Origin of the sequence: Treponema zioleckii, from assembly GCF_014737315.1 — a bacterium.
GTDB classification, from domain to species: Bacteria; Spirochaetota; Spirochaetia; order Treponematales; family Treponemataceae; genus Treponema_D; species Treponema_D zioleckii.
Genome location: NZ_JPUF01000002.1, coordinates 1 through 115343, shown reverse-complemented (window position 1 = coordinate 115343; position 115343 = coordinate 1). Strand labels below are relative to the sequence as shown.

The following is a 115343-nucleotide window of genomic DNA, read 5'->3' as shown; positions in this document are numbered from 1 at the left end:
TTTTTTTGAGTCGTACTGGAAGTATGCCTGAATGTATTTGTCAGTGTGATCACCGATGATTTTTGTAGAGTCTTTGTTTGCACCGACTGTACCGTCACCACCGATACCCCAGAATTTACACTCAACAGTTCCTTCTGCAGATGTGATTGGAGCCGGTTTAACCTCTGGAAGTGAGAGATTTGTAACATCGTCTGTAATACCGATTGTGAAGCGTGCTTTTGGCTCTGCTTTTGCAAGTTCTGTGTAAACAGCAAATACTGAGCTTGGTGGTGTGTCTTTTGAACCCAAACCGTAGCGTCCGCCAGTAAGAACAACGTCGTTCAAGCCAGCTTCGCGGAGAGTTGCGGCAACATCGAGGAAGAGAGGTTCACCAAGTGAGCCTGGTTCCTTTGTGCGGTCAAGAACAGCAACTTTCTTTGCAGTTTTTGGGAGTTTTTCCAAGAATTTTGCAGAAACCCACGGTCTGTAAAGGTGAACTTTGATGAGACCGACTTTCTCGCCCTTCTTTGTGAGGTAGTCAATAACTTCTTCTGCAACGTCACAAATTGAACCCATTGCAACGATTACGCGGTCTGCATCTGCAGCACCGTAGTAGTCGAAAAGGCCGTATTTTGTGCCGAGTTTTGCATTGATTTTGTCAATGTATTTTTCAACGATTGCAGGGAGAGCGTCGTAAGTTGAGTTACAAGCCTCACGGTGCTGGAAGAATACGTCACCATTTTCGTGAGAACCGCGCATTGCAGGATGCTCTGGATTCAACGCATGAGCGCGGAATTCCTTGAGAGCGTCGTTCGGGAACATCTCCTTAAGGTCTGCGTAGTCCCAAGTTTCGATTTTCTGGATTTCGTGAGAAGTTCGGAAACCGTCAAAGAAGTTGATGAAAGCGACTTTGCCTTCAAGAGCTGCCAAGTGAGCAACTGGAGCCAAGTCCATAACTTCCTGAGGATTGCTTTCTGCGAGCATTGCGACACCAGTCTGTCGGCAAGCGTAAACGTCTGAATGGTCTCCGAAAATGTTCAAAGACTGAGTTGCGACACATCGTGCTGCAACGTGGAATACACAAGGGAGCTGTTCAGCAGCAATCTTGTACATGTTAGGAATCATCAGGAGCAAGCCCTGCGATGCAGTGAATGTCGTTGTGAGCGCACCTGATGCCAAAGAACCGTGAACTGTACCTGCAGCACCGGCTTCTGATTCCATTTCGATAACTTTTACTTTGTTACCAAAAATGTTCTTCTGACCGCCAGCGGACCAGTTATCAACCCAGTCAGCCATTGGTGAAGAAGGAGTGATAGGATAGATTCCGGCAACTTCTGTGAACGCATAAGCGACATGAGCAGCAGCCTGGTTTCCGTCCATTGACTGTTTCTTTCTGGACATATGTCCCCCCTGAAAATAGAAATGTAAGTATGATTTCATTATAAGCAGAAAAGTTAATTCTGAAAGGAAAATTATTTGAATTTTGGACATAAAAGCTAAATATTGAAATTTTTATTAAAACCCTTATATCCTTCAATACAATATCGCCTACATTTTAATGACCGCAATTGAAAAATTCAACACAAGAGACTTGAACTCAAATGGAATCAATTTTAACAAAAACGTGCATTTCTCATATTTTTTTGCCGTAAATTTGATTTTTTGATTTTTAAGTTGATTTCTGCACCGACAATCTTGCAAAAAAATCTTTCCGTTTGGCAGTTTTATTATTATCTTTCCTATAATGATTTTTAATTCAAAATTATACGAGGAGATGAACATAGATGGCTCAGTATCAGTTTCAGACAGAAGTTAACCAGCTTCTCAAATTGATTATTCACTCAATGTATTCAAACAAGGACATTTTCCTTCGCGAAATTGTCTCAAACGCTTCGGACGCTTTGGACAAGCTCAACTACCTTACGGTTTCGGACGAGGCTTATAAATCAATAACAACAACCCCAAGAATCGACATAACTTTTGACGACCCGAACAAAATCCTTACCGTTCAGGATTCGGGAATCGGTATGAACGAAGAAGATTTGAACAACAACCTTGGAACCATCGCCCGCTCAGGAACAAAAGCGTTCATCGAGCGAATCGCAGAAGACAAGAATGCAGGCGAGTCAAACCTTATCGGTCAGTTCGGTGTTGGATTCTACTCTGCATTCATGGCCGCAAAACAGATTAACGTTTACACTCGAAAGGCCGGCACTGACAAACTTTACAAATGGTCAAGCGACGGAACAAATTCCTATTCTATAGAAGAAATTAAATCAGATTCTGACGAGGCTAAAAAATACGGATTCGACAAAGCCGAAACACACGGTTCTGCAATCGAAATGCTTTTGAACGACGAGAGCAAGGAATACGCAAGCCGATGGAAGATTGAGGAACTCATCAAAAGATATTCAGACCACATCGCATTCCCAATTTACCTTCACTACACACAGAACAAATACGACGACAAGGGAAACATTACCGGTTCTGAGGACAAAGTTGACCAGGTTAACTCGGCATCAGCTCTCTGGAAGAGAAGCAAGAGCGAACTTAAAGCCGAAGACTACAACAACTTCTACAAAACAATCAGCCACGACGCGCTTGAGCCGCTTCACTACGTTCACACTCACGCCGAGGGAACCGAAGAATATACGACTCTGTTCTACGTTCCGCAGACTGCTCCGTTCGACATGTATCAGGCAGACTACCAGAGCGGCGTAAAACTTTACGTTAAGCGTGTTTTCATCACCGACGATGACCGTGAGCTTTTGCCGGCATATTTGAGATTCGTCCGCGGAATCATTGACTCAGAGGATTTGCCATTGAACGTTAGCCGCGAGATTCTCCAGCAGAACAGAATCCTCGACAACATCAAAAAATCTTCTGTAAAAAAACTTCTTTCTGAATTCAAAAAAATGGGAGAAGCCGCAGACAAAGCAAGAAAGTCTGAGAACAAGACTGACGAGGAAAAAGCTGCAATCGAAAAATGGAACAAATTCGTAAAGAACTTCAACAGACCAATGAAAGAAGGTCTTTACGGCGACTACGCGAACCGCGACGAAATTGCAGAAATCGTAAGATTCAAGTCTACCGACGAGTCTGGAACAGGCGATGAAAACTGGACAAGCTTTGCAGATTACGTTAAACGAATGAAGCCAGAACAGAAGGCAATCTACTACATCACAGGAACAGACGAGAAAAACCTTCGCCAGTCACCGCTTTTGGAAGCTTACAAAAACAAGGGATTCGAAGTTCTCATCATGGCCGACGACATTGACGACATCGTAATTCCTTCGCTCAACAAATACAAAGAATTCGACCTTAAAGCCGTTAACCGCGCAGGAAGCGACGACGAGCTTGGAGTTGACAAGGACGAAGCAAAAAAGAAGGAAGAAGCCTTCAAACCGGTTCAGGAAAAAATCAAAAAGGCTTTGGGCGAGCGCGTAAAAGACGTTGTTCTTTCAAAGCGACTTTCTGATTCGCCAAGCTGCATCGTAGTTGACGAAAACGACCCAGGATTCCAGATGGAGCGAATGATGCGCGCAATGGGACAAGGCGTCATGAACGAAGTTAAGCCGATTCTTGAAATCAACGGCGAGAACAAAATCGTCAAAACGCTCGAAACTTCAACTGACGACGCTTACATCGCAAACGTTTCGGAAGTCCTTCTTGACCAGGCACTTCTCGTAAGCGGCGGCGAGCTAAAAGACCCGATGGGATTCATAAAAGCAATGAACAAGCTCCTTGAGCGATAAACTTACAGGCTGCCCGCACTGCGGGCGGCCTTTTTATTTGATTAATTTCCGTAAAATTTCTTCGGTAAAGTTTGATTCCAAGGACTCTAAAAACAATTTCAGCTCATTTTCTAATATCCAAAATAAACATATTCCTTATAATCAAAGTCCAGCAAGCTTGATACACTTTTTTCCTTTTCAGAATAAAAATGTTGTCCTTCGTAATTTCCAAGTTGCTGCTCACAGAATGCCATTTTTTTATAAACCAATTTTAAGACAGGACTTGCATACACTAAATCATTCTTAAGCAGTTCTTTCCACTCTGACAGTGCCTTTCTGTATTCCTTTTTTCGGCCAGAATACATGGCTTTCTCTGTTGAAAAATAACTTATCCAATATTGCGGCCAGATATCCCTCGGATTGATTTCTTTTGCTTTGACCATGTTGTTCATAATGTATTTTATGCGGTTGTCATTTGCAGGATTTAACAAATAATTCTCTAGCCAGCCATATGAATATAAGACTTCAATATATTTTTCCAACTTGCTTAAATCATAAGGAAGTGTTGTTATTTTTTTCTTTTGAAGATTAATAATCGAAATAGAAAGTTGTTCATCTGAACAAGTAAAGTCATATTTAAATTCATCTCCAAAATAGTATTTTAAATAATATATAGTCAGCAAAAGTTGACTTTTTTTTGACCACACAGACATACCACTCAATCTAGAACCTTTTTGATTTTCAAATGAAAGAAGGTATCTTAAATTAATTTCTTCTGGAACATAAACATTTGGAACTCCGTATATTCCAATCGGTGTTAGACAATAATAATCATATTCCTTATTAGCACCATCCAGAAGAAACGATTCTAAAGTTTCTGGTGTAACAACACAATCTTTTTCACTATTGTAAATTACAGTTCGGTATTTATTTGTGTTAAATTGAAATATATCAAAGGTTTTAAACTGGTCTCTATAACTATCATTGAGATAACTTCCTAACATTTTCCACTCTGCTTGTGCAGAACTTTTGTTTAATAAAACAGACTCTTTCTTTCCATGTGCATCACCATAAAAAACCAGAGCCTTTTTATCCGAGTCAGCATTATTAAGCGTATCAATTATTGTTTTTTGTGCAATTTTGTCACGCTTATTCATAATAAGGGCTCTATTTTCGAACTCATCTTCTGTAAAATTAAGAGTTTCTTCAGCCCAAATACAAATTATCGGATCATCTAAATAAGTTCGATTTATACGCTTTATCTCTTCATACAACAAACGTATTTCAAACTTATGCGCCCAGGTCCCCCATGCAGGATATATAGAAAAACCAAGTATTTTCTGGATTATATAAATAATTGTCTGATTCTCCTTCAAAAAAAATATAACGTAGCCCTGCGTTGTAGAATCTTTGCAAATTTTCTTTTAAAAAAACACAAGGGTATACATCGGTATGACCTTCTCCCAAAAAAACAATCTTGCAGCTTTTAAGTTCGTTCTCTATTTTGGCAGCCGCACTTTGAGCAGTTCTTAAGTCATACTGAGGTTTACATGACAAAAGACTTGAAAATTGAAAAAAAATCAGCAGAAAAATAAAAAGTCTAGTTCGCAAAAAGTTCATTGTATAACTCCATAAAAGTTTTATTTTTGCTCTTTACAAGGTAGTCAAATACTAAATCTATCACATATCCACTGTTGCTAAGACTCATAGAAGGTAATGTGATATTGTTGTCGGATACTGGCAACTCATCTTTTTGCTCATGATTCTGAGAACACAGTACAAATAAATGCAAACAATTTTTTTTCATGCAAAAAGAGTATCACTTAGAAAACTTTTAAAGTTGAGGTTTCGCGAAAATGACTAATAATTATGCGTCGGAAGCGTATATGGGATTATTTTTTGAACGTATTCAATATGCTTTTGCAAACGTTCAGACTGTCCTTTTAACTCCATTATTGAAAAAGCCTTGTCGAGATATTTTATGCCCTCATCTTTTTTCCCTAAGTTAATTAAGCTGTATCCTGTGTTGAAAGCCATAACATCGAGAAGACAGAGTTTTCCTTTTTTAATGCAAAAATCTAATCCTGTTTTCGCAATTTCATGCTCTTCCGTAAAACGTGACTCTGACTCATACCAGTCCGAAAGGTTTGCAAGAACAACAGGATATTCTTTTTCCATCGATGTCTCGTCTAACTTTCCTGATTCATAATAAGTTTTCAGAAAAATCAATATTTTTTCAGCCATACCTTTTTTACCCAACCGACGTTCTTCAAGTGCAATGTTATTGAGAATCTGTAACTCCGTTGCTGTAAAATACTTCTCGTTGGAAAGGGTTTCTAAATCATATTTTGGGTAAGTGATTTTCAATGCTTTTATATATAGTAAAAGGATTTCTTGTGGCGGTTCATTTTTTAAATGCTTCTGAATCGCAATCATAAACAAATAAAACTGTTTTTCAAATTTATCCATTGGTTCAGGCAATTCTGCATATTCTTTTAAAAGCACACCAATATCTGTTCCCAAGTCTGCCAGAATATCAACAATCTGTTGCTCCAGCAAAGAACGCTTAAAGCGGACCTTTGTTACAGGAACATTATATAATCCTATCGGAAGCCCCAACCGCTCAAGCAGAGCTTCCATTACTGTTGCAGACGGATTTTGCAATCCATTTTCAATTTTTGAGAGAGTTGCAATAGAGCATATTCCGTCACAAAGAATTGACTGCGAGATTCTTTTTCTTTCTCTAGCACTTTTTATTGATTGTCCTACACTGTATTGTGGCATTATTTTTACCTCGATTTTTTTATATAAACGAATCATATCACAAATCGCAACGAATCATACATCGCAAACGTTTCGGAAGTCCTTCTTGACCAGGCACTTCTCGTAAGCGGTGGCGAGCTAAAAGACCCGATGGGATTCATAAAAGCAATGAACAAGCTCCTTGAGCGATAAACTTACAGGCTGCCCGCACTGCGGGCGGCCTTTTTTAAATCTGTCAAGACCGATAATACCTCACTGCAATTACTACAAATCTGTGCTATACTTGCTCGTATGGAAGAGCGATTTTTGCCGGTTGGCATTCAGGATTTTGAGGATTTGCGCAGACGAGGTTTTCTTTATGTTGACAAGACCGCCCTGGTGTATAAACTTGCCCGTGAGGGGAAACCATATTTTTTGAGCCGACCGCGCCGATTCGGAAAGAGCCTTTTGCTTTCCACGATGGAATATTATTTTCTCGGAAAGAAAGAACTTTTTGAAGGACTTGAAATAGAAAAGCTCGAAAAAGATTGGATTGAGTATCCTGTCATAAAAATCAGTTTCGGAGCGGATAATTACCCAGATTTAGCTTGCCTGAAATCGCAGGAGAATTTGATTCTCTCAGACTATGAAAAAAAATATGACATTGAAGTTTCAGATTCCCGTGCGGCACCAAGACTAAAAAATCTCATAAAAACCGCTTGCGAAAAAACAGGCAAACAGGTCGTAATTCTCATCGACGAATACGACAAGCCGATTCTTGACGCGCTCTACACTGAATACGAGGAGCAGAACCGGCAGGAACTACGCGCATTCTACAGCCCGCTCAAAGACTGCGACAAATACATCCGCTTTTTGTTCATCACTGGAATCACGAAGATAAGCCATATGAACATTTTCAGCGGGCTGAATCAGCTTGACGACATTAGCCTTGCAAAAGATTATTCTTCAATCTGCGGTATTTCAGAAAGCGAGCTTGTCGAGAATTTTACGCCAGAAATAGAGGCACTTGCAAAAGAGCAGGAAATGTCCGTGCAAGAAACGAAAGAAAAACTCGCGCAAATGTACGACGGCTATCATTTTGCGCATGATGTTGAAGGCGTTTACAATCCTTTCTGCCTTTTGAAATGCTTCAAATACAGAGAATTCGCCTCGTATTGGTTTGAGAGCGGCACGCCTTCTTTTCTTGTGAAAACTTTACAAAATCAGCCATTTGAACTTGAAAATTTCGTAAACGGGCGGATTGCCACTGAAAATCAGTTCAAAAACTATGACCCTGACAGCAAAAATATGCTTCCTGTCATTTATCAGAGCGGTTATCTGACAATAAAAGATTTTGAAAAAGAAACGCGATTCTTCACTTTGGATTTTCCGAATGAAGAAATCCGTGAAGGTTTCCTCGATGTTCTTCTTAAAAAATTCATCACGGTTCCGTATGACGAAATCGGTCTTGAAATAAACAATCTCAAAATCGCTTTGAGGAACAACAATGTTGACAAAGCTCTTTCAATCATAAAATCCGCAATCGCAGACCTTCCCACAATCGTTAAGAAAGACATGTGCGAGAATTACTATGAGTCTGTCACGCACCTGATGTTCAGAATGACAGGCTATCGTGTTTTGTCGGAATTGCAGTCCGTGGCGGGCAGGAGCGATGTGGTCGTCGCGACAAACAAAAGTATTTTCATCTTCGAGCTGAAAATGGACAAGGGAAAAGCTACGGCTGGCGACGAAGAGAAAAATTCCGCAGAACTTAAAAAAATCCTTGACGACGCACTCGTCCAGATTGACGCGAACGGATATTCGGAGCGGTTTACAGTGAGCGGAAAAACGATGCACAAAATAGGCGTTGCGTTCTCAAGCAACGGCAAAGGAATTTTGGGGTGGAAGATAAAATAGCAGTTCTAAAAAATCTTTAGGAATCTTTTGCGTCCCGTCGATTTTGCCACCCAAAATAGTTACTGTTCGGATTGTTGTCACTAACATAAAATTAAAGGCACACTAAAGAGCCAGAATCAATCTGATTTTCTTCAGCGTGCCTTAAAATCGTTTTGATTAAATCTCAATCAGAACCGAAAAATTATTTTGAAGCTCTAATTGTAATTTTATCGGCCATAGCAGAAGTTTCACCGTCAGTGCCGTATTTTGAAGAATATTTTCCGGCCGGCAAATCCTGCAATCCGCTTTTGTTGCACATTACAGCTACAGAAACATAATCAGTTACAGCAGTTTTTACGGCATCAGAAGTCAAATTAATGAGCGTTCCAACGAGACCGAATCCGCTGAGTCTGGTATTTGAAGAAGTATCGCAGATAATCTTTGCGTCACGGTGGTAAAGAGTTTCATTTGTCTTTGTTGACTTGAACGTATATTCAACTTCTACAGTAACCGAAGAACCTACAAGACTTTTGTCCCATGATTTGATTGTGGTAAAAACACATACGTCAGCACCAAAAAGCTCATTGAATTTTTTAAGGCTTCCGTCAATGAATCGTTCAGAATTATATGCACCTTCTCTCTGCATTACAGAATAGCAAGCAGCTGGAGGAAGAACATAATATCCAGATTCAGCAACCGGAACATTCATTGTAGTATAGAAAAAATCCTTTGCCTCAACATAATTTGTTTTGTTAATCGGTGGCATAATGAGCATTACAACCGGTTTTTCATCATACATTCCAGGGAACTGAGTGGCCTTTTTTAATGTTGTACATGATGTAAAAAGAGAAGTTACAAACAAAGCTCCAATGAGCATGGAAATAATTGACTTTTTCATTATTTAGCCCTCTTCAAGATTGATTTTACAAAAACTTCTGATTCCGGATAGAGTTCAAGTTCCTTTTTAAGCATTGCTTTTCCTTCTTCTGCCTTTCCTGCAGTAATAAGAAGGTATCCGTAATCTGCATAGATTCCAGGAGGAACTACACCACGTTCACCTTTTTGCTTTGCAATTATTTTTTCGTAAGTCTTGATGAGGGTATCAAGAGAATCCTTATCATTATTTTTTACATAATGATAGTAATCTTCCTGATAGTCGTACCAGGAATACAATTTTGTGGAATTGCACGATGCAAAAAGACCAAGAAAAGATGCGGCACAAGCTACAGTAAGTGCTTTTGCTGTAATTTTCATTTTTATCTCCTATTTTTAGAATTCAGTGATTATGTAATTAGAAAGTTTTGAGGCATTTACGCTGCCACTTGTCAGATTAACGATTGAATATTCATCTGCGATTGTAGTGCCGCCTGTTGAAACAACTGTAACTTCTGCAACTTTAGTTCCCGGAAGTTCCACAATTGCGCCAGTCTGCGGATTCTTAACTTTCTTTCCCCGTTCGTAAACTGCAAGAACTTTTCCTGCAGAAAGATTCTGTTTTTTTCCGCCTGCAATGACGATAGCGTCGTTGTCATAAGAAAGGAAAACCGACTGCCACGGGCGGTCCATACAAGTTTTTTCGATATTATCCACAAGTTTTTCAATTGCTGCAGAAATTGCCTTGTCAGAAAGCGTTTCATCATATCCCTGAACACCACCAAATCCCAGTGTGGTTGAAGATGAAGTTTCTGCCTGACCTTTTCCTTCTTCAGAATAAATTATCTGTCCGGTAGCAACATCTACAAGGCGAAGGTTTACTCCAGCCTCTACAGTCTGAGTTTTTGAGCGGGTAAAAACGCCAACTTCGCCAGTCGTCTTTCTGCCGAATTCTGTTAAAGAACCGATGATAAGATAATCAGCAGCCATTCCAGACTGTCCAGCCCCCTTTTTTTCAAATTCAGCCTGAATTTTATCAGCCTCAGCCCGCTCCAAAAGAATGAATTTTCCTCTGGCAGCAAGTTTTGCACTAAGAATGTCCTGAGCCTGATTTCCCAACGGATCGTTTTCCTTATCGTAGAAAGCACCCTTTGCATACTCTGTTTCGTTAGAAAAACGTGCAATTGCAACAACGCGCTTTAAGCCTGTATACGGAGCTTCTTTTACTTCAGCATTCAAACTGCCGTCAAGTTTTGAAACAGTTGTATTTGCTGTCGTTCCGCAACTGTAAAAAAGGGTTGCCAAAAAAGAAAAGAAATGATTTTAACAATTGATTTTTTTAATTTCATAGATTCCTCTTTTTTTTATGAAAAGTGCTACAATTGTGGAGAGAAAAAAAAGAAAAATCCATATAAAAATACGACTTTATTTAAATTTTGTTACAAAACGCCTTAAGCCTGAATAAATATATCCAATTTTCTTAGTTTTTATTCGATTTTCTCTTAAAAACAAAACGGAACAACAAGAAGTTCCCGAAAATTGACTAAGAATTATGCGACTGATACTATCAACTTGATTCAGCGGAAAAAGGTTTCAACAAAAAAGGAGGCATTATGCAAAACATTCGTAAGGCAGAGGAACTGGATATTCCGAAGGTGCTGGCACTTTTGGAGCAGGTGAACAGGATTCATCACGAGGGGCGACCTGATTTATTCAATCTGGCGACAAAGTATTCGGACGAAGATTTGAAGGGAATTTTTTCGGACGAAAAAACGCCGGTCTTTATTTTTGAGGAAGACTGCAACGTGCTGGGATATATTTTCTGCGTCTTAAAAGAGACCAAGGGCGACCGACTGCTTGCAGACATAAAAACTCTTTACATCGACGATTTGTGCGTTGACGCCTCCGCGCGCGGAAAACATGTCGGTCAAAAACTTTACGAACACGTTCTTTTCTACGCAAAGTCGATTGGTTGCTACAACGTGACTCTAAACGTGTGGTCTCTAAATCCGGCGGCACAGGCCTTCTACGAAAAAATGGGCATGAAGCCACAGAAAATCTGCATGGAAAAGATTTTAGGATAGGTGCGAGTTTATATAGAACGCATTATCACTCAACAAAAAGCCCGATTCCAGCATAATTCAGAATCGGGCTTTTTTATCCAAATAAATTTTTAAAATTCACTTGGCAAAATCAGAAGTTATTTTCTTGAATAATTGAGTCTTGATCCGTCATTCATGTAAATTACATCGTCGTTTTCAGAATACTTGTAAACCAATTCTTCTTTGGAGTCAGTTGTAATTTTGAGTGTGCTCAATGAATTTTTTGCATCGTTCTTTTCAAACTTGTAAGTCCATGTCAAATTTGACTTATCTTTTCCGCTTCTTTTTTCAATGTCGAGCGATTTGTCATCTTTGAATGTGAGTTTTACGTTTGATTTGCTTTCTGCAATGTAACCTGCAAAATTCTGTCCGATGAGCGGGTTAGATTTTACGGCTTTTGTATAAGCATCAGCAGTCACTGCCGGGAATTCTGTCTTCAACTCAGAGCCGTCCCATTTAACTTCTGTCTGAACAAGTTTGTTTCCGGCTTTGTCAAAAGTGAATTTCTCAACATCATTTCCATCAATGAAAAGAACCGTGTTGTTTACGACTGCATATTTTACTTCGCCCTGTTTTCGACCACGGTAATCGTATCGAATAGCATTTTCGCCATTCAACAGCATGTAGTAAACTTTTGAGTCTTCAACCTGCGCACCGCCTTTGTTTGTAAAATATTTGTCTTTAAGGTCGCCTGCAGAGAATGTTGATTTTTCAAGTGACTTTTTGGAATCTTTTTCGTATGCCAAAGGATCTTTGATTTTTGATTTGAGGGATTTTGTTACGCCGTCAAAAACAAAAGACGTTCTTCCAGCCGAAACAGTTCCGTTTTTTACGAGATATTTTACGTAATCTGTAGATTTTATTTTTTTGTCTTTTTTTGCTTCTGTGTAAAAATGAACAGCGATTCCTGATTCATCAAAATACCAGTAATCTTCGGAATTTGTGTTATTTGTAAAGAAGTTGCCTTCAAGCTCTTTTTTGAGCTCATCTTTTGGCAATGAGGCATACGCTTCGATTGAACCAGATTCAGTTTCAAGAACATTGTCTTTTTTGTTAAAAATTACAGTTTTAAGAGCGCCTGTGTAATATTTGATTGTAATTTCATTTCCTTTTGAGGAATACGAAGCTTCTGTAGAACTGTCAAGAATTGCAGAACCGTGCTCAAAAGAAATCGTGTCGCCTCCGTTGTTAGAAACGAATGCTTTTCCATCAAAAGCACCAGATGCAGACTTTCCGCCGCAGCTGATTAACATTCCGCAAGTCATAACGCCGAGAAGCGCAATTGAAAGTTTGTTACTTTTTTTCATTTTTTCTTAAAATCTCCACTTTTTATTATAATATGAAAAAAATTATAATTTTTTTTATTGATTTTCAACAGTTTTGAATAAAAAAAATGGAGATATTTGAGATATTAACGCCACTTCGGAGAATTCGTTCGTCGCACGGCGGGGTGCCTTAAAAGAACGAAGAGAAGCTGCGCGCACATGACGCACCAGATAAGCGGTTCACAGAGGATTATGCCCCAGGTTCCGAGTGCAGGCACTATGAATTTCGTAAAGGCAATTTTTCCGCAAAGCTCGATTACGCTTGAAATCAACGGAAGAACTTTGCTTCCAAGTCCCTGAAGGCAGTTCCGCGAAATTACAAGGCTTCCGAGCACGATAAAAAACGGTATGCAGAAAAAAAGATATTTTGTTCCGTATTCAAGAAGTATTTCATCATCTGAACCGGAAATGAACGACAAAAGCGGATGGACTGCAAATTTCATCAGTAAAACCAAAAATAAAGCCCAGGCGGAAGACATAAAAATTGAAAGGAAAATTCCCCTGCGGATTCGTTCGAGTTTTCCGGCACCGAGATTCTGCGAAACAAATGTTGAAGACGCCGTTCCCAAAGCAATCAGCGGAATGCAGAGAATTGAAAAAATCTTTCTTGAAGCAAGGTGCCCCGCAATGACTTTTGTTCCAAACGTATTGATTGCAGACTGCAAAATAACAGTTCCAGAACTCACAAGTGCACTCATCAGTGCCATTGAAATTCCCTGACCGAAAAGCTCTCGAACCATTTTAGGTTCCATTTTAAAATGCCTTGCAGACGGAATCAGGATTCTGGCTTTTCCTGCAATGAAAAACAGGCAGAGCAAAGCCGAAATTCCCTGAGCCACAACAGTGGCGACCGCCGCCCCGCGGATTCCCATTCCGAATTTCGTAATGAAAAGCACATCAAGAAAAATATTCAGCACGGAAGAAATTATAAGGAAAATGAGCGGTGAAAAAGAGTCACCGGTGGCACGAAGCATTCCAGAAAGAAAATTGAACGCAAAAAGCACCACTGCAAACATCGTAATCGTATTGATGTAGGAAAAAGCCTCGTTAATTATGTTTGAAGGCGTTTTTAAAAGTCCGAGCGCCGGCAGGAGCGAAACTCTGGAGATGAATGTAATCAAAACCGTAACTCCGGCCGTAAGAATAATTGAAGATGCCACGACTTTTTTAAGGGAGTCCCTGTTTCCTGAACCGTATGCCCGCGCCGCAACAATCGAAAGTCCGTTGCTGAATCCGTTTCCGAATCCGACCAGGAGCTCGAACAACGGCGCGCTGGCTCCGATTGCCGCAAGAGAATCTTCCGCAAGATAATGTCCGACGATTATCGTATCAACTGCATTGTAAAGATGCTGAAAAACAAGCGAAATGATGATTGGGAGGGCAAAGCTCAGCAATGAAGGAAGAATCTGACCGCCAGTTAAATCAGGATGAAGGAACGCCTTTAAATTTTTCATGGAAACACCTCCGTCATTGCGAGACACAGACAAGCAAGCGGGTGAAAGATTGCCGTGTCAAGCACGGCAATGACACAACACGGCAAGGTTGCAGTGCATCAAGCACACGCCGCACAATGACAGGTTTACTAAACTAATTCACCGCGGAACGTGTTTCCGCTCAGACCTGTGAGCTTAACTTTTACGAACGAACCGATGAGTTTTTTGTCGGCTTTAAATGCCACTCGTTCATTCTGTTCAGTTTTGCCCAAAAGCTCGCTTTCGTCGTGACGGCTCACAATGTCCACAAGAACGTCGATTGTTTCGCCTACCCGCTTCTGCATTACTTCCGTCGTGTGAGTGAGCTGCAAATCAATCACCTTCTGCAAGCGGGCCTTTTTTACTTCAAGGTCAATCTGGTCCGGGAATTTTGCGGCTGGAGTGCCCTCGCGAGGATTAAAGTAATACATGAACGCACTTTCAAATTTTACTTCATTCATCATCGTAAGGATTTCTTCAAACTGCTCTTCCGTTTCTCCAGGGAATCCAACCATCAAATCGGTGATAAGCTGAACGTCTGGCATTGCGGCGCGGAGTTTTTTTGTAAGCTCAATAAATTCGTCACGCGTATTCTTGCGGTTCATGCGCTTAAGGATTTCGGTGCTTCCGTGCTGGGCCGCAATGTGGAATCCGTGGCAGACGTGGTTGTCGTGAGCCGCAACTTCAATGAGTTCGTCCGAAAAATCGTTCGGGTTTGAAGACTCAAATCGAATCCACTTAATAGAAGAATTTGTCTTGTCAATGTGCTCGCTGATTTTTTTGAGCAGCTTCGGAAAATTCAATTCGCTTCCGTCTTCGTCCATGCAACGGTATGCGTTTACGTTCTGGCCGAGCAAAGTGATTTCTTTTACCTTTCTTCCGCTCAAAAAGTCAATTTCTGCCAGAATCTGGTCCAGCGGGCGCGAAACTTCCCGTCCGCGAACGTAAGGCACAATGCAGTACGTGCAGAAGTTATTGCACCCGTGCATAATCGGCACGAAAGTTGAGAAGGCCGCTTCTTCATAGCTTGTCTTTGCAAAAGTATAGGCTTCTTCTTCCTCAATTTTGAACGGCTTTCGTCCTTCTTCAACGGCTTCGATAATCTCGCCAAAACGGTGCTTTCCAAAAGTTCCAACAACGTAGTCGAGAACCGGCCAATCTTTCTGCACAGTCTTTAAAAGTCTCTCCGCCATGCAGCCCATCAAAACAACGGTAAGAGGCACAACACCGTTTTTCTCCACAAAATCTATCGCAAGTTTCATGTCATCAAGACGGGCTTTTGTATTCGGGTCTTTGCTTCTGATTTTCTTTAAGCCTGTAAAATATCCGAGACGACCAAAAATCCTCTTTTCTGCCGAACCACGAACCGAACAAGTATTGATAATAACCATATCGGCAGTTTCAGGATGCTCTGCTTTTTTCCATCCACGGCTAATAAAAAGTTGCTCAACTGCCGCAGACTCTGCGATATTCATTTCGCAGCCATAAGTTTCAAAAAAATACGTCATGGCTTAATACTATACGAAAATATTAGAATCCTCAACCAAGCAGAAAAAATAAGCCTCTCCCCCAAGTCATTGTTTTACGGTAAGATTTAAGAATCTTCCTTATATACAATAACAGAGGTATGTATGAGCGCACAAATCATCGATGGAAAAGCAATCGCACTCGAAGTTCGGGCTGGCGTTGCCGAAAAAGTAAAGGCTCTTAAAGAAAAGGGCGTAAATCCTTGTCTTGCCGTAATCCTTGTTGGCGAAAACCCGGCTTCGGTTTCGTATGTAACAGGAAAGAGAAAAGCTCTCGCAGAAGCCGGCATGGTTGACCGAAGCGAAAATCTTCCAGAAAACACAACGGAGGAAGAACTTCTCGCATTAATCGACAAACTCAACAAAGATGATTCTGTTCACGGAATCCTTGTTCAGCTTCCGCTTCCAAAGCACATTAACGAAGACAAAGTGATAATGGCAATTGCCCCGTCAAAAGACGTGGACGGATTCCATCCGGTGAGCGTCGGAAACATGATGATTGGTCGTCCGGGCTTCTTGCCTTGCACGCCGCACGGAATTATCGTCCTTCTAAAACGCATGGGAATCCAAACCAGCGGAAAGCACGCCGTTGTAATCGGTCGCTCAAACATCGTCGGAAAGCCGGTTTCAATTCTTCTTGCCCGCAAAGAGACAAACTGCACGGTAACAATCTGCCACACAGGAACCAAAGACATTGGTTCGTTCACAAAAAATGCTGATATTATCGTTGTTGCCTCAGGGCATCCGCACACACTTACAAAAGAAATGGTAAAACCTGGAGCAGTCGTAATTGATGTCGGCGTCAACAGAATTCCAGACGCTTCAAAAAAGAGCGGATTCAGACTCATTGGCGACGCTGATTTTGATGACTTAAAAGAAATCGCAAGCTACATTACGCCAGTTCCGGGTGGAGTCGGTCCAATGACAATCGCAATGCTCATTTACAACACACTTGAAGCTGCCGAAAATTCCATTAAAAAATAAAATGACAATTCCCGTTCCGCTGACGCTGAATAAAATTCAAAAAGCCGGAACGGGCTATACTTTTATGGAGACAAAATGAATTTGTTATTGCGTTACGGAAACATTACCGACCCCACAACCGCACGGATTGCGCTTGCAATAGTTGTAATCGGCCTCATTTACCGGCTGATAAAAAAACTTACCAAAAAAGATGAAACAAAAATCGAAGATTTGATGGATGCTGAATTTAAGGAACCGTCAGGCCAGGAAAGTTCATCTTTTGCCGAAGAAGAAAACTCTGAGGAAAGCAACGACACTGATTTTTCGGAAGATTTCTTTATCCGCGCCCAGAAAGGCGAAAAATCCCAGTATTTTCTGAACGTTTCTTCCCAGCAGGATTGCTCCATAATCCGCTCTCTGCTCCACTCAGCACACATTCCGACCATTGCAGACTTTACCAATTTGAATTCACTTTACGGAAGCGCAGCCGGAGTTCAGAACATAGTTTTCAGTTCACGCATTTCAATTCTGCAGGACGATTATGACGAAGCCGTCGAAATTGTGGGCGATTACATAAAACAGAAAATCGATGTTCTTAAACTTGCAGAACCAAAATCAGAAATCGTAAAGACTGCATCGGCTCTCCTTTCTTTATTTCTTGCAAAACCAATGCAAAAATCTCAGGAAATTTTAGGGATTTCGATTTATCCTAAAGTTGACGAAAATAAAAATCAGCAGGGGTTTGAAAATCGTTAAATGAAAAGAGTTTGCATTTCCGTCTTTTTTGTCTTTTTTTTATTCGTCGGATTTTTTTCAAATTTATCCGCAAAGGAACTTCCCAAGGATTTGATTATGTTTGAAAAAAGCTATCCTGACATCACTTTTAAAGAAAACTACGATGACAAACTTGATGACTGGAAACTTGAACTCACAATGGCAAAATGGCTCGGCGGCAAAAAAACAAAGTCCGCAGTTTTTTATTGGGCTGACAGCAGAATGCTTCCCAAAGAGGAACTTGCAAACATCAAAAAATACACGCCGCTTTTATACGAATACAGCAAAACTCTCCGCGACCCAAAATCACTCACAAAAGCAGAGAAAGACGAAATAAAAAATATTCATCAGAAAGCAACCGTCAGGACGGACCTGGCGCGCCTACATTCTTTTTTGACTTCGTTTATTCCGCAGAAACCAAAGAATCTCTTGTAGAGCACACCACGGGAGTATTTTTCTTAAAAAAAGAAACGAGAATCCACGAACGCATAAAAGCCCCGCTCAAGCGAGTTGAAAATAAAATACTCGCCTACGCAAAAAACGATGCCGCAGTTCGAGCGTTCATCTCGAACCTAAAGTCCACGGACGCATATCATTGGAGAATTATCGCCGGCACCAAACGAAAATCCTTCCACAGCTACGGAATTGCAATTGACGTGCTTCCGAAAAAACGCGGCGGAAAAGAAATTTTCTGGAGCTGGACGAAACAAAACGTAGGCGACAAGTGGATTATGACAAAATTGAGCGCAAGATGGATGCCGCCAAAAAAAGTAATTCAGGCATTTGAAAGCGAAGGATTCATCTGGGGCGGAAAGTGGGCAATCTGGGATAACATGCACTTTGAATACCGCCCGGAACTGATTAAGTACAATAACATCAACTAACAATCTGCATCACACAAACGCGGTGATTGAGCGAAGTCGAAACCAAAACCTATTGTCATGCTGAACTCGTTCCATCATCTACATTTAGAGATTCCGAATCAAGTTCAGAATGACAACAAATTACCAGAACGGATTTTAATTTTTCTATTTTGCAGGCCAAAAACGTGTGCCGTTGTCGAGCACGGCAAGGGCTGTAAAAAAAAGACCCCGAATCAAAATGTTCGGGGTGACAATTTACTTGCTATTTTATGTGACAGGATATTTTATTTCTGCCACGGATTCTTTCGGATAAACGTCTCATCACGCTCATATCCTACGGAAATGATTCCTACTTTTGTGTTACAGTAATCTTCAATGAATTCAACGTAGTCACGTGCAGCGGCAGGAAGTTTGTCGTACTCGCGGATTTCTTTGAGTGAAGTTTTCCAGCCCTTGAATTTCTTCAAAACCGGCTTTGCGTTCTCCATGTCCTCAACACCAGCCGGGAAGTCTGTTACGATTTTACCGTTGATGTCGTAAGCCACGCACGCTTCAATCTGTTCCATCGGGTCGTAAATGTCCAGGTGAGTTAGCACGAGGGAATCCAAAGAATTTACTCGGCAAGCGTAACGCAATGCAACCAAGTCAAGATAACCGCAACGGCGGGCACGACCAGTCGTAACGCCATATTCTCGCCCCGTCTCGCGTACAGTACGGCAAAGCTCGCTTTCCGCTTCATCGTCGTCATTGAATTCTGTAGGCATCGGACCGTTTCCTACGCGAGTCTCGTAAGCCTTGAACACTCCAAGAATCTGGTCAAGGTCGTGCGGACCAATTCCACATCCTGTTGCAGCACCGGCAGCACAAGATGCACCCGAAGAAACGTAAGGGTAAGTTCCAGAATCAATGTCGAGCATTGCACCCTGAGCGCCCTCAAAAAGAATATTCTCGTTTCGGTATTCGTACATTTTTGCGGTCAAATCAACACGCATCTCAATCAGTCTGTCTTTGTATTTGTTGAGGTATTCCAAATCCTCGCCTTCAAATTCGTCCATTTTCTGTTTCCAGTCCAAATCTGCAAGGCGAAGACCGTCTCTCTGTGCTTTTTCTGAATAAGTGATTCCGATTCCGCGGCCGGTAGTTCCAATCGGACGTTTGCGAGCCGCATCGCGGTCTTTGTCCATCTGGCGGTATCGTGGAAGAATGATGTGTGCGCGGTCAGAAATAAAAACGCGTCCTTCCCAATCAATTCCGTTGTCTTTGAGCATTTGAAGTTCGTTGAAAAGAGCCTCTGGGTCGATTACCATTCCGGCACCAAGGAAAACTGCTTTGTCTGAATAGAGGATTCCTGACGGAACCTGATGAAGCGCGTACTGTTTTCCGTCAACAACAATCGTGTGACCAGCGTTAGGACCGCCCGCATAGCGAACAACATATTTTGCATTTTCCGCAAGGTAGTCAACGATTTTACCTTTTCCTTCATCTCCCCACTGAGCACCAATAACAACGACTTTCATAAAAAGCTCCTGTTTAAATAATAGGCACTTGTATCATCAAAAGAACAAATGCACAAGATTTTATCATAGATTTTAGCCAAATTCAACGTTCAGATTTTTCTGCAAATTCTATTCAAGAATCGTAATTTCCACGCGACGATTCATCGAACGCCCCGCCGCGGTGTCATTCGGCATTAAAGGCTTTTTGCCGCCCCAACCGCGAACAATAAAACTGTCCGCACTAACGCCACGGTTTACAAGCTCGTTTGCAATTTTTCTGGCCCGCTGCTCCGAAAGAATCTGCTCGCCTAAAGGTTTACCCACCGACGCCGTGTGCCCCTCAATCAAAAATTTGGAATTCGGAGCCATTTTCAAAACTTTCGCAACGTCATCAAGACGGCTTCCTTCCGTGCCCAAAATCAGCTCCGCGCTGTCCGCCTGAAAGTTGATATTCTGAATCCTGAGCCGCAAGCCCGAATCCGTTTCCTCAAAAATCATGTCGTTCTTCGCACTTTCAAGCTGAACCGCAACTCCGGCATCAAACGTATCAAGGGCTTGTTCCCCGGTTTTTCGCGAACGAATCTTTTCTTCAGCCTCCAAAATTTGCTCATCCCGCGTCTTAGACTTTATTTTTTGATTTGATTTTTCAGAAGATTTTTGTTTTTTCTCCCCCGAAGAAAATTCACTTTTAAGCTCGGAAGCATTTTTTTCCTCGGATTTTAACTTACTTTCCCTTTGTGCACCTTGTTTTTCATCAACTTTCGAATTTTTTAATTCACTCACCTGCACAAAAGAATCGGCTTTCCTTTCTTCTTCCTCTGTTTTGGCATTCTTTCCTTCATCAGCATTTTTCTCGCCATGGTTCACAGTGGTTATTGCGCCCACGCTTCCGCCGCCAAGAGCCTTTGCCTTACGCCCAGATTTTTTCTCGCTCGCAATACGGTTAAGTGCAGGAATCAACTTGTCACGGTCAAGTGCCGCCGGAAATTCCGTGAACATCGTTATCGTTCCCTTAAAATTCACCTGCATTCCGTCATCATAAAAAAACGTCTCGTCAACATTATCAAGAATCATAAACGGCTGACCGCTCTTTTTTAAAACGATAATGTCCGCTTTGTGACCGCCAAGAGCCTTTTTTAAATTTTTGTCTCCCGCAAAATCCTGATTCCGCAAATTATAATTCGTTTGCCAAATCGCTTTTATGCGGTAAACCTCTTCGCCCTTAAAAACTTCCTCGCCAACAAGCGTGTACTGAACGAGCACCGGGATTTTCGTAAAAATGCCGCTGTTCATTGGGTCTACAGCACGCTCCGCCTGGCTCGTCCAAGAATCCCCGATTTTAACTGGCTCTGCCGAATACGCAGGAAAACTCCTGAACGACGGAAAACCATGATCTTCGTACATAGTCATTCTTCCGTCCGAACCAATATAGAATATAGAAGAAATTGAATCATGTATTCCCGTGCTGACTACTTTTTGATTTCTAACAGTGTCCTGAGAAACATAAAAATTTCCGTCGAACCACAATTCGCCGCTCTTAGACTCATCATACGAGTCCGCAGGCGAAATGAACGAACGAACCTCACGGCTTGTAAGCCCAACATATTTGCCGTTCTCGTATCGCCGAAGATTCGTCCGCTCCACAAGCGAATATCCGCCCGAACCAGAATATTTGAGCGAAACCTCGCTCCATGCAAAAGCCGCGACAAATCCAAAAAAAATCATATTCAACAGAAATCTTTTCATACGAAATTTATCGGACAATCCCACGAAAAACCTTTTCACTCACGAATCAGATAAATAACCAAATTCGCGTACTTCCGATAACGGCGGTTCTGTCGTCCTTAGTTATGATGGCTCTTCAGAAGAAAATATACCTACTCTCTCTTTCCAAGACAACAGATGTGTTCACAGATGTTCAGGAAGCTGTGGCTGGCGGATATGTATCTGATAAGTTCGGCGGTTTGAAAGATGGATATCCGAAATGGGAAAAATGCAACTACACCTGGGCGTCTACAAATGCAAAAGCTGATTCATTCGGAATCGTAATTGCTGGTACTACAGATGACTCTACAAAACCTGCACTTTCGGCTAATGATGTTGTTGGTTATGTTGACTACAAATTCACTCTTGCGACTGAAGCTTCTATTTCTGTTGATGTTAGTGCTTTCAATACTCAATCTGCTAACCTCGGTGGACAGATTGTAATCCTTGATTCTTCTTCGTCAGAGGTTGCAAAAGGTGATGTGGGTGAAGGCTCAAAAGAGGCAATGACTGCAACCCTCGCATCTACAAAACTTTCCGCTGGAACTTATACTCTCCGCTTCAACTGGGCTGCAACAAAAGATATGGCAGCTGGCAAGGGTATTAAGAATATGAAGGGCGGTATTTCGAGCTTCGCAATCACAGCGACAAACAACTAATACCCAGTGTCTGAACTTAGTAGATTTTTCTGCTACAAAACAGACAGGGCTTTCCCCGATTTGAGGAAAGCCCTTGCTATTTTTGTAAAAGATTATATGTGATTACTCAGCTGGTGTTACAGCGATTGTCTTTACATCCAATCCGCCTGTTCCGCTTGAACCTTTCTTCGCACCGTTACGGCTGAATACGAGGTAAACAGAGCCTGCTGCACTGACTGAACCTGTAATAGTTACATCTTTTGAGCTTGCGGTAACCTCATCAGAAGCAACTGTTCCAAGAACTGTTCCGTCTTTGTCTACGAAAGCTGCTTTGAAAGGGCCACCTGTTGGATTATCAGATTCTTTTGCACCTTTGAAATCGACCGTTGCAGTTACTGTGCCAGCTCCGTCAACAGAAATCTCAACATAGCGGTCAACAGTTGAGAGGTCAACGCCGCTCAACAAGTCACCGTCTGTCAAACCACCGTTGTAGTTGAGGGCAGTCGCTGCATTTGCAATTTCTTCTGTCAAAGATGCATTTGCATCATGTGTTGAACGGAAACGAAAAGTTCCTACTTTTGCACCTTTCCAATGAAGAACAGCACCGTTAGAAAGTGTCTTTTCAGTTGCGGTAGAAGCTACAGGAGATGAGATTACATCTTTTGTTGCCATATCCCATCCATCTAAGTCTGCAAGAACGACACCATTTGTTCCGCCTGCAAAGCTATATGTCTTTGCCGTAGCTTTTGTCTCTACAGCACTCTTGCTTGTATCAGGAGAATCGTCGCTGCCTGAATCCGAGCAAGAAACAAAGCCGAACGAAAGTAAAAGTGCCAATGCACCACCCATAATTGCTAATTTCGAAAACTTTTTCATAATTTTCCCCCTTTTTTATTGGAACTTTGTTTTATGCTTATAATATCGCATGTATGGAAAATACAAAAATTACAATTTTTTGAAATAAAACGACTTTTTTTTATTATTTTCTAAATGTTTGCAAATTAGGTGGGACTTGCATTTATTTTTCTCTTTTCATAATCTAATAAAAAATTTATAAAAGCCTTGGAAATTACTATGAAATATCAAAATCCTATCCTTGTTTGTGACTATTCAGACCCAGACGTAATCTGCGTGGGCGACACATTTTACATGACGGCATCAAGCTTTAACTTCATGCCAGGCCTTCCAATCCTTACATCAAAGGATCTCGTAAACTGGAAGCTCGAAAATTATGCCTGCCAACGGATTCCTTTTGCCATATACGACAAACCACAGAACGCAAAGGGACTTTGGGCGCCATCAATCAGATTCCACAACGGCATGTTCTACATTTTTGTCGCAACACCAGACGAAGGTATTTTTTACACTTGCACAAAGAATCCTCTCGAAAAATGGAGCGAGCTCAAATGCATCGTAAGAGGAAAAGGATTCGAAGACCCTTGCCCTATCTGGGAAAACGAAAAACTTTTTGTTGTTCATGCTTTCGTAAAAAGCCGCATCGGATTCAATTCAAAACTTGCCCTTTTTGAAGTCGATCCAAAAACAATGACCCAAATTTCAGGCGACAAAATTATTTTTGACGGAACAAAGACGCAACCAACAATCGAAGGGCCAAAATTCTACAAAAGAAACGGATTCTATTACATCTTCGCACCGGCAGGAGGCGTTTCGGCAGGCTGGCAGTCAGTTCTACGCTCAAAACAAATCACCGGGCCTTACGAAGAAAAAATCGTACTCGTCCAGGGTGAATCAGCTATAAACGGACCGCATCAAGGCGGATGGGTAGAAACCGAAAAACCAAACTCCAAAGGAATAAAAGACTGGTTCATTCATTTTCAGGAACGCGGAATCTACGGAAGAATCACTCATCTCCAACCAATGCGCTGGGCAAATGACTGGCCATTAATCGGAACGGCCATCGAAAGCGGAGTAGCGCCAGGCGAACCGTACAAAGAGTTTGAAAAACCATTCGGATTTTATTCAGACAAAAAAGAAGTGAAAAATCCATTTTTGGATTTTCAATTTTCTGCAAATCCAAAAGCCGAATACGCAGAATTCTACGAAGACAGAATCAAGCTCAATGCTTGTACCACAATAAAGTCAGGCGAACCGAACATTTGGAAAAGCCCTAACGTGCTCACAAAAAAAATTGATGCAGAAAATTTTGATTTCGAATGTGAAATAGATTACGCGCACCTCAAAGAAAACAGCTGTGCGGGAATCGTTTTTTTGGGCGATGAATACAAAGCCCTCGCCATCGGAAAAGAAAACGGCAAAGTCTATTTTTCCTTCGTGGAATCAGTGGGAAGCGAGAACGGCGACGAAGAACGATTTGAAAACATACGAATGTACCCGTACAAAGGCTCGGTCGGAATCGTAAAGTACAACATTTCGTTCAGAAAAATCAACGACCGAACCGCACACGTAACACTCAGCTTCGATGTAGATGACGGTATCGAAATAAAATCAAAACCGTTCATCCTCGAAAACGCCCACTGGGTCGGCGGAAGGTTCGGCTTTTATGCCTTTACGACAGGTTCAACCGAAGATTCTTACGTTACCGTAAGCTCAATAAAAACTTCCGAAGTCTAGCCTCGGCGTGCCTGCGAATAAACACAGCCACAATAGTCCTGCCGCCAAAGGCCATACTCTTCGCTCAATTGAGTGCTCCTCAAAAAACCACCGCGTTTTTTAAAATCGCTCGGAAGGAATTTTGGGGAGCCTTCCTTTCGCTCACCACCTTGTTCAAGAAGCTTTCCAATTTCATTTATCATCTTTGAATCTTTATGCGGGCTTATGCTCAGCGTGGTCGTAAAATAATCAAAGCCGTTTTTGCAGGCATAGTCGTAAGCTCGTCGCATCCTGAATTCATAACATCTTCGGCAACGTTCGCCTCGCTCAGGCTCGTTTTGCAATTCTGGTTCCGAACGAACGTTAGTTGCTGAAAAATAATCTTCAACATTATAATTGTCTACAACAAGCTTTACCTTATTTTTTAGCGCATCCGGGAACTCCGTAAGGAATTTTTTTAGTTCAGTCAGACGCCGCGTATACTCAGTCTCCGGATGAATGTTCGGATTGTAAAAGAAGATTGTAATATCAAAAATCGATGAAAGATATTCAATTACATAAGAACTGCAAGGACCGCAACAAGCATGTAAAAGCAGGCTTTTCTTCGGTTCTGGCGGATTTTTTCCACAAAGTTCCTCGAGGATTAAGTCCAATTGTTTGTGGTAAGGGAGATTTTTTTGCATAATGTTATCCTACAATAATCCACAATTTTTTTGAAGTTATCAACAATTTTATCAACTTTTCCACAGAGTTTTCCACATTTTCTAACAGCTTTTACACAGGGTTATCCACATATTGTTAACATCATGTGGATAACTTTCGTTAGTTTAGAAAAATTTCTTGGGCAAAAAAAATAGTTATCCACATGATGTGCACTCATTGTGAATAACTATCGACCGTTAATCTTAATTTTTGATATTTTATTGTTTCTTTATCGTATAAATCCGCTCAACAACCGTATATCTTCCTAAAAAATTTCTATCTCTGGAAGAATTTTCAAGATTGACGCTCTCCAAATCATTATCATTCAAAAAATCATTTATAACTTCAGCAATGTTATCTTCTGCATATTGCTCGTCAAAAGGACTTTGGTTATCAGAAAAAAGCATGAGCTTTAAATTTCCTGCGTCAAAATCATAATAAAGTTCAACGGTATAAAGATTGTCTATAAAAATCTTCTTTGATTTTTGCTCAGAAAATCCCGACATTCCAAAAAAACTCAAAAGCGCGATAAGGACAATGATTTTTTTCATTTTACCCTCCAATAAGTAGGAAAAGCCTAGCATATATCGTTTTTTAAGACAATAAAATGCAAAAAAGTATCTTTATTTTGCAAAAATGAGATTTTTATCATTTTTCCGTCTTGAGATTTTTAATATTTTTAAAGTAAAACCAGAAAATAGCCTCTAGGAATTAGCATTTTTCCGCGGTTTCTAGTTGACAAAAAAAACTGCCACGAACAAAACTTTCAAAGTTGAAAGCTCGTGCGCGGCAGTTTTAAAGTTAGTTAAACGCCAGTTAAGTCAGTTTATTCCGTAAAAAGAGGTGTCGAAAGATAGCGGTCGCCAGAATCCGGCAAGAGGACTACAATCGTTTTGCCTTCAAATTCAGCACGCTTAGCAACCTGAATTGCGGCCCACAAAGCGGCACCAGAAGAAATTCCGGTCAAAAATCCCTCAGTTTTTCCAAGTTCCTTTCCAACCGCAAAAGCGTCATCACTCTCAACAGGAATAACCTCGTCAAAAACCTTTGTATCGAGTGTCTGCGGAATGAATCCCGCTCCAATTCCCTGAATTTTATGCGGCCCAGGAATTCCCTTTGAAAGAACCGGAGAAGTTGCAGGCTCAACTGCAAAAACTTTTACGTCAGGCTTTTTTGATTTTAAGAAATTGCCAACTCCGCTCAAAGTTCCGCCAGTTCCCACGCCAGCAACGAATGCGTCAACATTTCCGTCTGTATCTTCCCAAATTTCCGGTCCGGTAGTTTCAAAATGAGTCTTAGGATTTACAGGATTTTCAAATTGGCCAGGAATAAAACTGTTTGGTGTAGTTCGGGCAAGTTCCTCAGCCTTCGCAATCGCACCTTTCATTCCTTTTGTACCGTCCGTAAGCACAAGTTCTGCTCCGTAAGCTTTAAGAATATTTCGTCGCTCAACAGACATGGTTTCTGGCATTGTCAAAATGATTTTTAATCCGTAGCTTGCAGCAGCAGAGGCAAGCCCGATTCCCGTATTTCCGGAAGTCGGTTCAATAATTACGGAGTCTTTCGTGATTTTTCCGCTGGCGAAAGCATCTTCTATCATCGCCTTTGCGATTCGGTCTTTTACGCTTCCGGCAGGATTAAAATATTCAAGCTTGGCAAGAATTTTTGCTTTAAGCCCAAGTTTTTGCTCAAGATTAGAAAGTTCCAAAATCGGTGTCTTTCCAACCAAATCAGTAATTTTTGTTGCAATATTCGCCATACAGGCCCCCTTTTATTTAATTTCCTATCGGTAAAGTATGTAATTATACTAACGGATTTACATTTACTTTTCAAGACCTGCCTATACAGGCACAGATGCTGAAACAAGTTCAGCATGACCAGCAGTTTTCCCCCAAGAAAACTGCCAGAAAACACACAAAGCCAACTTAAACTTTTTAAGTCAACTTGTAGCATTTCCTATCCCTAAAAGTGAAGCGCGAGTTTTCCGTCAGAAAAACTCGCGGGAAACGCACAAAGCCAACTCAAACTTTTAAATCAACTTGTAGCGTCCCTATCCCTAAAAGTGAAGCGCGAGTTTTCCGTCAGAAAAACTCGCGGGAAACGCACAAAGCCAACTCAAACTTTTAAATCAACTTGTAGCGTCCCTATCCCTAAAAGTGAAGCGCGAGTTCTCCGCAGGAAAACTTGCAGGAAACGCACAAAACAAACTTAAACTTTTAAGTCAACTTGCAGCGTCCCTACCCTTAAAAGTGAAGCGCGAGTTTTCTGCCCAGAAAACTTGCGGGAAACGCACAAAGCCAATTCAAACTTTTAAAGTCAACTTGTAGCGTCCCTATCCCTAAAAGTGAAGCGCGAGTTTTCCGCAGGAAAACTTGCGGGAAACGCACAAAACAAACTCAAACTTTTAAAGTCGACTTGTAGCGTTTCCTTTAGATCATATACACAAAGCTTCCAGGCTCCGCTTTGTTGAGTAAATCATCAATAGTAATGCTGTCAAGATAATTGTTAATCACTTTATAAAGCCCTTCCCACAATGCAATAGTCTTGCATTCACCGTAACGCTCGCAAATATTTTTCTCAGTTTCAAGACAGGCAACCGGCGCAAGACTTCCCTCTGTAATGCGTAAAACATCACCAACTTTGTATGCGTCAGGGGCTTTAGCAAGCTTATAACCGCCCTTAGGTCCTCTCGTGCTCAACAAAAATCCGAATTTGCTCAAAAGAGACGTAATCTGCTCAAGATATTTTATAGAAATATTCTGCCGCGAAGAAATATCTTTTAACGCAATGTAATCTCCATTATTATGCTGTGCAAGATCAATCATAAAGCGGAGAGCATAACGTCCGCGTGTTGAAATCTTCATATATTCCCTCTATTTCCTAGTAATTTACAAGTATATTATAATACTAATATTGATTTATTTTGAAGAAAAGAAAAGCCCTTTCTGCAAAAAAAGTGCATTTTTCACTTTTCAGCAAAAAGGGCTTTTATTGTAAAAAAATTAGCAAGTTTAGCGATTCATCTCGCTCTGCTTTCCTTTGGTTTGGTGAGCTTTGATAATCGAACTGATTTCGTTAAAGTCAGAAAGAGGAAGGTCTCCGGCAATCGTATTTTTTGTGGCGCAAGTTGCATTTCCGAATTCCATCGCCTTTTTTGGGTCGTCATATTTCAAAAGACCAAAAACAACGCCTGAACAATAAGCGTCTCCAGAACCGATTCGGTCCACAACATCAATGTCCTTGTAAGGCTCTTCCGTGTAGAATTTGTCTTCAGCCTTTGAATAAACAAGCGACGTGAACGAGTGCACTTTAGGGCTTATAACCTCGCGCTCAGAAGAAGCAATGTACTGAATATTCGGGAAATCCTTGCAGAATTCTCGGTGCATGTCTTCCAGCGTGCCAGATTTTTGGAACATTCTGCGGCAGCTTTCTTCAGAAATAAAAAGCAAATCAACGAACGGCAAGATTTTTTTGATTGTCTCGCGAGCCGTGTCCTCGTCCCAAAGGTTCGCACGATAATTTACGTCAAAAGCGATTTTAGCCCCCGCCGCCTTGAATTTCTGAATCAGCTCAAGGGCAAGTTTTCTCGTATTTTCGCTCAATGCAAGCGTAATTCCAGAAGTATAGAACATCCGAGTCTTTCCATAAATGTCATCTGGAATTTCCTCAGACTTAATTTTTGTGATTGAAGAATGCCTTCGGTCATAAACTACGGTAGGTTTTCGCGGATACGCACCGTTCTCGTAGTAATAAATTCCAAGGCGCGCGTCAGGAGAATCATCATAAATAATAAAATCGTCCGAAACGCTCGAAAAACGGATTCGGTTCTTTACGAACGTTCCAAGCTCGTTTCTAGGCAGACGTGTGATAATTCCTGAACGGAGTCCTAGAAGAGAAACACCCGAAGCTACGTTAAGCTCCGCACCACCAGCATGTTTCTCAAAAACATCACTGCGGAAAATACGTCCGTTTGAAGGTGGCGAAAGACGAAGCATTGTCTCTCCGAATGTAATCAAATCAAACTTTTTTGCTGGCTGCTGTTCCATTTTAAAATCTCCATTAAAATTCTCTAAAAAGTCGAGAATAAAAATATTTTATCGGTTTATTTTATGGTTCTCAAGTGCAGTTATATAAACCAAACGGTGAAAATTTGTTATAATCAGAAGTTATGAAAGAAAAAGATGAAAACTCAAATAGTTCAAAAAGTAAAAAAGCCCTAATAGTCATAGGAATCTGGATTTTATGTATCCTCGTGATTTTTATAATTTTTGCGCTAAAACTCGACAGCATAAAAAGCAACTTAAAATCAACACACTTTTTTGAACGGATTTTCGGAACCACGCCAACATTCATTGCGGAATACAAAGAAAAAGAAGAAAAACCGGCAGATTCCGGTGATGTCGTAATAAATTTAAGACAGGGAGATGATTCTGATTCATCTTCCCCAAAAATAGATTTGAACTCGCTAATGCAAAATACGGAATCTTCATCCGAAGAAGCGTCGGATTCTTCACGCACCAGCTCACAAACTGAACTTTCCGCAGCGCAAAACGAGCTTTTGAACGAAGCGGTCAACTCGGAAAATTCTCCAACGCAACAAAATGAATTTGACGCAAGCGAAAACAGCGAAATTGCCGCTTCAGAAGTTAAAATTCCAGAAAACGCAATTGCAACTTCAAGGTCAGTCACGCAAACAATCACAGAACAGCCAGTTCCGTCCACAGAAATCGTAAAAATGACTTCCGCAAAGCTCTGCTTCGCCGAAATCAACAGCGACGGAGTTATAAGCCGCCGGGAAGTTTCCAGAAAAGTTGTAAAAACGCCCTCGCCTCTCACAAACAACATAAAATTGCTTCTGCAGGGACCAAGCGACGATGAAGAAAACAAAGGGTGCACAACGCTGATTCCAGAAGAAACAAGGCTCATTTCAGCAAGCATAAAAGACGGAGTAGCTTACTTGAATTTCAACAAGAATTTTGAGTTCAACCGATTTGGCGTGGAAGGCTACCAAACACAACTCATGCAAGTCGTTTATACCGCCACAGAATTCTCAACGGTAAGTTCCGTGCAGTTTTTGGTGGAAGGCGAGCAAAAACAATATCTCGGAAGCGAGGGCATTTGGATTGGCACCCCGCTTTCAAGGGCAAGCTTCAAATAAAAACTCAATTCCATACCGTCAGCCCGAACTTGATTCGGGCTCTCATGCACCAAGCAAGCGCAGAGATTCCGAATCAAAACATTCGGTGATTGAATTTTACAGCTATTTTACAGTCTTGTATGAATTCAAAATTTCGTTAAAGTATTTTTTATTCGGCGTGTATGCCCCGGCAAATACTGAAAAATCAAAAATGCTGTTTGAGCCGCCTTTCAACTCTTTTATAACCTTAAAATTGTACAGAAAAGAATTTGAATCAGCATTGTAATAAACAGGACTTACAGAAATCGTACCGTCTTTTGAAGAATCGATTTTTAGCGATGCCCAGTCCGGGTAAGAATGGTCACGGCCAAGCAAAATTGTTCGCAAAATCTTTGCTTTTGAAATATCACCGGCATTTATTGTCACCGTTGAAATCGTAGCAACACTTCCAAGCGTCCAAAGATTCATGCCGTTTTTCTGCTCCCACTGAGAATCAAGCGTAAATTCCTGACTTCCGGCATTCTCGTCATCAATCGTAATCTTGTTTTTCTTTGCCTTTTTGTTCGGCTTGAACGAATGTGCCTTGTCGGTAATCTTATCAGGGATTCCCTCAAATGTCTGAAAGCTCGTATCACTCGAAGAAATAAGCTGACCAGCCGTCACGATTGAAAGAGCTTCTTTTCCGCCTGCATCGATTATTTTTGAAACGTTAAAAACCGGAATCATCGGATCGTATTCAATTTTGACGAATCCACCAAACTGCTCGTAATCCTGATTGACAGTTTTTTTCTCTTCGAGCAGACCAACTTTCTGCCGTCTAGATGTCATTTCATAAGCAAAATCGTGGATATAATTGATGATGTCAGTCTCTTCCTGTGAGCGCGGGAAAGGTTCTACACGCTCGCCAGTAAAATCGAGTTTGTCGCTTTCCGGATTGACTGTAAGAAAAACCTGCATTTCAAGCTTAGGCTTAGGATTTTTTTTGTCGTTGATTTGTGGGGCCACATAACGGAAGGCATAAGTTGATTCATCATAGTAAATGACTCCAAGATATGATTCGCGGGCAAAAGACGCGTCTTTGTAATAAACAAACTGCCCTGATGAATCTGGTACGGACTGCTTTGTTCCAGGAAGCGCAAAAGCTCCTGCTGTTGAAAGCAAGGCGGCAAGAATTAAAGAAAGTTTTGATTTCATAATTTCCTCAGGATTCCTTTTTTATAAAAATATTTCGAAAATTTTCGATTTTTAAATATTAACGTATTGACTAAAATTATTAAAGCGTATATTGTATAGAAACCTTGCGGGGATGGTGGAATTGGTAGACACGCTAGCTTGAGGTGCTAGTGGCGCAAGCTGTGCCTGTTCAAGTCAGGTTCTCCGCACGAAAGACTTCTGAGAAATCAGAAGTCTTTTTTTATGCCCTTATGGAGTTGTGGCACAAGCTGCGGAAAAATCTTAGATTTTTCCGAGACTCGCTTTTCGACTCATCTCATGAGTCGAATTGCCTTCGGCAACCAGCTCCCTACCTGTTAAAGTCAGGTTCTCCGCATGAGGTTGGCAAAATCTGAAAAACTTGGTTTGATAGAATTTTAGTGAGCTTGTGTTGGTGTGGTTTCGATACGCTTCGCTACTCAACCAACGGAAACGCTACAAGTTCACTTTGCAGATACAAGTCGACTTGTGCGTTTCCCGCGAGTTTTCCTAACGGAAAACTCGCGCTCTGGTGGGACAACTCGCAAGTGTTCACAAAACGCGGCGGCAACGAGAGCCGCGTTTTGTGGGGGAAGTTTTGTGCTCGCCTCGCAGGCTCGCACTTTCATTTATCTGTGACCTATCTCTGTTTATCTGCGTTCATCTGTGTCGAAATTTATACACTAAACTTCATTGCCACACAGAATTCTTCGCAGATTCTTTATTTAATATTCAGTCTGTACGGCTTGGAACCGCGTTTTGGATTCCAGATTTTTTTACGTTCAGCAGGAAGATTCTCAACAGAATCAGGAACAAAACCAAGACGCTCAAACCAGTCGGCAGTCTGCGTGGTCAAAATAAATACGCTCGCAAGATTTATTACTTTTGCTTTTTCAATCAAATACTGAATCATCTTCGGGCCAACGCCAATGTGCGCACAAGACTCGTCAACCGCAACGCCAGCAATCTCCGCCTGCGTGCGGTCATAAATGTGCAGTGCCGCACACGCACGAACGGCTCCGTCAAGCTCATAAACAATGTAGTCGTTGTACGTTGCCTCAAAATCCTGCTCGGTGCGCGGAAGAAGAATCTTCTTTTTGACGAACGGACGAATAAGCGACATGACCGCAGGAATATCCTCTCGACGCATAGCACGAATCTTTCCGTAGTTCGAGGAATAAATCATCGTACCCGAACCAAAGTCGCTGAAAATCTCGCACGGAAGAGTTCCTTCAAGCGAGCTGTTCAAAACGTGAACTCGCGTAACACCTTTTAGAACCGCCTCGCGAGAAAGTTTCACAATCGAAATCATGCTGTCAAAATAATCTTTGTCCGCGTCCTTTAGCTTAACCTTGTCGGCTTTTTTGTTGCACGCAAGAAAAGTTCCGACTTCCTCAATGTTCATGGCAGGAATGCAGCCAGACTCAGTTCGTCCCTGCTCACAAGGAATCGTAAAATATTTTTCGGAAAGCTCCGCGTCCGGAAGAAGATAGAAGAGTTTGTCGGCCTTCATGTGCATCGCAATTTGAGAAGCCAGTTCCACGGAAGAAATGTTGTACGGCTTTCCGTTCAGACTCCAGCCAATGCACGGAAAAATCGGAATAAAACCGTTGTCGAGCACGGTCTGAATCGTTTCGTCGTCAAGTTTGTCAATTTCTCCGGCAGTTCCGTAATCCACGCCAGAAAGAACGCCCTTTCCCCGCGCACGAACCCAGTTTCCGATTACGGCGGTAAGATGCTCCCCGGCAAGACTCGTCATAACGATATTCGAAACATCAAACGCAGCATTCTTTATTATTGGCATTGCGTCCGGCGTCGTGATTCGGATTCCGTTCTTCATCGTCCATTTTATGCCGTTCTGACTCAAAATATTGTCGATTCTTTTGTGTGCGCCAGGCACGATTATAACTTTCAATCCGGCCTCGTGAATCAAAGAAATGTCCCGAATATGATTTGAAAATAAAGGCGAGTCTATCACCCTGTCATCAAGATGAATTACCACCGCCGCATTGCGGAACTTGCTTATGTAGCGGATAACGTCGCGGATTCGCTCCGCTTTTTCCTGAATAGCTGATTCTTCCATATTTTTCTAGAAAAAAGGTCGGGCAAAATACCCGACCTCGATTTATAAAGTGTTAAAAATTAGCAAACTTCGCAGTTATCTGCTTTTACGGTTTTAATTTCTTTTCCGTCGGCAAGAGCCTTTTTGCCGGCAATCATTACCGTGTGGCCAGAAACTTTGTAGTCAACCTTGCAGAACTTGTCGATGTCAATTTTTGCAGGCTTTTCGCCGTTAAAATTGCTTCCTTCTAGAGTGATTACAGTTCCAGGAGCAGCCCAAGGAGCCGTAAGAAGTTCTACTTTTTCTTTTCCGTCCTCAGTGTAATCGCAGGCAAGAAGCATTCCGCGGCTTTCAACGCCCTTCATTTTGCGAGGAGCAAGGTTTGCCGCAATGATTACGTGCTGTCCCAAAAGTTCCTCTTCCTTCAAGTACGGGCGCAAACCTGACTGAATGATTCGAGGTGTTCCAGAACCGTCGTCCATTGTCTCGATGTAGAGTTTGTCACCCTGGGGATTGCATTCAACTTTCTCGATTTTTGCAACGAGAAGCTGAACGTGCTCGTCATAATAAGCGGCAGGGTCAGTTTCTGCAGGTGAAGGCTGATTTTTTACTTCGCCTTTAGTTTCTTTAGGAGCAGCCTTTGAATGAGGCTTTTCTTTTGGCATAAGAGCCTCTACGTTCACTTCGCCGGCAACACAAGGAACTGTGATTGCCCAATTCTCAAGAACCTGCGGATGGATTTCTCCAAAGATTCCTTCCTGCTTTCCGTTAACGATAATCGCAGCCTGGCGGCCAGGAATAAATCTAGGATCATCAGACTCCTTAACCTCGTATTTGTGGTCAAGATAGTAAAGCAAAGTGCTGACTTCAGAAGCCAAATCGTTGAAGTTTGCGTTGTTAGAAGCGGTAAGGAATCCCAAAGACTGAATCGTTTTTGTTCCTGTATTTTCACTAGGCTCAAGGAACGCAACTTTTCCGATTTCAAAAATCTTGTGCGGGAAGATTGCATTTGCAGCGGCACTTTCTGCCCTGAGCAAAGACGCGATAATCGACGGTCGAACGAACTGATAGTTCTCGCTCATCGGATTCAAAATCTCGATAACCTTCTCGTCCGAAATATTCATCTTTTCAATGTAGTCTTTCTTTGAGCCGAGATAGTTAAAAATCATCTCCTGATAGCCCAATCCCACCATAATTTCTTTTGCCTTGCGGCTGAACAAAGTTACCGGCGAAAGCTGGCCTACAGTAAAATCGTTCGGGCGGACCGGCTTAAAGTAATCAAGTCCAACTCCAATCATCACGTCTTCAATAATGTCAACTTCATGGAGGAAGTCGTTTCGGTACGGAGCCGGATAAAGCTCAAATTCAACGTCGTTCTTGTTAGCCTTGAGGTATCTTGCTGTTTTTTCAGTCGCATCAAAATCTTTTGCCGTAACGTCGTTGTCCATGCGGGAAAGCGCATCAAGCACCTCTGCTTTCGTAAGGTCGCAGCCGAGTTTTTTGTTGATTGCGGCAAGAGTTGCCTTCGTTGATTTCTGGAAGTAGAACGGAACCGTAATCTCCTTTCCAAGCCCTGTCTCATAAGGATGAACTACTTTTACAGGAAGAATCTCGTATCCAGCATCGGCAAAATCACAAGCCACAATATTGGCAGAAAGAATAAGATTCTCGATGTTGTCGCCCGTAAGCTCAACCATAAGGTCTTTGTCGCCAACCTCAACGGCTCCGAGAGTCGCAGAATTGATTACAGGAGCCATTGAAAGAACCTCGTTTTTGTCGTCGGTGAGCAACGGGAATTTAGGGAGGTCTTTGATAATCCATCCAAAATCCTTTCCTTTTGGATGGTCAGTAAGAATCTGTCGGCAAGTCATTGGAGAATCGCAGGCAAGCGGTACAAAAGAAGTTTTGTCCGGGTCAACGGCTTTATAATGGCACGGCCACTGAATCTGAGACATTCTGTAAACGCCCATGGAAATCGTCTTTCTCTTGCGTCCGAAGTTCCAGCAGAGTTTTTCCTGCGTCTGAATAATGTCTTTAAGCATCGGATCGTCAATCGGTTTTCCAGAAATAACAAAGCTCACCATGAACGGACGGATTTTTAAAAGCTCAGGGTCAACCGTAATAACGCGGTTTCCACAATCTTTAACGGCATTTGCCCGTGACATGAATTTTGAATAGTCAGAGCGTTTTGCGCCAGCGTGCAAACGAAGCTGACGAGCAACACCGCCAGTAGACCACAAATCAGGGCGGTTAGTGTCATTCAACTCGATTTTGATAACACGCTCATCCTCGCTCTGGCTCATATCCGGCTTTTCGTCAAGCTCGGCCTTTCCGCAAGTAAGTTTTTTTTCCAATGTGTCGTAATCGTATTTTGTTCCAAGAAGATTGAAAAAAAGTTTTTCGTTGACTTCAATTTTTGGCATGATATTCCTCTATAAATGTACAAAGACTTCTTTTTATCAAATTATAGCGAAACGCAGAAAATCTTGAAAGATAGCTTTTCAATTGTTTTTATAAAAGATAAAATCTATTCTATGATTGAATTAACTAGCAAACAGAGAAAGGTTCTGGAAAAATTCGCACAGCCGCTCTCAGCGCTAATCCAGATTGGCGGAGCAGGACTCACAGAGGAGCAGGTAAAGCATATCAACACGCTTATTGCAAGCCACGAGCTTATTAAAATCAAGTACAATATTTTAAAAAGCCTCGCTGGTTCCGAGTCAAAAGAAGAAATCTCACAGAGCAGGCACGAACTTGACTCAGAAATCGAAGCAAAAACAAATTCTACCCACGTTCGCACAATCGGAAACGTGGCGATTTTCTACAGACCTGCAAAAGAAGCGAAGGACAGAAAATACGAAAAGGCTTTGAGCAAAGCCTAAAGGTCTTTCCCATCAAGAATCTTCTTAACGAGAGTTCCGTTTTTGTACACGAGTTTGAGTGAGAAAAACGGAACTTTCTGTTTTAAAAGATTTAAGAAAATTCTGTCGCCCTCCCAAAGCTCAAGCGAGTCGATTTTTTCGAGCGGAACCCATTCAAGATTTCCTTCATCACATTCAAGCTGACTTCCCGAAAAATCCTCGGACGTGTAAAGGCACATGTATTCGGCAGGGTCGTCGTCCGAAACAAACGTAACGATTCCCCGAAAATCAAATGAATTGAGCGTAAAGCCGGTTTCCTCGCGAACCTCGCGCAAAAGGCACTCCTCCGGGCTTTCGCCCTTCTCAAAATGCCCTCCCACGCCAATCCATTTGTCGTGATTAATGTCATTCTTTTTTGTAACGCGGTGCAGCATCAAGTAGCAGCCATCCCGCTCAATATAGCAAAGTGTGGTCAATTGTGATTTCATACGGGGAATTATACACGAGAATATGGAAAGTTAAATGCACACTTGAAAGAAAAAGTTTCGCCTGCATAAAAATGCAAAGCCTTCTTAATCTGATATTTCTGTCAATTCTACAATACTGCTATTACATGATGTTCTACTCTTTAACTGACCATTTTCAAGATAAATGCGTATTGTGTATTTTGCTGAATCCTGAACGTAATTTGTATAACCACGATATTTTTTTTCTTTGTACATAACTTCAAAGTCAAGGTTTTCGGCACAGCGTGAATAACCTAAAGTTTTTTTGAGTCCGCTTTGAAGTTGAACTGGCAGCGATTCATCAGTTTCTTCTGAAACACTTAGAATTGTAATTTCAGTATCAGTGTCATTAGAAAAAGTGCATTTAACTTCATATTCATCGAATATACACCCTGAAAGACAGAAAACAAGCACACAAAGTGGTAAAAGTTTTTTAAGCCAATTCATTTTATACATTTCCCCTGTTATCTTTTTCATTAAATTATTCCTTCTTATTTTTAATTTTTTTTGATAATACAAAAAACCCCAATTTTTGGGTGCATAAAAATAACAAAATTTCATTTTTTAGCATTTTTTTGCTCTGCAAGATATAAAATTAGACTTTTTTGATAACTGTAAATAAAATGAAAGCAAATTACACTCTTTTCCTCAAAGATACTCAGCAATTTTATGATGAATGAATTTTGAAGAGCAGATAAATAATTATAAGCAAACTGATAGGGAGCAAAAATCGGCAATATGAAAAACATCGGTGTTGTAGTTGCAGTAGAAATTAAGGCTGTGCTTTCGCGATACGCGGGCAAATACACGGAAGAAGCACGAGGGGCTTTTCGCGTCTACACGGTCGAAAAAGACGATTTTAGATTTCATTTTGTCCACTCGGAAGCAGGAGAAATTCGCACTGCGGCGGCGGTACAGATGCTCGTGGATTTATATTCAATCGAACTTCTCGTAAATTTTGGCGTGGTCGGAGCATTAACAAAAGAGCTTTCGAGCGCAAGAACCTGCATCGTTTCCCGCGTTGTGCATTACGATTTTGACACGAGCGCGGCAGACAACTGCGAGGTAGGCCGCCATCTCGACTACCCAACCATTTATTTGCCGACCACCGCCGAGATTGTAAAAAAGGCACACGAAATTTTACCAGAACTCCCTATTGTAACCGCGGCGAGCGGCGACAAATTCATAGCCTCGGCAGAAGCAAAACAAAAACTCCACAACCAGTTCGGAGCGGACATTTGCGACATGGAAAGTGCGGCCATCGTGCTAGTCTCAGACATTCATCATATTCCGAACCTGATTATAAAAACCGTTGCCGACAGCGTTACAGGCGGAGCTGCCGAATTCAGGGAACGTTTTGTCCAAACCTCAGAGCTAGCATTAAACGCCGTGGAAAAGATTTTAGCTCAGATATAATTTGTTAGATTTTCATTTTTAGCGCAGATAAAAAAATATTTTTTTGAGGTTTTGCGAATTTTCTCGAAAATATATTTTGTAGTTTCCAGCTTTTGAGCAAGCGGGAAAAATACAAAATATATTTTTATGATTCTAGCCATTTTTAATAAAATATATTGGCTAGAATTTTTAATTTTTAGACATATCAGTTATTGACTGAACGTGCTACGCGGAAACCTATGAATTTGTCGCCGTATTCCGGAGCACCGCCATAGCGGTTTGAAACGCGGCACTTGGCACCGTTACCAAAACTTCCGCCTCGTGGAACTCGCAATTCACCACTGTCAGGGCCTTTCGGGTTATCCTGGGCTTTAAAAGTATAATCTTCGTATACATTCCAGCACCATTCATAAACGTTTCCGCTCATGTCGTAGAATCCGAGTTCGTTCGGAGATTTCGTCTTTACTTCATGCGTTCTGTCGTTGCTGTTGTCAACATTCCATGCGACTTCGCCAATCTTATTGCTTCCGCTGAATTTGTAGCCTTTGCTCTTTTCGCCGCCGCGGGCTGCATATTCCCATTCAGCTTCGGTTGGCAGGCGATAGCCGTTCGCATTTTGATTCCATTCGATGCGTCTATAAAATGCGTTTCCTCTGCATGGCAAGTAACCCCAAGTGTCAGGATTCGTGCTTCCGTTTACGCTGTAAACTGGTGTCAACCCTTCTTTTTTGCTGAGTCTGTTGCAGAATACAATCGCATCGTACCAGTTTATTGTGTCGGCAGGCAGGTGATATCCTCTGAATTCAAACGGCGTCCTGTCCATAACAAGCTCAAAAAGTGCCTGAGTAACTTCTGTTTCTCCAAGCGAGAATGAATTTACAGTAACTTTGTGAACTGGTCGTTCGGCAGAATTGTTTTTGTCGCCCATGCGGAAAGTTCCGCCGTTTACTTGAATCATTTCAAACTTTGCATTTGCTTCAAGTTCTGCGATGTGTTCTTCGCGGGCTTTTTTCTCTGCTGCAATGCGAGCTTTTTCTTCTGCAGCCACTTTAAGCTGTATTGCAAATCTTGTTCCAAAAACACCGAGCCAAACTACACCAAGAGCTATAGAAGCTATGAGCGCAATTTTTTTGAATTGGTCTGGATTTTTCGGAGTAAACTCGTAATCACGATTTTTTACCCAGCTTACAATCGCAACAACAACGCCCGCAACAAGGAGAAGAAGTTTTAAAACATAGAGTGGATTATCGAATGGCATGTATCCCAACTTAAATGCAGGAATAACTGCAATTAGTGTTGCAATCGGCAGAACAAGTCTTGCAATCGCTAATTTTGGAAGTTTTATGAGCGTTAAGGCAATCATTCCGAATGCAAATGCAAGTGGCAAGAATAAAGCACACAAAGCCGTACCGAGTGAAGAACTCTTTTCCATAAATGGGGAATAAGGCATTAAATAAATTTTGCTGAAAATGAACAGGCTTACAATAATCGCTGCGGCACCGCCCAAATAAGCAAAATGAAGAATTTTTTGCTGTTCTTCTTTTTTTGTGGCAAGTTCTTCCGGTGTAAGATTTTCTGCATCGTCAGCAGAGCCTGTATCTGCGAGTAAATGTGTATGCTTAGTCTTCCATTTTATGATTTTGATTGGAAGCCAAAGGGAATAAATTCCAAATGTGATGATTGAAAGCAAGAGCCATTTAATCCAGTTGCCGAAGAGACCGATTGCAGTGCCGTCAAAAGTACAGCGGTTTTTACAGTAAACTTTATGCCGCTGTTCCCAGCTGTAAAGCATTTGTACAGCCCAAGGATAACAGATTCCGACTGTAAAAACAGTAATTAAGTAGCCAAGAAGCGTCCATCCAATGAGCTGCCAGAGGCCGCCGTCAAAATAGCTTGCCTTTTCTTTACGAAGATTCTGTTCTGCAGAGAATGTTGGAATTTCATCTTCAAAGAAAGTGTTTGCTTCGCGCCATTTTTTGATTTTAATCGGAACCCAGAAAGTGTAGATTCCAAGTGTTACTAAACACAAAAGCAGGCAGAGGAGCCATGTTCCAAAAAGTCCTCCGGCTGTACCGGTGAATTTTAAGCGCCGTCCGTCAATTACGGTGTGCTTTGCTTCCCATGAATATCGCCAGCAAAATGCCAATGGGGAACAAATTCCGGCAGTTATGGCTGTTACAAACCCGCCAAGAAAACTCCAGCCTAAAAGCTGCAATAATCCGCCATCAAAATATGACTCGCCTTTTTGAGCAGGTACATCCGTTGCTGGTGGAACAGAGACTCCTGAAGCTTGCTGCTTCACTGTAAATTCTGCTTCTGCCTGGATTTTCGCGTCTCCGGCAGTTTTTCCTTCGCTTATGAGTTCAATAATACGTTTTGAGACCCATAATTCTTTTTCCTGTGAATTATCTTCACTCATATATGCCCCCTTTTATAAATGCCTCTTTTTTAAATTACTGCAACTCAAAGCTAAGAATAATCTTTCCGTTTGCGTCATAAAAATATTCGTACCAGACTTCATTAATTGTTGTTGAAGAGCTTGAACGAACATCACCATCAGGGGTATATCCCTTTGAAATAGTTTTCTTTACGAATTTACGGTAAGTAAAGTTTCCATTCTCATCATATTCATACGTATACAGAGTATCTTCTTTTTCTTCGCTACCTCTCCACCAGGTTGAATGAACTGAATGTTTTACATTTCCTTTAGAATCGTATTCATAGGTAGTTGAAACACCAGCAGAAGAAGACTCACTTATAACTCTTCCGTTTTTATCATAAGTAACTTTTGAATCTTCGTAGCTATTTTCGCCAGAACGTGTTTTTGTTCCGTCCGCATTTTTTTTCCATGTGTAGCGAGTAGGTAAGGAACTGTCGTCTTCGTATATAAGCTCACCGTCGTCGTTGTATTCATACCTAGTTCCATGTTTCTCCTCACCAGCACGATATTTCTCAACAATCTGCCCTTTAGAGTTATATTTTTTTATTTGCTTATCAGAACCTTCTACCCGAGTTAAGAGACCGTTAGCATCATAAGAGTTTTTATATTTTTTTTCAGAGAGATTATCATCATAGGCTTTATATTTTTCCCTGATTATATTGCCGTGTGCATCATACTCTTTTATGCAAGTAACTTTTACGTTCTTTTTTATTCTCTTTTTACCCTGTTTTACAGAAACCTGCCTTGTATCACCAACTTTTATGCCGTAAGCGTTATACGCCTTTTTTATATTCCCGATTCCCTGCGGAAGCGTGAAAATCACCCCATCGAACTCAAAGGAAATATTTTTGTCACCGATTTTTCCGCTCCAAATTATTTCATAGGGTTCTTCATCTTCATCCAGTCTGTCATTAATGCAAACAGAAAAAACTCCCCGCTCACAGTCTTCTTTGTATGTAATTGGCAGTGTTCCATTTCCTCCCATATGCCAGTCGCCAGTTCCGTCTGAATTAAATGCCATTACGAATGCATAATCATATTCATCCCCGTCAAAAAATCCCTGCGCGTAAGTGTTTCCAGAAAGAACTTTTTTTGATTCAGCAGCATCGTTAAAAAGAGTTACAGTATCACTGCCAGCGGCTAAGCTGTGGTAAAAATCAAGCGAGTTTTCAGTGTATTCATATTCTTGTCCATAAAAACGAACTTTTTTATTCTGTGGGTCTTCCGTAAAAGTTAAAATGCGTTCGCTTGTCTCACAGTCGCCGCTTTTTTCTACTTTGCTTTGTTTTAAAACAGCAGTTCCATCATTGTTAAAAGTAATCGATAAAAGCGGCACGTCTTTATAATTGCTTTTTACGCTTGAATAAGTCTTTCCGGCAAGAGCTGATTCTGCAAAAGAGAGAGCCGGAATCGCCGCAGTAAAAATTAACGCGGCCGAGATTTTCTTTAAGAATCCCTTCGATTTTATTTTCATTTTGTATCCCCTTATTTTTTTGCGTAAGTTATTTTTGCTTTTTGCAGAGGCTTGTTGTTGGCTTTTTTGTCGCCTTTGTCAATTTCTACAGATTTCCACTGCTTTTTAGAGCCTTTAAAATGCACTTCTTTTAACGCCGTGCAAGTGTTGAAAGCTGCATATCCTACATACGTCAAACTTTCAGGAAGTTCTATTCTTGAAAGTGGCGTACAGTTAAAAAGTGCGCAGGCATTAATTTTTGTACAGCCGTCTTTTACGATTAAAGAAGATGCGTGTTTCTCTATCCAGTACAAAGTTTTTCCTGAATCTGTGTAAATTACGCCGTTTTCTTCAAAAATCAAGCTGCTCTTCGGATGTGGTATTACAGAAATGTTTTTGAATACAGTTGGATCATTCGGAAGTGTTGAAAGACTTTCAGGAAGCGCAATCGACTTTAATTTATTCAGGTTCGTGAGCCAAGAAAGGTCTATAACGCCTTTTGTATACGAAAGGTCGAGATGCAAATTGCTTTTTGTTTTTTTAAGAGCCTCGTTCAATTCAGCACAGGTTTTTGAAGTCAAAGTCGAGCCCAAAAATCCGTAGTACGTTTTTCCTGAATCCGTGTAAACAACGTCATTTTTAATGACAATCTGGCTGTTATTTTCGTTTGGTTCAAGCCAAGTGTTTCTTAAGAATTTTGAATTTTCCGGAAGTGTTAAAAGAGAAGCCGGAATGAAAATCCTTGAGATCTTTGAAAAATCTTCAATCCAGTCAAGATTTGTCATGTTTTCTACATCAGACAAATCAAGCTCGATTTTTTCTTTACAATCTTTAACAGCCTTGTTAAATTCAGCGTAAACTTCGCTTCTCAGCTCGTCTTTGAATTTAGCAGTTTTTTCGCCAGCCCTGATTTTTTCAACAACAGCAAGCTGAGCTACTTTTACAGGGTCGTAATCGTAAACGACATTGCAGCCTTCAGGAAGAACAATTCCCTTGTTCCATGATTCTTTTGAATTGCAGTAGTTTATCATCTTAATAGAAGAATTTTTAAAAGCATCATATTCGATTTCTTTAACGCATTGAGGAATCTGAAGCACTTCAAGGTTTTTGCAGCCTTTGAATGCAGTGTAGCCTATCCTTGAAACTGTCTCTGGAATTTCAAAATTTGTTTTTTTACAAGCCAGAGGATAAGCCTTTAAAGTTTTTCCGTCAGCTGAATAAAGAATTCCGTCAATTGATTTATAATCAGCATTTCCCTCTTCCACGTTGATTTCTGAAATACTTGGGTAAGCACTAAAATCTGAGTTTATTCTATTTACATCTGCAGGAATCGTAATTTTATCTTTTTTGAATCCTCGTGGAATTGCGTAAAGAAACAGTTTGTTTGCTTCGTCTTTTGAATATAGAATACCACCAACTGATTTGAAAGTAGAGTTTCCTTCTTCCACATTGATTTCTGAAATACCTGTGTAAGCACTAAAGTCTGCACTTATTTTGTTTACATCTGCAGGAATCGTAATTTTGTCTTTTTTGAATCCATGTGGAATCATATAAAGTTCCATTATTTGGGCACTGTCCATGCGATACAAAACGCCTTCTACAGATCTCCAGTATTTGTTTCCTTCTTTTACATTGATTTCTTCAAGATTTGGACAAAACTGAATTTTAGCTAGTAGGTATTCAACAGTTGTTGGTAAACTTATGTGTCTTAGTTTTGTGCACTTACTGAACGCAGTGGAATCGATACTGGTTACGCCTTCTGGAATTACGACTTCTTCGAGCGAAGTGCATCCGTAAAATGCGCTGCATTTAATCTCGCGAACGCCACCACCAAATGTAATCGTTTTTAAGTTCTGGCAGTTCCAAAATGCTCCGTCTTCAATTTCTGTAACGCTGTCTGGAATTGTCACTGACTTAATTTTATTGTTTTGTGCGTATTCCCAGGCACTGATTTTTTTTGTGCCCTTTGGAATTACAAGCTGCGCCTGTGCAAAAGCAGACACAACGAGTGAAAAAGTGAATATTGCTGTTATTAATTTTTTCATTTTTTTAATAAAACACGAAAGAGCGGAACAACGGTGGTTGAGCGAAGTCGAAACCACAACTAAATGGTCTTGTCAAAGGACTCAATAACCGGAGTTCCTCATTACTGTCGTGTTTTAGGCTCCTTATTTTTTTGTATAAACAATCATCTCGTCTGTTAAGGTCTTTGCAGCTTCATCAAAAACAAGCTCGTGAGTTTCACCTGCAAACTCTACTTTGACTACGTTCGTGCTTTCATCAAACGTGTAAGTTCCATCAAAGGTACCGACAGGCGAAAAAGCCGTAACTTTATTGCCTGATTTGAGTGTGTAGCCAGCTTCTATTCCCATAAAGTCAGTTTTATACGTTCCGCTGAGTTTTGAACCGCAGCTTACGAACATGAGAGTTGCACCCCCGGCAAGTGCACCCAATACGATTTTTGCAAATACTTTTGATTTCATTCTTGAAATTCTCCTTCTGTTTTTACTCTGTCTGAGCAGTTTTTAAAATAAAAAAAGCCTCAAATTACCAGCCGTACAAAGTGCCTAGTATTTGAGACTTTTTTTTGTCGAAATGAAAATTAATAGTTGACTTAAAAAAATGAGACTGAAGTCGTGAAGTCGTGAAGTCGTGAAGTCGTGAAGTCGTGAAGTCGTGAAATTATATGGATGTATTTTTTTCTGTCAAGCATAATGTTGTAATCTACCAACCGTGTTTTACTATTATAATTATCCTAAAACAATCTTTAATCAATGTAAATGTCAAAAATCTCTACTTTTTTTTCATTATTCCGAACCTGATTTTCAGCATGACAACACATTTTAGGCATCCCCGACCATTTATTTAGAACTCCTTATTCTTCATTAATACCTTCCCCATTTTCCACTTTCATCTTTCTTCAAATTGAACATCAGAGTGTTTTCCAATAAAATAGTTCTACTATGAAAACCTCTAAATTCTATATTTCAACATTGCGAGAGGCACCGTCAGAAGCGGTAATCGCAAGTCACAAACTCATGCTCCGAGCAGGAATCACCCGAAAACTTGGAAATGGACTTTACACTTATCTTCCGCTTGGAGTTCGCTCACTTTACAAACTTGAAAATATTATCCGTGAAGAATGGAATGGAACAGCAGAAGCACTTGAATTCAAACCGACAGTAATCGTTCCTGGCGACATCTGGAAGGAATCTGGACGTTGGGAGACAATGGGACCTCAGATGCTCAAGGCTAAAAACCGCGGCGAACAGGACATGGTAGTTTCTCCGACTGCGGAAGAAGCTTTTACTGCAATCGTTCGCGACGGGCTTGATTCTTACAAGCAGCTCCCTGTAAACCTTTATCAAATCAACACAAAATACCGCGACGAAATCCGACCGCGCTACGGCGTAATGCGAGGACGAGAATTCATTATGGCAGACGGCTACACAATGAACGCCGACGATGAATCTTTGGACGAGTCTTACAAACTCTACGAAAAAGCATATTTCAGAATCTTCAAGCGGCTCGGCCTCAAAATCATTCCTGTAAGGGCTGATTCTGGCGCAATGGGCGGAAGCGGCTCAGAAGAATTCATGGTTGAATCACCAATCGGCGATGATACTTTGATTATCTGCCCGAACGAAAAATGCGGCTACGCAGCAAACGTTGAAAAGGCAGAATGCGCCGCAGACGAGTCGGTCAATAAAAATGGCGAAAAGCCGGCAAAGACAGACCTCGCATACGAAATGGTCGAAACACCGAACGTATTCTCAATCGAGGACATGGAAAAATTCTTTGATGAATCGCCAAAAATGTTCATCAAGGCACTCATTTACCGAGTAATCAACTCTTCTCTCGACATGACCGGAGCTACAGGTGCAGATAAATGGAAGCGCGTTTCTGATCCGGCAGGCGACTACTATCCAGTTTCTTACGCATGCGTGCTCATCCGCGCAGATTTGGACGTAAACGAAGCAAAACTTGCGGCAACCCTCAAAGCGTCGGAAGTTGTCCTTGCAGAAGATGAAGAAGTCAAGGAATGGGCAGGTGCTGGACACGGATTCGTAGGCCCAATGACTTCAAAATGCCCACTTATCGTTGACTGGTCAGTAATCAAAAACAACGAAGCTCAAATGCACGATGCAATTGCAGGTTCAGGAAAAGACGGCTACCACGTTAAGCACGTTGAACCGCTCAGAGACTTCGTTCCATACATCAATGCAGATGTACGCACTGCAAAAGAAGGCGACAAATGCGCTTGCTGCGGAAGCACGTTCTACACACGCAAAGGAAACGAACTTGGTCACATCTTCAAGCTCGGTCACAAATACACAAAATCAATGCACGTAACATTCCTCGGACAGAACGGAAAGCCGACGGAACCGACAATGGGCTGTTACGGAATCGGCGTTGACAGAACTCTCGCTTCAATCATCGAGACAAACTGCGACGACAAGGGAATCATCTGGCCAATGTCTGTAGCTCCATTCCAGGTGTGCATCGTTCCAATCAACTACAAGGGAACAATGAAGGAAGTTGCCGACAAGATTTATGACGAGCTTACAAAAGCAGGAATCGAAGTTCTTCTTGATGACAGAAACGAACGCCCAGGCGTAAAATTCGCCGACATGGAACTCATCGGTATTCCGCTCAGAATCACCGTTGGAGACAAAAATCTTCCTAACGTTGAATTCAAGCCACGCTCAGCAGCAGAAGCTGAGCTTGTTCCGGCAGAAAATGCCGCTCAAAAGGCTATTGAATACGTAAAAGCTGAGCTTGCAAAACTCAGTGCCGAGTAAAATGCACTTCTAAAAAAAACAAGCCTGAATTCCACAGAAAATTATTTCTAGTGAAATTCAGGCTTTTTTATTTTCAGTTATCGCTCACAAAAGCTCATAATGCTTGAGCAAAGTCAAAACCACAACCGCCAAAAAATGACCTCAAGTCCATTATTCAGTTTTTGATGTGCAAAAGCTGAGCGGAGCGACAAAAATCCGTATTGCGGAGCAAAGAAACGCTATTGTCGCTCCCTTTCCCCTTCAATAACAGAATCCATATCGCATTTGAGCGGGAATCCATCATCACTAGGCTTAGAACCAGCGTTTGCATAGATTGTAAGAAGACCGTTACCTAGCTTAGGATTTGCGATTACCGCAGGTCCGGCAATACAGCCGCCCTCACAGGCCATAACTTCAATCAAATTCGGGCAATCTGCAGGAGATGGAATCTCGCCAGCATTAATCTTTCCGTAATTTGCGAGAGTCTTCATTCCGTTTTTGTCCAAACCGTTAATCACGCACGGACGAAGAATCGTCTTATCCTTCAACCTGAGCCTTACGCTCTCCGCAACTCCGCCAGATTTCGCAAAATTTCGTCCTGAAACAGTCGGAACATATTTTGCGCTCTTTGCTTCCATCTTTGAAATATCAATTCCCTTCGCAAGGAACAAAGCGTTAAGCTCTTCAACAGAAAGAACGTAATCCACAATGTCGTTGTCAAAACCTTCCCGGCGTTTTGCAAGGCAAGGTCCAACAAAAACAGTGATGCAGTCTGGGTCGGCTTTTTTTGCAAGCTCTGCGTTGTAAATCATAGGAGATTTTGTCTCAGAAATGCAGCCTTTCAGCTCCGGAACGTGGATATTTACCGCACGAACGTATGCCGGGCAGCAGCTGGTCGTCATAATCTTGTCGCCGCGTTCCATTCGCTCTGCAAACTCAGCCGCTTCCTTGTCGGCAGTAATGTCGGCTCCAATCGCAACTTCCCACACGCGTGAGAATCCTGCGGCAAGAATCGCACCCTCAAGCTGGCCTGGCTTTGCCTTGAACTGCGCTCCAATTGCAGGCGCGTACATTGCAACGACCTTTTTTCCGTTCATAATGTGCTTAATAACATCAACAAGCTGCGGCTTATCCATCATCGCGCTGAACGGACAGTTGCTCATGCACTTTCCGCAGAAAATACACTTATCGTAATCAATCTTCTCTCGTCCATCCTCGCCTTTAGAAATCGCTCCGACCGGGCACGCTTCCTCGCACGGAATCGTAGTCTTAATGATTGCATGGTAAGGGCAATTCTGCGCGCAAATGCCGCATTTTATACATTTTGACTCATCAATTACCGCACGGTGATTAACAATCTCAATCGCCTTTTTAGGACAGTTCACCTTACACGGACGAGCCAAACACCCCTGACAGGCATCTGTAGGAAAATAATGCGAAGGCTTACAGGCATTACAGGCATTGTGAATCACCGTAAGCATCGGCCAAGTCGGTTTTTCGCGGTTCAGAGCGTCCTTCGCATATTCCGCGAGAGTTTTCTTTCCGTCATAATCTTCAACAGAATTTCCCATTCGTGTGGCAATTCTGATTTTTACGATTTCCCTGTCAGCCTCAATGCTCTCGTGAATCGGAGTGCTTCCCTCAGGAATTATCTGGGCTGGCAAAGAATCAATTTCGGACTCCAGTTTATTCTCTAACTGCAATTTTGCAATCTGAACAAGAATGTTTTTTTTCAAATTTGCAGCGTTATTATTAACGTTTAACAAAAAATACCTCCTTTGATTTTTTATAAAAAATAGCTCTGATTTTATTCTAGTGTGAAACCGGTTAAATTCAATAAGGATTTAAAAAATTACCAGTTCAATAGTCGTAAAACACAAAACTCAAAATTCCTCATAGAAACACAAAATTTATCGTTAATTTTTAAATCAGAATCTCCAAAACAGGAGAAAAAAATTAAAAAATTGTCTTAAATATTTGAATAATCTTAAATCTGAATGAAATATCCATTGCAAATTTAAATTTAGACTTTATAATTTTTAACTATGGAACTAAATGAAAATATTTCAGAATACTATGATGAGTTGTATCCGGTTACGCTGGAGCAAAAAAAATTTTATGAAAAAGAATCTTCTATATATAGCAAGCCTGTAAAATATCTGCGAGTCGGTTGCGGAACAGGAACTTTTGAACACAGTCTCGCCCGCGACGGCGCAGACGCAACAGGCCTTGAAACAGGCACCGAACTTTTGGAATCAGCAAACCGAAAACGACGCACCCAACTAATGTCATTAAGATACTTTCAGATGAGTTCTCTTGAAATGGCAAGATTTCTCGGTCACGGTTTTTACAACATTGTTTCCAGCCTAGACAACAGAATCCTTTTTATTCGAGACAAAATTCTCGTAGAAAAATTCTTCTATGATGCAAAACAACTTTTAACTGCAGACGGCAAGTTGATTCTAGAATTGGTCAACTTCAAGAAAATAAAAGATTCCGACGTGGTAAAATTTCCTACCCGCGAAAGTATCCGCGTAAAACTTTACACGCAACTCGTCTCAAAAGATGACGGAAACGGAAACAGAAAAAAAATCATTCAGCAGGATTTAGAAACCGGCAACGGAAAAATCATTCCTGTAACGCGCGACGCGGAAATTTATCCGCTCGTAAAAGAAGAAATCGAAGAATTTGCCAAAAAGGTCGGATTCAAAAAATTTGAATTTTATGCAGACTTCAACCGAACTCCATTCAAAGACGACAGCGAAAAACTTCTAGCAGTTATAAGCTAGCCACAAAAACTAAAAAGGATGCCTTCAAAAATCAGGCATCCTTTTTTTATCTAAAAGTGCGAATGGCAAGATTTTGCAGTCACTGTCAAACTGCCTAAAAAATCTTCCATTTGCCATTTTCACGCTGATAACGTTTTGCAGGAATTTCCAACAGCCTTCCATCGTCGCCAAGCATTTTTATCATTTGGGTGAGCGGATTTACATCCGTGATTCTAAAATTCGTACCGTCGTAATAAATATGCTGACCTTCGTTCGGCAAATTTTTTCTGGCCTCGGCATACCAGTTGTATTCATAGCTCAAACAGCACAAAAGCCGTCCGCACTGCCCGCTTATCTTCATTGAATTCAACGAAAGATTTTGCTCTTTTGCCATTTTTATAGAAACTGGAGGCAACTTGTCGCTGATTGTGTGGCAGCAGTAAGGTCGCCCGCAAACGCCCAGTCCACCCGTAATCCGGCTTTCGTCACGCACGCCAATCTGACGAAGCTCAATCCTCATTTTGAACACGCTCACCAAATCTTTTACAAGCTCGCGGAAGTCAACACGGTTCTCGCTCGAAAAAAAGAACAGAGCCTTTGTCTCTTCAAGCAAAAAATGAACGGCAACCAATTTCATATCAAGTTTGTGCACCAAAACTTTTTCCTTAAAAATTTTGAACGCATTCTCTTCTTTTACCGCCATATCATGGTAACGTTTTAAATCGTCTTTGCTGGCAATACGCTCAACCATAATAATGTCAGAAGCTTTTAGTGCCACAGGATTCTTACAACGACCTAAAACCAGCGCAAGGTCTTTTCCATAGCGAGTCGGAATAATAATTCCGTCTTCGTTGGTAAGCTCACGCATATTGTTCGGAACGGTAACATACACAATCTCACTTGAATATTCAAGTTTCGCATAATAAAGAATGTCTGGATAAACAAACTCGCTGTCATCAGACGAATCATCTTCGTCATAATCACCGTCTTCGAGATTTTTTATATCCTCTTCGTCGTTACAAATGTCCTGTTCAAAAATATCACTCATTTTCGTAAAACTCCATTTTTAAGCTGCCAGCAAATCAACTATAAGACCATTTATTTCATCAATCCGAGCTAAAATACTAAGATTCTTACTATGATTATAAAGCATATCTGACGCAAGATTATTTAATTTTTGATTTATAATCTGAATCTGATAGTACGGCGCAAGTTGCTTACCGCGTCTGTTGCGCCCGAACCGCCGTTTTTCAATCACTTCAAAATTATTGCGCACAACATATTTCATAAACTGACCTATTTTTTTGCGATAATTTTCAAGGTTTTCTGGAGACTGACTGAGCTTTAGCTCATCTCCGGCAATGTCAACGGCATCCTTCAAGAATACAATCGCCTCTTCTTCGGTCATTCCCGCAATTTCTTTGGGAAGCCCCGCTGAAGCCAACTCAGCTTCTTCCTGAATACGTTTTAGGGAAGATGAAAAAGATGACTTTGAATTTCTTTCAATTTGCTTTGCTTGTTTAGCAGCCTGATGCGAAGCTGTCTGAGTGGCGGCAAAATAAAGTGACTGCGATGAAAGTGAACTTGTTGCTGTATCGATTCCTGGCATTAAATGTCCTGTTTACAAAATTAAATCGCCTTGCTCTTTATTGACTGTGCATCCAAATGCTGCGAACTGGCTTTTTCAAATTCATCTTCATTTTTTAGAGAAATACAATGACCATGAATTATCACGTTATTTTCTACCTGAAGTTTTTTTGTCGAAATATCTCCGATAACCGCTGATGAAGAAAGGAGTTTTAGACTTTCCGGCGCGTAAACGTTTCCGAGAACGATTCCGCCAATAACAGCGGACTTTGCAGTCACATCACCGTTGATTCTGGAGTTTTCACCGATGATTACATTTCCACTTGCCTCCAAATTTCCGTCAATATCGCCGTCAACGCGGACGAACCCGTTGATTTTAACATTTCCCGAAATTGCGGAACCAGAACCAATCAATGTGTTAATCGAAATATCATCAGTGAATAAAGCCATACTATTTTGAAAGTTTAATATTAATATATTTTGCTGGGTCTACAACATCAGAACCTATGTGTACTTCATAATGCAGGTGCGGACCTGTAGAAATACCCGTATTTCCGATTGTTCCAATTACATCGCGCTGAGAAACGAACTGACCTTTCTGAACGCTCACAGACGACATGTGCGCATAGCGCGTATAAATACCATGCTTATGCTTTATGATTACATAATTACCGAATCCAGAATCATAGGCAACAGTTACAACTTGTCCGTTGGCAGCGGCAACAATCGGGTCTCCGCTCCTGTACGTAGAAAGGTCGATTCCTTTATGAACGTACCACTGCCCGGTTATGGCATGGGTCGTAGGTCCAAAGTTTTGCGAAACATGTCCAATACCGCCCTTTATCGGCCAGATATTCGGAATATCGGTAAAGAGAATTTCCTGGCTTTCAAGCATTTTTCCAATCTGCTCGATCGGCTCAATCGCATCTTCAAGATAGTCAGAAAGCTGTCGCATATCTGCAACCTCTTTTGACGCCCCCGAAAGTGAATTTGAATTATCAAAAAGAGAATTCAAGTCACTTTCCGAAGAAGAAGACTTGCTCATATTTTTTGACTGATTTATACCAAGCAAAGAAAGTGTCTGCGAAAGTGCCGACTTGAATCTTACAGCGGTCTGAAGAACGTTATTGTTCTCGTCACGCAATTCATCGTAATTCGCAAGAAGTTCTCTGTTCTCTTTTACTGCCTGGTTAAGCTCAGCTTTTATACTTTCATCTTGCTTCTTAAAATAAATAAATGAAGCAACAATTCCGACCACAAGGACAAATCCAAAAAATAGCGCAAATATATTCGTTCTAAAATTTACTACTTTTCCGTGATTGTGCGGAACAATCATTATCGTCAGTTTGCTGTCACAAAACTTAAAAAATTTTGCGATACCTTTTCCGATAAAGCTGAAAACTGCATGTATGAGGCTTAAAAAAGAAGAGACAGCGTTTTTTTCAATATGTTTGTATTTAGCCATCTGTAAAAGTCTCCAATTCCTTGCAATTGTAGTTTGTCGATTTCTTCAATTGAAAGGAAAATAATGTACATAGTATCATAGTGCATAAATTTATGTCAAACATGCCATCATTATCATATTTAAAACTGACAACGGATATTTGACATGTTCAACTTTCTCATATATTCTATCGACAAGAACAGTTTCCAATTTTAACTGTCCAAGGCACCTAAAAAAAAATCAATTTAATCGAATATCAGTTACATTATTCCAAGTTGATTTTTAAAAGTGTGGTTTCATTAATCATATCTCTGGAAGAAAGCCCATGCAATTTTTTGATACTCATGCCCATATAGGGCTCATCTACGAGTCCCCTATAGAACAGTTGCGTGTAATTCAGCAGGCTAAGCAGGCCGGCGTTACACGAATCGTAAGTATAAATAACAGCTTGAGAGACTTTAAGATAGTCTACAACACACTAAAGGCTGTTCCTGGAATTTACCACGCAGTCGGAGTCGCACCTGCCGAAGTTATGAATCCCGGAAAAGACTGGATTCATACAATCGAAGACGGTCTAAAGCTCCCTAACGTGATTGCCGTCGGTGAAACAGGACTCGACTATTACAAGCAGTTCGGTGACAAACGCTCACAAATCGAGCTTTTCATCACACAACTTGAACTTGCGCAAAAATACGACAAACCTGTAATCATTCATAACCGAGACGCAGGAAACGACGTTTTTGACATTCTCACCGGACGAATCCCTGACTCAGGAGCAATTCTCCACTGCTACGGCGAAAATGCGGCTTACGCAAAAAAATGTCTCGACGCAGGTCTGAACGTTTATTTTTCTTTTGCCGGAAACTTAACTTACAGAAACGCAAGAAACTTGCACGAAACGATTCTCAACATTCCTCACGACAGGATTCTTATCGAAACCGAAAGTCCGTTTATGATTCCTGCCAAATATAAGGAAAAAAAGAGAACAATGCCGGCTTATCTTCCTGCAACAGCAAAATTCATGGCAGAAATGCTTGAGATGAATCTTGAAGATTTGTCAGCACAACTTTGGACGAACAGCTGCAAGATTTTTAAGCTGCCAGAATAATTAGGAATCAATAAAATGCCTGAACTGTATCACCCTGTAAAAATAGGAAATCTCACTCTCGACGGAAATCTTTTTCTCGCACCTGTGGCGGGGTATTCCGACAGGGCGTTTCGCTCAATCTGCACTGATTTTGGCGCAGACTTTGCCTACACGGAGATGGTAAGTTCCGAAGCACTCACACGAGGAAGCGAAAAGACTGAAGCCCTTATGAGACGCGCTCCGAACGAAAATCATTACGCAGTTCAAATTTTTGGCGGAATTCCAGAAACAATGGCAAATGCCGCCCGAATGGTTCTGGAGCGAACAAGCTGCGAGTGCATAGACATTAACGCTGGCTGCCCAGTTCCAAAAATCATAAAGTCTGGAGCCGGAAGCGAACTTACAAAAAATCCAGACAAACTTTACTCAATCATAAAAGCTGTCGTTGAAGCTGCAAAAAATTACGACGGAAAGAGAACCGACAAAAACGGAAATCTTGTCGATTACAGCGGCGAAATCGTTCCTGTGACCGTAAAGATTCGTCTTGGCTGGGACAGCGAACATATAACATGGAAAGAATGTGCCGAAGCCGCAATAAAGGCGGGCGCAAGCGCAATCACAATGCACGGAAGAACTCGCGCGCAAGGATACGAAGGAAAAGCCAACTGGAACGCCATTGCGGAACTCGTAAAATTCGTCAATAAAAGAATCCCTGTTTTTGGGAACGGCGACGCATTCACCCCGGAAGACGCAAAAAATATGCTCGAACAAACCGACTGTGACGGAGTTATGTTCGCAAGAGGCGCAATGGGAAATCCGTTCATTTTTAAGCGGACTCGGGAATTCTTACAAACTGGAAAAATCACCGAAATCGATATGAGCGAAAAAATCCGGGCAGGTTTTAGGGAACTAGAACTTCTTACAACCGACATGGGCGAAAAAGGAGCCTGCCTAGAAATGCGAAAGAGATTCTGCGCCTACACTAAGGGAATAGAAGGCAGCGCGGCTTTAAGAAAAGAGCTCGTAAACTCGAACACCGTAGAAGACTACAAAAACGTGCTAAAAAATTATCTATAGGGAACTTCGAAAAAGCACTGTTTTAAGGAACGCTATTTTAACGACTTAAAAATCGCTCGCACTGCGCGAGCGATAAAACCGCCCTTCGACCTTGCCACCGTGAAAAGACAGCAAATCCGCCCAAAAGTTTTTCGTCAGAAAAAACTTTTGGGGCGCGCTAAAGCAAACTCAAAATCTTAAAGTAATATTTCAGCGCGCCCTTTTTTTCTTGTAAAACTGCTTTTTTTGCAATAAAATATTAGGCATGGGTATTTTTCAAGCACTTACAGAAATTTTTGAATCAATATTTATGAGTTCATCTCCAGACGTGCGTAAACGGCAGGAGATACGCAAACTCGAAAACGACTTGAAAAATTATCAGCCACAAATCTACAAAAGCGGAGTTCTTCTTGCAAATTTTGCAGAACTTTTCAGACTCCTTTACGAAAACGCAAAACCAATAAGCGAAATTCTCTCAAAAACAATCGGCAGCGGTGATTTGCACCTTACCGGAAAATACGAATATCAGCTTATCATAACAGGATTCACGCCAGAACTTCAGGAACGAATCGAAAAACTCAACTACGAAAACCGAAAGCAAGCTGTAATCGATTCGGACTTGCCATTGAACAAAGTTATCGAAGCACAAAGGAAGGAACTCGATAAAGTCCTTCAGAATCTGAACGCGGCAGAATTCAAAAAAATTGATGATTCAATTGCCCACTTGCACCGTTTCGTTGACATCTGTAACTTCAATTACATAAACGTGATTCATGCTTTTGATTCAAATTTCGACGGACTTTCTTCAAAAGCAATCGGGCCTGTAAAAGAAATTGGTCCTGACATAATCTGCACTTATTTGCAGGATTTATACTATCTTACGAGCGGTCTTGAACTTACTTCCGCAGACGCGCGTGCCGTCCTTGCGCTTTATCAGTTGCAACTCGGCCAAAATCCGAGCGACATCGATAAAAACAGAATTCTTGGCAACATCAAAAAAATCAGCATGATTTTGACAAAAATTCTCACGCCAGATATTCTCCTAAAGCTTATCTGCCTCGGAAAGAACGACCCAACATTCAAACCACAAATGGCTTCCTACTCAGTAAATTCAATTACAAAATTCATTGATTTCGTAAAAGGCCGTTTTACATCGGATGAGAGCAGAATAAAAGGCGAAATCAAAGACTATACGATTTCTTTTGAACTCAAAGAACTTTTTGGTGACATTCCACTTGAGCCACTTGCCAGCTACAATGCGGAAACAAATGATTTATTGCGACAGAATTCACCGTATTCATTTATCTGGATTACGGCGATTCAAGTTATAAAAACTTTCTTGAAAGTTTATTTTACCGAACAGATTCAGGTTCTTTTGAACAACATCGTAATCGAAGGATTCTTCAACAATTCGTCATACAAATCAGAATTCTCTCAGTCGGTCTATACTTGCTGCGAAATTCCACATCGTCTTGCAGAATTTGAAAAATCATTCGAAAGAAACGGTGAAAACGACATTGCAAATATTGTCGGACTGGTTGAAGACAGCCGCAAAAACACGGACTTCCTTAAGCTTCTCGGAACTCAAGTTGACACAATCAACGGCAAAGCCCACAGTCTGGTTCAGTCTGAGAGCAAAAATTTTTATGATTTGTACGTTCAGGTCGGAGAGCTTATTGTTGACGCTAAAAAGTCAAAATCCGAAATGATTTCAAACATAAAAGTGCTCATGTCATCAACAAGAAACAGAGACGGCTCAGGAATACTTGAACAGCAATACGAGCAATGGAAGACATTCCTTAAAATAATGAAGAACTACGCAATCATCGGCGATATAGAGAAAAACCATGACTAACGAAAATTCAACTTCCGTCAGTTTAGATTCTCATACAAAAAGCAACGAGAATATAATTCTAGCTTTATACGAAAAGAAGATTTATGATTTACAACAGTTAATCGAAATCTCTCGTTCACTTTGCTCAACACTTGAATTTTCAAAGCTAATCGAATCTATTCTTTACACTTGCATGGGGCAGTTCAGAGTATTGGGCGCAGGAATCTTCGTTCTTGATGCCCTTGATTCTGACCTTTTTGAACTGGACTCAAATTATTACGGAATCGACATTGACCCAAATATTTCCTACAAGATTTCGGCTTCTAGCCCGCTCGTAAAAGCCCTTTCCAAGCGAAATTCGGTTTTTACGCTGGAACAACTCGAAAAAGCTCTTCCGAATTGCTCGGATTTAAAAATTCTGGCCTCGCTAAAACCAAGTCTTATCGTCCCGCTGGTGCACAAATCGCATCTTACGGGAATTCTTTTTTTTGCAGAACGAATCGCACTCACTGATGACGGTGAGTATTCAGAGAATGAAATCGAGCAAATTCTTATATTGTCATCACTTGCAGCAATAGCAATAACAAATGCCACGTTGGTGGAACGCTCCGCAACAGACATGATGACGCATCTAAAACTAAAATATTATTTCTTCAATATTCTTACCGATAAAATCGAGCAAGCAAAAGAAGGTGCCAAAAATCTCTCAGTAATAATGTTCGACATCGACTTTTTTAAGCGTTTCAACGACACTTACGGTCATGCCTGCGGAGATTACGTCCTTCAAACCGTCGCAAAAATAATCGAATCGGGCATCCGCGGCAAAGACATGGCTGCTCGCTACGGCGGAGAAGAATTTACCGTCTTGCTGAATGACACTTCAAAAACTGACGCAATGACCGTAGCCGAAAGAATCCGCAGTAAAATCGAGCAATTTGATTTTTGTTACGAGAACCAGCACGTTCAAGTTACGATTTCGGTCGGGGTGAGCGAATATGACGCAGAACGGAATCCTGTTTCTCCAAAAGAATTGGTCGAACAAGCCGACAAAGCCCTTTATATTTCCAAGCGTAACGGCCGAAACCAAGTAACATTCGCAGAACCAGGACTAATTGACGAAGAGAAAAAAAATGACTAGAAACTAACTATGATTTTTAAAACGATTCGGAAACCATTCAAATACTCATTCAACAACGTCACACTTTTTATTATACTAATCAATGTTGCGTTCTATCTTTTTTTTCAATTCTATTCACCCATAAACAAAAATTATCTTTCGCTGAGCGTGGTCGGTTTTGTTTACAACAAAATGTACTGGCAACCGCTCACCTATATGTTCATGCACGCGAATTTTAATCATCTGTTTTTTAACATGTTTGGACTTTTGATTTTCGGCCTAAATACAGAACGTGCATTGGGCTCAAAAGAATTCGCGCTTCTGTATATGGTGACGGGAATTTTATGCGGACTTTTTTCGCTGGCAGTTTATTATTTTGTGGGACTTTACGATATTAGTATAGGGAATCTTATTCACGTAGGATTTTCAAACGGAATTCCTGTTGGACTTCCTGAGACTTACCTGATAAATCTCGTAGGAGCAAGCGGTGCAATTTACGCCATACTTTTTTCGTATGCAGTAATTTTTCCGCGGTCCAGGATTTTTATTTTGGGAATAATTCCTGTTCCTGCACCGATTTTGGTTGCCGTTTATGCGATAATCGAATTTGGAAGTCAGTTCATATCGTCATCAAACGTCGCGCACATGACGCATTTAGCAGGTTTTGGATTTGCATATCTTTACTTTTTGATTCGAATGGGAGTGAACCCGATAAAAATATGGCGAAACACGTATCGATAAAAAAAACTTTTTTTTCAATATTTCTGATTCTTTTTTCAGAATTCTGCTTTGCACAAGACGTCTCACAAGAAAGGAACGTAAGATTTTTTCTGTGGGCGCACACAGACGCTTTTCCGGGTGTGGACGAACCTACAGGCAACAATATTTATTCATTGCCCGTAAAGAAAATTCAGGAAATCGCGCCGTTTATGATTCAAGGCATGGTTTACGGATGGAATTTTGAATACACACCTTACGACAAAGCTCGCGGAGTTCAGGAATATTTTGAATTCACTCCGATTCACGAACTTTCAAAAGACGACATAGCAAAAATCAAGTACACAAAACCGTGGAAAGAGGACTCTCGAATCAATGTCTGGGTAGAATTTCCGCGCACGGAACAGCAGATTCACCTTTATAAATCCTGGCTGGCGATTATGAACCCTCGAATAAAAGGCGTGGGACTTGCAAAGCTTTCTGATGGCTTCGAAGGAATTCAGGAAGCCGCAAAAGAAGCCTTAAAACAAGCCGTCCGAGACTATGAACGCCAGCACATAAAAACAAAACCAAAAGAGATTTCGGGCAAAGTGCTTATGAGCCAGCCGCCCCAAATCGGAGTTGATTCAGGTCGGTATAAAGTTACGCTTGAATTTTTCATGGAAACTGATAGAATTATTGAATACAAAACATTCTGAAAATTAACCCTACATTAAGATTTCTAATAAAATTTTAATGTAACTTTTAGAATTAAATACAATTAAATAGGTGCTATTGAATAAATAGACAAAACACCTATCTAGTTGCAGGAGGAATTAAATATGAAAAAATTATTTGCCGTACTTACTGCTCTTTTATGTGTAATGAGTTTTGCTGTTGCTGAAGAAGCTGAGGATTTAACAAAAGCTCCAACAGACACAAAAACAAGAACTATCGTTCCAGAAGATCAGCACGTTACAAATAAAACTGCCAGCGTTTATTTGGATTACACTCCATCTACAGATGAAGTCAGAATCTACTATAAAGTTATGGCTGTAAGCTATGACGAAGGTGAAGCAATGAATACTGTTCTTGAATGTCTCAAAGACTTCCAGGTTCAGAATCAGTATTACGGATACAAATATTTGCGAAGAGATTCAAAGAAATATGTCAAGGATGAAAAAAACATTCGTTGGGCAATCTATGAATCACATGTAAAATTCAACCGCTAGAATCGGGGGAATTTATAAAACCGGCTCAAGCTCGCCACAAGTGAGCAAGCCGGTTTTTTTTATTTTAAATGTAAACGGCATAGAAAATAAATCTGAAATTTTATAAAATAGAAGAATCATTATAGGGGCAAAAAGATGGACATTCAAAATATAATCAAAAATCTTCATCCACTTGAAACAAAAGTTCTTTTAAAATACACGGACAAGGATGAGCTGACTTCTGAAAAGCTCCAGAAAGAGCTTGACTACAAAGAGGGCCATGCAAACCAAGCTTTTTCATGGCTAGGCGGAAAAGGTCTTATTGAAGTCGTAAAACGCACTCCTCACACATATTTTGAAATTACAGATTTGGGTCGGGACTACGCAAAAAACGGAACTCCAGACGAAAAAATCATTGACTTCGTAAAGAAAAACGGTGCAAAGACTCTCCCAGAAATAGCAGCTGGTGCAGGTCTTGAACAAAAAGACGTCGGTTCGGCATTCGGCCAGCTCTCAAAAGACGGCGTTCTCAAAATGAATGCTGAAAAGAAAGCAGAATACACAGGCGCAGAGCTTCCTGCAAGAATCAAAATTGCGAAAGAGCTTTTTGAACGTGCGGCAGCCGCTGAGAACGGTCAGCTCGACAACACAACGCTTTCGGCAGACGAACAGAAAGTAATCTCTGCATTCGCAAAAAAACGTGGAGCTGCAGACTCTCCATTCAAAATCATTGAACGCGAAACAGTTCTTTACAAGCTTACATCTGCATTAAAAGACGTTGTGGCAGGCTTGAAGAATGCAGGAATCACAGGAAACGAAATCGGTGAGCTTACACCAAAAATGCTCGCTTCTGGTGAGTGGAAAAATGGAACTTTCCGCGGTTACAACATCACTATTCCGCCGGCACGAATCATTCCTGGACGAACAAACCCATATGTTCAGTTCCTTGAACATGTAAAAGATAAACTCTGCTCACTCGGATTCCAGGAATACGACGGTCCGCTCGTAGAGACAGAATTCTGGAACGGCGACGCGCTCTTTATGCCGCAATTCCACGCAGCTCGCGACATTCACGACGTTTACCGAATCAAGAATCCAACACACGCAAAAGAAATTGAAGAACCATGGCTTTCAAACGTTGCTGCAGCACACAAAGACGGTGGAAACACTGGCAGCCGTGGCTGGAACTACGATTTTGACCACGAATTCACACGACGCCTCGTTCTTCGTTCGCAAGGAACAGTTCTTTCGGCACATCAGCTCCACAAGGCAGAAGTTCCGGGCAAATACTTCGGCATTGCACGCTGTTTCCGCTACGACAAAGTAGACGCAACACACCTTTCAGACTTTTACCAAACAGAAGGAATCATTGCCGGAGACGACGTAAACTTGCGCACTCTCCTCGGAATGCTTGAAATGTTCGCAAAAGAAGTTGCAGGCGCAACCGAGGTAAAATATGTTCCGGGTTACTTCCCGTTCACGGAGCCATCTGTTGAAGTTCATATCAAGCACCCAGTTTTGGGCTGGTTCGAACTTGGCGGCGCCGGAATCTTTAGACCGGAAGTTACAAAAGCTCAAGGCCTTGACTGCCCTGTTCTCGCATGGGGAATGGGTATTGACCGAATGGCGCTCATGGCTCTGGGATTGAACGACCTTCGAGAACTTTTCAGCGAAAACATTGAAGAAGTTCGCCTCCGAAAAGCAAAGTTCTAAAAATCAGAAAATAAGTTCAGCAGAGCCGAAAAAGATGATATAATCGGCTTATGAATTTATTTCCAGCACAGCCGTTCGATATTCAGGACATTATGAAAATCGAACGGCAATCATTTATTCCTTCAATTCAAGAAAAGCAAAAGACCTTTGAAAAACGGCTCGAAGTTTTTCCGCAAGGTTTTTTAATCCTTACAGATTCTTCCGAAAAAATCGTAAAACAAAACGGCAAAGCCCTCACTGCAGGTTATTTGTGTTCCGAACTCTGGGATTCAATGCCTTCACTCGAAGATAGCGATGAAATCTTTAAGCGAAAATTCGTTCTGAATCATAATCCCGCGCACACGCACAACACAAACGGCATGTATTTGTACGTAACTTCGTTCGCGCTTTTGCGAGATTATCGCGGTCAGGGTCTGGGCGAAAAATTCTTCGTTTCTTCGCTCGCGAGCATTTGCGGAGCTTTTAGCCAAATCAAAAAAGTTGTGATTCTTGTGAACGCGGAATGGGAAAATGCACTCAAAATCTACAAAAAAGTCGGATTCACCGAAATTCACCGCTTAAAAGATTTTTTTCCGACACTCAAAAAAATAAGCCTGTTCAAGCACGAAATGTCAGACGGAATCATAATGAGCCAAAATGCAGATGAGTTTAGAAAAATCAATTTTGAGAGCAACACAGAAAATCCATTTTACGGAATAAAATTATGACAAAAGAACAATTCAAAATATTTGATGATTTTAGAAGAGAATTCAAAAAATACTGCCAAACTTTGAACACCAAGTATTCGGCAATTCTTCGCCCGCTGCAAATCGAAGCCTCAAAAAAAGACACTCCAGAATATCCGCTTGAAACTTGTGTAGTTTACAACACTGCACTCGATGAACTTACAGAAAATTCAGAGATTCATTTGATTGTTATTGGCGACAATCCTGGAAAAGACGAGCAGCTCTTAAAAAATAACAAATATCTCGTTGGACAAAGCGGGAAAATTGCCACAGGATTTTTTGCGAAGAATCCGGAGCTAAAAACTGATTTTAGAAAAAACGTGATTATTTTGAACAAGACTCCCGTTCACACCGCAAAAACAAATCACTTGAAGTTTCTCTCAAAAAATGGCGGCGAGCAAATTCAAAAACTTATTGAGGACAGCCAGATTTTTATGGCGGAACAGACAGCAAAACTCCACAAGAATTTATGCGAAAACGCAAACGAATCTGGTTGGCAACCAGAATTATGGTTAGTCGGCTATGCGGAGCTGAAACCCAAGGGAATATTTACGGAATACAGAGACACTCTAAAAAAATGCTACGAAAACAGCCCGCTCTGGGAAAAAGTGTTCGTTTTCCAGCATTTTTCAATGAACAGATTTTCTATCGACTTGAAGGCATTCATGCAAAACCATAAAAATGTAAGCTTACAGAATGCCATCCATGAACTTGGAAAGATGCACAAAAACGAGATTTTACTTTGATTCCGGCTGGGATTCCACAAGACTTTCGTTCCAACCGTCCTCGTTCATCTTGTAGTCCTTGTCTTCATCAATCATCTGAACGAGAATATCCGTAACCGCAGGATCAAAATGAGTTCCTCGGCAGCGGATAATCTCCGCCCGAACCTCAGCCTGCGGACGAATCTGCGTGTAAGCTCGTTTTGAAGTCATAGCATCGTAAGCGTCCGCAATCGCAATGATTCTGGCATCCTCTGGAATCTGCGGACCTTTTAAGCCGTCGGGATATCCAGTTCCATCAAAATGCTCATGGTGCCATCTTGCCCCAATCGCGAGTCCCGGCAATTCACTAATGCTTTTAAGAAAATTGTAACCGGCAATAGTATGCTCTTTAATGTTCGTATATTCTTCGTCAGTGAGCCGAGAATTCTTTCGGATAATGCTTTTTTCTACAATAAGTTTTCCAATGTCGTGCAAAAGCCCCATCGAATAAATATCTTCCAAATTCTGCGAGGAACGACCAAGCCGCCTTGCAATCTCCCTCGAATATTTTGCAACCCTAACAGAATGACCTCGCGTGTAATGGTCTTTAGCATCTACGAGGCTCGAACACGCTTGCATAAGCTGGCTGGCAAAACTTTTAATTTTCTCGGCCTGCTTGTCAACTTCAAACTGCAAGTTTTTTTGCAGAAGCGAAAGCTCAATCGTATTCTGAACCCGCTGAAGCAAAATCTCCGGGTTGAACGGTTTTGTAATAAAATCCACGGCGCCTTCATGCAACCCGCGAATCTCAGTTTCGGAATGCTCGTCACTTGTCATAAGAATAACAGGAATCGACGATGTAGATTCGTTGTTTTTTAAAAGACGAAGAACATTGAATCCGTCCATTCCCTTCATTGTAACATCCAGCAGGATGAGCTTTGGACTGTGCAATTTTGCGGCAATAAGGCACTCCTCGCCAGATTGTGCCAAAGAGACTTTATATTTAGATTCAAGGATTCTTTTTGCCAGTGAAAGCATCATCGAAGAGTCATCAACAACAAGAACTTCCAATTGAAAAACTTTTGATAATTCGTGAACTTTTTGTATCATTTTTTAATTTTAATTCAATTTTTAGTTTTTGTCTGTTTTATATCGTTAAAATCCAAAAAAAAGCAGGCTTTCTGAAAACCAGAAAGCCTGCAAAATCAGGTTAGGCTCAATTTCGAGTTTCAAAACGCGCTTTTCTGGTAGTGAACGCATATTTTAAGCTGATTAAAAAACTCGACATTCGGCCAGGTTAGTTATTTCTTTTTAATGTTACCGACTCACCGTCTATATTTCCCGAAATCTGACTTCCATCTTCCGCATAAATAAGGGAAATTTTTTGGTCACCCTTTCTAAAAGAAACAATTTTCTTTTCAAAGTTCACCTCATAAACGTCGGTCTCTTCAATATGAGTATCGTCCAGATACAAGTCTATAACTTTTTCTGCAAAACGAACTTTTAAAACACTGTTGTTGGCAAGCACAGCCGAATAAGTATGTCCCTTAATAGGATTAACTTCTTCTTTTTTACAACCAAAAATGGCAAATGCCATGACGAACGCCGCAATCAGGGCAAAAACTTTTTTTACTCTTTCCCTCATAATAAATTCCTCCACTCGGAATTCTACAAAAGAAAATTCTATTTGTCATTCAAAATTTAAGAAAATTTTCATAATTTTATGGAGAATTTAGAGATTTTTCTTATTTAGGTTACGGAGCTTTATTTCGATTTCGCTTAAAAGAACGTGCTTTCCAATCAACGACATTGCAATCTTGATTATATTCGGAGGAAGTTCCCGCATCTCTGTCAAAGTCATGTCGCAAAGACGACTGTTCAAATCTTCTATAACTTTATCGCTCAAATCATCTTCGACATCAAAAAGCTTCTCCCCAGCAATCTGGCACAATTCATTATAAACACCGTCAATGTACGGCAGAGAATCACACAATTTCAATGTAATTCCTGTTTTCTTGCAAAAATCAGCAAAAATAAGTTTCGTTCGAACATTTCTAACTAGAATCGAAGAGCAACATTTTTCGGACAAAGTAACTTTTGAGACAAAACTCCGGAGCAATTCGCCAGATTCTTCCTCAAAATCAAAAATATACGCAAAATCAAAAAGCTTTCCTCCGTCCGTCACAGAAATCATTACATAAGGAACCTGGGAACCATGGCTTTCATCCCGCCAACAAGCACTTTGAGCAAACATCACGTCGCAAAAAACTGAGCCGGATTTTTCAAGCGAAGCAATTTTTTTTGCGACTGGCTCGTTCAAAAAAAGCACTTCCGAAAAAGTCTCGCAAATTGAATCGGCAACTTTCAGCTTTGTGCTAGTAATAAAATTCCCGTTTCGAATGAATTTTTTTATTGTGTAATTTTTAAAAAACTCCTCGATGTAAAGATTCTCAAAATCATCATTTGAATCAATCATCAAAATCGTTGTGAGAACTTCCTCAAAAATACCAAAATCCTCGTCCGTAAAATTGGAATTGGGATTCTTGTTTTTTTCAAATTTGAAAAATTTCGGGTAATCATTTTCCCCCAAAAACAAAATCTTCCGTTTTTTGCAGAATTCCTTGATTTCCAAAAGTTCTTCATCGCTCAAGAAATTCTCGCTCTCAAACGAAAGCATAAGACACTCATTCGAGAAAAGCTTTTCCTGGGCGTTGGCACTCGTGTCCATATTCTCCAAACTCGAAAAACGCAAAAAAGATTGCCAGCCTTTATCTCCCAAATAAATGGCTATCGCAAACTGCGCACCGTTCCGTCCCAGAACCGTGCAAAAAGCGTTCTCTCCGCTAGAAAGCTGAACCGCAAACACCTGAGAATCACAAAGTTTTTTCCAAAGTTTCACTTCATAAAAGTGAACTGCCAATTCATACAATTTTTCTGGAATCATAATTCTATTTTAATATAAGTTCTCTAAAAAAGATTTGATTTAAGGAAATTTATTTTTCACGGGAAAAGGCAAAAAATAACTTCTAATATTTCCTCACTTTAAAAAATCCGTTTATAATAAAAGAAAACCTCACGCATTTTTACAGGCCCTCCGAGTTTACGGCTGGCAAAAGTACCATAAATCTCATATACCAGCCTGCTGATTGCTGCTGACAGAAAACTCGCAATCGCCTGAATCGAAAAAGGAGCAAACAAATGGAACCAACAGATAAAGAACTTGTGCAAATGGCACTTGACGCCCGAAAGAATTCATACGCCCCATATTCAAATTATAAAGTCGGGGCAGCTCTTCTCTGTGAAGACGGAGCTATTTTTACAGGATGCAACATCGAAAGCGCATCTTATCCATGCGGATTATGCGGAGAAAGAACAGCTGCATCAAAAGCAATAAGCGAAGGGCACATAAAGTTCAAGAAGATTGCAATCGCAGGCTCTTCAGAGCAAACATGCACGCCTTGCGGAATGTGCAGACAATTTCTTTATGAATTCGCACCTGAGCTAACGATTCTATGTTCAAACAATGTGGGAAACTTTAAAGTAAACAAATTGAACGAACTTCTTGCCCAAGGATTCGGGCCAGCTTCGTTAAAATAACACTTACAATCGATAGTTATCCACATTTTGTGAAAAAATTGTGGATAACTCATAACTATCATTTATTAGTTATCCACAAAACACGAACATTTTCTAACAAATTGTGGATAACTCCTACCTTACGATAGGTATTAAACAAATTTAATATAAAATCTGCCTCTAAAAAAGCACGACTAAAACATTCTACCCAAAACACATAAAAAATGTTTCACGTGAAAATATAAAAGCTCCGTTCTAAAGTTTTTGAATTTTAATCCGATTATGCAGCATAAAAACCGCTCTCAGATCTAAAGCTTGTTTTTCAATCCATTAATTTGGAATTCTACGGAAAAGAAATTGTGACAAAAAAAATAACAACATCGCATCTTTTAATACAAACATGTTTCACGTGAAACCATATTAGTAAAAATATTTTGAGTTACTCACCAACAATGAAAAAGGAAGTAATTAAAAACTTTTCTTTTGCATATTGAATTTATTTCAGCATTTGGATTCAGAGATTTTTCCAGCTTCGCAGACAGATAAAATTCTTAATGCCAGAACGATAAAAACAGATTCGGCGTTATAAAAATCAAGCAGAATTGCAAAGAGAACACACACTCCCCGGCTGAACCAACTGAGTATTACAATCCGGCAAGGCATAACAGTTCAAAACATGCCAACATAAAATGTTTCACGTGAAAACTTTTTGCTCTAGAATTATAAAACAAATGAACGGAAGTTATCAAAAAAAACGACTTTGAAACAAAACACAAAGAAATGCAAGAAAAATAAAAAAAGGTCAGAAAATTTCTTTCTGACCTGTGCCTGATAAATATTTATAAATCTTTTATTTGCAGCACCTCCCCCAAGCAACTTGCAAATAAACTGGAACCACGGCTCTATTCTACAGAGTTTTCCATATCATCAGAATCCTGAACAACTCTGTCGAATCCAACTACATAATCAGGATCATCAATATTTATAACCCTTGTTCCGCTGGCATCACGCCCCTGTTTAGAAATAGAAGAAGCCTTAACACGCACGGTTTTTCCTTGTCCAGTCATACAAATAACTTCATCAGTCTCTGCAATGGCAAGAGCGCCAATTACTTCGCCCTTTGCATCTGTATTTCCAAAAATACGCTGACCGCCAGTTCCTCGCCCATGAGCAGCAAACTCATCAAAATCAACGCGTTTACCAAGACCACGTTCTGTTATGATGAGCGCATCTGTGTTTTCTTGAACACAAATAGCAGCAGCAAGCTCATCACCTTCCATCAACTTGATTCCAGTAACGCCAGAAGATGCCCGTCCCATTGAACGAACCTCATCTTCATTCATTCTGAGTGCCTTACCTTTACGCGTGACTAGCATAATATCATCACTACCGCTAGACAAAATCGTAGCAACAAGTCTATCGCCATCCTTAAGTCGGATTGCAATAATGCCACGGTTTCGTGCATTCGCAAATTCTGAAATAGGACTCTTTTTTACGACACCGTTCGCTGTCGCCATAAACAAATACTGAGAATCCCTGAAATCTTTCATCGTAACGATTGTAGTAATCTCTTCGTTTGCAGAAACCTGCAACAACGATTTAATATGCGAACCACGGCTCACACGGCTAGCTTCAGGAATCTCATGAACCTTAATCCAATAAGCCTTTCCTTCGTTCGAGATGAACGTAATGTAAGCATGGGTAGTTGCGATAAAAATCTGAGAAACATAATCTTCGGCAATAAGGTTCGCACTAAGACTTCCTTTGCCTCCCCTAGCCTGCTGTTTATACTGCGTGAGCGGAACGCGCTTGATATAACCAAGTTTAGAAATCAGAACAACGACTTCCTCTTCCTTAATCATATCTTCCATATTAATCTGCTCAACTTCGTCAGCGACAATCTGAGTTTTTCTGTCATCGCCATATTTTGCGGCAAGCTCGTTAGTCTCGTCCTTTACAATTGCAAGAATTTTCTCGTGATGGGCAAGCAAGTCTTCCAAGTGGGCAATCAAAGCCTTCAATTCGGCCATTTCTTTTTTGAGTTCATCAATCTGCAGGTGAGTAAGTCGCTTGAGCGGCATATCAACAATAGCCTGAGTCTGAACATCATCAAATTCAAAACGTTTTGCCAAATTATTCTTGGCATCCTGAACGTCACGGCTTCCCCGGATGATTTTTATAACTTCATCAATTGCGTCAACTGCAACGATAAGGGCTTCAAGAATATGAGCACGCGCAAGAGCCTGCTTCAATTCATACTGTGTCCTTCGCGTAACCACGATGTCGCGATGGTCAACGAAGTGCTGAATGAGCTGCTTTAACGTAAGCACCTGAGGCCTAAGCGCATCACCATGAGCATGGTCAGGAACAAGTGCCAAGTTAATTATACCGAAATTCGACTGCAACTCAGTTTTTGCAAAAAGCTGATTCAATACGATTTTTGTAACGGCATTTTTCTTTAAGTCAACGACAAGTCGCATACCAACGCGGTCGGAAGTTTCGTCATTAGCTCCGGCAATTCCCTCAATAACTTTGTCGCGGGCAAGATCAGTAATTTTCTTTATGATATTAGATGTATTTACGCCGTAAGGAACTTCCGTAAATACAATTGATTCCTTACCGTGCTTGTCAGTTTCAATAATGAACTTAGAACGGATTGTAACTTTTCCACGCCCCGTTCGGTAAGCCTTCTTGAATCCAGATGTACCGTAAATTACTCCGCCTGTAGGAAAATCAGGTCCTTTGATGTAATGCATAAGTTCATCAACAGAAATCTCTGGATTATCAATATACGCTCCGATTGCAGCAGCAACTTCGCGAAGATTGTGAGAAGGCATATTTGTCGCCATACCAACGGCAATACCTGTTGTACCGTTACACAAAAGGAACGGAAATTTTCCAGGAAGAACAGCCGGCTCCTTTACAGTTTCATCAAAGTTAGGATCCATGCGGACAGTATCTTTATCGATATCAGCAACCATTTCCTCGGCGATTTTTGCCATCTTCGCCTCGGTGTATCGGTATGCAGCAGCAGGGTCACCAGCCTGAGTACCAAAGTTTCCTTGAGGAGTTATTACAGTGTAACGCTGGGCAAAATCCTGACCAAGACGAACAAGAGCGTCATAAACAGAAGCATCACCATGAGGATGATATTTTCCGAGCACGTCACCAACGATTTTTGCACATTTTCGAGTCGCACCTGAACTTCGGAGGTTCAACTCGTCCATCGCATAAAGAATTCGGCGATGAACCGGCTTCAACCCGTCGCGAACGTCCGGCAAAGCTCGTTGAACAATTACAGACATTGAATAATCAATGTAAGCCTGTTTAACTTCTTTTTCGATTGGAATCGGAATTACGGTTCCGCCCTCTTCTGTTTTGATTTCTTCCATCTATTTTTACCCGTCAATAATTTACAATTCGATTTTTTTTAGAGCCGCCAATTAAACATCAAGATTTGCGTAGGTTGCGTTTTCCTCAATGAACTTACGTCTTGGCTCAACTTCCTCGCCCATGCAGACCTTAAAGATTGCGTCAGCGGCTTCCGCATCAGGAATCGTAACGACCTTCATCTTGCGGTTTGCAGGATCCATCGTGGTTTCCCAAAGCTGGTCGCCCGACATTTCACCAAGACCTTTGTACCGCTGAACATTAGCCTTTTCGGCATTCTCACCAAGAGATGCAAGAACTTCGGCCTTTTCCTCGTCGGTATAAACGTAAATCGGCTTCTGTTTTCCGAGCTGAATCTTAAAGAGCGGAGGCATAGCCAAATAAACGTAACCGCGCTCAATAATCTCCGGCATATACCTAAAGAAGAACGTGAGCAAAAGCGTTCGGATATGAGAGCCATCAACATCGGCATCGGCCATTATGATGATTTTATGATAGCGGATTTTTTCGATATTAAAGTCTTTTCCAAAACCTGCACCAAGAGTCGCGATTACAGGCTCAAGCTTGTCGTTGTTCACAACCTTGTCAGCTGCAACTTTCTCAACGTTGAGCATTTTTCCCCAAAGAGGCAAAATCGCCTGAGTCTTTGAGTCTCGCCCTTTCTTTGCAGAACCACCCGCAGAATCACCCTCTACGATGTAAACTTCGCAAATCTCCGGATCTTTTAAAGAACAGTCAGAAAGTTTTTCCGGTTTTCCAAACGAATCAGCAAGAGTCTTTTTTCGGCTGGCATCCTTTGCCTTTCGTGCGGCAATTCGTGCACTTGCCTCGGCAACAGCTTTCTCAAGAACTTTTTCGAGAATCTGAGGATTCAGCTCAAAGAATATAGTAAGTTTTTCTTTTACAAGAGCATCAACAATAGAACGAACTTCCGTATTTCCCAATCGGTCTTTTGTCTGACCAACGAATTCCGGTTCCGGAACCTTCATCGACAAAACTGCCACAATTCCAGAACGAACATCATCGCCTGTGAGTCGCTCATCTTTATCAATTTTTTTCTTCAGCTTTTCATTTGCTTCAAAAGACTTATTCAAAACATAAAGCAAAGCCGACTTGAATCCATCAAGGTGAGTTCCACCGTCGCGAGTGTTAATGTCGTTTACAAAGGTTTTGATATTCTCTGAATATCCATCGTTATATTGGAAGGCAAGTTCAGTAATAACTCCGTCCTTTTCGCCAGTAATAAAAATCGGCTCGTCAGGATAGTAGAATTTACTTTTTGTATGTGCGTTGATTTCTTTTACATAGTGGACGAGACCGCCTTCATAACGAAGGATTTCTTCTTTTGGAGTCTCAAGACGCTCATCACGGAAGATAATCGTAATTCCGCTGTTAAGGAACGCAAGCTCCCGAAGACGATTGTTCAGAACATCATAATCGTAAGTCGTGGTCTCTTTAAAAATATCAGCGTCGGCCTTCCAGCGGATTGTAGTTCCATGCTTGTCTGTGTCGCCAATAACTTCGACTTTGCTCTTAGGAATACCAATTTCGTATCTCTGGCGGTAAATATGACCGTCGCGGCTTACAGTAGCCTCAAGCCACGTTGAAAGGGCATTTACGCAGGAAACACCGACACCGTGTAAACCACCAGAAACTTTGTATGACCCCTTGTCGAATTTTCCGCCGGCATGAAGTCTTGTAAGAACAAGCTCCAATGCAGAAACATGCTCGGTCGGATGCATATCAACAGGAATACCCCGTCCGTTGTCCTCGACACGCACAATATCATCACGCTCAAGCGCAACTGTAATCGTATCGCAGAATCCTGCCATGGCTTCGTCAATACTGTTATCCACAACTTCATAAACAAGATGATGAAGTCCCTGAGGACCTGTAGATCCGATATACATACCAGGTCTTTTACGAACAGGTTCAAGTTCTTTCAAAACCTGAATATTACTTGCTACATAAGCCATTTTTGAATTCCTTTTGAAATTGATTTTACGCCGTTTTTTTTCTGAAAAATTTAGATAAAAAGATTTTAAGACGTAGATAAAATTATAGTTGGATTGAACAAAAAAGTAAAGTTAGGATAAAATATCGGCATGTCTGAGCAATTTTATAAGGATTTTTTTGAAGAATCACTGAATATGATTCACGAGGAATACATTTCCTCTGGTAAAGAAAACGAATTCAAACTTTGGTTTAACGTAAAATACGTAGAAGAAACAATCGACTCTATTACGCTGTCCGTGCCATCAGAGCTTCTTTGGGACAAAATGATTCAAAAAGGAACGATAGAACGAATAAAAAAATGTCTCTCTGATTTCACAGGCCAAGAGTTGACCATAAATCATATAACCACATCAAGAATCCAAAAAACTGAACCCAAATTAACGGAAGAACCTACACCTGCCCCAACTGAAAAATTCGACATCTTTGAATCAGCCGAAAAAAAAGTTTCAGAAGATTCAAATGCTACAGAAACGGCAAAAACTCTCAAGCCTAAAAAACTAACTAATGATAGTTTAAAAAGTAATGATATATATATAGAAGAAAATAATCAAAACTCGACTCCAAAGCTAAAAGATCGGCAAACGATTATGAAAGGCTTTGACCAACTCATAAAAAGCGAGATGGAAAAACAACAGGCCTCACCAGATTTTGAAAAGCAAAACACGGAATCAAAAGCAAAATCAATTTTCTCGTCAGGCAAAAAACAAGATGCAAAAGATACTGCAAAATCCACTTCAAAAACTCAGCATCCGCTTTTAAAAGAAGAATACACTTTTGAAAATTTCGTTCCAGGAGATAACAGCAACTATGCTTACGAAGCTTGTCTTGCCGCCGCAAAAAATCCTGGCAACAAAAAATACAGCCCGATTCTCTTGTACGGAGGCCCAGGACTCGGAAAAACCCACCTTATGCAAGCCGTGGGAAACTATATTTTCTCCCAGAATCAAAATCTAAAAATCAGCTACATCAGCACAGAATCTTTGATGAATGAATTTACGCTTGCGCTCCGAGAAAAGACGAACGACAAATTCCAAAAAAAATACCGAAATCTTGACGTGCTTCTTCTTGACGACATTCAGTTCCTTGAACGAAGCGAAAAGCTTCAGGAAGAAATCTTCTATATGTTCAACGAGATTCATGGAAAGAACGGACAACTAATTTTTACCTGCGACCGCCCTCTTACCGAAGTTCAGGGAATCACAAAAAGGCTCAGTTCTCGATTCACTCAGGGATTGAACATTGACATTACGATTCCTGATTACGAAACCCGCAAAGCTATTCTTGAAAAGAAACTTGCAGTCCTTACGGAAAATCACGGTCAGGAATTTCCTGAAGAAGTTATTGATATTATTGCCAAACGAATACAAACGAACGTTCGTGATTTGGAGTCATGTGCATTGAATTTATTCAATATGAGCGAATTGATGGGCACAAAAATCACAATAAAACTGGCGGAAGAAGTTTTACGAAACATTATAGACGAGCCTATTGTCGGCGCAATAACGATTGATACCGTTCAGAAAGTAGTTGCAGACCATTACAGCCTTTCAATTTCAGATTTGAAAAGTACCAGACGAAAAAAGGCAATTTCAAAACCACGTCAGATTGCAATGTACATCATAAAAGACATGACTGAATATTCTCTTGCAGACATTGGCGAAGAATTTGGAGGAAAAGACCATTCAACCGTAATTCATTCGATTGAAAAAATCAGGGAAGAAATCAACATAAATCCAGCTCTTGAGGGCATTATAAAATCACTTGAAAGAAGCATACGAGAGTACAAAAAATAAAGACTAGATGTTTATTTTATGCTAAAATCGAGTTAAATTTTTGTGGAAAACTTTTCTGAAAGTTGAAAAGTTGAAAAACTGTGAATTCAAAGCATTGAATTATCAACATCATAAATCTATGCAGAATTTAGATTTAAATAGATTTTCAACTTTTCCACAGCCCCCTATTATTACTATTATTAAATTTTAAAATTTAGAAATTCATAACGCTTGTTGAAAACTGTATGATTTTCAGGAGAAATATAAAATGAAATTTACTTTTGACAGAAATTCAATGATTAATGAAATTGCAATCGCTCAAGAAATTATTTCATCAAAAAATATTCTTACGATTCTTTCTAACGTACTTTTGATTGCTGAGGACAATTCACTTACAATCAAAGCAACGGATATGAAAGTAAATTTTCAGACAAAAATTCCGGTTGACGTTCAGGAACCTGGCTCAACTACTGTTTATTGCGACAAATTGATGGGAATCCTTGCTTCTCTGCCAGAAGGCGAAATCGAATTTGCAATGCAGGAAAAAGATAATCAGGTAATCGCAATAATCAAGCATTCGGTAAAAAAAATAAAATTCCAGCTCAAATGTATGTCTCAGGACAAATTCCCGGAATTCAGCAGTGCAGAAAATGTAGCTTTCTTTGAAATTCCTTCGAAAGATTTTAAGAACATAATCGAACAGACATCTTTTGCTGTAAGTACTGACGAAACGAGATTCTTTATGAACGGCGTTCACATTGAAAAGAAAGAAAACAATCTTGTTCTCGTTGCAACAGACGGAAGACGACTCGCCTATGCTGCAAAACCGATTCTTGATGGCGTAAATGATTTTCCTCCGGCAATTGTTTATCCGAAGGTTCTTAACATCGTTGCAAAGCACGCTCCGGATGAAGGCATGATTTCTGTTGCGATTGTAGACAAAACGATTTTCTTTAGATTCTCAAATTATGAACTTAACGCAGTGCTGATTGACGGTCAGTTCCCTAATTATCAGCGTGTAATTCCAGAAAATCAGCCTAACAATTTCAAACTTGATAAAGCTGAATTCGTTTCTGCTCTCAGACGAATTTCGATAATGCTCGACAAAAAAGTTGGAAGAATTTTCTTGAATTTGAAACCTGGCGTTTTGAAAATTTTTTCTCAGGAATCTGAGCTAGGAGATGCGAACGAGGAAATTCCATGCGAGTACGCAGGTGACGAAATTACGATTGCGATGAACTACAAACACATTGAAGATCCTCTCAAAGTTATGTCTGCCGAGAGAATCGCGTTCGAGTTCAGTGAGGCGCTTCGCGCAGTCACTTTGAGACCTGAGCCGGCAGAAGATTATTTCCACATCATAATGCCAATGCAAATGGAATAATGCCAGTATTAAATATTTCTTACGTAAATTTTAGAAACCTCAAAAATGCCTCGATAGACCTTCTTGCAAAGGAGGTCTATTTTGTGGGCGAAAATGGGCAGGGAAAAAGCAATCTTCTTGAATCCGTTTATTATTCAGCTTATGGTTCGTCGTTCAGGACTCACGCAGATTCGGAACTTGTAAAAGAAGGGAAATCTGGTTTTGGGCTAAAGACAATGTATCGAGAGGAAAACGGCTCTACGAGTACGCTTTTCGTTAGCTATGACGGAACTAAGAAAAAAATCGAGAAAAACGGAAAGACCGTAAAAGACCGTAAGGAACTGATTAACACGATGCCATGTGTTCTTTTTTGCCATGACGATCTTGAATTTGCGATTGGCGAACCTGAACGCAAGCGTTTTTTTATTGACCAGTGCCTTTCGATGTATGACGTGCTTTATATTGACGTGAGCCGTAGATATAAAAAAATCCTCAAAACTCGGAATCTTACTCTCAAAGAAATGAAATTTGATATGCTCGATGCCTTTGATATGCAGCTTGCCGAAAATGGGGTTTTTATTCAGAAAAAACGCGGAGATGCAATTTTTCAGTTCAACCAGATTTTTGGAAAACTCTACGAAGACATTACAGGAATAGATGGAGTTTCGATAAAATACGAGCCTTCCTGGAAGGGAACCGAACTTCCACTTCCTAGCCAGAACGAAGCTATGCAAATTCTTTTTAACAAGCGCGAAATGGATAAAGTGATGCAGACGACAATGAGCGGACCTCACCGCGACCGAATTAGGTTTATGCGCAACGGAACGAATTTTGTTCCGACAGCTTCCACCGGTCAGCGAAGGCTCCTTGCGATTCTTTTGAGAGTTGCTCAGTCGATTTTTTATACGCAGACGACTGGGAAAAAGCCAGTTCTTTTGATGGACGACGTTCTTTTGGAACTTGATCCGGACAAACGGCAGAGCGTTACGGCTATGCTTCCTGAATATGACCAGCTTTTTTGCACTTTCCTTCCTGGGGAGCCTTTTGAGCGGTATAAAAGAAAGACGACACGCGTTTACAAAATTGAAAAAGGTGAATGGAATGAGCAGCGAGACTAAAAGCGTTGAGAATGAATTTTCGGCAGCAGATGTTGTTTCAAAATTTTTTACGAATCTTGAGGCAAATCAGATTGAAAACGGAAACAAAATCTTAAAATACTGGCGAATCGTGGTTGAGTCGATTTACGGCAACGGAAAAAAACTTGCCGCTCATTCAAAAGTCGTTGATTTTAAGAACGGAATCTTGCTGATAGAGACGGACCATCCCGGCTGGACACAACTTTTGCATACGTCGCAGAATTACATCTTGAAAGGTCTAAAAAAATATATTCCTGAGATTGATGTAAGGTCTTTGGCATTCAGGCTTCGTGGAACTTCCGCTTCCCTTACGAAAGTTGATGAGAGCGTGGTTCAGGAGAATGAGCGAAAAAAACTCGAAATGAAATTTGATGAGGAAGACCGTTTTCTTGAAGAATTTGAAAAAAATCGGCAAAAGCTCGGAAATTCCGAACAAGAATCAGATTCAAAAGGCGAATTGCCTGAAAATCTTAAAAATTTGTTCGCCAGATTCAAGGATGATATGTTGACGAAAAATAAATAAATTTGGTATAGTCAACTTCACTACCCTGCTCAAAAACTTCAAATTAAGTTTGAATAATATTTTATAGATAAGGAGATTTGTTCATTATGTTAAGAACATATCAACCAAGCAAAGTTAAGAGAAATAGAAAATTTGGTTTCCGCGCACGCATGGCAACTCGTGGTGGACGTATGGTACTTGCTCGTCGACGTGCTAAGGGTCGCAAGAAGCTCTCTGTTTGCGACGAGAAGAAAAAGTACTAATTACTTACAAAATGAAAACAGATTTAACACAATCTAAGCTTTTTACACGTGAAGAACACATAAAAAGTCCTTCTGATTTTAAGAATCTGTTTAAAAACGGGAAAAAGGTCAGTATTGCCGGCGCAAAATTATTTTTTCTGCCGAACAATCGGGAATTCAATCGTATTGGCTTCCCCCTTCCCCGTGGTTATGGTAACGCAGTTCAACGTAACCGTGCAAAGCGGTTCAGCCGTGAGACCTATCGTAATTTAAAAGCACACCTGAACACCGGATACGATATGCTTTTCCTTGTGTATCCTTCTTCCGAGAAAGACTCGTTCAGCACGCGGTGTGTTCAATTTCATACATTAATAAAAAAAGCAGGTCTGTTTAAGGACGAATATTTTGAATAATACTCTTGATTGCAAAATGATTAGTAATTGCATTTTCAGGATTCCAAAAATCATTGGAAGATTTGTTTCTAAATTCTGTTGTTTCTTAATCCGTCTTTATCAGATTTTTTTCTCTCCAATGTTCGGACAGTGTTGTAGGTTTTATCCTTCATGCTCCCACTATTCATTGGAGGCTTTTAAAAAGTATGGTCCGTTTAAGGCCTCTCTTCTGACCTCAAAAAGAATTCTTCGGTGTAATCCTTATTGCAAGGGCGGTTACGACCCAGTTCCTTAAAATCAAAAAAAATCCTTATGGAGTAAAAAATGGAAAAAAATACAGTTTGGGCGATTGCTCTTTCTACTGTCGTTTTGGTCGCGTTTTTTGCCATTCAGACGATTTTTTATCCGCAGCCAAAAGGCGGAGCGTCAAAAACGGCAGCAACCGAGGCTAATAAAACTGAGACCGTAAAACAGGAAACTCCTGCACTTGTTTCTAATGTTGTGGCAATAGAGGATGTTTCTGAAAACGAAGGGGCTTTGGAGAGTGCTCCTGAATTGAAAGAGGAAACTTATACAGTTTCTACCAACAAAGTAAAAGTGACTTTTACGAACCGAGGCGGAGACGTTATCGGTTATGAGCTTATTGACCACTTTGACCGCGACACTGGAAAAGGAATCGAGATGGCAAAGAACATTTCGGACCAGAACCGTGCGTTTGCGATTGCAATCGGTGGAGTTGAAGCTCCGATTTTGAACGATCTTTTTAAGGTTCATGAGGAAAAGAATCTTATTTCGTTTGCGCGAGACTTTGAGGTTAAGAATGCTGACGGAACTAGCGGAAAATTCACTCTTGTTAAAACATATACTTTCAAGGATGACGAGTATCTTTTTAAACTTGACGTGACTGTTGACGGCGGAGAGGGATTCAAAGGAATCAACGTGAATGACATGGCTTATTCACTTCGCACTTCCCCGGAAATCGGACCTGCATTCAATCCTAAAGACCGATACGACAACCGTGAATTTATTGCCTACAACAAGGCTGACAACAAAAAATACACACCGAATCCCAAAAAAGACAAAAGATGGGACTGGATTGGTGTTGCTGGAAAATACTTCATCACTTTCATAAATCCTGTTTATAATTCAACGGGCGATTCTTCTGACCCAAAAAATGAAGAAGTTACGACTTCTGGATTGGTAAAGACAATCGCGCCAGACAGAAATGGTGGCCAGGCGAATGCACAAATCGTTTTTGCCCGCAAGGCTATTTATGCAGGAACTAATGACACTTACTACATTTATGCTGGTCCTCGCAACGAAACTGAACTTAAGAAATATAATTCTGCAGAGAACAACGCTTGGGGAATAAAAGACACTCACTACAACGAAGGGCTTCCTACAATGCAGCTTTTGAGCTGGCTTGAAGTGGTTCTTAAATTCTTCCTCGAAAAACTCAACTGGGTAATCGCACTTGTTTCAGGAAGTTCTGCCGGAAACTGGGGTATTGCAATCATCATTCTTACGATTTTGCTCAAGCTTGCCCTCTTCCCTCTTACAAAAAAGAGTCTTTCGGGAACAAAAAAATTGCAGGAGCTTCAGCCTCGCATCCAGGCTATTCAGGCAAAATACAAGGATACTCCGCAGAAAATGCAGCAGGAAACTGCAAAACTCTACAAAGAGATTGGCTATAACCCAATGGCTGGTTGTTTGCCAATGCTTATTCAGTTCGTAATTTTGTGGGCTATGTACCACTTGTTCAATAATTATTTTGAATTCCGCGGGGCTATGTTTATTCCTGGCTGGATTCCAGACCTTTCGACAAGCGACAAGGTTTGCACCCTCGGATTCTCAATCCCGTTCCTGGGAAATGAAGTTCATATTTTGCCTGTAATCTATCTTGTATCTCAGTTGTTATACGGTAAGATTACACAGAATGGCGGAACTGCTACGGCTCAAACCGGTATGCAGATGAAGCTTATGATGTACGGTATGCCTATATTCTTCTTCTTTATTTTCTATAGCGCTCCGTCTGGACTTCTTCTTTATTGGACAGTCAGCAATATTATGCAGCTTATTCTCCAGCTTTTTATAAACAGCTCGATGAAAAAAGCTGATTTTCAAAACGGAAACGCAAAAATTGTAAAGAGAGGTAAATAAATGACTTACGAATATGAAGGCAAAAACGAGAAAGAAGCTATAGAAAACGCCGTTGCGGATTTGGGGCTTGAAAGAGATCAGTTTGATGTTGAGATTATCGAGACTCAGAAAAAATCTCTTTTTAAGTCCGGATACGTAAAAATCCGTGTTCATACAGATGATTCTGTAGCTAACGTTCCTGCTGGCGAAGACGCGGAGTCTTCTGATTCTGAACGTTTTGGAGCTGTTGCTCCTGCTCCACAGGGAGATTTTGAAGAAAAACTTGTAACTTTCGTAAAAGAAGTTATTACAAGAATGGGATATACAGTTTCTGTTGACGTTATGTTCCGCGAGGACAAAAAAATTGGAATCAGACTTTCGTCAGCAAATTCGTCTATCCTTATTGGACGCAAAGGCAAGAATCTTGACGCATTGCAGCTTCTTGCCAATGTTTATGCTGGTCATCTCGGAAGAGAGGACGTTCGTGTTATTCTTGACACTGAAAACTACAGAGTTCGACGTGAAGAGAACATTGTTCATTTGGCTTACACGACTGCAGACAAAGTTCGCTCAACGAAAATGTCTGTTTTGCTTGAGCCGATGAATCCTTTTGAAAGAAGACTCGTTCACACTACTCTCAATGATATTCCTGATATTGAGACAAAGAGTGAGGGCGACGGACTTTTCAAACAGGTACGTGTAATTTACAAGGGAAACTACTAATGAATGTGAAAAAACTGTGCATAACTTCGATATTTTTCCTCATTTTATCAACATTTTGTGCACAGGGTGAATCCTCTGTGTCTCAGGGGCTGCTTGAGAGTGTAAAATCCTCTGGAAAAATCCAGAAGAATTTTAACGATGACAAGAAAGTTGTGTTTTCGTTTACACCGAATACGGAACTTTCGAAAAAATCTGTAAAAACTTGGTCTTCGTCGGACAAACCTGTTTTTACGAGCGAGAATCTTTTTTATGTGAGCAAAGACACTCTTGTAAAAAATTCTTCAAACAAGACGACTTGCGACACTTCATTGGATTCAGTTTCAAAAATAATTCGTTCAATTTCGAAGATGAAGGGAATGCAGTATTATTCGAACGGGGATAAAAAATGGGAGACTTTGTATCACAAATCAAATCTCATAAAATCTCCTTCTGACAAGACTGCGATTCCTGACAATCTTTCGGGGTCTGCTGACGGAAAAAGATTTTACTGTTTGCAGAAGGACAACTCGTTTGGCGATTGTTTCTATCAGCTTGATTATAGTCAGCGTGCGAACGAGGTTTCGGTTTGTTTTACGAATTTTGAGCCGATAAAGTATGGGCCTGTTACGGCTGTAAAAAAAGGAAATTTAAAAATCAATCTCGACGTAATTGATGAGGGAGATTATTTCTTGGTTTATATGGTTGTTCAGGCTAAGTATGCGAATGTTCCATTTTTGGAAGGCCGGCTTAACCGTTCATTTAATGCGCGTGTAGACGCAATTTATAAATGGTTTACGCTTCAGTTTTAATTTTTTGACTTTGGCGTAAGGAGTAATTATGAAAAAGATTCTGGCAGCTGTGTTGTTGGGATGTGCTTTTCTTGCGCTCGGAAGCTGCAAGGAGAATAAAAAAAATTCTCTTTCTGATTCAAGTGCAGAAAATCCTTCCAAAACTGTAGGAAAAGAGGTTGCTTCGGCATCTGCTTCGGCTGTAACTAAACAAGGAGCTAAAAACATGGATTTGAGTGTTCTTAACGGAAAAGAGGGCGTTTTTGCGGTAATGGAAACTTCTAAAGGTTCGATCTATCTTGAACTTTTTTATAAAAAAACGCCTTTGACTGTAACGAACTTTGTAGGCCTTGCAGAGGGAACTCTCGATGCTGCCAAAGGAAAACCTTTTTATGATGGTCTTAAATTCCATCGTGTAATTGCAGATTTTATGATTCAGGGTGGAGACCCTCAGGGAACAGGTGCAGGCGGTCCTGGATACAGATTTACAGACGAGTTCCGTGATGATTTGAAATTTGACAAACCTGGTTACTTGGCAATGGCTAATGCTGGACCTGAGACGAATGGTTCTCAGTTCTTCATTACGCATGTTCCAACTGACTGGCTCAACGGAAAACACACTATTTTTGGTGAGGTCGTTGATGAAGAAAGCCAGAAAGTCGTAAACGCAGTTGAGCAGGGCGACGAAATCGTAAAAGTTACGATTGTGCGACAGGGTGCGGATGCTGAGAAATTCACAGCGGCTCAGGCTGATTTTAACAGACTTAGCGACGAAGCTAAAAAGGCTAACGAAGAAGCTAAAAAAAGACAGCTTGCAGAGTTCACTGAGGGCTGTGAGAAAAATGCTAACGGAATCTACTTTAAAGTTCTTAAAGAAGGTTCTGGAGACAAAATCGGCAAGGGAAAGACTGTTTTTGTTGAATATAAGGGTTACTTGCAGAGCGGAATGATTTTTGATGCTTCGCAGGGAATGGATCCTCGCGGACATGAAGGACTTTCTTTCAAGACTAATGGTGGCGAGATGATTCCTGGATTTGACATTATGGTTCAGGACATGAAAGTCGGTGAGACACGAAAGATGGTAATTCCGCCGGAATTGGCTTACGGTTCACGCGGTATTCCGCAGGCTGGCATTCCTGGTGGTGCATATCTTGCATTCGACGTTCAGGTTGTAAGCGCAAAATAGTTTTTAGGATAAGACTGTCTATGAGTTCCGAAGGGGCTTGCAGGACAGTCTTATTTTTTTGGAGAGGGGCAAATCTAAAAAGTGGCGTTATGTTACTGGAAAATTGAGTTTTAGAATCTTTATTCAAGGATTTATTTATGAAAGTAAAATCAATTTTTATGGCGGCGATAGTTGCATTTTTGATGATTGGAAGTGCTGTTGCTCAGGCATCTGAAAAAACGATAATAATTTATTATTCATGGAGCGGGAATACAAAGAAGATTGCAAATTTAATTCAGCAAAAAACGAATGCAGACCTTTTTGAACTGACTTTGGAAGAACCTGCTCCGTCTAATTATAATGACTGCCTCAATATGGCTCAGCAGGCTCAAAAATCTAATGCTCGCCCAAAAATTAAAGAACCTCTGCCGAACATTAATGATTATGACATTGTGATTCTTGCCTATCCTCTTTGGTGGGGAGATATTCCAATGCATTTTTACACGCTCTTGGACAAGATTGATTTGTCTGGAAAAACCGTTCTTCCGATTTGCTCGAATGGCGGAAGCGGACTTGTACGTAGCGTAGGCAGCATAAAAAAACTTGAACCGAAGGCAAATGTAAAAAATGGACTTTCAATCACCAATGACGGTGGGAGCAAACTTGAAAAGACTGTTTCTGATTATTTAAAAAAGAATAATTTGTAATTTTAGAGACTATCCCTTAATATTGAGATAATAGATTTTCTTTTTTATGTCGATTTTGATGTAGGAGAGTAATATTTTTTCAAACTTTTATGGGATTGCAAAATTGCCTATGAACGCTTTATCGAAAAAAAGACAAGGAAAACTTGTTGCTGTTATTATTGGAATTATTTTATTAATTATCGTTGTATTCAATACACTTCAAGTTTCTCTAGTAACACATTTTACACGTAAAGCCATTGCTCATTCTTACGAAGAGGACTGTAAAAAAATTACGGAAGCATATACAAACGTAGTTTCCATCCGTTTGAGCGAGTATATAAAGCAAATGCGCATGTATACTGAAGCTGATATTACTCAGACTGCCGATCCTGAGCAGATTCAGCAATGGCTTATTGCCCATGCGTCTTCTCGAACACCTGATTTTGATCGAATTGGTTACATCGATGAAAAAGGTGATTTTTATAACGACCAAAACAAGATTACGAACGTCATTGACCGAGATTATTTTCTTAACGTTGTAAAACGTGGAAATGATATTGATATAGATGACCCTGTAATTTCAAAATCTACAGGTGCGACGATTATTCACGTTACGAAGGCAGCTAAAGTTGATGGCAGAACCGTTGGCTGTTATAGTGCTGTCGTCGGTGTTGATAAACTTACAGAATTTGTAAGCTCTATTCGTATTGGACAGACTGGCTACGCTGTACTTTTTAACTCACAAGGTGGAATTATTGCTTCTTCTAATCCAGATAAAGATGCTGGTGAAGAAAAGACTTCTGTTATGGAAACTGCCATGGAAGGCGTTGTTGCAGCTTTAAAAAGTCGTGAGACAGGAACTGCATGGATTAACGCCGGAAAATACGGAAAAAAATTCGTGGCTTATCAGCCTGTAGAGAATGCGGACTGGGGCTTTGCATTCATAATTGATGATTCCCAGGTTTATGCGACTGCCAAGCAGATTGCTGGCGTTTTGATTGGCGCAGGTTTGATTTTAGGATTTGTGCTCGTTTTAGGAATCGGTGTTTCGACCTATCGTTCTCTAAAACCGTTAAAGCAAGTTCAGGGAGCTATTGAGGCGATTGCAAGTGGTCAGGCAGATTTGACACAAAGGATTACAGGCGACGCTGAAAAAGCAAACAATGAAATTGGTCGTGTTGTCCGTGGATTCAATCGCTTTGTCGAAAAATTGCAGGAAATCATAAAATCCGTAAAAGATACAAAAGAGACGCTTGTAAATTCTGGTACAGACTTGCGAAATTCAACAGAAGATACAGCCGCTTCGATTACTGAAATCATTTCTAATATTCAGAATATGGGACGAAATATTAACGCTCAGTCGGATAGCGTTCAGTCTACGGCCGGAGCTGTAAATGAGATTGCTTCGAACATTGAGTCTCTTAACCGGCTTATTAGTGAACAGGTTGGCAGTGTTTCGCAAGCTTCTTCTGCAGTTGAAGAGATGATTGGAAATATCACATCTGTAAATACGTCTGTAGAAAAGATGGCTGAGTCATTTGAAAATCTTGCAGAGCAAGCTGTTAGCGGTGCAAAAAAGCAGGATGATGTTACGGAGCGAATTGCACAGATTCAGCAAGAGTCAGAAGGATTGAAGGAAGCGAACACGGCGATTTCTGCAATTGCGGAGCAGACGAATCTTTTGGCCATGAACGCCGCGATTGAGGCGGCTCATGCCGGCGAGGCCGGAAAAGGATTCTCTGTTGTTGCTGATGAAATCAGAAAACTTTCTGAAACTTCGGGCGAGCAGTCTAAGACGATTGGAGAGCAGCTTAATAAGATTCAGAATTCTATTAACGCGATTGTTTCGGCTTCTGGAGAGTCAAGAGATGCATTTAACGACGTTACGGACGGAATTAGAACTACTGATATGCTTGTTAGGCAGATTAAGGCCGCTATGGAAGAGCAGACGATTGGTTCTCAGCAGATTGTAGATGCTTTGCATACGGTAAACGATAATTCTGCTGTGGTAAAAAGCGCTTCTGCCGAGATGAACGAAGGAAACAAGGCTATTTTGCAGGAAATCCAGAGTTTGCAGAATGCAACGTTCAGCATGAAGAGCGGCATGGATGAAATGTCGATTGGCGCGATGAAAATCAATGAGACCGGGGCAACGCTTTCTACGCTCTCTAATCAGATGGAAAGTTCAATTGAAGCAATTGGAAATCAGATTGATAAGTTTGAAGTTTAAAAATAAGGTTTGATTGCCGATTTTTGTTGAAGAGTTTATAAAACGAAAAGAGCCATGGAAAGCTTTTTAACTTTTCATGGCTCTTTTTTTATTCGGTTTTAGTCACCGAGATATGCTTTTATGTTTCCGAAGGCGATGTCTTTTACGATTTTTGTAAGCATTTTTTCATCGTTCGGGTATTCGCCGTTTTCAACCCAGCCACCGATTAAATTACAGAGAATTCTTCTGAAATATTCGTGGCGAGAGTAAGAAAGGAATGAGCGAGAGTCAGTGAGCATTCCGACGAATGTAGAAATCATACCGAGGTTTCCGAGAACCTTAAGCTGCTGCTCCATACCGTCTCTGTGGTCGCAGAACCACCATCCAGAACCGAGCTGGATTTTTCCTTTTATTCCGCTTCCCTGGAAACAACCCATGATTGTTCCGATTGAGTAGTAATCTTTTGGATTGAGCGTATAGAGAATTGTTTTAGGTGTGCCGCCAGCTGCTTCGATAAGCGAAAGGAGTCCTGCGAGATTTTCTGCGAGAGGTTTGTCGTGAGAGCCGTCGAATCCTGTGTCTGGACCAAGTTTTTTGAACATAGCCTTGTTGTTGTCGCGGATAGCGTTCATGTGCCACTGCTGAACGATTCCTCGTTCTGCGTATGCGCGACCGAGGGCTACGAGAACTTTTGTTTTGTAAGCCTCTGATTCAGCTTCGCTGATAACTTCGCCGTTCAATGCTCGTGCAACGACCGCATCGATGTTTGCGTCTGTGTCAACTTTGCATGGCGGATATTCAAGGGCGTGGTCAGAAGCCTTACATCCGTTTTCGATGAAGAAATCAAGGCGTTTTATAAGAGCTTTGATAATATCATCAGATGTTTTGATGTTGATTCCTGAAACTTCGCTCAATTTTGCGATGTAATCTTTGAAAGTTGGAAGATTGATGTTGAGAGCTTTGTCTGGGCGGTATGATGGGCGAACCTGCGTGCTGATTTTTCCGATTGGTGCAGTTCCGGCTGCAATAGCCTTGTGGTACTCAAGTGAATCGATTGGATCGTCTGTAGTTCCAACTGCGTATACGTGGAATTTCTCAAAGATTCCTTTTACAGAAAGTTCATCTGTTTGGAGCATTGCATTTGCTTTTTCCCAGATACGAGGAGCAGATTCAACTGTAAGTGGCTCTGTGATTCCGAAATATCTCTGTAGCTCAAGGTGTGTCCAGTGATAGAGAGGATTTCCGATAAGGTGCTCGATTGTTTCTGCCCACTTGAGAAATTTTTCGTAATCAGGTTTGTCACCTGTGATGTATTCCTCTGGAACACCGTAAGTGCGCATTTGTCGCCATTTATAGTGGTCTCCGCCCAGCCAGATTTCTGTGAGATTCTTGAATTTTTTGTTCTCTGCAATCTGTGATGGAATAAGGTGACAATGATAGTCCCAAAGCGGTTCGTCTTTGCAAGCCGCAAACAATTTCTGTGCTGTTGGTGTTTCAAGCAAGAAATTTTCATCCATAAAAGCTTTCATTTTTTGTTCACTCCAAAAAAATATTAGATTCTCTCATTCTATTATTATTTTAACAGATTGTACATGTCAAGAATTTTTCAGATTCAGCAGTTTTGATGAGATTTTCTGTGTTATTTTAGAAATGATTTTGTAGATAGTATAACTATCGTTAGTTTTGTAATTCAAATTAATTAACGAATGATAGTTTTTTTTGTAATTCTAATTGGTTTATAAATGTCAAAAAATGTCATCCCAAACCCGATTCGGAATCTAGCTTCTTCATTATAGTTTGAGATTCTGAGTTAATCTCAGAATGATACAGTGTTAATGGCATTAATTTTTCGAATTTTACCGTGAATAGGATAAGAAAGATTTTGAAACATACAAACGTTAGTTTTTTTTGTAGCTAACTAATGGTAGTTTATTATTGGTAAATAAAATTGAAAATAAAAAAGACTCCCCTACTCCGTATGGATTCAGGAAGTCTTTTAGAAAGTTTATGAATGTTTTACAGCGTTACGCCGTCTTTGAAAATTGCGATTTCGCGGTATCCATTTTGTTCGTTTTTGGTCTGCAAACGGCCAGAAACAATGTCGCAGATTTGTTTTAGGAGCGCGTCACGAACGCTGTCGCTTGGTTCGTCAAGAAGTCGGGCTGCATCAAAGTCTATCCAGCCAGATTTTTTCTCGGCGAGCGGATGGTTCGTTGCGATTTTTACTGTTGGTACAGGGGCGCCAAGCGGCGTTCCTCTACCTGTGCTGAACAAGATGATATTTGCTCCGGCTGCTGTCATGTCGGTTGTGGAAACAATGTCGTTTCCCGGACCTTCAAGAAGCGTCAAGCCTTTTTCTGTAAGGCGTTCACCGTACTTCAATACGCCTGTTACAGGTGCTTTTCCTCCTTTCTGAACGCATCCTAAAGATTTGTCTTCGAGCGTTGTGATTCCTCCGGCTTTGTTTCCCGGTGAAGGGTTTTCGTAACAAACTTGATTGTGTCGTGCATAGTAGTCTTTGAATCCGTTGATGAGTTTTACGGTGCTGTCGAATCGGTTTTTGTCTACACAGCGGTTCATAAGCATCTGCTCTGCTCCGAACATTTCTGGAACTTCGGTAAGCATTACTTTTCCGCCCATTCCGGTCATTGCGTCACAGATTCGTCCAATCAATGCGTTTGCAGTGATTCCGCTCATTCCGTCTGAACCTCCGCACTTCATTCCAAGTACAACTTCAGAAAGTGGAGCTTCTTCACGCTTGAATTTTGAAACGTAGTCAACGAGTTCTGTAAGGAGTTTTTTTCCTTCTTCAAGTTCGTTCTGGAAATCCTGCGTCGTCATAAATTTTACGCGGTTTTCGTCGTATTCGCCCAAAAACTGCTTGAAATACGGGATATTGTTCTCTTCACATCCTAAAGAAACAACGAGAACTCCGCCGGCGTTAGGGTGCTTTACGAGATCTGAGAGAATTACTGCAGTAGTCTCTTTGTCTCCGCCCATCTGAGAGCAGCCGTAAGGGTGAGTCCATGTGAATACGCCTTCAAGTCCGCCGTCTTCTTTTGGGGAAGGTTCTCCGCCCAAGAATTTTCCGTTTGCCCAGTTTGCGAGTGTTTCAGAAATCTTGTTGACGCAGCCTACGAGAGGGACAATCCAAATCTCGTTGCGGCTTCCGACTCGTCCGTCCGGGCGTTTGTAAACTTTTACGGTCGGTACGTTCTTTCTGAGAGATTCAGTCTCTTTGTACCAGTCATCGTAAGCTTTTTTTGCGTTCGCTTCGTTGTAAGAGTATTCAAATTTTTCTGAAAGAAGCGTGTGAATATTGTGAGTGTGTACGTGGAATCCTGTTTTGATTTCTTCTTTTGCGGCTCCGATTGGATAGCCGTATTTTATGATTGGCTCATCTTTTTTTATGTCTCTGAGCGCGAATTTATGACCTGCTGTAATGTCTTCCTGAAGCGTTACCGTAACTTCCGGAACGTTGTCCATTGCTTCGAGAGTTACCGTTGTGCCTTTTGTTAAAGGCTGGAGGGCAACTGCAACAATGTCAGCAGAATTTATTCTGATTGCGACTTTGCTCATTTTATACCTCGTATGAGTAATTTTAAAAATGATAATATTAATTATTAGAAAAGGAAACGTAAAATCATGTAGGGTATTTTTTAAAAATCCGTGGTTTTTGAAAAAATAAATGTGGATTCTAAAATGAATTCGGATTTGCAGATGGTTGCTAAAAAATAAACCCGCGCTGGAAAAACTTTCCTGCACGGGTTTTATACAAGGCTTGTCTTATTATAATACTATTTTTAAAAAGTTAAATTAGTTTTTACACTGAACTTTAACGATTCTGAAACCGTTTCCGTAGAGGTAGTATGTTCCTGCCGGTGCGTTTGCGTAAGAAATTTCAACTGGAGCTACGTCCTGAGAAAGGTTGTCGATTCCGAGAATCTGTGTTGGTGTTCCGTCCGCAGCAAGTTTTACGAGAACTGCACATCGCTGTGGGCCTTTTGAACCGTTTCCTGCGAGCGTTAGAGTGATTGTTGCGGCGTCATCGATTGTGATTGAGTATTCAGCTTTTCTGTCGCCAGGTTTTGTAATCAAAGATTCGAGAGTTGAAGAACCTTTTGTTCCGTGATAGAGAGCTACGTATTCTTCTTTCTTGAATTTTACTGCACCTTTTTCCAAAGCGAACTGTGCGCCTGTTGAACCTGCAACTGGCTCGATCTTAACTTGCTTTTTGAAATTGAATTCATCAGTTCCGATTTTTGATTTAGGAATTTTTGTCCATTCCCAAGTTGCATTTACGCTGCCGGATTTTGCAGGCGTTGCTCCACCGTCTGCAGTTGTTTGTGCGAAAGCGAAAGCGCCCATTACGAGAGCAATCGAAATTGCTAATACCTTTTTTAACATTATGTTTTCCTCCTTAGTCTTATATCAATTATGATAAACAGAACGTTTTTTAAATGTAAAGCCAATTTTTGCACTAAAGCGACTTTTTGGAATTATGTCTTTAATTAGAAAATATCTTTATAATAGAAATGGAGATTTTTAAATGCTTGAAAAAGAATTCTGGAAGAAAAAAAGTTTGCTCGAAATGAATAATGAGGAATGGGAATCCCTTTGTGATGGCTGCGGAAATTGCTGCTTCCGAAAGTTCATTGACGGGAGAGGAATCAACGAAAGACTTTATTATACGCGCATCTCTTGCAATCATCTTGATTTGCGGAGCGGAAAGTGCACTTGTTATGGCGAGCGATTCAAGGTGAATCCTGAATGCATTCACCTGACAAAAAAGAACGTGAACGAATTTGATTGGCTTCCCGAAACCTGCGCGTACAGGCTTTTATGGGAAAAAAAGCCCTTGCCCGAATGGCATCCTCTTGTTTGCGGAAACGAAACTTTGATTGAAGAATGCGAGGTCCGCATAAAAAACGGAATTCACGAGAGTGAGGCGGGCGATTGGGAAGATTACGTGACAAGCGTGGAATTTACCCACGGAAGATAACAATTTTTTTTGATATTTTGGAATATTTAAAATGGAATTAAAGAAAATGTTGTATACTTGAAACGAGAATAAGGATATTTTGAATTATGGATAGCAAAGTTTTATGTGTTGGTAACGTTTCTGTTGATATAAAAGCGTATAGCCCGGAAGAAGATGACAATGAGGGATATCGCGACGGAACGATTGAACTTGTGCCTGGTGGCGTTGGCCGAGGAATGGCGATAAACCTAAAACATTTAGGGTTGGATACGTATATTTATTCCGTAGTTGGTAACGATATTTTTGGTGACTATTTACGGCATGGGCTGGCTGAGGCTAAAATCAACACGGAGCTTTTGCGGACTAGTTCTGTAAAGTCAACAGCTCTCTTTTCGGTAATGGCTTCTATTGGAAAAAGGGCTTCTTGCATTTACGACAACAAAGTTTTACAGGAAATCGTTGTTGATGAGAGCGTAAAAGATTTTATAAAAAAGAACAAAATTGACACGATTGTGATGGACTCGAATTTAAGCCCTGAGACTTTGCACGATTTTTACGAACTTAAAAAAGAGAATCCTGAGATGTTCTTTTTTCAGAACGCGACATCGCCTGATATTGCTGTTAAGACGCTTGAATACGCGAAACTTATTGATTTATTTGCGTGCAACGAGTTTGAGGCCCAGGCGATTATTGGCGAAGAACCTGTAATGGATTTGTCCACGGCTGAAAAATTCCGGGAATTAGGATTCAAGAATTTTATCATCACTTTTGGCGAGCGCGGGGTAATGGTTGTTATTGGAGAAAAAGTTTGGATTGAACCTCCGTATAACACTGTAAAAATCGTTGACACAATTGGTGCCGGCGATGCGTTTGCTTCGGGCTTTTTGATGGGCTTTTTGAATCATGAGAACGTTAAGAGATGTATTCATTATGGTCTTGTGTGCGCCAAGGAAACTCTTTTGACTCGTCAGACCGTAAGCGATTTGCTTTCGCGTGAGTTTGTCGAGAGGCTGATTCAGTTGTAGAATAAATTGACGGGGAGATTGCACTGGAGGTGAGCGGGAAAAATGAAGCTGAAACTTTCTATTCTTGATAAAGATGGCAACGTAAAAAACAGTTTTTCGGCCGAAAATGAGCTTTTTGCGGTTTACGAAGGTGAATACGTGGATGGCGACAGGATAAGCCTGAATTGCGACGAGCGTGCCTTCGTAAAAATAAAACTTGATGACTGCATGGAAGAAAGTTTTTGTTTTTTGTCCGCTTCCTATGATTTTGAAATTCCTTTTGGCGAAAAGAAAATGTCTTACGACCCAAAAAGTTTTACCGGAAGCAGGCATTATCTTTATGTTAGGCTTGCGACGGACAGCGAAATAAAAGCCGAAAAGAATCTTGCATTAAATCCTTACGATTTTCATTCGAACGAGTCTCTCTTTCCTCATGCTTGGGCGAACGTTGAGACACGCGGGGAAGCCGTGTTCGCGGCTAGAAATGCCATTGACGGACTTTTGGCGAACACTTATCACGGAGAGTGGCCGTATTCGAGCTGGGGAATAAACAGAAATCCTGACGCTGAATTTCATCTTGATTTTGGGCGCCCTGTAAAAATCAACTCGGTGGCAATTTATTTGCGTGCTGATTTTCCGCATGACGCATGGTGGACGGAAGGAACGCTTGATTTTTCGGACGGCTCTACGCTAAAAATTCCGCTTGAAAAACGTGGGGATGCCCAGATTTTTAGTTTTGATGAAAAAATTGTGACTTCACTTACGTTTTATAAACTTATAAAAGCAGATGACCCTTCACCTTTTCCTGCTCTTACACAGATTAAGGTTTTTGGCAGGGATTTGGATTAGTTTTTTTATATTTTTTACTCCTTTTGGTTGAATTGTCTGAAATGCCTATAAAAATAGATTCTTATTTGTGATAGAATCCAAACAATTCGCTTTTAGGAGTCTAAAAAATGAACTTTCTTAAAAAAGTTTTTGGAGTGCCACTCGTGCTCCGAATTGTAATCGGTCTTATCCTTGGTATTGTGCTTGGGCTTTTGTTTCCTCAGGCATCGTTCATTGGTGTGCTTGGAACTTTGTTCATTGGTGCCTTGAAGGGTGTTGCTCCGATTCTTGTTCTTCTTCTCGTAATAAGCTCCCTTTCTGTTGCTGGCAAGAACCTCGGAAAACGATTCACAATGGTCATTGCACTTTACATCGCATCAACCTTGATTGCGGCTCTTATTGCTGTTCTTGCGAGCTATATGTTCCCGGTTTCTGTAACCTTGACAGCCACCGAAGAAATGTCTGCTCCTGGCTCTTTGAGCGATGTGTTCTCGAATCTCCTGACGAACATGGTTATGAATCCTGTTGCCTGCGTTATGAATGCAAATTATGTGGGAATCCTCTTTTGGGCGATTTTAACAGGACTTTCAATCAGAAAATTCACCGACGATTCTACAAAAACTGTCCTTAAAGATATTTCCACTGCCGTTTCTGTAACGATTTCATGGATTATTCAGACTGCGCCTTTCGGTATTTTGGGCATTGCGTTTACGACCGTGAGCGACAAAGGTCTTATGGTTTTTACATCTTACGGAAAACTCATCGTTCTTCTTGTTGGATGTATGCTTTTTCAGGCGTTGGTCATCAACCCGATTATTGTTGCCGCTACGCTCAAAAAAAATCCGTATCCGCTCGTTTTCAGATGCCTTCGTGAATCTGCGGTAACAGCTTTCTTTACGCGAAGTTCTGCGGCGAACATTCCGATTAACATGGCTTTGTGCGAAAAACTTGGCCTCCACAAGGATTTTTATTCAGTTTCGATTCCGCTCGGCGCAACAATCAACATGGACGGGGCCGCGATTACGATTACGGTAATGTCTTTGACTGCTGCAAACTCGCTCGGAATTGAGGTTCATATTTTCCACGCGCTCATTCTTTCGATTGTGGCGACGCTCGGCGCTTGCGGTGCTTCCGGTGTTGCCGGCGGTTCGCTCCTCCTTATTCCGATGGCGTGCTCAATGCTCGGTATTCCGCAGGATATTGCGATGCAGATGGTAAGCATCGGATTTATGATTGGAATCATTCAGGATTCTTTGGAAACTGCCCTGAATTCTTCAAGCGATGTTCTGATTACCGCCACAGCGGACTTTGCCCAGAAGAACAAAAATCTTTCGGCTGGGGCTAATGCCTAGATTTTGAACTTTTTATAACCGCCAGACTGAAAAAATCGGAATGGCGGTTATTTTGTCTTTGGGGGATTTTATGGAAGAGACATTTGAAAGTTTGCCGTATTACGAAGGTAGAAAATCGTACAAAATACTAAAAAGCGGTGATTTTTCAAAAAATTACCTGCTTTTTATCAGCACTTATCTTTTGGGAAAACATCACAAAACAATCGAAAAACGAATAATCCAAAATTTTCAAAAAAATGAAAACATTGAAGAATCTTTTCGAATGCTTGATGAAATCTGTGGGCGGACAAAAAAGATTTTCAAACTTGGAACGCTTTTCGATATTTTCTCGATGATTGATTTTGTAAAATACAAAAAAGAAATATTCAATATTTTTTGGTTGCAGCTTTTTCCGTCGCGCTTCAATAAGAAACGAAAATACAAAAAAGCATACAAGTTGTATAAATGCTTCAAAAAAGAAATTTTGGATTTTGACAAAGAAGATTTTGAAAAAAGCAACATTCCGCGCGATTCATTGCTGTTCATTTTTTATCAAGCTCTTGTTTATTTTTATGTGTGGAAAGCCACAAACATGCTATGCTCCGTTGACGATCTGCTTTTTGTGCTGGAAAAAGATGATTTGCACTACTTGAAGCACGAACTTGATTTTGCGTGTCGGGAACTGAATAAAAATATATAATGAATTATGAAGTTTTGGATTGAAGCAAAAAAACAGATTAATGATATTTTTAAACAGAATTGTCTCGCATTTTTGACGCTTGTCGCGATTTCGCTTTTGGGCTTCATCTCGCATCTCGTGCAGGATTCAGGCTTCCTCAATCTTCCAGTCAGAAAGCTGCTCGTCTTTGCTTGAATAATTAACACCGACCTTGATAATTTTACGACCATCGTTCTTGTATGCAATTGGATATGATTTGCTTTTTATTTGTGAAAGTGCCTCTTCCGCAGGGGTTTATTTTCTGCTGCGACTACAGACTCAAAAAAGAAAGCGAGACATCTGAGACTCACACAATAATCGTTGATTATGCATCTCTATCAGAAGAACGACTAAAAGAAGTTTTCGCTCGTTTGGAGCGGATTCTAGAACGATAAATCACGCTACCACATGAAAAAAGCGGCAGAATGCAAGATTCTACCGCTCGTTTCTGTGTTTACGCAAATTACCAGCATAAAAGCCGTTTTTGAAATCTGCGAATACCAACATCAAGCAAAAGCCCAACGATTCCGACAGTTAGTATGCCGACGAACATTTTTGCTGGCTGAGCAAGCTCTCTCGCATATTCAATCATGTGACCGATGCCTTTTGTAGCAGCAAGCATTTCTGCCGCAACAACACTTTTCCAGGCATTTCCAATGCCAAGCCTGATTCCTGTAAAAATCGATGGCAATGCAGCTGGCATTATAACCCTGAACAGCACGGTTACACGGTCTTTCTCAAGAATGCGGGCAACCTCTATCAATTTTGAATCAGCGGCTTCTATACCTGCCTGTGTGTTAAGAAGAACGCTCCAGAATGTACCAATGGCAATTACTATGACTTTTGAAGTCTCGCCTATTCCGAACCATAAAATCATAAGGGGAACAAGTCCTATAGTAGGAATAGGTCGAAGGATTCCAAACAATACAGAAAGTGCCTTGCTCACTTTTGAGAATAAGCCTGTCAATATTCCCAAAACAAGCCCTGTAAGGGTTCCATATAAAAATCCTAGCAAAACCCTTACAACGCTGGCAGAAAAATCTTTTGAAAACTTTCCTGAGAGCAAAAGAGACCAGAAAGCTTTTACAATCTTTACTGGCGTCGGTAAAATTACAGTATTCAAAATTCCCGCATAGCCAAGTAGTTCCCAGACAAGCAGGAATACAACAGGAGTTACGACAAAAATCAGGCGTTCTACGATTCTATCAGACGAACTTTTTGCACGATTTGAAGAAATTGAACCATCCATATCATCACTCCGCCGCCTTTATAAAACGAGTTTCCGCAAAAGAACGAGCATCAAGTTTTTCAGATATGGTTCCTTGATTGTAAAGATAATTAATTGTGTCCTGAAGGCTGTCCAAAGTCTCCTCAGAGAGATTGAACGTAAATTCACGGGTCTTGTAATACAAGTCCTCGTATTCAACCTTATTTTCTTCCTCTGTTGCGGCAGATTCCATAGCTTCGTTATAGTGAGAGTCAATCCATTTGTTTGCCTTTTTGATTGCCCTCAAGAATTTTGTTGCAAAATCGGGATTTTCATCCAAGAATTTGCCATTTGCGGCAATGTAGGTGTGGATTGTGTCATAGCCAGTGGCATCAAGTACCTGATAAGCACCTGTTTTCTCTATGATATTCTGAGTGTACGGAACAGCCGTAACGGCAGCATCTAGACTGTTTGCAACAAAGGCTGCAAGCTGGTCACGACTTTTCATGTAAAGAATATCAACAGAATCAGCAGGAATATTCTCTTTTTCGAGATATTTCAGCAAAAGCTTGTTTTGAACGCTCGCACCCATAACAGCGACTTTTTTACCACGCAAATCCTGAATTGAATGAATTCCTGAATTTTTTGCAGCAACGAGACCGTAGCCCGTAGTTGAAGTAAACAGGCTAGAAATAACACGCACATCAAGACCGTTTGCACGAGCCTGCACGATAGGCATATCGCCAAGAGCAGCAAAATCAATCTCTCCGCCAGCCATCGCTTCCATAGCGGCTGCTCCTCCATTCATGCGATGGTTGAATTCAAATTCCACGCTGTCGCCAAATTCTTCCTTAAAAAAGCCCTGTTTGTCCGCAATAAAAATCGGATAATAAGTGACATAACCTATATAGCGTATTTTCTTTGCGGAATTAAGTGTCTGCGTTTCATTTTTAGTGCACGACATAAGCATTCCTGCTGCAAAAACGAGAAAGACTAATCCAAAAATCTTTGTAAGTTTTACTTTATATTTCATATCAGCTCCCAAAAAATACCAGAATACTTATGCACGGAACTCTTCTTTTACAATGAGGTCCATGTGATACAAATATGGATGCTCTGCTTTTTCCTGTGCATGCTCATCTTTATACGTTGCAGACGCATAAGAATCAACATCCAAAAGCCATACCGTAGAAAGGTCTGCATCTTCGCCAAATTCAGCAAGTACAGACTCATATTCTTTTGTGAACTCCCGCCCAGCGACCAAAGCTTGATACGGCGTTAGATACAAGTGAAACTTTCGTCCATCTTTTGCCACAATTACGAGAGATACTTTTTTGCTGAACCAAAGGCTGTATACAAGATTTTTTTGCAACTGCGATTTTTCAAGTAACTGGTGCACCGCAATTCGACCGTCTTCGCGGACAGAAATTTTATGCGGAACTTGAGAATATGGATTACCGTTCTTGCCGACTGCACTTATAACTGCAACTGTTGAGGAATCCCCGATTATTGCCTTTAATTCATCTGATAATATTATTGCCATAAATTCCTCCTATATTCTGTCATGGTTGATGTTGGCGTGCATTGAGCATTTTCGATAATCGTCCATCTCTGTATTGATGCCATATTTTAGGTTCAGTTCATAGAAACCCTTTGTGATTTGAACGTAGTAATTAAGGGATGGCGTAGACTGATTCTTAAAAATGGAATTAGGAACAACGTTCCAGACATCGTGTTTAAGCCCAACTCCATGGGAAGTAAGCTCCTCCGCAGTCTCTAGGTTGCGGGCAATTGCTTCTGCCTCGCTTTTAAAACCATTAGGCTCAGCAAGTTCTACACCGCTTACGATTCCTGTGTTGACCTGTCCTTTGCCAAAAATCGGAACTGCATCATAAAGGCGTTTTTTCCACTCCTTGAACGGAATCAGGCGGGCTTTTCCAGGACAAACCCACTTGTGCACTTCTTCGTCAAATACTTCAAGGTCAGTCGTATAACTTGTAAGGCCGGTCTCGTTGTACAAACGCTCAAGCTGACGAACATTGAGAGCCGTACTGTTTATCTGGCTTGGGAATTTTTTTGCACTAAAAACAGAGCCAATGGCATGCATTGTCTGAATGTACTGCTCAAGTTCGTCATCGCAAAGTTCCTTGCCGCTAAGAACACTGCCCCCTGTCAGGATAAATCCTGTAAAGCGTCCTTTTTCTTTTACAAGTTCCTGCATTACTTCGCGGATTTCGTCATAATTGGCGTGCTCATTGCTTGCTCCCTTGTATTTATGTCCTTCTGCTCCGATTCCGCAATATTTGCATCCCTCGCCGCCTACGTCCCAAAAGTGGCAATAATGGTTCACGTCCAAATGAAAGCGTTGAGGGCGAGCACGGATTACAGTTCCCATTTTGTTTCCAAAGCTGGTCACCTTGTCATAATACTCAGGTTTTTCCCAATAAATGATTTCATCAATAATGTCACCGTTATCAGTAAGAACGGTTTTTCCGTCAACTACGTCCACAAGGTACGGGTCTCGTCCGCTAATCGTACCGTCCGATGTGGCGAATGTAAAATTCGTTACGATACTTGTTCCGTCCCTGAGCAAAAGCGAGTCTGGGGCAAGTCTTTCGCCAAGAGGACGAGTCTGATGAATGCTTGGGTCTACGCGGTCAAGTGCTGCGGAAGTGAATGTTACGCCTCGTCTCTGTACATCCAACTGCGTAATGATAAATGGTGAAATCTCAGGATATTTTTTTATAATCTCACGGAAGCTTTCCTCTTTTTTTCGCCAGTCTTTATCTATAACTCGTGCCATAATTGCATCTCCATTTTTATAAGTAATATTCCAAAAGTTCCTCATTTTTATTGAAGAACGACTTTAGAACTCGTTTCCGTATCTGCAAGAATTCCGAGGAACTTCTGTCCCGCTGTCCTGTCAGTTCTACAGGGATAACTTCCTTTATACGCCCAGGGCGTTCAGAAAGAATAACAATATGCGTGCTCAAAAATATTGCCTCGTCAATGTCATGGGTAACAAGCACCATAGTATTCTTTTCTTTGCGCCAAATATTCAGAAGCTCAGTCTGCATCGTCATGCGGGTAAAAGCATCAAGGGCACCGAAAGGTTCATCCAGAAGAAGAACCTTAGGCGTATTGATAAGTCCCCGTGCAATTGCAACTCTCTGTTGCATTCCACCAGAAAGTTGTCGCGGGAGAGCTTTTGCAAAACCATTAAGACCTGTAAGAGAAATAAGGTTCTGCACTTTTTGTGCTCTTTCGCTCTTTGAAAGACTCTTGTCGGAAATGCCAAAGTCAATGTTTTTCTCAACAGAAAGCCACGGCAGCAGCCGAGCTTCCTGAAAAACCATACCGACATCAAGTGAAGGTTTAGTAATCTGCTTGCCATCAAGCGTTATTTTACCCCCGCTCGGCTGTTCCAAGCCTGCGATAATTCTGATAAGAGTAGATTTACCGCAGCCACTCGCACCAACAATGCTAACAAAGGCTCCCTCAGGAATATCAAGCGTTATGTCATCAAGGACTTGCAAGTATTCCTGTTCAATTCGGAAGAACTTCTCAATATGAGAGACAGCAAGCTTACTTTCTGCCATAAGCCACTCCTCTCTCACTATTTCAATGCAGCTTTGATAGCATCCACTTTGTCAAGGCGTTCCCAAGTAAAATCTTTATCATCACGTCCAAAATGACCATAAGCAGCTGTCTTCTTGTAAATCGGGCGGCGAAGGTCAAGGGCACTAATGATAGCGGCAGGGCGCAAATCAAATACGGCATTGATAGCATCTACAATCTTCTCATCGCTTACGGTTCCTGTACCAAATGTATCAACAGCAACAGAAACAGGCTTTGCAACGCCAATAGCGTAGGCAACCTCAACCTCAACTTTCTTAGCGGCTCCTGCAGCCACAAGATTCTTTGCTACCCAGCGAGCCGCATAAGCTGCCGAACGGTCAACCTTTGTCGGGTCTTTTCCACTAAACGCACCGCCTCCGTGTCGTCCTGTACCACCGTAAGTATCAACGACAATCTTTCGTCCTGTAAGACCAGAATCTCCCTGCGGTCCGCCAATAACAAAGCGTCCTGTAGGATTTACATAATAAATTGTGTCTGAGTCCAAAAGCTCTGCAGGAATAACTGGCTTTACAACATGCTCAATAACATCCGCGCGGATTTTTTCAAGGGAAACATCAGGTGAGTGCTGTGTTGAGATTACAATAGTATGGACTCGTTTTACCTTTCCAGAATCATCAAATTCAACAGTAACCTGAGATTTTCCGTCTGGACGAAGATATGGAAGAGTTCCATCCTTGCGAACTTTTGCAAGCTGCTGTGTCAGGCGGTGTGCAAAACTGATTGCCGGAGGCAAATATTCAGGAGTCTCATCAGTTGCATAGCCAAAGATGATTCCTTGGTCGCCCGCACCTGTACCAAAGTCCTCTGTAACTCCGTCCTGCTTGCTTTCAAAGGCTTTGTCTACACCAAGGGCAATGTCAGCGGACTGCTCGTCGATTGACTGGAGAACAGCGATGGAATCTGCATCGAAACCCTCAAAGTTTCCTGTGTAGCCAATATCGCGGATTGTCTTTCTTACGATTTTTGAAATATCAACGTAAGCTTTTGTGGTAATTTCGCCTACGATAAGCGCAAGTCCTGTGGCAACTGTGGTCTCGGCAGCTACGCGTGAATATGGATCCTGCTCAATAAGAGCGTCCAAGATTGCATCCGAAATCTGGTCTGCAATTTTATCTGGGTGTCCTTCTGTTACTGATTCTGATGTAAATAATTTGCTCATATTTTTTTCCTATAAAAACTCCGCGTCAGCGGCGTTGCACTCAAGCAACGAGTTTACCTAAAAAAAATTAAATGTCTTAAAATCCGACTGTCACACAGGTCGGGGATATTTTTGATTTTCATAGTTACTTCGAAAAACTGAACTTTTTCGAAGTTTCCTTTTTTACGCTGCACCCACAACAATAGTTAAGAAGAAAAAATTGACTGTCTCTGTGCATAAATACCTCTCTTTTTTTAATTCCTACTAAATATATATGAATAATAAGTAATACAAAGACTTTACAAGATTATGAGGTTTGCTGTCAACAGTTTTTATACTTTTTCTATAGGAATTTATGTTTTTTGAAATTAAATATTCTTTGACTGCTTGAAACTCGACATTAGTTTATCATGCACATGAAATTTTCGCTTAAACAGTTTTTTGTCCCTAATTTTGGAAAAAGGCTTGCATTTATGCTTCCTGGAGTCCTTTTAATGGGCGTTTTCGTTTCTATTCTTGTTGAAATTGGATGGGGCACAGATCCTGCAAGCTTTATGAATCTGAATATAGCATCAACGCTTAACTGGCGTTTAGGCAATACAGAAGTGCTTGTTTATGGTCTTATGCTAATTTTCACTATTATCTTCGTCTCTGAGATGATAGGGTTCGGAACACTCGCAAACATGATTTTAATCGGCTATGTAATTGACATCTGTCGCTTCATTTGGAAAAATATTGGCTTTGCGGAATTGCTCTCAAACGGGTCGTTCAGTATACGGCTTACTGTTTTTATTGCAACTCTCGTACTTTTTGTTCAAGTGAAGAATCGGGATTGTCAAAAATCTTGTTCTTGTCGTCTCTTACGCCGTTTGCTTTTGTCTTGTGCTTTTAGCGCCGCTCGCCGTGCCGTTTTTGATGAATGTGCTTCTGACTTTTTTGCTAAAGCTCAAATTGAGAAAATGGGAGTTTCCGCTTCTGCTTTTTCTTCCTGTCGCCTCGCATTTGATTAGCCAGCCTCTTCTTCCCCTTGTGTTTTGGCAGAACTGCGACGACTCTATTTTTCAGTTCAAGACGGGAACGATTATTTTCGGCTACATGCTCTGCGAGGGGCTTTTCGTCCTCCTTCACAAAAGGAGCGAGGGCGAAACGGATGGGGACGCCTAAAAAGGTTCGTTTCAAGAGTCATTCCGAACTCGTTTCGGAATCTATGCTTCGACTACGCTCAGCAACCGCAGATGTTGAAACGAGTTCAGCATGACAATAGTTTCTTTCAAAACTTCTACGACAATACGTTTTTTCCCGCTTTTGCCTTGTCGAACGTAGCAGGAAGTTCTTCGATTGGCTTTGACTTTTCAAAATGCTCGCTTTCAAAGCCCACGAAAGAAATGCCGCCGACTTTTGTTTCAACGTCAAACTCGCCAAGGCTTTCGTCCAAGAACAAAAAACCAATCTGATTAAAAAGAGAAGAGCCGTCATAGCCGTTCAAAAACAGCACAATCCCGATTTTCTCGTCATCATCGTCAACGAGCAAAAAGCGCACGTCGCGGGGAAAGAGCTCAATATTGCCAAAGCGAATTGAGTTTCCGATTGCTCTTCGAGGGCGGAACTTCACGAAATTCCATTCTGGCAAATCAGGCTTTTTTGAAAACAGAGCTTCAACTGCAGGAAAAACGGATAAAATTCCGTCCGCGCTCAAGATAAAATCGCGCTTTCCGCCCTTTTTAGAGCTGATTTCAAAAGTCAGATTTACATCGATTTTGCCAAGTTCGGCTTGGATTTTGTCAAAAACTGATTCTTGGTCTTTTTCAAAATCAAAAATCTCAGCAGAGTTTTTGCAAAACCAGTTCCAGAACTTTTCTTCTTTTGATTTTCCGAATCCGGCTATTGATAAAAATCCCATTTTATTCTCCAGCTTTCCCGCTGGTCCACGGTTTTTCGCGGTATTCAGTGCCGTCGGTAAGGTAGCCGGCGAAGCACCAGCCTTCTTTGCCGCTTTGTGTGCGCACTTTTACCCATGCGGACTCGATTCCGTCGATTGCAGTTTTTTCGCCAACTTCTAAGATTGTGGCATATTCGCCTTGTGGGATTCTGCCCACTTGCCCAGCCTGTAGCGACGGGGATTCGCGGATTCTCAGGTTTCCGGTGGCTTTGTATCTTTGTCCTACAAAACGCACGTCGTCTAAGACTTTCCAACCGTCAATTTCTTTTCCGTTGCATTGGTAACTTCCTGCATACGCAAAATAGTGATAGTAGATTTCAACGCTGGTGAACATCGAAATGTCTTTTGGAAAACTGTGCAGATATTTTGTGTCATCGTGATTAAAATCTTTTCTGTCGGCATCGCTGTAAAAACCCAGAACGTAGCCATAATATTGTGTATTTTCGATTATGTGGCATTTGGTTTTAAAGTATTTTGGCTCGCCAGTCCAGTTTTTGGATTCTCTTGTCGCTTCTTCAAAAGTGGCTTCTTTGTATTTAGTTTCGTCAAAACCATCTACAAAACCACTGCGCTCGTCGGATTCTGCGAATAAGCTCATGCAAGCGAGCGAGAATAAAACTGCGATAAATCCGATTTGTTTTCTAAACATTTTCTTTGGTCTCTTTGAGTGCATCTTTGTAGTCTTCTTCAGAAAGTTCTTCATCCGGTCCTTTGTTTTTATAAAAATCTTCCACGTCGTCGTCAGTGATTTCTTCGTCAAGATCTTCCTCGGAAAAATCGTCGTCGTCTCCGTACAGGTCGAACAGAATGTCTGTTAGCTGGGAGTATTTTTCTTCATCTGCTTTGAGTTTTTCAGGGTTTCTTCCGTCAATTACAAAGACTTCCTGATAATTTTCCAGACAGTCAACGATAAATTCAAATTCGTCCTCTTCAAGTTCTTCGTAAAGTGAATCGATTCCCGTGATTTTTGGAACGAGATAGCCCAAAAGTTCAAGAACTTCTTCGTAATCTTCCCGCAAAACATTGCTCGTTTTGTCGTTTTCTGTGATTTCTGCAAGTTCTTCTTTTACCTGATTTTGTATTGTTTGTAATGATTCTATTAAAAGTTCGTCGTTAGTCATATTTTTTAGATTTTACGACCTTTATTTATGATTGTAAATCGTATAGAATCTGATAGTAACGCTATCACTGTTGTAGTATAGTTTTTTAAATAATTGGAGGCTTGTTTATGGCTTGTTTTGTGGTTCCTGTTGTTGAGGCAATCGTTACGACGGCTGCGGAGAAGATTTTAAAATACAGGGAAGAAAAACTTTCGATTTCTGTTTCAAAACCGGAGGAAATTTCAGGTGCATCCGGAGAGAAAAAAATCAAATTCTCAACAAAGCTCGGCTGGCTCAACAAAATGCTTTGGGGTGGCTCTGCCCTTCTCGCTTTTGAACATGTCTGGCATGGCGAAGTTGTTCCGTTCTTTCCGTTTTTGACAGCTGTTCAGAATGGCGAGACTGGCGAAATGCTTCACGAAATGGCGACTGCCGGAGTTGGAATGGCAGTTTTGGTGACAGTTGTCTGGGGAATCCTTGTGGGGGTTAGTTCTGTAATGGAAAAATCTGCTTTAAAGGGTGGTAAGAGCGTATGACACTTTTGACGACTGTTTTTGCGGCTTGCATTTGCACTGCCATCTGGTATAAAAGCGAAGCCAGAACCGAGATGAAAATTGGAACTCTCTGCTTTATGTATTGGGGAGCTTCGCTCATGTGGTTCGTGGACGCAATTTTTGAATACAAGGAATCTGGCGCGGAATTCTTTAATCCGGCTCCGCTCGACATGCTCAATGACTTTTTTCTGGGACTTTCTGCTGTTGCGCTCGGACTTATAATTTGGCTTGCGATTCTCTTTGTAAAAGATCCAAAAGGTGTTGTAAAATCAGTATTGTTTAGAAATTCTAAATAATATTGAAGGTTCGTGGACTTTTAGTTTTTTGGGCCTTCTAAAAAATCAAAACGGATATTCCAGAATATTTTGGGGAGGCTCTTATGCAAATTTCTGATTCGATTAAGTATGTTGGCGTTGATGATCACAAGATTGACCTTTTTGAAGGCCAGTTTGATGTGCCTAACGGCATGGCTTACAATTCTTATGTGATTCTTGATGAAAAAATCGCCGTAATGGATAGCGTTGATGCCGACTTTGGTGACGAATGGCTTTCGAACGTAAAAAACGTTCTTGCCGGCAAAAAAGCGGATTTTCTTGTCGTTCAGCACATGGAAATGGATCACTCTTCGAATATTCAGAAATTTGTTGCGACTTACCCTGAAGCAAAAATAGTTGCTTCAAAAATGGCCTTTACAATGATGAAGTCAATGTTCGGAACGGATTTTTCTGAAAAACAGGTTGTTGTGGGCGAAGGCTCAACTCTTGAGCTTGGAAAACATGTTCTTTCGTTTATTACGGCTCCGAATGTTCACTGGCCGGAAGTAATTATGACTTATGATTCAGCGGACAAAGTTCTTTTTTCTGCTGACGGATTCGGAAAATTCGGTGCGAATGATTATGACGATCCTGAAGGCTGGGCTTGCGAGGCTCGAAGATATTATTTTGGAATCGTCGGAAAATTTGGCGCTAATGTGCAGGCTGTGCTCAAAAAGGCTTCGGCCCTCGACATAAAAATAATTGCACCGTTGCACGGACCGGTTCTTTCTGAAAATCTCAAATATTATTTGGATACTTACAATATTTGGTCTAGCTACGGCGTTGAAAGCGAAGGAATTGCGATTGGGTTTACGTCGGTTTACGGGCATACAAAAGCGGTTGTTGAAAAACTCGCTGAAATCTTAAAGGTTAAGGGCTGCCCTAAAATCGCGTTGTTCGACCTTGCCCGCGAAGATATTTATGAATGTGTTGAAGACGCGTTCCGCTACGGAAAGTTGGTTCTTGCAACAACGACGTACAATGGCGGTGTTTTCCCGAAGATGAAGGAATTTATTTCTCATCTTACGGAGCGGAATTTTCAGAATCGCACGGTTGCGTTCATTGAAAACGGAAGCTGGGCACCTGTGGCAAATAAAGCTATGGCGGCAATGTTTGAGCAGAGCAAGAATCTAAAAATCCTTGAGACAAAAGTTAGCGTAAAGATTTCGATGACTTCTGACACTCAGGCTCAGCTTGAAAAGCTTGCCGACGAATTGTTGGCTTAAACTGTGCTCCGATTTAGGTCGGCCACGCTCAGCAAACTGAATTTGATTTGAGTTGTTTGAGCGTAGTCGAACCTCATTTATTGGTCATTCCGAATTTGATTCGGAATCTCTGCGCTAAAATTTTATTTCGCCCTTGTCGGATATAGAAATGATTGACTTGCAGTTTTTGCAGCGGAAATTTCCGCTTTTTGTGGCCAGAAGTTTTTTTTCGCATATCGGACAGAAAAAAGAGAACGGAAAGACGACTTTTTTTGCTTTATCGCCGGCCCGCAAAAAATAACTGATTTCCGTAACTTCGTTTGTTATAAAAAACAATTTGTTGAATCCAAGAAGATTAAAAATCTCAAGGACTTTTGGCCTTAGTTCCGTAAAGACGAATACGCCATCATGTTTTTCAAACCGCTGGTAAGCTGTAACGAAAGCTCCAAGCCCGGCAGAAGAAACGTACTCTAGTGAAGAGCATCGGAAAACAAGCTTTGTAATACCGAATTCGAAAATTTTATTCAGCTTTCCCAAAAAAAAATCAGAATTGTAGGTATCGATTCTTCCTGTGAGATGTACATGTAAGACGTCATCCCGCTCGCTGTCTTTGAACAATGTTATTTTAAGGTCTTTATCCCAGTGCTTGTTGAAGTCTGGAATTTCAACTAAATTTTCGTCCATATTTTGCTCTCTAAATATTTGTGGCTTCTTTAAAATGAATTTTTAGAGCCAATTATAATTTCTGATTATACACCCATATCTTAGATTTATCAAAGATTTGACGTGAATTATTTATGTTTTGTCAAGACAAGTAAATGTGGATTTTAGGAACTCCGCATTTTTGCCCCGTGTGAATAAAATTTTTCTCAATTCTGTCATTTTGTAAAAAAAACTTTGCAACCTTCCTTTTTTTTACTATTCTTGATGTATGGCAAATACAAATTTTATAGAATTTAATGACATAACATTTACATATCCGCCTGTTGAGGGCGACTTGGACGAAAAAGGAAACCAGATTGTTCCAAAGCCGATATTCGAGCATTTTTCTGCATCATTGCCGACAGGGTTCGTGAGCCTCGTTGGGCAGAACGGTTGCGGAAAATCCACTTTGATGCTGCTTGCTTCTGGACGCTTGCAGCCTGATTCTGGTTCGATTTCGTTGCTGGGACAAAATCCGTTCGCGCTCAGCCAGGAAAGCAAAAATCTCCTTGCCTCGGTAATTTATCAGAATATGGAATTTGAGACCGAAGACACTGTGAGCGAACTTTTGGCACAGGTTTATTCGGCTGGCACATACAAAGGCGAGGCTGCGGCAATCAATCCTGAGTACAAGCCGGTTGATAACGAACATAAAATGCCTTCTTCATCACATTCAAATTTGCTTTCGGAAGTAATCGATGTGTTTGAGCTTGAAACCGTGCTGAATCATCAGCTGACTCATTTGAGTAAAGGCGAAATTCAGCGAGTTCTTCTTGCATTCTCGATTTTGTACGGAAGTTCTTCGATTTTTATGGACGAACCGCTTTTTGCGATGGAAAATTACCAAAAAGAAATCGCCCTCGCCTATCTTCGGGAATTCGTTCACAAAACAGGAACCACGATTTATATTTCGATGCACGAAATTGATTTGAGTAAAAAATATTCTGATTTGGTTTTGCTTTTTTACCCGAACCGGGATATGTCCCTTGGTACGCCTGAGGAAGTTCTTACGAACGACGATTTGGAAAAAGCCTACGGAATTCCGGCCGTAATGCTTAAAAACAAGGAAGACCTTACCCGCCAGCAGTTGCAGGGCGAGGCTGACCTTTTGCAGCGCACGCGCTAACGTGTGTTTAGCAAAATCCTGATTAAAGCTCCGTGCTGTGCGGTGTTTTGGGCTTCGATTGTTCCGTTGAACGAGGTGATGATTGCCTCCGCAATGGAAAGTCCGAGTCCTGACCCGCCTGCCGAGCGCACGTGGGCTTCGTCTCCGCGGTAAAAACGTTCGAACACGTGCGGAAGAACGTTTTCTGCGAATCCGCTTCCGTTGTCAGAAACTAGAATCACTGTTTTTTCTTCTTCAAAAAAAGCCTTCATTGTTACGACGCAGTTTTCTTTTACGAATTTTATGCTGTTTGAAATTATAATTGTAAGCACTTGATGCAAAAGTTCCCAATCCGAAAGCACGCAAATTTCTTTGTTGCATTCAATTTTAAATTGGCTTTCCGGCGAGACCGATTCGAATTCAGATTTTAGCCGCAAGAACATTTCTAGAACGTTCACGTTTTCTTTTTGCGGCTTTATTTTTCCGTTTTCGAGGCGCGAGATTTGCAGCAGATTCGTAATGATTGCTTCCATGGATTTTGATTCGTTTTTTATGATTTTAAGCGATTTTTCGAGTTGCAGAGGTTCGTCTTTTCCCCAGCGTAACAGCAGGTTCGTCTGTCCGAGAATTACTGCAAGCGGCGTTTTTAGTTCGTGTGAAACATCGCTCGTAAACTGTTTTTCAAGGTCAAAGTCGGCTTTTAGGCGTTCAAAAAGTCTGTTGAACGTTTCGGCGAGTTTGTCGAGTTCATCGTTGTTGCCGGAGAGTGGAAGAAGAGTTCCGAGGTTTGAGCTTGAGATTTTTGTGGCACTTTCGGTAATTTTTATGACAGGCCGCATTGTTCGTTTCGTAATAAAAAGAAGAACCATATACGAAAGAATTAAAATCGGGAAGATTGCGAGAAGGATTGTTTTTGGCAAAGTGAGTAAAAGTCTTGAAGAAATATCTCGTTCAATTCCCATTGCTGTCATAATCGTGTATTCCCCGGATTTGGACTTTCTTGCGAAATATAAAATTTTCAAATCATCATTTATAAAAAAATTTTTCGCTTCGTAGATTTTTGTTTTTCCAAAAGTTTCTGGGAGAAGTGGCAAAAACGGGTCGTTCGTGAATATTTGTTCGTCGTTTTTGAAGACGGTGTATGTTATGTAAAACGGGAGATTTGCATAATCCAGGGAAAGCCGGTCTGTTATTCCGTGTTCGATTACGTCTGCCGCATGTATGAGTTCAAGGTTTTGCCCCCGTCTCACGAAGGAACGCATAATCCACACGAATGACATGGAAACGAGCAGAATTGCCACCGAGAGAATCAACGTAAAGCGGAAGGCCAGCCTGACAGAAATTGAATTAAAAATCTTCTTCATACGAATTCCTTACAAGCAAGTTTAAAAATCTTACAAAGTCCGGCAGTTATGACGTGAATTGTGTCATTCCGAACTTGATTCGGAATCTCTCCGCCGTTGCAAAGGCACAGATGCTGAAGCAAGTTCAGCATGACAGTTTTTAGTTCAACAGAAGTTTTGAAAAATCTTTTTATAAAATCTTCTTACGGAAAATTACGAGCCAACCATCATGTAGCCGGCTCCGCGCACGGTTTTTATGTATTCTGTTTTGCACGGTTGGTCAATTTTTGAACGCAGGTAACCCACATAAACATCGATTGTGTTCACGTCTATAAAATGGTCTTTTCCCCAGATTGCGTCGATTATTGCGTCGCGCGAAAGAACTTTGCCTGTGTTTTCCATAAAAAATTTTAGCATCATAAATTCTGTTTTAGAAAGGTTCAGGCTTTCGCCTTTTATGATTGCGGACATGTTTTCGAGGTTCAGTTCTAGTTCGCGGTTTTTGAGACGGTTTGCTCCGCCGTTTGCCGGCTGGACGCGCCTGAGAACGGCATTCATTCGGGCGAGAAGTTCTTCTATGTCGAAAGGCTTTGAAATGTAGTCATCGGCACCAGAATTAAGTCCGTTTATTTTGTCGAGAGTTTCGCCGCGGGCTGTTTCGAGGATTACCGGAACGCTGGAGTTTTTTCTGATTCTTCTTAAAACTTCAAGACCGTTTATTTCCGGGAGCATAACGTCAAGCAGAATCATGTCTGGATTTTCGCTCTCAAATTTTTCGAGTCCTTCGCGACCTGTCTTTGCGATTACGGTGTCAAAACCTTCGTGACGAAGTTCCAAATCTACGAAGTCACAAATTCCTTCGTCGTCTTCAACAATTAAAATCTTTGCCATTTACAGTTCCTCTTATTTCTAGTAATGACTTTCAGGTGGAATGCGGAAGTCCATATTTCCGGTGATTTTTTCAAGAATGAACGGAAACATTTTTATTCCGTTAAAAGAATTTATATGCTGAATCAGAATAGAAAATGATTCTTTAACGTTGTTCAGCTCAAATCGGATTATATTTCCTCTTTTGTTAAAGAAGAATTTTGTATTTTGCTGAAGTGGTTTTCCGTTTATGAGCACGCAGCTGTTGTTCATTGTGCGCGGGTCAATTCCTGCGTTAAAAATAAGGTCAACCGTGAGTTTTCCGTTTTCAAGCGGACTCGTCCGTATTCCGATGAGCTTAAAATTTTTAGGAAGCGGATTTGCGTTCGGGCTCATTCGCTGTCCTCGGTAATTTAAAAAAATCCGTGGTCTTACGCCATTTTCTTGCGGCGGAGTTTGCGAGAAGTTCGGATGAGCAATAAAAAAAATCATTATCAGACTAAAAAGTAAATGTTTCATTACAAATGAAGTATATCATGCAAAAAAAATTAGTTAACCCCAAAAATTGAATCTAAGAATACTCTTATTTTTTTCTTAGATTTCTTTAAAGATGATTCCGTTTGAAAGATTTATAGTCATTAACGTAAGCCACTGGGGAAACAAATTTTAGGGTGCTTCGAAAACTGAAGTTTTCCGAAATTCCCTTTATATTCCCTAATTTTTGGCTAAGGAGAATATTATGACAAAATCTTTTAGAACAGCGGCAGTGGTAACTATGGTGGCAGCGTTGGCAACTTCTTCAATTTTTGCGCAGTCGTCAGGAACTGAATCTGGCGAAAAAAAAGTTCAGGAGCTTCCAGAAAACGCACCTCGCATGAATATGCCTCTTCCGTTCCATAATTTTCATGCACCAAATGCGATAAATGAAGGAAAAAATGTTGTAATTGGTCAGATTTCTTCTGTTGACAGTAGCAAAAGCCTTGTAAAAGTTAAGAATGCGGACGGAAAAGACGTTGAGATTCATGTAAGTCCTTTTACAAGAATTATGATTTCTGATTCTGAGGCGAGAGCTGATTTAATGCAGGCTCGTAAAGAAATGCAAAATCCTGAGAATATGCAGAATTCAAATGATTCCAAAAAAGACGCCCGCGGATTTCAGCGTGGAAAGGGCCGTCCTGAAAGAGTTCAATTTACGATTTCTGATTTGAAGAAGGGGTCCTGGGTTATGGTTGGAACTTACGAAACAAACACAAAAACTCTTGAAGCTTCTGTAGTCAGGGCTGAGCAAAAACTTGCAAAAGTTTCTGATACTGTTGACGCAAAATAGAATTACGGCGTGTTGATAAAAAGGCTCCTGAAATGGCTTAAAGCGGATTCAGGAGCCTTTTTTTTAGAACGGTGCTTCGTCTGGATTTCTTGCTGGCTTTATGTCCAGATCTGTAAGATGGGCGATTTTTATGCAGTCATCTTCTTCCAAATCAAAATTAAAGACTTTCGTGTTTTCGATAATCCTTTCTTTTGTGACGCTTTTTGGAAGCGGTAAATAACCTTGCTGCAAACTCCATTTTATGCAGATTTGCGCGATTGAGCGGTTGTATTTGTGCGAAAGTTCTTTCATCGTGAGATTTGAGAAAATTCCGCCGGTACCGAGCGGCGAATATGCTTCCACAACCATTCCGAGTGATTTTGAATATTCAACAAGTGAATTCTGTGTTTGGCCTGGGCAGAGCTTAATTTGATTCACCATCGGTTTTATTTCTGCTGTTTTTAAAAGTTCGTCAATGTGGCGTTCGCAAAAATTGCTTATTCCGATTGCACGGAGTTTTCCTTCCTTGTAGGCTTCTTCCATTGCCTTCCAGCTTCCTGCATTGCGTTCTTGCCAGCAATCCCGGAACTTTAGCGGGTTTGGCCAGTGAATCAAATATAAGTCTACGTAATCAAGTTTTAATTTTTTTAATGACGCTTCTATGGCTTTTTTTGTTTCTTCGTAGCCGTGGTCATCATTCCAAAGTTTTGTTGTTATAAAGAGGTCTTCTCGGCTTACATCTTCTGTTTCGTCAAGAAAATCTGCTATGGCTTGTCCGACTGATTCCTCATTACCGTAGGCTGCGGCTGTATCAATATGTCTGTAACCGCAACGAAGGGCTTCCAGAACGGCTTCATAGCACTCTTTGCCGTTTTCGCTTTGCCATGTGCCAAAACCGATAACGGGAATCGATTTGCCATTTGCAAGTTCATAGGTTGATGTGAGCTTCATAAGAGCCTCCTTATTTCTTTTCAGCAGGGGCTACTTTGAATTTGCTTACCACAAAACGTCCGTTTTCGAGCGTCTGGAAACCCCAAAGTTCTTTGCTGTTTACAATGCCGGTAAGTTTGAGCCTTTTTCCTTGATATTTTGTAAAATCATCAATCGTAAAATTTGCATCAGGCGCAATGTCGATTGAATATTTTTCTCCTTCTTCTGTCACAAAGCCTACGAAAGTCATTGGAGCAGAGCCGTAAATTTCAATGTGCCCGTAAACATTCTTTTTGCCTCCAATGGCAAAAATGGAAGTACAGGCGATAGTTGCAACTATAAAAATTGCAAAAATTGATTTTCTCATCAGTTTTCCTCCAAGCGGTAGATTGATATTTCCAAAATTACTTTGGAATCTACAATAAAAATAAAGAGCATCTCGAAAAACTTAAAATTTGAATGTTTTTAGAGATTCCATAAAGAAAAATATCTAGATTTCTATTATAATACTAAAATCAGAATTTAGGGCATTTATAAACGACATTCGACCTAAAAATTCAAAAATTGGACTTTTTATGAATATTTGTTTGTTTGACGAAAAAGAAATTAATTCGCCCCTCAAAGCGAACGACGAACGTGCGAAACACATTATAAAAATCCTCCACAAATCAAAAGGTGACAGTTTTGATGCGGGAATTATAAACGGAAAGGCAGGAATTGCCACAATAGAAGATATTTCTGCATCTGGTGAGATTAGTTTTTCGTTTGAGGAAAAATCCGACGGAAAACCGCTCTACCCGCTCACGTTAATCATCGGTTTTCCGCGCCCGATTCAGCTCAGAAGGCTTCTGCGCGATGTGGCGGGGCTTGGAGCTTCAAAAATAATTCTTACTGGAACTGAGCTTGGCGAAAAATCCTACATGAATTCAAATGACGTAAAAGACGGAGCTGCAGAAAAAATGCTTCTAGACGGAACTGTTCAGGCGGCTTCGACGCACGTTCCTCAATTGATTCTGGTACAAACTTTAAAAGAAGCGGTAGAATTAACGAACGGGGCAAATGTTGTAAAGTGCGCGCTTGACAATCGTCGGGCAAAAAAATCGCTCGGCACGTTTCTTTCGGAAGAAATTTGTGGCGGTGAAAAACCTGTGGTTGCGGCGATTGGGTCGGAGCGTGGCTGGACTGAAAGAGAGCGTGATTTTCTCGAAAGCTACGGTTACACACTCTGCTCGATGGGCAAGCGGGTTCTTCGCACGGAGAGCGCGACAACTGTTGCTTCATCGATAATCCTGGACCGAATGGGATTTTTGGACTAAAAACACAAGGAAAGATAAATGGACAACGAAGAAATTAAACAGAAACTTTTGCAGATTGAAGATACACAGCTTGATTTTACAGTGACAATGACCGGTAAGGAAAGCACTCGCGTAAACGGTCTTTACAAGCCGGACACTCACGAAATCCTTTTGCACAACAAGAATTTTAAATCGGATTCCCAGCTCATTTACACGGCGATTCACGAGTACACTCATCACCTTGAGACGGAAAAATATCTTGAAGAGACTGGCGGAAAGCTTCCTATGAAGGGCGCAAAAGTGCACACGGCGGCTTTTTGGGCGAGATTCCATGAGCTTTTGCAGAAAGCCGAAGAAATGGGAATCTACAAGATTTCGATTGACGATTCCCCGGAACTTAAAGAACTGACTGAAAAAATCCGCAAGGATTACATGGAAGTGAACGGAAAGCTTATGCAGGAATTCGGTAAGCTCCTCGTAAAAGCACATGAACTTTGCGAGCAAGCGAATATCCGTTACGAAGATTACCTTGACCGCGTTCTGTGCTTGCCTCGAAACACCGCAAAAGACCTTACGCGCGTTGCGGCTGTGCCTGTAAATCCCGCGCTTGGTTTTGACAACATGAAGAAAGTTGCAACGCTCAAAAAGCCAGAGGACCGCGATTCTGCGTCTCAAAAAATCCTCGCGGGAAAATCTCCTGATACCGTAACAGAATTGATGAAGAAAAAAGCTAGCGGTGACGACCCTAAAACTAAGCTTGAAAAAGAAAAAAATCGTTTGGAAAAGACCATAGAAGCCTTGCAGCAGCGACTGCAATACGTGGAGGAAAGCCTTGAAAATCTCTAATTTATTCATTCTTAGTCTGTTTGTAACAACGACGGTTGCCGCACAAACTGCCATGCCAGCAATGCCGGCCATGCCGTCAATTACAGCACCGACAATCGGCAGTGAATTTTATGTTCCTGGAAGCAGTGGCTTTTACACAGGAAATAGCAGCACTTCGGCAAAAAGTTCGGTTTCTAACAAAAAAGCAGATTCCACAACTTCAAAGAGTGCCGATTCAAAAAAAAATCAGGCTTCGACTTCTGATGTTAAGTCTATAACTGCGGATGAACTTAACAAGCAGATTGCATTTGAAAATGAAAACGCCACTACGATTCAGAATCTTACGAATATCCTTACGGCCAGCGACCTTACTTCCTTGCAGAACCTAGGAATGCTCGGAAGATTTTCGAATTTGCTGGAAGACAAACATCAGTCGGATTCGTTGCAGATTACGCCTGAACTTTTAAAGCAGGTTTTGAGCGAATTGAACGAGCTTAAAGAAAAAGTAAATCTTGAGAATAAAAACAGCAATGCTTTGCTTTCAAAAAGTTCTTCGCAGGATGAGTCAAAAATTTTGCGATTCAATATAAACAGCAATGATGTTTTAAAATCTTGCACGGATGTTTTCTTTTCGACGCAAGAAAGCAACGGCTCGTTTTTGCTAACTGGCGACCGAAAATACACGATAAAAGGCACTCCCCATGCAGAAACGTTCTATCTTTTGTTTAAGGCAACAGGCAGCGAGAACGGAATTACGACTTATGAAGTTATTCCGAATCTGAGTCAGGACGAGGAAAATACCGCTTCCATGTTGTATTTGCTCGCACAGCAAGAGGAGTTGACGGCAAACCGAACGGGAAATCTTGTGACATTGAGGACAAGCGACCCGAATTTTAAGATGGACTTATTGCTTTCGTTGGAGTAAAAATGAATTATTTGCACGAAGGGCTTTTACAGCTTGGTTTTGATAAAAATGAGTTTTACGGAGTTCCAACCCTTTCAATCGAGAAGATTGAAGAAAAAATGGAGATTTACGTAAAGGCTCTGCAAGAGTACAATGCAAAATTTGATTTGATAAATACGGACGACCACGACGAAATTGTTGTTCGGCATATTTTGGACAGTCTTTCGGCGGCGAGCGAAATTTGCAAGGAGATTTCTTGCCGATATTTGCGTGGCGATGAGCCTTTGCCGCAGAATTTTACGATTGCCGATATTGGTTCAGGAGCGGGCTTGCCTGGCATTCCGCTTGCGACGATTTTTCCGCAGTTCAATTTTACGCTTCTTGAACGAATGACGAAGCGTTGCGGTTTTTTGAGCCACGTAAAAGAGATTCTTTCATTAAAAAATGTTACCGTGCTTGAAAATCAGGCTGAACGAATCGAGCAAGAAAGTTTTAATATTTGCGTGTTCAGGGCTTTTAGACCTCTCGAAAAAAAGATGACGAAAGTTTTAAGGCGAATTGTAAAAAGCAACGGTTTTTTGGCAGCCTATAAAGCAAAATCAGAAAAGATTGAAGAAGAGATGAATGCTTTGGAAACTGCAAAACCAAATTATGTGGTTCGTAAGCTTACGGTTCCTTTTCTTACGGAAAATACAAAAGATGATGCCGAAGAACGAGAGCGAAACCTTGTCATAATCGAAAAGAATTAGGTTCAATTTCGAGTTTTTATAAAGTTCGTCATTCCGGACGTACTGAGCGACGGCTGAAAGTCGGTCAATTAATTTAGTATTAGCGCAAAAAAA

The 115343-nt window shown here is 41.0% G+C and carries 110 protein-coding genes and 1 tRNA gene (1 of these 111 running past the window's edge); 56 read left to right on the top strand and 55 right to left on the bottom strand.

Annotation, left to right across the window (positions count from 1 at the left end):
• Window positions 1-1380, bottom strand: partial view of a pyruvate:ferredoxin (flavodoxin) oxidoreductase gene (nifJ, locus tag JI65_RS01315; RefSeq protein WP_191013559.1) — the start only. 2151 nt of this gene lie to the left of the window's left edge; only the first 1380 of its 3531 coding nucleotides appear in the window; the start codon lies at window positions 1378-1380; its stop codon lies off the left edge, out of view.
• Between the two features lie 383 nt (window positions 1381-1763).
• Between nifJ and htpG the strand changes: the two genes are divergently transcribed.
• Window positions 1764-3734, top strand: a complete 1971-nt coding sequence (gene htpG, locus JI65_RS01310; RefSeq protein ID WP_191013558.1) for a molecular chaperone HtpG — start codon at window positions 1764-1766, stop codon at window positions 3732-3734.
• Between the two features lie 110 nt (window positions 3735-3844).
• On the opposite strand, the gene JI65_RS01305 is transcribed toward htpG, so the two are convergent.
• Both JI65_RS01305 and JI65_RS01300 read right to left on the bottom strand, forming a co-directional pair.
• Window positions 3845-5089, bottom strand: coding sequence for a hypothetical protein (locus tag JI65_RS01305; protein ID WP_191013557.1), 1245 nt, complete (start codon window positions 5087-5089; stop codon window positions 3845-3847).
• A gap of 484 nt (window positions 5090-5573) precedes the next feature.
• The gene (locus JI65_RS01300) at window positions 5574-6497 is read right to left on the bottom strand and encodes a helix-turn-helix domain-containing protein (RefSeq protein ID WP_191013556.1); all 924 of its coding nucleotides are present in this window, start codon (window positions 6495-6497) and stop codon (window positions 5574-5576) included.
• A 285-nt stretch (window positions 6498-6782) separates the two neighbouring features.
• Between JI65_RS01300 and JI65_RS01295 the strand changes: the two genes are divergently transcribed.
• On the top strand, window positions 6783-8372 hold the full coding sequence (locus tag JI65_RS01295; protein WP_242457119.1) for an ATP-binding protein: 1590 nt from the start codon (window positions 6783-6785) through the stop codon (window positions 8370-8372).
• Between the two features lie 181 nt (window positions 8373-8553).
• Here JI65_RS01295 and JI65_RS01290 read toward each other — a convergent pair whose 3' ends face one another.
• The 3 genes from JI65_RS01290 to JI65_RS01280 are packed head-to-tail and all read right to left on the bottom strand — an operon-like array spanning window position 8554 to window position 10529.
• On the bottom strand, window positions 8554-9249 hold the full coding sequence (locus tag JI65_RS01290; protein WP_191013554.1) for a GNA1162 family protein: 696 nt from the start codon (window positions 9247-9249) through the stop codon (window positions 8554-8556).
• Window positions 9249-9605 (bottom strand): DUF4810 domain-containing protein, encoded by a 357-nt coding sequence (locus JI65_RS01285; RefSeq protein ID WP_191013553.1) that lies wholly within the window; start codon window positions 9603-9605, stop codon window positions 9249-9251. Before JI65_RS01285 ends, JI65_RS01290 begins: the two co-directional genes overlap by 1 nt.
• Window positions 9606-9620: 15 nt before the next feature.
• Window positions 9621-10529, bottom strand: coding sequence for a CsgG/HfaB family protein (locus JI65_RS01280; protein ID WP_191013552.1), 909 nt, complete (start codon window positions 10527-10529; stop codon window positions 9621-9623).
• A 308-nt stretch (window positions 10530-10837) separates the two neighbouring features.
• Between JI65_RS01280 and JI65_RS01275 the strand changes: the two genes are divergently transcribed.
• Entirely contained in the window at window positions 10838-11308 is a 471-nt protein-coding gene (locus JI65_RS01275) for a GNAT family N-acetyltransferase (RefSeq protein ID WP_191013551.1), read from the top strand.
• A gap of 116 nt (window positions 11309-11424) precedes the next feature.
• On the opposite strand, the gene JI65_RS01270 is transcribed toward JI65_RS01275, so the two are convergent.
• The 3 genes from JI65_RS01270 to miaB all read right to left on the bottom strand — a co-directional run bounded on the left by JI65_RS01270 (window position 11425) and on the right by miaB (window position 15631).
• Window positions 11425-12633, bottom strand: coding sequence for a hypothetical protein (locus JI65_RS01270; RefSeq protein WP_191013550.1), 1209 nt, complete (start codon window positions 12631-12633; stop codon window positions 11425-11427).
• A gap of 104 nt (window positions 12634-12737) precedes the next feature.
• Entirely contained in the window at window positions 12738-14105 is a 1368-nt protein-coding gene (locus JI65_RS01265; protein WP_191013549.1) for an MATE family efflux transporter, read from the bottom strand.
• Window positions 14106-14233: 128 nt separating this feature from the next.
• Entirely contained in the window at window positions 14234-15631 is a 1398-nt protein-coding gene (miaB, locus tag JI65_RS01260; RefSeq protein WP_191013548.1) for a tRNA (N6-isopentenyl adenosine(37)-C2)-methylthiotransferase MiaB, read from the bottom strand.
• 123 nt (window positions 15632-15754) lie between these two features.
• Here miaB and folD point away from each other — a divergent pair, with 123 nt between their 5' ends.
• From folD to JI65_RS17725, 4 genes are all read left to right on the top strand, one after another.
• Window positions 15755-16633, top strand: a complete 879-nt coding sequence (folD, locus tag JI65_RS01255; protein ID WP_191013547.1) for a bifunctional methylenetetrahydrofolate dehydrogenase/methenyltetrahydrofolate cyclohydrolase FolD — start codon at window positions 15755-15757, stop codon at window positions 16631-16633.
• A 75-nt stretch (window positions 16634-16708) separates the two neighbouring features.
• A complete protein-coding gene (locus JI65_RS01250) occupies window positions 16709-17368 on the top strand; it encodes a hypothetical protein (protein WP_191013546.1) in 660 nt (219 codons plus the stop codon).
• Between the two features lie 96 nt (window positions 17369-17464).
• A complete protein-coding gene (locus JI65_RS17255; protein WP_242457118.1) occupies window positions 17465-17821 on the top strand; it encodes a hypothetical protein in 357 nt (118 codons plus the stop codon).
• 221 nt (window positions 17822-18042) lie between these two features.
• Window positions 18043-18270: a M15 family metallopeptidase gene (locus JI65_RS17725; protein WP_242457117.1), complete on the top strand. Its 228-nt coding sequence runs from the start codon at window positions 18043-18045 to the stop codon at window positions 18268-18270.
• 263 nt (window positions 18271-18533) lie between these two features.
• Here JI65_RS17725 and purA read toward each other — a convergent pair whose 3' ends face one another.
• The gene (gene purA, locus JI65_RS01240; RefSeq protein ID WP_191013545.1) at window positions 18534-19766 is read right to left on the bottom strand and encodes an adenylosuccinate synthase; all 1233 of its coding nucleotides are present in this window, start codon (window positions 19764-19766) and stop codon (window positions 18534-18536) included.
• Window positions 19767-19874: 108 nt separating this feature from the next.
• The gene (locus JI65_RS01235; RefSeq protein WP_191013544.1) at window positions 19875-21491 is read right to left on the bottom strand and encodes an OmpA family protein; all 1617 of its coding nucleotides are present in this window, start codon (window positions 21489-21491) and stop codon (window positions 19875-19877) included.
• Between the two features lie 104 nt (window positions 21492-21595).
• On the opposite strand from JI65_RS01235, the gene JI65_RS01230 reads away from it, so the two are divergent.
• Entirely contained in the window at window positions 21596-22168 is a 573-nt protein-coding gene (locus tag JI65_RS01230; RefSeq protein ID WP_191013543.1) for a hypothetical protein, read from the top strand.
• Window positions 22169-22270: 102 nt separating this feature from the next.
• On the opposite strand, the gene JI65_RS01225 is transcribed toward JI65_RS01230, so the two are convergent.
• Window positions 22271-23023 (bottom strand): hypothetical protein, encoded by a 753-nt coding sequence (locus tag JI65_RS01225; protein WP_191013542.1) that lies wholly within the window; start codon window positions 23021-23023, stop codon window positions 22271-22273.
• Between the two features lie 198 nt (window positions 23024-23221).
• Here JI65_RS01225 and JI65_RS01220 point away from each other — a divergent pair, with 198 nt between their 5' ends.
• The gene (locus tag JI65_RS01220; protein ID WP_191013541.1) at window positions 23222-24739 is read left to right on the top strand and encodes a glycoside hydrolase family 43 protein; all 1518 of its coding nucleotides are present in this window, start codon (window positions 23222-23224) and stop codon (window positions 24737-24739) included.
• On the opposite strand, the gene JI65_RS01215 is transcribed toward JI65_RS01220, so the two are convergent.
• From JI65_RS01215 to JI65_RS01195, 5 genes are all read right to left on the bottom strand, one after another.
• The gene (locus tag JI65_RS01215) at window positions 24736-25401 is read right to left on the bottom strand and encodes an epoxyqueuosine reductase QueH (protein ID WP_191013540.1); all 666 of its coding nucleotides are present in this window, start codon (window positions 25399-25401) and stop codon (window positions 24736-24738) included. The genes JI65_RS01220 and JI65_RS01215 overlap by 4 nt on opposite strands.
• A 237-nt stretch (window positions 25402-25638) precedes the next feature.
• A complete protein-coding gene (locus JI65_RS01210) occupies window positions 25639-25971 on the bottom strand; it encodes a hypothetical protein (RefSeq protein ID WP_191013539.1) in 333 nt (110 codons plus the stop codon).
• 275 nt (window positions 25972-26246) lie between these two features.
• Entirely contained in the window at window positions 26247-27179 is a 933-nt protein-coding gene (gene cysK, locus JI65_RS01205) for a cysteine synthase A (RefSeq protein WP_191013538.1), read from the bottom strand.
• 670 nt (window positions 27180-27849) lie between these two features.
• Window positions 27850-28284 carry an RrF2 family transcriptional regulator gene (locus JI65_RS01200; RefSeq protein WP_191013537.1) on the bottom strand — a complete coding sequence of 145 codons (435 nt, stop codon included), beginning with the start codon at window positions 28282-28284 and terminating at the stop codon, window positions 27850-27852.
• 147 nt (window positions 28285-28431) lie between these two features.
• A complete protein-coding gene (locus JI65_RS01195) occupies window positions 28432-29466 on the bottom strand; it encodes a sugar kinase (protein ID WP_191013536.1) in 1035 nt (344 codons plus the stop codon).
• Window positions 29467-29588: 122 nt separating this feature from the next.
• Here JI65_RS01195 and JI65_RS01190 point away from each other — a divergent pair, with 122 nt between their 5' ends.
• On the top strand, window positions 29589-30578 hold the full coding sequence (locus JI65_RS01190) for a GerMN domain-containing protein (protein WP_191013535.1): 990 nt from the start codon (window positions 29589-29591) through the stop codon (window positions 30576-30578).
• A 102-nt stretch (window positions 30579-30680) separates the two neighbouring features.
• Here the strand turns inward: JI65_RS01190 and JI65_RS01185 are convergent, their stop codons facing one another.
• A complete protein-coding gene (locus JI65_RS01185; protein WP_191013534.1) occupies window positions 30681-31751 on the bottom strand; it encodes a DUF7954 domain-containing protein in 1071 nt (356 codons plus the stop codon).
• A 106-nt stretch (window positions 31752-31857) separates the two neighbouring features.
• Between JI65_RS01185 and JI65_RS01180 the strand changes: the two genes are divergently transcribed.
• A tRNA-Leu gene (locus JI65_RS01180) sits at window positions 31858-31939 on the top strand.
• 530 nt (window positions 31940-32469) lie between these two features.
• Here the strand turns inward: JI65_RS01180 and argA are convergent.
• Together argA and pheT are read right to left on the bottom strand one after the other, a co-directional pair.
• A complete protein-coding gene (gene argA, locus JI65_RS01175; protein WP_191013533.1) occupies window positions 32470-33831 on the bottom strand; it encodes an amino-acid N-acetyltransferase in 1362 nt (453 codons plus the stop codon).
• Window positions 33832-33890: 59 nt separating this feature from the next.
• A complete protein-coding gene (gene pheT, locus JI65_RS01170; RefSeq protein ID WP_191013532.1) occupies window positions 33891-36233 on the bottom strand; it encodes a phenylalanine--tRNA ligase subunit beta in 2343 nt (780 codons plus the stop codon).
• Window positions 36234-36296: 63 nt separating this feature from the next.
• Between pheT and JI65_RS01165 the strand changes: the two genes are divergently transcribed.
• Complete coding sequence (locus JI65_RS01165; protein ID WP_242457116.1) at window positions 36297-36692, top strand: YhbY family RNA-binding protein; 396 nt, start codon at window positions 36297-36299, stop codon at window positions 36690-36692.
• Here the strand turns inward: JI65_RS01165 and JI65_RS01160 are convergent.
• A complete protein-coding gene (locus tag JI65_RS01160) occupies window positions 36689-37159 on the bottom strand; it encodes an NUDIX hydrolase (protein WP_191013531.1) in 471 nt (156 codons plus the stop codon). The two genes, JI65_RS01165 and JI65_RS01160, sit on opposite strands and share 4 nt — an antisense overlap.
• Before the next feature lie 84 nt (window positions 37160-37243).
• Entirely contained in the window at window positions 37244-37654 is a 411-nt protein-coding gene (locus tag JI65_RS01155; RefSeq protein ID WP_191013530.1) for a hypothetical protein, read from the bottom strand.
• A gap of 261 nt (window positions 37655-37915) precedes the next feature.
• On the opposite strand from JI65_RS01155, the gene JI65_RS01150 reads away from it, so the two are divergent.
• Window positions 37916-38593, top strand: coding sequence for a 5'-methylthioadenosine/S-adenosylhomocysteine nucleosidase (locus JI65_RS01150; RefSeq protein WP_191013529.1), 678 nt, complete (start codon window positions 37916-37918; stop codon window positions 38591-38593).
• Between the two features lie 184 nt (window positions 38594-38777).
• Here the strand turns inward: JI65_RS01150 and JI65_RS01145 are convergent, their stop codons facing one another.
• The 4 genes from JI65_RS01145 to JI65_RS01130 all read right to left on the bottom strand — a co-directional run bounded on the left by JI65_RS01145 (window position 38778) and on the right by JI65_RS01130 (window position 44948).
• Window positions 38778-40991 (bottom strand): DUF898 family protein, encoded by a 2214-nt coding sequence (locus JI65_RS01145; RefSeq protein ID WP_191013528.1) that lies wholly within the window; start codon window positions 40989-40991, stop codon window positions 38778-38780.
• 34 nt (window positions 40992-41025) lie between these two features.
• Window positions 41026-42486 carry an RHS repeat domain-containing protein gene (locus JI65_RS01140; protein WP_191013527.1) on the bottom strand — a complete coding sequence of 487 codons (1461 nt, stop codon included), beginning with the start codon at window positions 42484-42486 and terminating at the stop codon, window positions 41026-41028.
• A gap of 11 nt (window positions 42487-42497) precedes the next feature.
• On the bottom strand, window positions 42498-44510 hold the full coding sequence (locus tag JI65_RS01135; RefSeq protein ID WP_191013526.1) for a leucine-rich repeat domain-containing protein: 2013 nt from the start codon (window positions 44508-44510) through the stop codon (window positions 42498-42500).
• Window positions 44511-44633: 123 nt separating this feature from the next.
• The gene (locus JI65_RS01130; protein WP_191013525.1) at window positions 44634-44948 is read right to left on the bottom strand and encodes a hypothetical protein; all 315 of its coding nucleotides are present in this window, start codon (window positions 44946-44948) and stop codon (window positions 44634-44636) included.
• Window positions 44949-45428: 480 nt separating this feature from the next.
• Between JI65_RS01130 and JI65_RS01125 the strand changes: the two genes are divergently transcribed.
• Window positions 45429-47267 carry a proline--tRNA ligase gene (locus tag JI65_RS01125; RefSeq protein WP_191013524.1) on the top strand — a complete coding sequence of 613 codons (1839 nt, stop codon included), beginning with the start codon at window positions 45429-45431 and terminating at the stop codon, window positions 47265-47267.
• 218 nt (window positions 47268-47485) lie between these two features.
• Here JI65_RS01125 and JI65_RS01120 read toward each other — a convergent pair whose 3' ends face one another.
• Complete coding sequence (locus tag JI65_RS01120; RefSeq protein ID WP_191013523.1) at window positions 47486-49012, bottom strand: monomeric [FeFe] hydrogenase; 1527 nt, start codon at window positions 49010-49012, stop codon at window positions 47486-47488.
• A 279-nt stretch (window positions 49013-49291) separates the two neighbouring features.
• Between JI65_RS01120 and JI65_RS01115 the strand changes: the two genes are divergently transcribed.
• Entirely contained in the window at window positions 49292-50035 is a 744-nt protein-coding gene (locus JI65_RS01115) for a class I SAM-dependent methyltransferase (protein WP_191013522.1), read from the top strand.
• Between the two features lie 94 nt (window positions 50036-50129).
• Here JI65_RS01115 and ricT read toward each other — a convergent pair whose 3' ends face one another.
• The 4 genes from ricT to JI65_RS01095 are packed head-to-tail and all read right to left on the bottom strand — an operon-like array spanning window position 50130 to window position 53066.
• The gene (gene ricT / locus JI65_RS01110) at window positions 50130-51062 is read right to left on the bottom strand and encodes a regulatory iron-sulfur-containing complex subunit RicT (protein ID WP_191013521.1); all 933 of its coding nucleotides are present in this window, start codon (window positions 51060-51062) and stop codon (window positions 50130-50132) included.
• 18 nt (window positions 51063-51080) lie between these two features.
• Window positions 51081-51623, bottom strand: a complete 543-nt coding sequence (locus JI65_RS01105; protein ID WP_191013520.1) for a YaaR family protein — start codon at window positions 51621-51623, stop codon at window positions 51081-51083.
• Between the two features lie 20 nt (window positions 51624-51643).
• Entirely contained in the window at window positions 51644-52051 is a 408-nt protein-coding gene (locus JI65_RS01100; RefSeq protein WP_191013519.1) for a bactofilin family protein, read from the bottom strand.
• A gap of 1 nt (window position 52052) precedes the next feature.
• Window positions 52053-53066, bottom strand: coding sequence for a M23 family metallopeptidase (locus JI65_RS01095; protein WP_191013518.1), 1014 nt, complete (start codon window positions 53064-53066; stop codon window positions 52053-52055).
• A 304-nt stretch (window positions 53067-53370) separates the two neighbouring features.
• Here JI65_RS01095 and JI65_RS01090 point away from each other — a divergent pair, with 304 nt between their 5' ends.
• The 10 genes from JI65_RS01090 (at window position 53371) to JI65_RS01045 (ending at window position 63230) form a co-directional block, all read left to right on the top strand.
• Window positions 53371-54153: a TatD family hydrolase gene (locus tag JI65_RS01090; RefSeq protein ID WP_191013517.1), complete on the top strand. Its 783-nt coding sequence runs from the start codon at window positions 53371-53373 to the stop codon at window positions 54151-54153.
• 15 nt (window positions 54154-54168) lie between these two features.
• On the top strand, window positions 54169-55209 hold the full coding sequence (gene dusB, locus JI65_RS01085) for a tRNA dihydrouridine synthase DusB (protein WP_191013516.1): 1041 nt from the start codon (window positions 54169-54171) through the stop codon (window positions 55207-55209).
• Window positions 55210-55453: 244 nt separating this feature from the next.
• Window positions 55454-57043, top strand: coding sequence for a DUF5312 family protein (locus tag JI65_RS01080; protein ID WP_191013515.1), 1590 nt, complete (start codon window positions 55454-55456; stop codon window positions 57041-57043).
• On the top strand, window positions 57036-58160 hold the full coding sequence (gene dgcA / locus JI65_RS01075; protein WP_191013514.1) for a diguanylate cyclase DgcA: 1125 nt from the start codon (window positions 57036-57038) through the stop codon (window positions 58158-58160). Before JI65_RS01080 ends, dgcA begins: the two co-directional genes overlap by 8 nt.
• Window positions 58161-58169: 9 nt before the next feature.
• Window positions 58170-58880 (top strand): rhomboid family intramembrane serine protease, encoded by a 711-nt coding sequence (locus tag JI65_RS01070; protein WP_191013513.1) that lies wholly within the window; start codon window positions 58170-58172, stop codon window positions 58878-58880.
• The gene (locus JI65_RS01065) at window positions 58859-59554 is read left to right on the top strand and encodes a hypothetical protein (protein WP_191013512.1); all 696 of its coding nucleotides are present in this window, start codon (window positions 58859-58861) and stop codon (window positions 59552-59554) included. The genes JI65_RS01070 and JI65_RS01065 overlap by 22 nt, the downstream gene beginning before the upstream one ends.
• A gap of 123 nt (window positions 59555-59677) precedes the next feature.
• Window positions 59678-60067 carry a hypothetical protein gene (locus tag JI65_RS01060; RefSeq protein WP_191013511.1) on the top strand — a complete coding sequence of 130 codons (390 nt, stop codon included), beginning with the start codon at window positions 59678-59680 and terminating at the stop codon, window positions 60065-60067.
• Window positions 60068-60202: 135 nt separating this feature from the next.
• Entirely contained in the window at window positions 60203-61759 is a 1557-nt protein-coding gene (pheS, locus tag JI65_RS01055; RefSeq protein WP_191013510.1) for a phenylalanine--tRNA ligase subunit alpha, read from the top strand.
• Between the two features lie 50 nt (window positions 61760-61809).
• On the top strand, window positions 61810-62466 hold the full coding sequence (locus JI65_RS01050; protein WP_191013509.1) for a GNAT family N-acetyltransferase: 657 nt from the start codon (window positions 61810-61812) through the stop codon (window positions 62464-62466).
• Complete coding sequence (locus tag JI65_RS01045) at window positions 62463-63230, top strand: hypothetical protein (protein WP_191013508.1); 768 nt, start codon at window positions 62463-62465, stop codon at window positions 63228-63230. Before JI65_RS01050 ends, JI65_RS01045 begins: the two co-directional genes overlap by 4 nt.
• On the opposite strand, the gene JI65_RS01040 is transcribed toward JI65_RS01045, so the two are convergent.
• From JI65_RS01040 to JI65_RS01030, 3 genes are all read right to left on the bottom strand, one after another.
• On the bottom strand, window positions 63222-64298 hold the full coding sequence (locus tag JI65_RS01040; protein ID WP_191013507.1) for an HD domain-containing phosphohydrolase: 1077 nt from the start codon (window positions 64296-64298) through the stop codon (window positions 63222-63224). The genes JI65_RS01045 and JI65_RS01040 overlap by 9 nt on opposite strands.
• A gap of 187 nt (window positions 64299-64485) precedes the next feature.
• Window positions 64486-64833 (bottom strand): hypothetical protein, encoded by a 348-nt coding sequence (locus tag JI65_RS01035; RefSeq protein WP_191013506.1) that lies wholly within the window; start codon window positions 64831-64833, stop codon window positions 64486-64488.
• Window positions 64834-64920: 87 nt separating this feature from the next.
• Window positions 64921-66132, bottom strand: a complete 1212-nt coding sequence (locus JI65_RS01030; protein WP_191013505.1) for a DUF7309 domain-containing protein — start codon at window positions 66130-66132, stop codon at window positions 64921-64923.
• A 230-nt stretch (window positions 66133-66362) separates the two neighbouring features.
• Here JI65_RS01030 and cdd point away from each other — a divergent pair, with 230 nt between their 5' ends.
• The gene (gene cdd, locus JI65_RS01025; protein ID WP_277950572.1) at window positions 66363-66785 is read left to right on the top strand and encodes a cytidine deaminase; all 423 of its coding nucleotides are present in this window, start codon (window positions 66363-66365) and stop codon (window positions 66783-66785) included.
• An 881-nt stretch (window positions 66786-67666) separates the two neighbouring features.
• Here cdd and gyrA read toward each other — a convergent pair.
• Together gyrA and gyrB are read right to left on the bottom strand one after the other, a co-directional pair.
• Window positions 67667-70156, bottom strand: coding sequence for a DNA topoisomerase (ATP-hydrolyzing) subunit A (gyrA, locus tag JI65_RS01020; RefSeq protein WP_191013503.1), 2490 nt, complete (start codon window positions 70154-70156; stop codon window positions 67667-67669).
• A gap of 51 nt (window positions 70157-70207) precedes the next feature.
• Window positions 70208-72130 carry a DNA topoisomerase (ATP-hydrolyzing) subunit B gene (gyrB, locus tag JI65_RS01015; RefSeq protein ID WP_191013502.1) on the bottom strand — a complete coding sequence of 641 codons (1923 nt, stop codon included), beginning with the start codon at window positions 72128-72130 and terminating at the stop codon, window positions 70208-70210.
• A 129-nt stretch (window positions 72131-72259) separates the two neighbouring features.
• Between gyrB and dnaA the strand changes: the two genes are divergently transcribed.
• The 13 genes from dnaA to JI65_RS00950 all read left to right on the top strand — a co-directional run bounded on the left by dnaA (window position 72260) and on the right by JI65_RS00950 (window position 85287).
• Window positions 72260-73963 (top strand): chromosomal replication initiator protein DnaA, encoded by a 1704-nt coding sequence (dnaA, locus tag JI65_RS01010; RefSeq protein WP_191013501.1) that lies wholly within the window; start codon window positions 72260-72262, stop codon window positions 73961-73963.
• 247 nt (window positions 73964-74210) lie between these two features.
• Window positions 74211-75326, top strand: a complete 1116-nt coding sequence (dnaN, locus tag JI65_RS01005) for a DNA polymerase III subunit beta (RefSeq protein ID WP_191013500.1) — start codon at window positions 74211-74213, stop codon at window positions 75324-75326.
• Entirely contained in the window at window positions 75326-76423 is a 1098-nt protein-coding gene (gene recF, locus JI65_RS01000; protein WP_191013499.1) for a DNA replication/repair protein RecF, read from the top strand. Before dnaN ends, recF begins: the two co-directional genes overlap by 1 nt.
• A complete protein-coding gene (locus JI65_RS00995; protein ID WP_191013498.1) occupies window positions 76407-76964 on the top strand; it encodes a DciA family protein in 558 nt (185 codons plus the stop codon). Before recF ends, JI65_RS00995 begins: the two co-directional genes overlap by 17 nt.
• An 86-nt stretch (window positions 76965-77050) precedes the next feature.
• On the top strand, window positions 77051-77206 hold the full coding sequence (gene rpmH / locus JI65_RS00990) for a 50S ribosomal protein L34 (RefSeq protein WP_191013497.1): 156 nt from the start codon (window positions 77051-77053) through the stop codon (window positions 77204-77206).
• Entirely contained in the window at window positions 77182-77598 is a 417-nt protein-coding gene (rnpA, locus tag JI65_RS00985) for a ribonuclease P protein component (RefSeq protein ID WP_242457115.1), read from the top strand. The genes rpmH and rnpA overlap by 25 nt, the downstream gene beginning before the upstream one ends.
• A 16-nt stretch (window positions 77599-77614) precedes the next feature.
• Window positions 77615-77872, top strand: coding sequence for a membrane protein insertion efficiency factor YidD (gene yidD / locus JI65_RS17245; RefSeq protein WP_191013598.1), 258 nt, complete (start codon window positions 77615-77617; stop codon window positions 77870-77872).
• A 29-nt stretch (window positions 77873-77901) separates the two neighbouring features.
• Complete coding sequence (gene yidC / locus JI65_RS00975) at window positions 77902-79737, top strand: membrane protein insertase YidC (RefSeq protein ID WP_191013495.1); 1836 nt, start codon at window positions 77902-77904, stop codon at window positions 79735-79737.
• Entirely contained in the window at window positions 79738-80439 is a 702-nt protein-coding gene (jag, locus tag JI65_RS00970) for an RNA-binding cell elongation regulator Jag/EloR (protein WP_191013494.1), read from the top strand.
• Window positions 80439-81227 (top strand): DUF6675 family protein, encoded by a 789-nt coding sequence (locus tag JI65_RS00965; RefSeq protein WP_340138422.1) that lies wholly within the window; start codon window positions 80439-80441, stop codon window positions 81225-81227. Before jag ends, JI65_RS00965 begins: the two co-directional genes overlap by 1 nt.
• A 205-nt stretch (window positions 81228-81432) precedes the next feature.
• On the top strand, window positions 81433-82392 hold the full coding sequence (locus JI65_RS00960) for a peptidylprolyl isomerase (RefSeq protein WP_422822260.1): 960 nt from the start codon (window positions 81433-81435) through the stop codon (window positions 82390-82392).
• 137 nt (window positions 82393-82529) lie between these two features.
• Window positions 82530-83078, top strand: a complete 549-nt coding sequence (locus JI65_RS00955) for a flavodoxin (RefSeq protein ID WP_191013491.1) — start codon at window positions 82530-82532, stop codon at window positions 83076-83078.
• 109 nt (window positions 83079-83187) lie between these two features.
• The gene (locus JI65_RS00950) at window positions 83188-85287 is read left to right on the top strand and encodes a methyl-accepting chemotaxis protein (protein ID WP_191013490.1); all 2100 of its coding nucleotides are present in this window, start codon (window positions 83188-83190) and stop codon (window positions 85285-85287) included.
• A gap of 98 nt (window positions 85288-85385) precedes the next feature.
• Here the strand turns inward: JI65_RS00950 and uxaC are convergent, their stop codons facing one another.
• From uxaC to JI65_RS00935, 3 genes are all read right to left on the bottom strand, one after another.
• Window positions 85386-86795, bottom strand: a complete 1410-nt coding sequence (uxaC, locus tag JI65_RS00945; protein WP_191013489.1) for a glucuronate isomerase — start codon at window positions 86793-86795, stop codon at window positions 85386-85388.
• Window positions 86796-87282: 487 nt separating this feature from the next.
• Window positions 87283-88845: a UxaA family hydrolase gene (locus tag JI65_RS00940; RefSeq protein ID WP_191013488.1), complete on the bottom strand. Its 1563-nt coding sequence runs from the start codon at window positions 88843-88845 to the stop codon at window positions 87283-87285.
• 237 nt (window positions 88846-89082) lie between these two features.
• Window positions 89083-89673, bottom strand: coding sequence for a hypothetical protein (locus JI65_RS00935; protein WP_191013487.1), 591 nt, complete (start codon window positions 89671-89673; stop codon window positions 89083-89085).
• Window positions 89674-89815: 142 nt separating this feature from the next.
• Here JI65_RS00935 and JI65_RS00930 point away from each other — a divergent pair, with 142 nt between their 5' ends.
• The 6 genes from JI65_RS00930 (at window position 89816) to JI65_RS00905 (ending at window position 94284) form a co-directional block, all read left to right on the top strand.
• The gene (locus JI65_RS00930) at window positions 89816-90268 is read left to right on the top strand and encodes a YcgN family cysteine cluster protein (protein ID WP_191013486.1); all 453 of its coding nucleotides are present in this window, start codon (window positions 89816-89818) and stop codon (window positions 90266-90268) included.
• An 86-nt stretch (window positions 90269-90354) separates the two neighbouring features.
• Window positions 90355-91272, top strand: a complete 918-nt coding sequence (locus JI65_RS00925; protein WP_242457114.1) for a carbohydrate kinase family protein — start codon at window positions 90355-90357, stop codon at window positions 91270-91272.
• 42 nt (window positions 91273-91314) lie between these two features.
• The gene (locus tag JI65_RS00920) at window positions 91315-92100 is read left to right on the top strand and encodes a DUF7402 domain-containing protein (protein ID WP_191013485.1); all 786 of its coding nucleotides are present in this window, start codon (window positions 91315-91317) and stop codon (window positions 92098-92100) included.
• 107 nt (window positions 92101-92207) lie between these two features.
• The gene (gene sstT, locus JI65_RS00915; RefSeq protein ID WP_191013484.1) at window positions 92208-93431 is read left to right on the top strand and encodes a serine/threonine transporter SstT; all 1224 of its coding nucleotides are present in this window, start codon (window positions 92208-92210) and stop codon (window positions 93429-93431) included.
• A gap of 70 nt (window positions 93432-93501) precedes the next feature.
• Window positions 93502-94110, top strand: coding sequence for a hypothetical protein (locus tag JI65_RS00910; RefSeq protein WP_191013483.1), 609 nt, complete (start codon window positions 93502-93504; stop codon window positions 94108-94110).
• A 6-nt stretch (window positions 94111-94116) separates the two neighbouring features.
• Window positions 94117-94284 carry a hypothetical protein gene (locus tag JI65_RS00905; RefSeq protein ID WP_191013482.1) on the top strand — a complete coding sequence of 56 codons (168 nt, stop codon included), beginning with the start codon at window positions 94117-94119 and terminating at the stop codon, window positions 94282-94284.
• Here JI65_RS00905 and JI65_RS17720 read toward each other — a convergent pair.
• Entirely contained in the window at window positions 94237-94356 is a 120-nt protein-coding gene (locus tag JI65_RS17720) for a hypothetical protein (protein WP_191013595.1), read from the bottom strand. The genes JI65_RS00905 and JI65_RS17720 overlap by 48 nt on opposite strands.
• Between JI65_RS17720 and JI65_RS00895 the strand changes: the two genes are divergently transcribed.
• The gene (locus JI65_RS00895) at window positions 94341-94523 is read left to right on the top strand and encodes a hypothetical protein (protein ID WP_191013481.1); all 183 of its coding nucleotides are present in this window, start codon (window positions 94341-94343) and stop codon (window positions 94521-94523) included. The genes JI65_RS17720 and JI65_RS00895 overlap by 16 nt on opposite strands.
• A gap of 68 nt (window positions 94524-94591) precedes the next feature.
• On the opposite strand, the gene JI65_RS00890 is transcribed toward JI65_RS00895, so the two are convergent.
• From JI65_RS00890 to metK, 6 genes are read right to left on the bottom strand one after another with little or no spacing between them, the layout of a single operon-like run.
• Entirely contained in the window at window positions 94592-95377 is a 786-nt protein-coding gene (locus tag JI65_RS00890) for an ABC transporter permease (RefSeq protein ID WP_191013480.1), read from the bottom strand.
• A 4-nt stretch (window positions 95378-95381) separates the two neighbouring features.
• Entirely contained in the window at window positions 95382-96368 is a 987-nt protein-coding gene (locus JI65_RS00885) for an ABC transporter substrate-binding protein (protein ID WP_191013479.1), read from the bottom strand.
• 27 nt (window positions 96369-96395) lie between these two features.
• Window positions 96396-96878, bottom strand: a complete 483-nt coding sequence (locus JI65_RS00880) for a hypothetical protein (RefSeq protein ID WP_191013478.1) — start codon at window positions 96876-96878, stop codon at window positions 96396-96398.
• A 9-nt stretch (window positions 96879-96887) separates the two neighbouring features.
• Window positions 96888-98138: a radical SAM protein gene (locus tag JI65_RS00875; RefSeq protein WP_191013477.1), complete on the bottom strand. Its 1251-nt coding sequence runs from the start codon at window positions 98136-98138 to the stop codon at window positions 96888-96890.
• Window positions 98139-98154: 16 nt separating this feature from the next.
• Complete coding sequence (locus JI65_RS00870; RefSeq protein ID WP_191013476.1) at window positions 98155-98934, bottom strand: ABC transporter ATP-binding protein; 780 nt, start codon at window positions 98932-98934, stop codon at window positions 98155-98157.
• A 17-nt stretch (window positions 98935-98951) separates the two neighbouring features.
• The gene (gene metK / locus JI65_RS00865; RefSeq protein ID WP_191013475.1) at window positions 98952-100133 is read right to left on the bottom strand and encodes a methionine adenosyltransferase; all 1182 of its coding nucleotides are present in this window, start codon (window positions 100131-100133) and stop codon (window positions 98952-98954) included.
• Window positions 100134-100522: 389 nt separating this feature from the next.
• On the opposite strand from metK, the gene JI65_RS00860 reads away from it, so the two are divergent.
• The gene (locus JI65_RS00860) at window positions 100523-101122 is read left to right on the top strand and encodes a DUF6198 family protein (protein WP_479694088.1); all 600 of its coding nucleotides are present in this window, start codon (window positions 100523-100525) and stop codon (window positions 101120-101122) included.
• Between the two features lie 269 nt (window positions 101123-101391).
• On the opposite strand, the gene JI65_RS00855 is transcribed toward JI65_RS00860, so the two are convergent.
• From JI65_RS00855 to JI65_RS00845, 3 genes are read right to left on the bottom strand one after another with little or no spacing between them, the layout of a single operon-like run.
• Window positions 101392-102012: a hypothetical protein gene (locus JI65_RS00855; protein ID WP_191013473.1), complete on the bottom strand. Its 621-nt coding sequence runs from the start codon at window positions 102010-102012 to the stop codon at window positions 101392-101394.
• Window position 102013: 1 nt separating this feature from the next.
• Window positions 102014-102700: an SH3 domain-containing protein gene (locus JI65_RS00850; protein WP_191013472.1), complete on the bottom strand. Its 687-nt coding sequence runs from the start codon at window positions 102698-102700 to the stop codon at window positions 102014-102016.
• Window positions 102693-103172 carry a hypothetical protein gene (locus JI65_RS00845; protein ID WP_191013471.1) on the bottom strand — a complete coding sequence of 160 codons (480 nt, stop codon included), beginning with the start codon at window positions 103170-103172 and terminating at the stop codon, window positions 102693-102695. The genes JI65_RS00850 and JI65_RS00845 overlap by 8 nt, the downstream gene beginning before the upstream one ends.
• 107 nt (window positions 103173-103279) lie before the next feature.
• Here JI65_RS00845 and JI65_RS00840 point away from each other — a divergent pair, with 107 nt between their 5' ends.
• The 3 genes from JI65_RS00840 to JI65_RS00830 all read left to right on the top strand — a co-directional run bounded on the left by JI65_RS00840 (window position 103280) and on the right by JI65_RS00830 (window position 105245).
• Window positions 103280-103687, top strand: coding sequence for a hypothetical protein (locus tag JI65_RS00840; RefSeq protein WP_191013470.1), 408 nt, complete (start codon window positions 103280-103282; stop codon window positions 103685-103687).
• Complete coding sequence (locus tag JI65_RS00835) at window positions 103684-104001, top strand: hypothetical protein (RefSeq protein WP_191013469.1); 318 nt, start codon at window positions 103684-103686, stop codon at window positions 103999-104001. The genes JI65_RS00840 and JI65_RS00835 overlap by 4 nt, the downstream gene beginning before the upstream one ends.
• Window positions 104002-104084: 83 nt before the next feature.
• The gene (locus JI65_RS00830; RefSeq protein ID WP_191013468.1) at window positions 104085-105245 is read left to right on the top strand and encodes an FprA family A-type flavoprotein; all 1161 of its coding nucleotides are present in this window, start codon (window positions 104085-104087) and stop codon (window positions 105243-105245) included.
• A 114-nt stretch (window positions 105246-105359) separates the two neighbouring features.
• On the opposite strand, the gene JI65_RS00825 is transcribed toward JI65_RS00830, so the two are convergent.
• A complete protein-coding gene (locus tag JI65_RS00825) occupies window positions 105360-105908 on the bottom strand; it encodes an STAS domain-containing protein (protein ID WP_191013467.1) in 549 nt (182 codons plus the stop codon).
• A gap of 247 nt (window positions 105909-106155) precedes the next feature.
• On the opposite strand from JI65_RS00825, the gene JI65_RS00820 reads away from it, so the two are divergent.
• Window positions 106156-107052: an ATP-binding cassette domain-containing protein gene (locus tag JI65_RS00820; RefSeq protein ID WP_191013466.1), complete on the top strand. Its 897-nt coding sequence runs from the start codon at window positions 106156-106158 to the stop codon at window positions 107050-107052.
• Here JI65_RS00820 and JI65_RS00815 read toward each other — a convergent pair.
• The 3 genes from JI65_RS00815 to JI65_RS00805 all read right to left on the bottom strand — a co-directional run bounded on the left by JI65_RS00815 (window position 107049) and on the right by JI65_RS00805 (window position 109637).
• Window positions 107049-108395, bottom strand: a complete 1347-nt coding sequence (locus JI65_RS00815) for a HAMP domain-containing sensor histidine kinase (RefSeq protein ID WP_191013465.1) — start codon at window positions 108393-108395, stop codon at window positions 107049-107051. The genes JI65_RS00820 and JI65_RS00815 overlap by 4 nt on opposite strands.
• A 192-nt stretch (window positions 108396-108587) precedes the next feature.
• Window positions 108588-109265: a response regulator transcription factor gene (locus JI65_RS00810; RefSeq protein WP_191013464.1), complete on the bottom strand. Its 678-nt coding sequence runs from the start codon at window positions 109263-109265 to the stop codon at window positions 108588-108590.
• Window positions 109266-109283: 18 nt separating this feature from the next.
• Window positions 109284-109637, bottom strand: coding sequence for a hypothetical protein (locus JI65_RS00805; RefSeq protein ID WP_191013463.1), 354 nt, complete (start codon window positions 109635-109637; stop codon window positions 109284-109286).
• Between the two features lie 343 nt (window positions 109638-109980).
• On the opposite strand from JI65_RS00805, the gene JI65_RS00800 reads away from it, so the two are divergent.
• Window positions 109981-110568 carry a hypothetical protein gene (locus JI65_RS00800; protein ID WP_191013462.1) on the top strand — a complete coding sequence of 196 codons (588 nt, stop codon included), beginning with the start codon at window positions 109981-109983 and terminating at the stop codon, window positions 110566-110568.
• A gap of 63 nt (window positions 110569-110631) precedes the next feature.
• On the opposite strand, the gene JI65_RS00795 is transcribed toward JI65_RS00800, so the two are convergent.
• On the bottom strand, window positions 110632-111498 hold the full coding sequence (locus JI65_RS00795; protein WP_191013461.1) for an aldo/keto reductase: 867 nt from the start codon (window positions 111496-111498) through the stop codon (window positions 110632-110634).
• 10 nt (window positions 111499-111508) lie between these two features.
• Window positions 111509-111844 carry a hypothetical protein gene (locus JI65_RS00790; RefSeq protein ID WP_191013460.1) on the bottom strand — a complete coding sequence of 112 codons (336 nt, stop codon included), beginning with the start codon at window positions 111842-111844 and terminating at the stop codon, window positions 111509-111511.
• Window positions 111845-112052: 208 nt separating this feature from the next.
• On the opposite strand from JI65_RS00790, the gene JI65_RS00785 reads away from it, so the two are divergent.
• Genes JI65_RS00785 through rsmG form a run of 4 tightly spaced genes read left to right on the top strand, consistent with a single transcriptional unit; the run spans window position 112053 to window position 115250 of the window.
• Window positions 112053-112793, top strand: coding sequence for a 16S rRNA (uracil(1498)-N(3))-methyltransferase (locus JI65_RS00785; RefSeq protein WP_191013459.1), 741 nt, complete (start codon window positions 112053-112055; stop codon window positions 112791-112793).
• An 18-nt stretch (window positions 112794-112811) separates the two neighbouring features.
• On the top strand, window positions 112812-113618 hold the full coding sequence (locus JI65_RS00780) for a hypothetical protein (RefSeq protein WP_191013458.1): 807 nt from the start codon (window positions 112812-112814) through the stop codon (window positions 113616-113618).
• Complete coding sequence (locus tag JI65_RS00775; RefSeq protein WP_191013457.1) at window positions 113605-114522, top strand: hypothetical protein; 918 nt, start codon at window positions 113605-113607, stop codon at window positions 114520-114522. The genes JI65_RS00780 and JI65_RS00775 overlap by 14 nt, the downstream gene beginning before the upstream one ends.
• Window positions 114523-114524: 2 nt before the next feature.
• Entirely contained in the window at window positions 114525-115250 is a 726-nt protein-coding gene (gene rsmG, locus JI65_RS00770) for a 16S rRNA (guanine(527)-N(7))-methyltransferase RsmG (RefSeq protein ID WP_191013456.1), read from the top strand.
• Window positions 115251-115343: the final 93 nt, after the last annotated feature.

What these genes read in the sequence shown, in the direction of transcription:
- htpG (WP_191013558.1), top strand. Translation starts at nt 1,764, where the DNA reads ATGGCTCAGTATCAGTTTCAGACAGAAGTTAACCAGCTTCTCAAATTG.
- JI65_RS01300 (WP_191013556.1), bottom strand. Translation starts at nt 6,497, where the DNA reads ATGCCACAATACAGTGTAGGACAATCAATAAAAAGTGCTAGAGAAAGA.
- JI65_RS01290 (WP_191013554.1), bottom strand. Translation starts at nt 9,249, where the DNA reads ATGAAAAAGTCAATTATTTCCATGCTCATTGGAGCTTTGTTTGTAACT.
- JI65_RS01285 (WP_191013553.1), bottom strand. Translation starts at nt 9,605, where the DNA reads ATGAAAATTACAGCAAAAGCACTTACTGTAGCTTGTGCCGCATCTTTT.
- JI65_RS01275 (WP_191013551.1), top strand. Translation starts at nt 10,838, where the DNA reads ATGCAAAACATTCGTAAGGCAGAGGAACTGGATATTCCGAAGGTGCTG.
- JI65_RS01270 (WP_191013550.1), bottom strand. Translation starts at nt 12,633, where the DNA reads ATGAAAAAAAGTAACAAACTTTCAATTGCGCTTCTCGGCGTTATGACT.
- JI65_RS01265 (WP_191013549.1), bottom strand. Translation starts at nt 14,105, where the DNA reads ATGAAAAATTTAAAGGCGTTCCTTCATCCTGATTTAACTGGCGGTCAG.
- miaB (WP_191013548.1), bottom strand. Translation starts at nt 15,631, where the DNA reads ATGACGTATTTTTTTGAAACTTATGGCTGCGAAATGAATATCGCAGAG.
- folD (WP_191013547.1), top strand. Translation starts at nt 15,755, where the DNA reads ATGAGCGCACAAATCATCGATGGAAAAGCAATCGCACTCGAAGTTCGG.
- JI65_RS01250 (WP_191013546.1), top strand. Translation starts at nt 16,709, where the DNA reads ATGAATTTGTTATTGCGTTACGGAAACATTACCGACCCCACAACCGCA.
- JI65_RS17255 (WP_242457118.1), top strand. Translation starts at nt 17,465, where the DNA reads ATGTTTGAAAAAAGCTATCCTGACATCACTTTTAAAGAAAACTACGAT.
- purA (WP_191013545.1), bottom strand. Translation starts at nt 19,766, where the DNA reads ATGAAAGTCGTTGTTATTGGTGCTCAGTGGGGAGATGAAGGAAAAGGT.
- JI65_RS01235 (WP_191013544.1), bottom strand. Translation starts at nt 21,491, where the DNA reads ATGAAAAGATTTCTGTTGAATATGATTTTTTTTGGATTTGTCGCGGCT.
- JI65_RS01230 (WP_191013543.1), top strand. Translation starts at nt 21,596, where the DNA reads ATGATGGCTCTTCAGAAGAAAATATACCTACTCTCTCTTTCCAAGACA.
- JI65_RS01225 (WP_191013542.1), bottom strand. Translation starts at nt 23,023, where the DNA reads ATGAAAAAGTTTTCGAAATTAGCAATTATGGGTGGTGCATTGGCACTT.
- JI65_RS01220 (WP_191013541.1), top strand. Translation starts at nt 23,222, where the DNA reads ATGAAATATCAAAATCCTATCCTTGTTTGTGACTATTCAGACCCAGAC.
- JI65_RS01215 (WP_191013540.1), bottom strand. Translation starts at nt 25,401, where the DNA reads ATGCAAAAAAATCTCCCTTACCACAAACAATTGGACTTAATCCTCGAG.
- JI65_RS01210 (WP_191013539.1), bottom strand. Translation starts at nt 25,971, where the DNA reads ATGAAAAAAATCATTGTCCTTATCGCGCTTTTGAGTTTTTTTGGAATG.
- cysK (WP_191013538.1), bottom strand. Translation starts at nt 27,179, where the DNA reads ATGGCGAATATTGCAACAAAAATTACTGATTTGGTTGGAAAGACACCG.
- JI65_RS01200 (WP_191013537.1), bottom strand. Translation starts at nt 28,284, where the DNA reads ATGAAGATTTCAACACGCGGACGTTATGCTCTCCGCTTTATGATTGAT.
- JI65_RS01195 (WP_191013536.1), bottom strand. Translation starts at nt 29,466, where the DNA reads ATGGAACAGCAGCCAGCAAAAAAGTTTGATTTGATTACATTCGGAGAG.
- JI65_RS01190 (WP_191013535.1), top strand. Translation starts at nt 29,589, where the DNA reads ATGAAAGAAAAAGATGAAAACTCAAATAGTTCAAAAAGTAAAAAAGCC.
- JI65_RS01185 (WP_191013534.1), bottom strand. Translation starts at nt 31,751, where the DNA reads ATGAAATCAAAACTTTCTTTAATTCTTGCCGCCTTGCTTTCAACAGCA.
- argA (WP_191013533.1), bottom strand. Translation starts at nt 33,831, where the DNA reads ATGGAAGAATCAGCTATTCAGGAAAAAGCGGAGCGAATCCGCGACGTT.
- pheT (WP_191013532.1), bottom strand. Translation starts at nt 36,233, where the DNA reads ATGCCAAAAATTGAAGTCAACGAAAAACTTTTTTTCAATCTTCTTGGA.
- JI65_RS01160 (WP_191013531.1), bottom strand. Translation starts at nt 37,159, where the DNA reads ATGAAATCACAATTGACCACACTTTGCTATATTGAGCGGGATGGCTGC.
- JI65_RS01155 (WP_191013530.1), bottom strand. Translation starts at nt 37,654, where the DNA reads ATGAAAAAGATAACAGGGGAAATGTATAAAATGAATTGGCTTAAAAAA.
- JI65_RS01150 (WP_191013529.1), top strand. Translation starts at nt 37,916, where the DNA reads ATGAAAAACATCGGTGTTGTAGTTGCAGTAGAAATTAAGGCTGTGCTT.
- JI65_RS01145 (WP_191013528.1), bottom strand. Translation starts at nt 40,991, where the DNA reads ATGAGTGAAGATAATTCACAGGAAAAAGAATTATGGGTCTCAAAACGT.
- JI65_RS01140 (WP_191013527.1), bottom strand. Translation starts at nt 42,486, where the DNA reads ATGAAAATAAAATCGAAGGGATTCTTAAAGAAAATCTCGGCCGCGTTA.
- JI65_RS01135 (WP_191013526.1), bottom strand. Translation starts at nt 44,510, where the DNA reads ATGAAAAAATTAATAACAGCAATATTCACTTTTTCACTCGTTGTGTCT.
- JI65_RS01130 (WP_191013525.1), bottom strand. Translation starts at nt 44,948, where the DNA reads ATGAAATCAAAAGTATTTGCAAAAATCGTATTGGGTGCACTTGCCGGG.
- JI65_RS01125 (WP_191013524.1), top strand. Translation starts at nt 45,429, where the DNA reads ATGAAAACCTCTAAATTCTATATTTCAACATTGCGAGAGGCACCGTCA.
- JI65_RS01115 (WP_191013522.1), top strand. Translation starts at nt 49,292, where the DNA reads ATGGAACTAAATGAAAATATTTCAGAATACTATGATGAGTTGTATCCG.
- ricT (WP_191013521.1), bottom strand. Translation starts at nt 51,062, where the DNA reads ATGAGTGATATTTTTGAACAGGACATTTGTAACGACGAAGAGGATATA.
- JI65_RS01105 (WP_191013520.1), bottom strand. Translation starts at nt 51,623, where the DNA reads ATGCCAGGAATCGATACAGCAACAAGTTCACTTTCATCGCAGTCACTT.
- JI65_RS01100 (WP_191013519.1), bottom strand. Translation starts at nt 52,051, where the DNA reads ATGGCTTTATTCACTGATGATATTTCGATTAACACATTGATTGGTTCT.
- JI65_RS01095 (WP_191013518.1), bottom strand. Translation starts at nt 53,066, where the DNA reads ATGGCTAAATACAAACATATTGAAAAAAACGCTGTCTCTTCTTTTTTA.
- JI65_RS01090 (WP_191013517.1), top strand. Translation starts at nt 53,371, where the DNA reads ATGCAATTTTTTGATACTCATGCCCATATAGGGCTCATCTACGAGTCC.
- dusB (WP_191013516.1), top strand. Translation starts at nt 54,169, where the DNA reads ATGCCTGAACTGTATCACCCTGTAAAAATAGGAAATCTCACTCTCGAC.
- JI65_RS01080 (WP_191013515.1), top strand. Translation starts at nt 55,454, where the DNA reads ATGGGTATTTTTCAAGCACTTACAGAAATTTTTGAATCAATATTTATG.
- dgcA (WP_191013514.1), top strand. Translation starts at nt 57,036, where the DNA reads ATGACTAACGAAAATTCAACTTCCGTCAGTTTAGATTCTCATACAAAA.
- JI65_RS01070 (WP_191013513.1), top strand. Translation starts at nt 58,170, where the DNA reads ATGATTTTTAAAACGATTCGGAAACCATTCAAATACTCATTCAACAAC.
- JI65_RS01065 (WP_191013512.1), top strand. Translation starts at nt 58,859, where the DNA reads ATGGCGAAACACGTATCGATAAAAAAAACTTTTTTTTCAATATTTCTG.
- JI65_RS01060 (WP_191013511.1), top strand. Translation starts at nt 59,678, where the DNA reads ATGAAAAAATTATTTGCCGTACTTACTGCTCTTTTATGTGTAATGAGT.
- pheS (WP_191013510.1), top strand. Translation starts at nt 60,203, where the DNA reads ATGGACATTCAAAATATAATCAAAAATCTTCATCCACTTGAAACAAAA.
- JI65_RS01050 (WP_191013509.1), top strand. Translation starts at nt 61,810, where the DNA reads ATGAATTTATTTCCAGCACAGCCGTTCGATATTCAGGACATTATGAAA.
- JI65_RS01045 (WP_191013508.1), top strand. Translation starts at nt 62,463, where the DNA reads ATGACAAAAGAACAATTCAAAATATTTGATGATTTTAGAAGAGAATTC.
- JI65_RS01040 (WP_191013507.1), bottom strand. Translation starts at nt 64,298, where the DNA reads ATGATACAAAAAGTTCACGAATTATCAAAAGTTTTTCAATTGGAAGTT.
- JI65_RS01035 (WP_191013506.1), bottom strand. Translation starts at nt 64,833, where the DNA reads ATGAGGGAAAGAGTAAAAAAAGTTTTTGCCCTGATTGCGGCGTTCGTC.
- JI65_RS01030 (WP_191013505.1), bottom strand. Translation starts at nt 66,132, where the DNA reads ATGATTCCAGAAAAATTGTATGAATTGGCAGTTCACTTTTATGAAGTG.
- gyrA (WP_191013503.1), bottom strand. Translation starts at nt 70,156, where the DNA reads ATGGAAGAAATCAAAACAGAAGAGGGCGGAACCGTAATTCCGATTCCA.
- gyrB (WP_191013502.1), bottom strand. Translation starts at nt 72,130, where the DNA reads ATGGCTTATGTAGCAAGTAATATTCAGGTTTTGAAAGAACTTGAACCT.
- dnaA (WP_191013501.1), top strand. Translation starts at nt 72,260, where the DNA reads ATGTCTGAGCAATTTTATAAGGATTTTTTTGAAGAATCACTGAATATG.
- dnaN (WP_191013500.1), top strand. Translation starts at nt 74,211, where the DNA reads ATGAAATTTACTTTTGACAGAAATTCAATGATTAATGAAATTGCAATC.
- recF (WP_191013499.1), top strand. Translation starts at nt 75,326, where the DNA reads ATGCCAGTATTAAATATTTCTTACGTAAATTTTAGAAACCTCAAAAAT.
- JI65_RS00995 (WP_191013498.1), top strand. Translation starts at nt 76,407, where the DNA reads ATGAGCAGCGAGACTAAAAGCGTTGAGAATGAATTTTCGGCAGCAGAT.
- rpmH (WP_191013497.1), top strand. Translation starts at nt 77,051, where the DNA reads ATGTTAAGAACATATCAACCAAGCAAAGTTAAGAGAAATAGAAAATTT.
- yidD (WP_191013598.1), top strand. Translation starts at nt 77,615, where the DNA reads ATGATTAGTAATTGCATTTTCAGGATTCCAAAAATCATTGGAAGATTT.
- yidC (WP_191013495.1), top strand. Translation starts at nt 77,902, where the DNA reads ATGGAAAAAAATACAGTTTGGGCGATTGCTCTTTCTACTGTCGTTTTG.
- jag (WP_191013494.1), top strand. Translation starts at nt 79,738, where the DNA reads ATGACTTACGAATATGAAGGCAAAAACGAGAAAGAAGCTATAGAAAAC.
- JI65_RS00965 (WP_340138422.1), top strand. Translation starts at nt 80,439, where the DNA reads ATGAATGTGAAAAAACTGTGCATAACTTCGATATTTTTCCTCATTTTA.
- JI65_RS00960 (WP_422822260.1), top strand. Translation starts at nt 81,433, where the DNA reads ATGGATTTGAGTGTTCTTAACGGAAAAGAGGGCGTTTTTGCGGTAATG.
- JI65_RS00955 (WP_191013491.1), top strand. Translation starts at nt 82,530, where the DNA reads ATGAAAGTAAAATCAATTTTTATGGCGGCGATAGTTGCATTTTTGATG.
- JI65_RS00950 (WP_191013490.1), top strand. Translation starts at nt 83,188, where the DNA reads ATGAACGCTTTATCGAAAAAAAGACAAGGAAAACTTGTTGCTGTTATT.
- uxaC (WP_191013489.1), bottom strand. Translation starts at nt 86,795, where the DNA reads ATGAAAGCTTTTATGGATGAAAATTTCTTGCTTGAAACACCAACAGCA.
- JI65_RS00940 (WP_191013488.1), bottom strand. Translation starts at nt 88,845, where the DNA reads ATGAGCAAAGTCGCAATCAGAATAAATTCTGCTGACATTGTTGCAGTT.
- JI65_RS00935 (WP_191013487.1), bottom strand. Translation starts at nt 89,673, where the DNA reads ATGTTAAAAAAGGTATTAGCAATTTCGATTGCTCTCGTAATGGGCGCT.
- JI65_RS00930 (WP_191013486.1), top strand. Translation starts at nt 89,816, where the DNA reads ATGCTTGAAAAAGAATTCTGGAAGAAAAAAAGTTTGCTCGAAATGAAT.
- JI65_RS00925 (WP_242457114.1), top strand. Translation starts at nt 90,355, where the DNA reads ATGGATAGCAAAGTTTTATGTGTTGGTAACGTTTCTGTTGATATAAAA.
- JI65_RS00920 (WP_191013485.1), top strand. Translation starts at nt 91,315, where the DNA reads ATGAAGCTGAAACTTTCTATTCTTGATAAAGATGGCAACGTAAAAAAC.
- sstT (WP_191013484.1), top strand. Translation starts at nt 92,208, where the DNA reads ATGAACTTTCTTAAAAAAGTTTTTGGAGTGCCACTCGTGCTCCGAATT.
- JI65_RS00910 (WP_191013483.1), top strand. Translation starts at nt 93,502, where the DNA reads ATGGAAGAGACATTTGAAAGTTTGCCGTATTACGAAGGTAGAAAATCG.
- JI65_RS00905 (WP_191013482.1), top strand. Translation starts at nt 94,117, where the DNA reads ATGAAGTTTTGGATTGAAGCAAAAAAACAGATTAATGATATTTTTAAA.
- JI65_RS00895 (WP_191013481.1), top strand. Translation starts at nt 94,341, where the DNA reads ATGATTTGCTTTTTATTTGTGAAAGTGCCTCTTCCGCAGGGGTTTATT.
- JI65_RS00890 (WP_191013480.1), bottom strand. Translation starts at nt 95,377, where the DNA reads ATGGATGGTTCAATTTCTTCAAATCGTGCAAAAAGTTCGTCTGATAGA.
- JI65_RS00885 (WP_191013479.1), bottom strand. Translation starts at nt 96,368, where the DNA reads ATGAAATATAAAGTAAAACTTACAAAGATTTTTGGATTAGTCTTTCTC.
- JI65_RS00880 (WP_191013478.1), bottom strand. Translation starts at nt 96,878, where the DNA reads ATGGCAATAATATTATCAGATGAATTAAAGGCAATAATCGGGGATTCC.
- JI65_RS00875 (WP_191013477.1), bottom strand. Translation starts at nt 98,138, where the DNA reads ATGGCACGAGTTATAGATAAAGACTGGCGAAAAAAAGAGGAAAGCTTC.
- JI65_RS00870 (WP_191013476.1), bottom strand. Translation starts at nt 98,934, where the DNA reads ATGGCAGAAAGTAAGCTTGCTGTCTCTCATATTGAGAAGTTCTTCCGA.
- metK (WP_191013475.1), bottom strand. Translation starts at nt 100,133, where the DNA reads ATGAGCAAATTATTTACATCAGAATCAGTAACAGAAGGACACCCAGAT.
- JI65_RS00860 (WP_479694088.1), top strand. Translation starts at nt 100,523, where the DNA reads ATGCACATGAAATTTTCGCTTAAACAGTTTTTTGTCCCTAATTTTGGA.
- JI65_RS00855 (WP_191013473.1), bottom strand. Translation starts at nt 102,012, where the DNA reads ATGGGATTTTTATCAATAGCCGGATTCGGAAAATCAAAAGAAGAAAAG.
- JI65_RS00850 (WP_191013472.1), bottom strand. Translation starts at nt 102,700, where the DNA reads ATGTTTAGAAAACAAATCGGATTTATCGCAGTTTTATTCTCGCTCGCT.
- JI65_RS00845 (WP_191013471.1), bottom strand. Translation starts at nt 103,172, where the DNA reads ATGACTAACGACGAACTTTTAATAGAATCATTACAAACAATACAAAAT.
- JI65_RS00840 (WP_191013470.1), top strand. Translation starts at nt 103,280, where the DNA reads ATGGCTTGTTTTGTGGTTCCTGTTGTTGAGGCAATCGTTACGACGGCT.
- JI65_RS00835 (WP_191013469.1), top strand. Translation starts at nt 103,684, where the DNA reads ATGACACTTTTGACGACTGTTTTTGCGGCTTGCATTTGCACTGCCATC.
- JI65_RS00830 (WP_191013468.1), top strand. Translation starts at nt 104,085, where the DNA reads ATGCAAATTTCTGATTCGATTAAGTATGTTGGCGTTGATGATCACAAG.
- JI65_RS00825 (WP_191013467.1), bottom strand. Translation starts at nt 105,908, where the DNA reads ATGGACGAAAATTTAGTTGAAATTCCAGACTTCAACAAGCACTGGGAT.
- JI65_RS00820 (WP_191013466.1), top strand. Translation starts at nt 106,156, where the DNA reads ATGGCAAATACAAATTTTATAGAATTTAATGACATAACATTTACATAT.
- JI65_RS00815 (WP_191013465.1), bottom strand. Translation starts at nt 108,395, where the DNA reads ATGAAGAAGATTTTTAATTCAATTTCTGTCAGGCTGGCCTTCCGCTTT.
- JI65_RS00810 (WP_191013464.1), bottom strand. Translation starts at nt 109,265, where the DNA reads ATGGCAAAGATTTTAATTGTTGAAGACGACGAAGGAATTTGTGACTTC.
- JI65_RS00805 (WP_191013463.1), bottom strand. Translation starts at nt 109,637, where the DNA reads ATGAGCCCGAACGCAAATCCGCTTCCTAAAAATTTTAAGCTCATCGGA.
- JI65_RS00800 (WP_191013462.1), top strand. Translation starts at nt 109,981, where the DNA reads ATGACAAAATCTTTTAGAACAGCGGCAGTGGTAACTATGGTGGCAGCG.
- JI65_RS00795 (WP_191013461.1), bottom strand. Translation starts at nt 111,498, where the DNA reads ATGAAGCTCACATCAACCTATGAACTTGCAAATGGCAAATCGATTCCC.
- JI65_RS00790 (WP_191013460.1), bottom strand. Translation starts at nt 111,844, where the DNA reads ATGAGAAAATCAATTTTTGCAATTTTTATAGTTGCAACTATCGCCTGT.
- JI65_RS00785 (WP_191013459.1), top strand. Translation starts at nt 112,053, where the DNA reads ATGAATATTTGTTTGTTTGACGAAAAAGAAATTAATTCGCCCCTCAAA.
- JI65_RS00780 (WP_191013458.1), top strand. Translation starts at nt 112,812, where the DNA reads ATGGACAACGAAGAAATTAAACAGAAACTTTTGCAGATTGAAGATACA.
- rsmG (WP_191013456.1), top strand. Translation starts at nt 114,525, where the DNA reads ATGAATTATTTGCACGAAGGGCTTTTACAGCTTGGTTTTGATAAAAAT.